The organism is Spirillospora sp. CA-108201 (assembly GCF_050936235.1).
GTDB lineage: Bacteria > Actinomycetota > Actinomycetes > Streptosporangiales > Streptosporangiaceae > Spirillospora.
The window spans coordinates 3810472-3924044 of sequence record NZ_JBNJNE010000001.1; the positions used below are offsets into that span (position 1 = coordinate 3810472).

At 73.0% G+C, this 113573-nt stretch carries 108 protein-coding genes (2 of these 108 only partly in view); 42 read left to right on the plus strand and 66 right to left on the minus strand.

The annotated features are described in order from the left end of the window. The 3 genes in view from pucL to uraD are tightly spaced (each overlapping or abutting the next) and all read right to left on the minus strand, a layout consistent with a single transcriptional unit that may run on beyond the window. Positions 1-326, minus strand: the start of a protein-coding gene (gene pucL, locus ACQEU6_RS18515; RefSeq protein ID WP_499333534.1) for a factor-independent urate hydroxylase. The gene continues 535 nt to the left of window position 1, outside the view; 326 of the gene's 861 nt are visible here — the first part of the coding sequence; its start codon is at positions 324-326; its stop codon lies beyond the left edge, outside the window. Further along, positions 326-640, minus strand: a complete 315-nt coding sequence (gene uraH, locus ACQEU6_RS18520; protein ID WP_499333535.1) for a hydroxyisourate hydrolase — start codon at positions 638-640, stop codon at positions 326-328. The genes pucL and uraH overlap by 1 nt, the downstream gene beginning before the upstream one ends. Next, positions 637-1110, minus strand: coding sequence for a 2-oxo-4-hydroxy-4-carboxy-5-ureidoimidazoline decarboxylase (uraD, locus tag ACQEU6_RS18525; protein WP_499333536.1), 474 nt, complete (start codon positions 1108-1110; stop codon positions 637-639). Before uraD ends, uraH begins: the two co-directional genes overlap by 4 nt. 94 nt (positions 1111-1204) lie before the next feature. On the opposite strand from uraD, the gene ACQEU6_RS18530 reads away from it, so the two are divergent. After that, complete coding sequence (locus ACQEU6_RS18530) at positions 1205-2647, plus strand: PucR family transcriptional regulator (RefSeq protein ID WP_499333538.1); 1443 nt, start codon at positions 1205-1207, stop codon at positions 2645-2647. Positions 2648-2661: 14 nt separating this feature from the next. Here the strand turns inward: ACQEU6_RS18530 and ACQEU6_RS18535 are convergent, their stop codons facing one another. The 7 genes from ACQEU6_RS18535 to ACQEU6_RS18565 are packed head-to-tail and all read right to left on the minus strand — an operon-like array spanning position 2662 to position 9798. Next, complete coding sequence (locus ACQEU6_RS18535; protein ID WP_499333540.1) at positions 2662-3525, minus strand: alpha/beta fold hydrolase; 864 nt, start codon at positions 3523-3525, stop codon at positions 2662-2664. Positions 3526-3563: 38 nt separating this feature from the next. Next, a complete protein-coding gene (locus ACQEU6_RS18540; RefSeq protein WP_499333542.1) occupies positions 3564-4298 on the minus strand; it encodes a Clp protease N-terminal domain-containing protein in 735 nt (244 codons plus the stop codon). 49 nt (positions 4299-4347) lie between these two features. Further along, entirely contained in the window at positions 4348-5274 is a 927-nt protein-coding gene (locus tag ACQEU6_RS18545) for an NAD-dependent epimerase/dehydratase family protein (RefSeq protein ID WP_499333543.1), read from the minus strand. Then, entirely contained in the window at positions 5271-6776 is a 1506-nt protein-coding gene (locus tag ACQEU6_RS18550) for a class I adenylate-forming enzyme family protein (protein ID WP_499333545.1), read from the minus strand. Before ACQEU6_RS18550 ends, ACQEU6_RS18545 begins: the two co-directional genes overlap by 4 nt. Next, positions 6773-7942 (minus strand): cytochrome P450, encoded by a 1170-nt coding sequence (locus tag ACQEU6_RS18555; RefSeq protein WP_499333546.1) that lies wholly within the window; start codon positions 7940-7942, stop codon positions 6773-6775. Before ACQEU6_RS18555 ends, ACQEU6_RS18550 begins: the two co-directional genes overlap by 4 nt. Before the next feature lie 36 nt (positions 7943-7978). Continuing rightward, positions 7979-8794, minus strand: a complete 816-nt coding sequence (locus tag ACQEU6_RS18560) for a glycosyltransferase family 2 protein (protein WP_499333547.1) — start codon at positions 8792-8794, stop codon at positions 7979-7981. Positions 8795-8796: 2 nt separating this feature from the next. Further along, positions 8797-9798 (minus strand): 3-oxoacyl-ACP synthase III family protein, encoded by a 1002-nt coding sequence (locus ACQEU6_RS18565; RefSeq protein ID WP_499333548.1) that lies wholly within the window; start codon positions 9796-9798, stop codon positions 8797-8799. A gap of 189 nt (positions 9799-9987) precedes the next feature. Here ACQEU6_RS18565 and ACQEU6_RS18570 point away from each other — a divergent pair, with 189 nt between their 5' ends. After that, entirely contained in the window at positions 9988-11172 is a 1185-nt protein-coding gene (locus ACQEU6_RS18570) for a cytochrome P450 (RefSeq protein WP_499333549.1), read from the plus strand. A 22-nt stretch (positions 11173-11194) separates the two neighbouring features. On the opposite strand, the gene ACQEU6_RS18575 is transcribed toward ACQEU6_RS18570, so the two are convergent. Continuing rightward, complete coding sequence (locus ACQEU6_RS18575) at positions 11195-11599, minus strand: SCO2583/SCO2584 N-terminal domain-containing protein (protein WP_499333551.1); 405 nt, start codon at positions 11597-11599, stop codon at positions 11195-11197. Positions 11600-11798: 199 nt separating this feature from the next. On the opposite strand from ACQEU6_RS18575, the gene ACQEU6_RS18580 reads away from it, so the two are divergent. The 9 genes from ACQEU6_RS18580 to ACQEU6_RS18620 all read left to right on the plus strand — a co-directional run bounded on the left by ACQEU6_RS18580 (position 11799) and on the right by ACQEU6_RS18620 (position 22814). Beyond that, positions 11799-12959 carry a steroid 3-ketoacyl-CoA thiolase gene (locus tag ACQEU6_RS18580; RefSeq protein WP_499333552.1) on the plus strand — a complete coding sequence of 387 codons (1161 nt, stop codon included), beginning with the start codon at positions 11799-11801 and terminating at the stop codon, positions 12957-12959. Between the two features lie 99 nt (positions 12960-13058). Further along, the gene (locus ACQEU6_RS18585; protein ID WP_499333554.1) at positions 13059-14048 is read left to right on the plus strand and encodes an MBL fold metallo-hydrolase; all 990 of its coding nucleotides are present in this window, start codon (positions 13059-13061) and stop codon (positions 14046-14048) included. A 73-nt stretch (positions 14049-14121) separates the two neighbouring features. Then, positions 14122-14892: a hypothetical protein gene (locus tag ACQEU6_RS18590; RefSeq protein ID WP_499333555.1), complete on the plus strand. Its 771-nt coding sequence runs from the start codon at positions 14122-14124 to the stop codon at positions 14890-14892. A gap of 630 nt (positions 14893-15522) precedes the next feature. After that, positions 15523-16767 (plus strand): hypothetical protein, encoded by a 1245-nt coding sequence (locus ACQEU6_RS18595; RefSeq protein WP_499333556.1) that lies wholly within the window; start codon positions 15523-15525, stop codon positions 16765-16767. Between the two features lie 254 nt (positions 16768-17021). Next, entirely contained in the window at positions 17022-18293 is a 1272-nt protein-coding gene (locus ACQEU6_RS18600) for a cytochrome P450 (protein WP_499333557.1), read from the plus strand. A 36-nt stretch (positions 18294-18329) separates the two neighbouring features. Further along, positions 18330-19592: a cytochrome P450 gene (locus tag ACQEU6_RS18605; protein WP_499333558.1), complete on the plus strand. Its 1263-nt coding sequence runs from the start codon at positions 18330-18332 to the stop codon at positions 19590-19592. A gap of 28 nt (positions 19593-19620) precedes the next feature. Next, the gene (locus ACQEU6_RS18610) at positions 19621-20904 is read left to right on the plus strand and encodes a glycosyltransferase family 4 protein (protein ID WP_499333559.1); all 1284 of its coding nucleotides are present in this window, start codon (positions 19621-19623) and stop codon (positions 20902-20904) included. Between the two features lie 43 nt (positions 20905-20947). Then, entirely contained in the window at positions 20948-21709 is a 762-nt protein-coding gene (locus tag ACQEU6_RS18615; RefSeq protein WP_499340249.1) for a class I SAM-dependent methyltransferase, read from the plus strand. Continuing rightward, the gene (locus ACQEU6_RS18620) at positions 21699-22814 is read left to right on the plus strand and encodes a prenyltransferase/squalene oxidase repeat-containing protein (RefSeq protein WP_499333561.1); all 1116 of its coding nucleotides are present in this window, start codon (positions 21699-21701) and stop codon (positions 22812-22814) included. The genes ACQEU6_RS18615 and ACQEU6_RS18620 overlap by 11 nt, the downstream gene beginning before the upstream one ends. Before the next feature lie 54 nt (positions 22815-22868). On the opposite strand, the gene ACQEU6_RS18625 is transcribed toward ACQEU6_RS18620, so the two are convergent. Beyond that, positions 22869-23525 (minus strand): class I SAM-dependent methyltransferase, encoded by a 657-nt coding sequence (locus ACQEU6_RS18625; RefSeq protein WP_499340251.1) that lies wholly within the window; start codon positions 23523-23525, stop codon positions 22869-22871. A 235-nt stretch (positions 23526-23760) separates the two neighbouring features. Here ACQEU6_RS18625 and ACQEU6_RS18630 point away from each other — a divergent pair, with 235 nt between their 5' ends. The 4 genes from ACQEU6_RS18630 (at position 23761) to ACQEU6_RS18645 (ending at position 27661) form a co-directional block, all read left to right on the plus strand. Then, positions 23761-23952 (plus strand): ferredoxin, encoded by a 192-nt coding sequence (locus ACQEU6_RS18630; RefSeq protein WP_499333563.1) that lies wholly within the window; start codon positions 23761-23763, stop codon positions 23950-23952. Between the two features lie 75 nt (positions 23953-24027). After that, positions 24028-25113, plus strand: a complete 1086-nt coding sequence (locus ACQEU6_RS18635) for a Zn-dependent alcohol dehydrogenase (RefSeq protein ID WP_499333565.1) — start codon at positions 24028-24030, stop codon at positions 25111-25113. A gap of 361 nt (positions 25114-25474) precedes the next feature. Further along, positions 25475-27328: a DUF8508 domain-containing protein gene (locus ACQEU6_RS18640; protein ID WP_499340253.1), complete on the plus strand. Its 1854-nt coding sequence runs from the start codon at positions 25475-25477 to the stop codon at positions 27326-27328. Positions 27329-27475: 147 nt separating this feature from the next. Then, positions 27476-27661 (plus strand): hypothetical protein, encoded by a 186-nt coding sequence (locus tag ACQEU6_RS18645; RefSeq protein WP_499333567.1) that lies wholly within the window; start codon positions 27476-27478, stop codon positions 27659-27661. Positions 27662-27922: 261 nt separating this feature from the next. Here the strand turns inward: ACQEU6_RS18645 and ACQEU6_RS18650 are convergent, their stop codons facing one another. Next, positions 27923-30391 (minus strand): hypothetical protein, encoded by a 2469-nt coding sequence (locus ACQEU6_RS18650; protein ID WP_499333568.1) that lies wholly within the window; start codon positions 30389-30391, stop codon positions 27923-27925. 113 nt (positions 30392-30504) lie between these two features. Further along, positions 30505-31068, minus strand: a complete 564-nt coding sequence (locus ACQEU6_RS18655; protein WP_499333569.1) for a DUF1707 SHOCT-like domain-containing protein — start codon at positions 31066-31068, stop codon at positions 30505-30507. Between the two features lie 202 nt (positions 31069-31270). Here ACQEU6_RS18655 and ACQEU6_RS18660 point away from each other — a divergent pair, with 202 nt between their 5' ends. The 3 genes from ACQEU6_RS18660 (at position 31271) to ACQEU6_RS18670 (ending at position 33884) form a co-directional block, all read left to right on the plus strand. After that, a complete protein-coding gene (locus ACQEU6_RS18660; RefSeq protein ID WP_499333571.1) occupies positions 31271-31855 on the plus strand; it encodes a Uma2 family endonuclease in 585 nt (194 codons plus the stop codon). 277 nt (positions 31856-32132) lie between these two features. Next, positions 32133-32825: a cupin domain-containing protein gene (locus ACQEU6_RS18665; RefSeq protein WP_499333573.1), complete on the plus strand. Its 693-nt coding sequence runs from the start codon at positions 32133-32135 to the stop codon at positions 32823-32825. A 207-nt stretch (positions 32826-33032) separates the two neighbouring features. Continuing rightward, positions 33033-33884 (plus strand): LLM class F420-dependent oxidoreductase, encoded by an 852-nt coding sequence (locus ACQEU6_RS18670; protein ID WP_499333574.1) that lies wholly within the window; start codon positions 33033-33035, stop codon positions 33882-33884. A gap of 445 nt (positions 33885-34329) precedes the next feature. Here the strand turns inward: ACQEU6_RS18670 and ACQEU6_RS18675 are convergent, their stop codons facing one another. Beyond that, entirely contained in the window at positions 34330-35328 is a 999-nt protein-coding gene (locus ACQEU6_RS18675; RefSeq protein WP_499333575.1) for a sugar phosphate isomerase/epimerase family protein, read from the minus strand. A gap of 204 nt (positions 35329-35532) precedes the next feature. Here ACQEU6_RS18675 and ACQEU6_RS18680 point away from each other — a divergent pair, with 204 nt between their 5' ends. Further along, the gene (locus ACQEU6_RS18680; protein ID WP_499333577.1) at positions 35533-36627 is read left to right on the plus strand and encodes an RNA-guided endonuclease InsQ/TnpB family protein; all 1095 of its coding nucleotides are present in this window, start codon (positions 35533-35535) and stop codon (positions 36625-36627) included. A 13-nt stretch (positions 36628-36640) separates the two neighbouring features. Here the strand turns inward: ACQEU6_RS18680 and ACQEU6_RS18685 are convergent, their stop codons facing one another. From ACQEU6_RS18685 to ACQEU6_RS18745, 13 genes are all read right to left on the minus strand, one after another. Continuing rightward, a complete protein-coding gene (locus ACQEU6_RS18685) occupies positions 36641-37783 on the minus strand; it encodes a Gfo/Idh/MocA family protein (RefSeq protein ID WP_499333578.1) in 1143 nt (380 codons plus the stop codon). A 104-nt stretch (positions 37784-37887) separates the two neighbouring features. Then, positions 37888-38952 (minus strand): ABC transporter substrate-binding protein, encoded by a 1065-nt coding sequence (locus tag ACQEU6_RS18690; protein WP_499333579.1) that lies wholly within the window; start codon positions 38950-38952, stop codon positions 37888-37890. Between the two features lie 91 nt (positions 38953-39043). After that, complete coding sequence (locus ACQEU6_RS18695; RefSeq protein ID WP_499333581.1) at positions 39044-40117, minus strand: ABC transporter permease; 1074 nt, start codon at positions 40115-40117, stop codon at positions 39044-39046. Beyond that, positions 40114-41637, minus strand: a complete 1524-nt coding sequence (locus tag ACQEU6_RS18700) for a sugar ABC transporter ATP-binding protein (protein WP_499333582.1) — start codon at positions 41635-41637, stop codon at positions 40114-40116. The genes ACQEU6_RS18695 and ACQEU6_RS18700 overlap by 4 nt, the downstream gene beginning before the upstream one ends. A gap of 28 nt (positions 41638-41665) precedes the next feature. Beyond that, positions 41666-42853: an ROK family transcriptional regulator gene (locus ACQEU6_RS18705; RefSeq protein WP_499333584.1), complete on the minus strand. Its 1188-nt coding sequence runs from the start codon at positions 42851-42853 to the stop codon at positions 41666-41668. 440 nt (positions 42854-43293) lie between these two features. After that, positions 43294-43899 (minus strand): GTP-binding protein, encoded by a 606-nt coding sequence (locus tag ACQEU6_RS18710; protein ID WP_499333585.1) that lies wholly within the window; start codon positions 43897-43899, stop codon positions 43294-43296. Beyond that, the gene (locus ACQEU6_RS18715) at positions 43880-44275 is read right to left on the minus strand and encodes a DUF742 domain-containing protein (RefSeq protein WP_499333586.1); all 396 of its coding nucleotides are present in this window, start codon (positions 44273-44275) and stop codon (positions 43880-43882) included. Before ACQEU6_RS18715 ends, ACQEU6_RS18710 begins: the two co-directional genes overlap by 20 nt. 1 nt (position 44276) lies before the next feature. After that, complete coding sequence (locus ACQEU6_RS18720) at positions 44277-44723, minus strand: roadblock/LC7 domain-containing protein (protein WP_499333587.1); 447 nt, start codon at positions 44721-44723, stop codon at positions 44277-44279. Next, positions 44720-47365, minus strand: a complete 2646-nt coding sequence (locus ACQEU6_RS18725; RefSeq protein WP_499333588.1) for a sensor histidine kinase — start codon at positions 47363-47365, stop codon at positions 44720-44722. Before ACQEU6_RS18725 ends, ACQEU6_RS18720 begins: the two co-directional genes overlap by 4 nt. Before the next feature lie 104 nt (positions 47366-47469). Then, a complete protein-coding gene (locus ACQEU6_RS18730) occupies positions 47470-48120 on the minus strand; it encodes a GTP-binding protein (protein WP_499333590.1) in 651 nt (216 codons plus the stop codon). Beyond that, positions 48101-48481, minus strand: a complete 381-nt coding sequence (locus ACQEU6_RS18735) for a DUF742 domain-containing protein (RefSeq protein ID WP_499333592.1) — start codon at positions 48479-48481, stop codon at positions 48101-48103. The genes ACQEU6_RS18730 and ACQEU6_RS18735 overlap by 20 nt, the downstream gene beginning before the upstream one ends. Before the next feature lie 3 nt (positions 48482-48484). Next, positions 48485-48940: a roadblock/LC7 domain-containing protein gene (locus ACQEU6_RS18740; RefSeq protein WP_499333593.1), complete on the minus strand. Its 456-nt coding sequence runs from the start codon at positions 48938-48940 to the stop codon at positions 48485-48487. After that, entirely contained in the window at positions 48937-51540 is a 2604-nt protein-coding gene (locus ACQEU6_RS18745) for a nitrate- and nitrite sensing domain-containing protein (RefSeq protein WP_499333594.1), read from the minus strand. Before ACQEU6_RS18745 ends, ACQEU6_RS18740 begins: the two co-directional genes overlap by 4 nt. 349 nt (positions 51541-51889) lie before the next feature. On the opposite strand from ACQEU6_RS18745, the gene ACQEU6_RS18750 reads away from it, so the two are divergent. Beyond that, the gene (locus ACQEU6_RS18750; protein WP_499333595.1) at positions 51890-52732 is read left to right on the plus strand and encodes a sirohydrochlorin chelatase; all 843 of its coding nucleotides are present in this window, start codon (positions 51890-51892) and stop codon (positions 52730-52732) included. A gap of 242 nt (positions 52733-52974) precedes the next feature. Here the strand turns inward: ACQEU6_RS18750 and ACQEU6_RS18755 are convergent, their stop codons facing one another. Both ACQEU6_RS18755 and ACQEU6_RS18760 read right to left on the minus strand, forming a co-directional pair. Further along, on the minus strand, positions 52975-53772 hold the full coding sequence (locus tag ACQEU6_RS18755) for an enoyl-CoA hydratase/isomerase family protein (protein ID WP_499333596.1): 798 nt from the start codon (positions 53770-53772) through the stop codon (positions 52975-52977). 4 nt (positions 53773-53776) lie between these two features. Then, positions 53777-54679, minus strand: coding sequence for an SDR family oxidoreductase (locus ACQEU6_RS18760; RefSeq protein ID WP_499333597.1), 903 nt, complete (start codon positions 54677-54679; stop codon positions 53777-53779). A 247-nt stretch (positions 54680-54926) separates the two neighbouring features. On the opposite strand from ACQEU6_RS18760, the gene ACQEU6_RS18765 reads away from it, so the two are divergent. Beyond that, complete coding sequence (locus ACQEU6_RS18765) at positions 54927-55997, plus strand: NAD(P)H-dependent amine dehydrogenase family protein (RefSeq protein ID WP_499333599.1); 1071 nt, start codon at positions 54927-54929, stop codon at positions 55995-55997. A 12-nt stretch (positions 55998-56009) separates the two neighbouring features. Here the strand turns inward: ACQEU6_RS18765 and ACQEU6_RS18770 are convergent, their stop codons facing one another. Continuing rightward, complete coding sequence (locus tag ACQEU6_RS18770; RefSeq protein WP_499333600.1) at positions 56010-56687, minus strand: DedA family protein; 678 nt, start codon at positions 56685-56687, stop codon at positions 56010-56012. A gap of 152 nt (positions 56688-56839) precedes the next feature. On the opposite strand from ACQEU6_RS18770, the gene ACQEU6_RS18775 reads away from it, so the two are divergent. The 6 genes from ACQEU6_RS18775 (at position 56840) to ACQEU6_RS18800 (ending at position 64582) form a co-directional block, all read left to right on the plus strand. Further along, the gene (locus tag ACQEU6_RS18775) at positions 56840-57748 is read left to right on the plus strand and encodes a glutathione S-transferase family protein (protein ID WP_499333601.1); all 909 of its coding nucleotides are present in this window, start codon (positions 56840-56842) and stop codon (positions 57746-57748) included. 60 nt (positions 57749-57808) lie between these two features. Continuing rightward, complete coding sequence (locus ACQEU6_RS18780; protein WP_499333603.1) at positions 57809-58480, plus strand: AIM24 family protein; 672 nt, start codon at positions 57809-57811, stop codon at positions 58478-58480. A gap of 493 nt (positions 58481-58973) precedes the next feature. Continuing rightward, entirely contained in the window at positions 58974-62660 is a 3687-nt protein-coding gene (locus tag ACQEU6_RS18785; protein ID WP_499333604.1) for a multifunctional oxoglutarate decarboxylase/oxoglutarate dehydrogenase thiamine pyrophosphate-binding subunit/dihydrolipoyllysine-residue succinyltransferase subunit, read from the plus strand. A 69-nt stretch (positions 62661-62729) separates the two neighbouring features. Further along, positions 62730-62906 carry a DUF6104 family protein gene (locus tag ACQEU6_RS18790; RefSeq protein ID WP_345183242.1) on the plus strand — a complete coding sequence of 59 codons (177 nt, stop codon included), beginning with the start codon at positions 62730-62732 and terminating at the stop codon, positions 62904-62906. A gap of 127 nt (positions 62907-63033) precedes the next feature. Further along, entirely contained in the window at positions 63034-63855 is an 822-nt protein-coding gene (locus ACQEU6_RS18795; protein WP_499333605.1) for a DUF4097 family beta strand repeat-containing protein, read from the plus strand. A gap of 4 nt (positions 63856-63859) precedes the next feature. Further along, the gene (locus ACQEU6_RS18800) at positions 63860-64582 is read left to right on the plus strand and encodes a PadR family transcriptional regulator (protein WP_499333606.1); all 723 of its coding nucleotides are present in this window, start codon (positions 63860-63862) and stop codon (positions 64580-64582) included. A 49-nt stretch (positions 64583-64631) separates the two neighbouring features. On the opposite strand, the gene ACQEU6_RS18805 is transcribed toward ACQEU6_RS18800, so the two are convergent. The 4 genes from ACQEU6_RS18805 to ACQEU6_RS18820 all read right to left on the minus strand — a co-directional run bounded on the left by ACQEU6_RS18805 (position 64632) and on the right by ACQEU6_RS18820 (position 68320). Continuing rightward, complete coding sequence (locus ACQEU6_RS18805) at positions 64632-65600, minus strand: zinc-binding dehydrogenase (RefSeq protein ID WP_499333607.1); 969 nt, start codon at positions 65598-65600, stop codon at positions 64632-64634. Between the two features lie 77 nt (positions 65601-65677). Next, entirely contained in the window at positions 65678-66430 is a 753-nt protein-coding gene (locus tag ACQEU6_RS18810; RefSeq protein WP_499340255.1) for an amino acid ABC transporter ATP-binding protein, read from the minus strand. Positions 66431-66492: 62 nt separating this feature from the next. Continuing rightward, the gene (locus tag ACQEU6_RS18815; RefSeq protein ID WP_499333609.1) at positions 66493-67404 is read right to left on the minus strand and encodes an amino acid ABC transporter permease; all 912 of its coding nucleotides are present in this window, start codon (positions 67402-67404) and stop codon (positions 66493-66495) included. A 4-nt stretch (positions 67405-67408) separates the two neighbouring features. After that, positions 67409-68320, minus strand: a complete 912-nt coding sequence (locus ACQEU6_RS18820; protein ID WP_499333610.1) for an ABC transporter substrate-binding protein — start codon at positions 68318-68320, stop codon at positions 67409-67411. A gap of 359 nt (positions 68321-68679) precedes the next feature. Between ACQEU6_RS18820 and ACQEU6_RS18825 the strand changes: the two genes are divergently transcribed. After that, positions 68680-69870 (plus strand): NAD(P)-dependent malic enzyme, encoded by a 1191-nt coding sequence (locus ACQEU6_RS18825; RefSeq protein ID WP_499333611.1) that lies wholly within the window; start codon positions 68680-68682, stop codon positions 69868-69870. Here ACQEU6_RS18825 and ACQEU6_RS18830 read toward each other — a convergent pair. Beyond that, positions 69774-70286 (minus strand): sensor histidine kinase, encoded by a 513-nt coding sequence (locus ACQEU6_RS18830; protein ID WP_499333613.1) that lies wholly within the window; start codon positions 70284-70286, stop codon positions 69774-69776. The two genes, ACQEU6_RS18825 and ACQEU6_RS18830, sit on opposite strands and share 97 nt — an antisense overlap. Positions 70287-70402: 116 nt before the next feature. Between ACQEU6_RS18830 and ACQEU6_RS18835 the strand changes: the two genes are divergently transcribed. Continuing rightward, a complete protein-coding gene (locus tag ACQEU6_RS18835; RefSeq protein ID WP_499333614.1) occupies positions 70403-70732 on the plus strand; it encodes a hypothetical protein in 330 nt (109 codons plus the stop codon). A gap of 397 nt (positions 70733-71129) precedes the next feature. Here ACQEU6_RS18835 and ACQEU6_RS18840 read toward each other — a convergent pair whose 3' ends face one another. Together ACQEU6_RS18840 and sodX are read right to left on the minus strand one after the other, a co-directional pair. Beyond that, a complete protein-coding gene (locus ACQEU6_RS18840; protein WP_499333615.1) occupies positions 71130-71291 on the minus strand; it encodes an ATP-binding cassette domain-containing protein in 162 nt (53 codons plus the stop codon). A 119-nt stretch (positions 71292-71410) separates the two neighbouring features. After that, entirely contained in the window at positions 71411-71803 is a 393-nt protein-coding gene (gene sodX, locus ACQEU6_RS18845; protein WP_499333616.1) for a nickel-type superoxide dismutase maturation protease, read from the minus strand. 182 nt (positions 71804-71985) lie between these two features. On the opposite strand from sodX, the gene sodN reads away from it, so the two are divergent. Further along, on the plus strand, positions 71986-72387 hold the full coding sequence (sodN, locus tag ACQEU6_RS18850; RefSeq protein ID WP_499333617.1) for a superoxide dismutase, Ni: 402 nt from the start codon (positions 71986-71988) through the stop codon (positions 72385-72387). Positions 72388-72441: 54 nt separating this feature from the next. Here sodN and ACQEU6_RS18855 read toward each other — a convergent pair whose 3' ends face one another. From ACQEU6_RS18855 to ACQEU6_RS18915, 13 genes are all read right to left on the minus strand, one after another. Next, positions 72442-72801 (minus strand): hypothetical protein, encoded by a 360-nt coding sequence (locus tag ACQEU6_RS18855; protein WP_499333618.1) that lies wholly within the window; start codon positions 72799-72801, stop codon positions 72442-72444. Positions 72802-72848: 47 nt separating this feature from the next. After that, complete coding sequence (locus ACQEU6_RS18860; RefSeq protein WP_499333619.1) at positions 72849-73319, minus strand: GNAT family N-acetyltransferase; 471 nt, start codon at positions 73317-73319, stop codon at positions 72849-72851. A 10-nt stretch (positions 73320-73329) separates the two neighbouring features. Further along, positions 73330-74565 (minus strand): enolase C-terminal domain-like protein, encoded by a 1236-nt coding sequence (locus ACQEU6_RS18865; RefSeq protein WP_499333620.1) that lies wholly within the window; start codon positions 74563-74565, stop codon positions 73330-73332. A 17-nt stretch (positions 74566-74582) separates the two neighbouring features. Beyond that, a complete protein-coding gene (locus tag ACQEU6_RS18870; RefSeq protein ID WP_499333621.1) occupies positions 74583-77669 on the minus strand; it encodes a glycoside hydrolase family 38 N-terminal domain-containing protein in 3087 nt (1028 codons plus the stop codon). Between the two features lie 30 nt (positions 77670-77699). After that, complete coding sequence (locus ACQEU6_RS18875) at positions 77700-78530, minus strand: carbohydrate ABC transporter permease (protein WP_499333622.1); 831 nt, start codon at positions 78528-78530, stop codon at positions 77700-77702. Beyond that, complete coding sequence (locus ACQEU6_RS18880; protein WP_499333624.1) at positions 78527-79498, minus strand: carbohydrate ABC transporter permease; 972 nt, start codon at positions 79496-79498, stop codon at positions 78527-78529. Before ACQEU6_RS18880 ends, ACQEU6_RS18875 begins: the two co-directional genes overlap by 4 nt. 3 nt (positions 79499-79501) lie before the next feature. Continuing rightward, complete coding sequence (locus ACQEU6_RS18885) at positions 79502-80761, minus strand: ABC transporter substrate-binding protein (RefSeq protein ID WP_499333626.1); 1260 nt, start codon at positions 80759-80761, stop codon at positions 79502-79504. A gap of 113 nt (positions 80762-80874) precedes the next feature. Further along, positions 80875-81579, minus strand: coding sequence for a FadR/GntR family transcriptional regulator (locus ACQEU6_RS18890; protein ID WP_499333628.1), 705 nt, complete (start codon positions 81577-81579; stop codon positions 80875-80877). 34 nt (positions 81580-81613) lie between these two features. Then, positions 81614-82543 carry an alpha/beta hydrolase gene (locus ACQEU6_RS18895; protein WP_499333629.1) on the minus strand — a complete coding sequence of 310 codons (930 nt, stop codon included), beginning with the start codon at positions 82541-82543 and terminating at the stop codon, positions 81614-81616. Between the two features lie 111 nt (positions 82544-82654). Further along, positions 82655-83863 (minus strand): DUF5005 domain-containing protein, encoded by a 1209-nt coding sequence (locus ACQEU6_RS18900; RefSeq protein WP_499333631.1) that lies wholly within the window; start codon positions 83861-83863, stop codon positions 82655-82657. Positions 83864-84044: 181 nt separating this feature from the next. Next, positions 84045-84845 carry an SDR family NAD(P)-dependent oxidoreductase gene (locus ACQEU6_RS18905; RefSeq protein WP_499333632.1) on the minus strand — a complete coding sequence of 267 codons (801 nt, stop codon included), beginning with the start codon at positions 84843-84845 and terminating at the stop codon, positions 84045-84047. Next, positions 84842-85882, minus strand: a complete 1041-nt coding sequence (locus tag ACQEU6_RS18910; RefSeq protein WP_499333633.1) for a DUF4432 family protein — start codon at positions 85880-85882, stop codon at positions 84842-84844. The genes ACQEU6_RS18905 and ACQEU6_RS18910 overlap by 4 nt, the downstream gene beginning before the upstream one ends. Beyond that, the gene (locus ACQEU6_RS18915; protein WP_499333634.1) at positions 85882-86637 is read right to left on the minus strand and encodes a phytanoyl-CoA dioxygenase family protein; all 756 of its coding nucleotides are present in this window, start codon (positions 86635-86637) and stop codon (positions 85882-85884) included. The genes ACQEU6_RS18910 and ACQEU6_RS18915 overlap by 1 nt, the downstream gene beginning before the upstream one ends. Positions 86638-86719: 82 nt before the next feature. Between ACQEU6_RS18915 and ACQEU6_RS18920 the strand changes: the two genes are divergently transcribed. From ACQEU6_RS18920 to ACQEU6_RS18930, 3 genes are all read left to right on the plus strand, one after another. Further along, complete coding sequence (locus tag ACQEU6_RS18920; RefSeq protein WP_499333636.1) at positions 86720-87640, plus strand: sugar kinase; 921 nt, start codon at positions 86720-86722, stop codon at positions 87638-87640. 499 nt (positions 87641-88139) lie between these two features. Continuing rightward, positions 88140-88568 (plus strand): ATP-binding protein, encoded by a 429-nt coding sequence (locus ACQEU6_RS18925; protein ID WP_345183298.1) that lies wholly within the window; start codon positions 88140-88142, stop codon positions 88566-88568. A 92-nt stretch (positions 88569-88660) separates the two neighbouring features. Then, complete coding sequence (locus tag ACQEU6_RS18930) at positions 88661-89392, plus strand: SigB/SigF/SigG family RNA polymerase sigma factor (RefSeq protein WP_307809274.1); 732 nt, start codon at positions 88661-88663, stop codon at positions 89390-89392. A 58-nt stretch (positions 89393-89450) separates the two neighbouring features. Here ACQEU6_RS18930 and ACQEU6_RS18935 read toward each other — a convergent pair whose 3' ends face one another. Then, on the minus strand, positions 89451-89963 hold the full coding sequence (locus ACQEU6_RS18935; RefSeq protein ID WP_499333637.1) for a hypothetical protein: 513 nt from the start codon (positions 89961-89963) through the stop codon (positions 89451-89453). Between the two features lie 89 nt (positions 89964-90052). On the opposite strand from ACQEU6_RS18935, the gene ACQEU6_RS18940 reads away from it, so the two are divergent. After that, complete coding sequence (locus ACQEU6_RS18940; RefSeq protein WP_499333638.1) at positions 90053-90994, plus strand: diacylglycerol/lipid kinase family protein; 942 nt, start codon at positions 90053-90055, stop codon at positions 90992-90994. A 292-nt stretch (positions 90995-91286) separates the two neighbouring features. Further along, positions 91287-91547 carry a WhiB family transcriptional regulator gene (locus tag ACQEU6_RS18945; RefSeq protein WP_499333640.1) on the plus strand — a complete coding sequence of 87 codons (261 nt, stop codon included), beginning with the start codon at positions 91287-91289 and terminating at the stop codon, positions 91545-91547. A gap of 233 nt (positions 91548-91780) precedes the next feature. Here ACQEU6_RS18945 and ACQEU6_RS18950 read toward each other — a convergent pair whose 3' ends face one another. Continuing rightward, positions 91781-93448, minus strand: coding sequence for a GAF domain-containing sensor histidine kinase (locus tag ACQEU6_RS18950; RefSeq protein WP_499333641.1), 1668 nt, complete (start codon positions 93446-93448; stop codon positions 91781-91783). 68 nt (positions 93449-93516) lie between these two features. Between ACQEU6_RS18950 and ACQEU6_RS18955 the strand changes: the two genes are divergently transcribed. Then, positions 93517-94689, plus strand: a complete 1173-nt coding sequence (locus tag ACQEU6_RS18955; protein ID WP_499333643.1) for an 8-amino-7-oxononanoate synthase — start codon at positions 93517-93519, stop codon at positions 94687-94689. Positions 94690-94725: 36 nt separating this feature from the next. Beyond that, a complete protein-coding gene (locus ACQEU6_RS18960) occupies positions 94726-95517 on the plus strand; it encodes a GntR family transcriptional regulator (RefSeq protein WP_499333645.1) in 792 nt (263 codons plus the stop codon). 18 nt (positions 95518-95535) lie between these two features. On the opposite strand, the gene bioB is transcribed toward ACQEU6_RS18960, so the two are convergent. After that, positions 95536-96531: a biotin synthase BioB gene (gene bioB / locus ACQEU6_RS18965; protein WP_499333647.1), complete on the minus strand. Its 996-nt coding sequence runs from the start codon at positions 96529-96531 to the stop codon at positions 95536-95538. Continuing rightward, positions 96528-97259 carry a dethiobiotin synthase gene (bioD, locus tag ACQEU6_RS18970; protein WP_499333648.1) on the minus strand — a complete coding sequence of 244 codons (732 nt, stop codon included), beginning with the start codon at positions 97257-97259 and terminating at the stop codon, positions 96528-96530. The genes bioB and bioD overlap by 4 nt, the downstream gene beginning before the upstream one ends. A gap of 94 nt (positions 97260-97353) precedes the next feature. Between bioD and ACQEU6_RS18975 the strand changes: the two genes are divergently transcribed. After that, positions 97354-98145: a hypothetical protein gene (locus tag ACQEU6_RS18975; RefSeq protein WP_499333650.1), complete on the plus strand. Its 792-nt coding sequence runs from the start codon at positions 97354-97356 to the stop codon at positions 98143-98145. After that, a complete protein-coding gene (locus ACQEU6_RS18980; protein WP_499333651.1) occupies positions 98142-98663 on the plus strand; it encodes a GNAT family N-acetyltransferase in 522 nt (173 codons plus the stop codon). Before ACQEU6_RS18975 ends, ACQEU6_RS18980 begins: the two co-directional genes overlap by 4 nt. Positions 98664-98667: 4 nt before the next feature. On the opposite strand, the gene bsaP is transcribed toward ACQEU6_RS18980, so the two are convergent. The 4 genes from bsaP to ACQEU6_RS19000 form a co-directional block, all read right to left on the minus strand. Further along, positions 98668-98856, minus strand: a complete 189-nt coding sequence (gene bsaP, locus ACQEU6_RS18985; RefSeq protein ID WP_499333653.1) for a biotin synthase auxiliary protein BsaP — start codon at positions 98854-98856, stop codon at positions 98668-98670. Positions 98857-98889: 33 nt separating this feature from the next. After that, positions 98890-100236: an acetyl-CoA carboxylase biotin carboxylase subunit gene (locus ACQEU6_RS18990; RefSeq protein ID WP_499333655.1), complete on the minus strand. Its 1347-nt coding sequence runs from the start codon at positions 100234-100236 to the stop codon at positions 98890-98892. A gap of 236 nt (positions 100237-100472) precedes the next feature. Then, positions 100473-102521, minus strand: a complete 2049-nt coding sequence (gene fusA, locus ACQEU6_RS18995) for an elongation factor G (protein WP_499333656.1) — start codon at positions 102519-102521, stop codon at positions 100473-100475. Positions 102522-102632: 111 nt separating this feature from the next. Further along, positions 102633-103253 carry a GntR family transcriptional regulator gene (locus ACQEU6_RS19000; protein ID WP_499333657.1) on the minus strand — a complete coding sequence of 207 codons (621 nt, stop codon included), beginning with the start codon at positions 103251-103253 and terminating at the stop codon, positions 102633-102635. A gap of 80 nt (positions 103254-103333) precedes the next feature. On the opposite strand from ACQEU6_RS19000, the gene ACQEU6_RS19005 reads away from it, so the two are divergent. Then, complete coding sequence (locus ACQEU6_RS19005) at positions 103334-104092, plus strand: DUF1932 domain-containing protein (protein ID WP_499333658.1); 759 nt, start codon at positions 103334-103336, stop codon at positions 104090-104092. Positions 104093-104267: 175 nt separating this feature from the next. Beyond that, on the plus strand, positions 104268-104963 hold the full coding sequence (locus ACQEU6_RS19010; protein WP_499333660.1) for a TetR/AcrR family transcriptional regulator: 696 nt from the start codon (positions 104268-104270) through the stop codon (positions 104961-104963). 16 nt (positions 104964-104979) lie between these two features. Here the strand turns inward: ACQEU6_RS19010 and ACQEU6_RS19015 are convergent, their stop codons facing one another. From ACQEU6_RS19015 to ACQEU6_RS19045, 7 genes are all read right to left on the minus strand, one after another. After that, positions 104980-105786 carry a VOC family protein gene (locus ACQEU6_RS19015; RefSeq protein WP_499333661.1) on the minus strand — a complete coding sequence of 269 codons (807 nt, stop codon included), beginning with the start codon at positions 105784-105786 and terminating at the stop codon, positions 104980-104982. 138 nt (positions 105787-105924) lie between these two features. Next, positions 105925-106731, minus strand: coding sequence for a VOC family protein (locus ACQEU6_RS19020; protein WP_499333662.1), 807 nt, complete (start codon positions 106729-106731; stop codon positions 105925-105927). Between the two features lie 75 nt (positions 106732-106806). Further along, positions 106807-107403 carry a hypothetical protein gene (locus tag ACQEU6_RS19025; protein WP_499333663.1) on the minus strand — a complete coding sequence of 199 codons (597 nt, stop codon included), beginning with the start codon at positions 107401-107403 and terminating at the stop codon, positions 106807-106809. A gap of 28 nt (positions 107404-107431) precedes the next feature. Then, a complete protein-coding gene (locus ACQEU6_RS19030; protein WP_499333664.1) occupies positions 107432-108685 on the minus strand; it encodes an alpha/beta hydrolase in 1254 nt (417 codons plus the stop codon). Positions 108686-108830: 145 nt separating this feature from the next. Then, on the minus strand, positions 108831-110414 hold the full coding sequence (locus ACQEU6_RS19035) for an FAD-binding oxidoreductase (RefSeq protein WP_499333665.1): 1584 nt from the start codon (positions 110412-110414) through the stop codon (positions 108831-108833). 211 nt (positions 110415-110625) lie between these two features. Continuing rightward, positions 110626-111510, minus strand: a complete 885-nt coding sequence (locus ACQEU6_RS19040) for a DMT family transporter (protein WP_499333667.1) — start codon at positions 111508-111510, stop codon at positions 110626-110628. Between the two features lie 361 nt (positions 111511-111871). Next, positions 111872-112810 (minus strand): helix-turn-helix domain-containing protein, encoded by a 939-nt coding sequence (locus ACQEU6_RS19045; RefSeq protein WP_499333668.1) that lies wholly within the window; start codon positions 112808-112810, stop codon positions 111872-111874. Between the two features lie 129 nt (positions 112811-112939). On the opposite strand from ACQEU6_RS19045, the gene ACQEU6_RS19050 reads away from it, so the two are divergent. Next, positions 112940-113573, plus strand: the 5' portion of a protein-coding gene (locus ACQEU6_RS19050) for a PA domain-containing protein (protein ID WP_499333669.1). The gene runs 1712 nt beyond the window's last position; the window shows 634 of its 2346 coding nt (coding positions 1-634); it begins with the start codon at positions 112940-112942; its stop codon lies beyond the right edge, outside the window.

Consider the following 113573-nt stretch of genomic DNA (forward strand, 5'->3'; position numbering starts at 1 on the left):
ATGCGCCGCCAGCCGTACTCGCTGATCTCCACCCGGGCATGGGTGATCGCCGGCTGGGACGCCGTGAAGTGCCGCGCGAGCAGGAGGCCGAAGTCCTCGATCGCACCGATGCCGTGCTCGCGGGCGAACGCGAACACGGTGTTCTTCTGGGTGTCGGTGGGCAGCACGGCCGCGTTGTCGCCGGTCAGGTGCACCTCGTCCATGGCGCCGGAGAGGGCGACGCTGACGTTCAGGTCCTTGATCCGGTGGGTGCCGCCGTCCCGCGTCACGCGCACGACGCGCGTCTCCGCCTTGCCGTAGCGGTTGGGCCCGAGAACGGTCGCCACTAGCTCCCCCGGTACGTCGAGTACGCGAACGGGCTGATCAGGAGCGGGACGTGGTAGTGCCGGCCCGGGTCGTCGACGGTGAACGCGACCGCGACCTCGGGGAAGAAGTCCGACAGGCCCTCGGTGGCGAACGTCAGCCGGTGCACCCCCGCGCCCGGCTCGGCGGCCCACTCCCGGACGCGGCCGTCGGCGTCGGTGCGGGCCTCGGCGAGCGTCGTCCAGCCGCCGGCCGCGTCGCGGCGCTCCAGCCGGACGGCCACGCCCGCGGCGGGCGTCCCCTTCGCCGCGTCCAGTACGTGCGTCGAAAGGCTCACGCGTCCTCCTCCACCAGCCTGGCCAGCCGCAGGTCGACGATCTCCGCCAGTTCCCGGCGGACGGCGTCGCGCTCGGCGGCGGGGTCGTTGCCGAGCCGCTCACGCAGCGCGGCGAGCATCTCCTTCCCTGAGCGCCCGGACGCGCGGATCAGGAACACGTGCCCGAAACGCTCCTCGTAGGCCCGGTTTCCCGCGATCAGGGCCTCCTGAACGTCGGCGTCCGCGGCCGCCGCCCCGGCCTGCTCCCCGCGCGACCAGCGGGCCTCCGGCGCGGCGCCGCCCACCCGCTCCCCGATGCGGGGATGCGCCGCGAGCGCCTCCTCGACGTCCGCCCACTCCAGGCCGTCCAGCGCCCGCCTCGACGCGGCGCGAAGCGCGGCGAGACCGGGGTAGGGCCGCCCGGCGACCGCGGCGATCCACCGGCGGGACGCGCAGCACGCCGCCAGTTCCTCGATGCTCGGTTCCACCACACTTGCAGTACACAAGGCCGCCCCGGGCCTGGTCGAGAGGCAGGACGTCCGAACCGGCGCGCGGTGGCGGGCGGTCTTTTGTAGCTTCCTCCACATGAAGCTGCGTTCGCTGCTCGCCATGCCCGGGCTGCGGCTGGAGGTCGTCACCGGGGAGGACGAGCTGGACCGGCCGATCCGGTGGGTCGTCACCACCGACCTGATCGACCCGGGCCGCTACCTGCGGGGCGGCGAGCTCGTGCTCACCGGCCTGGTCTGGCGGACTGCCCCGGACGACTCCGAGGCGTTCGTCGCGGCTCTCGCCGGCGCGGGCGTGTCCGGGCTGGCCGCGTGGGACCTCGCGCTCGGCGCCGTCCCGGACGACCTCGTGGAGGCCTGCCGCCGGCACCGGCTGCCGCTGTTCGAGGTCCCGGAGGACGTGGCGTTCGCGACCGTGACCGAGGAGGTCGTCCGGCACCTGTCCCGCGCCCGCGCGGCCGACCTCACCGCCCTGCTGGACCGGCACCGCCGCCTGGTCGAGGGGACGGGCCTCGGCGCCGTCCTCGACCTGGTCGGGCACTGCCACGTCCTGGCCCCGACCGGGCGCGTCGTCGCGGGGCCGCCGCCGGCCGACGCCGCCGCCCTGGCCGCCGCGTTCCTCACCGCGCCCCGGCTGCCGCACCACGTCCCGGGCCAGGACATGTCGGTGTTCGCCGTGTCCCCCGCCGACACGCCCCGGGTCGCCGACTGGTTCGTGGCGCTGGAGGGCGACTGCGCCGACTGGCCGCCCGAACGCCGCACGATGGCCGGGGAGCTCGCCGCGATCGTCGGCCTCGAACGGGCGCGGCTGCGCGCCGACGACCGCTCGTCCCAGGACGTCGTGGCCGCCGCCTTCGCCGGGGACGATCTCCCGGATCCGGAGGAGCTCGCGGCGCCGGTGGTGGCCGTCGCCGCGTCCGCGGAAGGCCCGTTGCGGCCGGGCGAGCTGCGCACCGTCCTCGCCGAGGTGGTGCCGGCGCCGCGCCCGGTGGTCGGGCTGCTGGACGGGGAGGCCGTCGCGCTCGTCCGGTCCGGCGGGCGGGACGTCGCCGCCGCCGTCCAGGACGCCCTCGGCCTCCTCGCCCCCGGCCTGGCGGGCGTCCGCGTCGCCGTCGGGGTCAGCGGCGCCGCCGTGCCCCCCGATCTGCGCGGCGCCATCGAGGAGGCCCGCCACGCCCGCCGCCTCGCCGCGACCCGCCCTTCCCCGGCGTGCGTCGTCCGGCACGAGGAGCTCGCGACCCACGTGCTGCTGCTCGCGAGCGTGCCGGACGACGTCCGCCGAATGTTCCGGGTGCGCCTCCTCGACCCGCTGTACTCCTACGACGAGCTCCACGGCGCCGGGCTCGTCCGGACGCTGGAGGCGTTCCTGCGCAACTCCGGCTCCTGGACGCGGTGCGCCGAGGAGCTCCACCTCCACGTCAACTCGGTCCGCTACCGCGTCCAGCGCATCCAGGACCTGACCGGCCGCGACCTGTCCCGGATGGAGGACCGCGTCGACTTCTTCCTCGCGCTCCTCGTCTGACCCCGCCGGCTCCCTCAGGCCGTGGTGTGCCGCAGGAGCGCGGGGAGGACCGCGTCCCAGGTCCGGCGCGGGAGCCCGCTGCCCGTGCCGGGGAGGACGAGGAGCTCGGCGGACGGGATCTCGGCGGCCAGCGCCCGGCCGTTGCCCAGCGGGAAGAAGGGGTCGTCCTCTCCGTGGACGACGAGGGTCGGGGCCGTGATCCCGGGCAGGCGCTCGCGCCAGCGGTCGCCGGAGTCCAGGGCCGCGAAGACGGTCCCCATCTGGTTCGCCCGGTGCGCCTTGCCGGGGTCGGCCCCCGTCACCGTGCGGTCCCAGATCCGCTGGACGTTCGCACGGGCCTCGGCCTCGTCGAAGGAGGGGCCCGCCAGGTGGCGGGCGTTCTCGACCTGGAAGGCGACCACCGACTCCCGGTCCGCCCAGTCGACCTTCGGCTGCCGCATGAAGCGGGCCATCAGCTCCGGGGCGTGCTCGGGCAGGTCGGCGTCGGCCGGTCCCGGGGCCGTGGGCCGGGTGGCGATGAGGGTGAGGGTGGTGACGCGGGCCGGGTGGTCCAGGGCGAGGAGCTGGGCGATCCAGCCGCCGACGCCGAACCCGGCGACGTGCGCGGACGGCAGTCCGAAGGCGTCGAGGACGCCGGCGGCGTCGGCGACGAGGTCGCGCAGCGTGTAGCGGGGGGCCTCGGGGTCGGCGGTCTCGGAACGGCCCGTGTCGCGCTGGTCGTAGCGGACGGCGAACCTGCGCGGCGCGGCGAGGCGCTCGCACAGCTCGTCCGGCCAGGTGAGCATCGTGTTGCCGATCAGCAGGATCGGCGGATCGGACGGGTCACCGAACGTCTCCGCGCACAGGTCCGCCCCGTTGGCCTTGATGAGCTTCTCCATGGAGGGGTGGACCGTGCGCGGAGCCGGAACTCATCGCCTCACGGCGTGTCGGTCTCGGCGACGACGGCCTCCAACGCCGCGGTGATGTTCGCCTCGGCCGCCGCCTTGTCGACGCCCGCGTCGGACAGGATGCCCGTGCCGTCCTCGAACTCCAGCAGGGCGAGCAGGATGTGCTCGGTGCCGACGTAGTTGTGGCCGAGGCGCAGCGCCTCGCGGAACGTCAGTTCGAGGGCCTTCTTGGCGTCCTGGCCGAAGGGGATGAGTTCGGGGACCTCCCCCGCGTCCGGGGGGAGCACGGCCGCGGCGGCCTGCCGGAGGGTGTCCAGCAGCACGTCCTGGGCGAGGATCGCCTTGGCGGCGAGCGCCTCGGGCTCGGTGAGCAGGGCCAGCACGAGGTGGGCCGGGGTGATCTCGGCGTTTCCGGCGGCCCGGGCCTCCCGCATCGAGGCCACGACGACGCTGCGGGCGCGCTCGGTGTAGCGGGAGAAGCCCTGCGAGGGGTCGAGGTCGGGGTTGTCGCCCTTGGCGACGAAGCGCTTCTGCGCGGCCTGCTTGCTGACGCCCATGCTCTTGCCGATCTCCGTCCAGGACGCGCCGGAGCGGCGGGCCTGGTCGACGAAGTGGCCGATGAGGTGGTCGGCGACCTCGCCGAGGTGCTCGGCGGCGAGGACCGCGCTGGTGAGCTGTTCGAGGGCGTCGGTGTGGACGTTCTTGATGCTGTTGATCAGGTCGTCCAGCCGGACCTGGACGGCCGGCCGCTGGGGTTCGGTCATGCGTCAACCATAGGTTGACGTTCCGAAATCGTCAACCTTGGGTTGACGATCACCAGGCGGCGGCGCCGGCGAAGGACGTCGGGGCGGGGTCGAAGCCGAGGGCCTCCCGGGCGGCGGTGGTGTCGAGGGTGCGCTCCAGGGCGAGATGGCTGATCGCGTAGCGGGTGAGGCGCGGCGGTTCGCGGCGGCGGGCCAGCAGGAACGCCCCCTCGGCGACGGCGGCGAGCGGGCGGGCGGCGCGCGCCGGGACGTACACCGGCCGCGCCCGGACGCCGCGCTCGCGCAGGATCGCGCGGAACGCGTCGTCGATCGCGACCGGCGCCGCGTCCGCGACGTTGAAGACGCCGGAGGCCGCGGGACCCGTCGCGGCCAGGACGCAGGCCTGGACGAGGTTCCCGACCGAGGTCAGGCTGACGCGCTGGCGGCCGGTCCCGACGGCGGGCAGGACCGGGCCCCGCACGGCGGAAAGGACGCGCGGCAGGAGGGTCGTGTCGCCGGGCCCGTAGACCGCGTGGGGACGAAGGATCACCGCGCCGGCGTCGGCGGCGGCGCGTTCGGCGGCGGCCTTCGACGCGCCGTAGGCGTTCATGTAGCGGCGCACCGGGGCCTCGTCCTCGCGCGCCATGACGCTCGGCGCGAACGGGTCGTACACGCTGGCGGTGCTCACGTGCACGAACCGCGCCCCCGGGAAGCTCGCCAGGGCGTTGCGGGTGCCGGTCAGGTTGGCGGCGAAGAGGGCGGCGGCGGGTCCCCAGTCGGTGACGCTGCCCGCGCAGTGGACGACCGCGTCCACGGCGGGCGCGCCGGGTATCGGCCCCCCGGTCAGATCCCAGGACCGGTAGGGCGCGCCGCCCACGTGGCCGGGAGCCGCCGCCGGGCGGCGGCCGAACGCGAGCACGCCGGTCCCCCCGGACGCGAGCGCCCGGCACACCGCGCCGCCGACGAAGCCCGAGGCTCCCGTGACCGCGATCCTCACGGCGCCACCAGCTCGCGGAGCCGGTCCCGGTCGAGCTTGCGGGTGCGCCCGGAGCGGGGCAGCTCCTCCAGGACGACGATGCGGTCGGGAAGGGCGTCGTGGTCGATGACGTCCGGGAGGGTTCGGCGGAGCCGGTCCGGCAGGTCGCCGGGGCCGACGACCGCCAGGACGACCTCCTCGTCCCCGGTCCGCGGGTCCGGCACGCCCACGATGGCGGCCTCGGCCACGCCGGGCAGCGCGGCGATCGACGGCTCGTACAGGCCGGGGTAGAGGTTGAACTTGCCGCGGATCAGCATGTCCTTCTTGCGTCCCGTCAGGACGAGGCGGCCGCCGTCCAGCCGCGCGAGGTCGCCGGTCGGCAGCTCGGCGACGGGGTCCGCGCCGAGGTACCCGCGGCAGAGGTTGGGGCCGGACAGCAGCAGCTCCCCGTCGGCGCCCAGGCGGGCGCCGACGCCGGGCAGCGGCGCGCCGAGCAGGTCGCCGGGCCCGTCGTGCGCGAGCTTCTCGCGCGCCGACGCGATCGCCACGGGCAGGATCTCCGTCATCGCGTACACCGACAGGACCTCCGCGCCGGGGGCGGCCTCGACCGCCTGCCGGAGCACGGCCGCGGGCGCGGGCGCGGCGCCGAGCAGCACGTACCGGACGGACGGCGGCAGCTCGCGGCACGCGTCCAGGATCTCGGCCAGGTGGACCGGGACGCAGAACGTGTGCGTGGCCCCCCGCTCGCGCATCAGCCGCGCGAAGTCGGCCGGGGCGCAGAACAGGGGCGGCATCGACCAGCGGGCGCCCGCGATCAGGGTCGGCAGGCCGAGCATGAGCTGGTCGGTGTGGACGACGTCCCCCGGACCGAGCGGCAGCCGGGACCGGAACAGGTCCAGCGCCGCCGCCAGCGACGCCTGCGTGTGGACGACCGCGCGCGGGTCCGCCGTCGTGCCCGATGTGAAGATCACGGCGGCGGGCGCGTCCGGATCGGCCTCGCGGTCCGGCTCGGGGGCGTCGCCCCGGGCCAGGCGCGCGAAGGACAGCGAGCTCCGGGGCACGCCCGGCAGCCGGCGGCCGACGTGGATGTGCCGCATCGGGCCCTCGCCCGGGATCTGGAGGTCGGCGAGGTTCGGCAGGAGCAGCCCGCGCCGCCGCGCGTACGCCCGGACGGGCCGGAGCCTGCTCCCCGCGTACAGCACCGACTCGGCCGCCGACCAGCGGGGACGCGCCAGCCGCAGCCGCGCGGTGAACATCTCCGGCCCGGCCCCCGGGTCGGCGAACACGACCACTCCCCCGGCCGCGACCACGCCCAGCGCGAGGACGAGCGACTCCGGCGAGGGACGCACCGAGAACAGCACGCCGTCGCCCGGGGCGAGCCCGCAGGACAGCAGCCCGTGCCGGACGGCGAGCACCCGCCGCCTCAGGTCGCCGTAGGTCAGCTCCGTCCCGTCCCCGGAGACCAGGGCGACGGCGGCGGGCCTCCGCGCCGCCTGGTCGAGCAGGCGCCGGACGAGCGTCATGCCGCCCTCCCCTTCGCGGGATCGCCGGACCGGACGGCCAGGTGGCGGTACGTCGGGATCAGCACGTTCCGGGCGGCGGCGCGGCGCGTGACCGTGAGCGGCGCGGCGGCGAGCAGCGTCCGGGCGACCAGGCGGATCTGCGCCATGGCCAGCGGGTACCCGATGCAGAAGTGCGGCCCGGCGCCGAACCACAGCCGGCGCAGCTCGGGCGGATGCGGGCGGTCCAGGTCGAACGGGCCGTGGGCGCGGCAGCAGTTGTGCGTGGCGATCAGCACCCGGTCGCCGGGACGGACCGCCGCGCCCCCGACCGCGGCCGGGCGGTGCACGCTGCGCAGCATGACCGGCGTCGGCGTCGCGACGCGCATCGCCTCCTCGACGGCCCGGTCGAGGAGCGCGGGGTCCGCCGCGACGCGGCCGAACTGCCCGTGGTCGGCGAGCAGGGCGATCAGGCGCGGCAGGAGCGTGGCGACGGTCTCGGTGCCGGTCAGGAAGAACGCGCCGGCGGCGCCGCGCGCCTCGTCCCGCGACAGGCCGAGGACCCGCATCCGCCCCATGACCGTGGACTCGTCCCCGGCCAGGTAGGACTTCGCCGCGATGTCGCCGAGCGGGTCGAGCACCGCGCGGGCGCGCCGGGCCTTCGACGGGGAGAGCCGCCGCGTGCGCAGCGACACCATCGAGACGATCTTCTCGCCCCGCTCGAACAGGTCCCGGTAGGCGGCCTCGGTGCCGCCTTCGAGCCCGATGACCTCGCCGATCACGGTCCCGGCCATGACCCGCGCCGCGTCCACGAGGTCGACGGCCGCGCCGCGCCCGAGGCGGTCCGACAGCGCGGCCAGCGGCCCGGCCAGCACGCGGGCGCACAGCGCCTCGGTGTAGGAGGGGGTGAACAGCTCGGTCAGGCGGCGGCGGAGGGCGCGGTGGGCGTCGCCCTCCATGTTGAGCAGGACGGACGGCCCGAGCACGGGCGTCCAGAGTTCGCCGGGCGAGCCGGGGCCGTCCTTGCGGAACGTCTCGCCGTCCATGAGGATCTCGCGGGCCAGGGCGGCGTCGTTCACGACCACCCCGACCCCCGGCACGCGCACGACCGGCCCGCGCCGCGCGACCCCGCGCAGGAGCGGGTAGGCGACGGGGTGCGCGGTCAGGTAGAGCCGCGTCTCCCAGTTCATCGGATGTCTCCAGCGCTCATCGGATGTCCCCAGCGCTCATCGAATGTCCACGACGGCGGGGCGGTAGCGGTGGTCGGCGTACCAGCCGAGCGTCCTGACGAGGCCGAACGCGCGGAGCCGGCGCACGGACCCGTGCACGACGACGTCCTTGCGCAACCCGTAGGCGTCGGTCACGTAGCGGACGCGGTTGACCAGCGCGCGGTCCTCGTGGACGTCCTCGATGCGGGTGCGGGGGAAGCCGCCCGCCCGCTCGTAGAGGTCGGCCGTGATCGCGAGGTTGCAGCCCGGCATCATCACGTACGGGCCGAGGTAGAGCGGGTCCTGGTTGCCGGGGCGGAACCGGCCGAACAGGGCGGCGACGTCGATGACGGCGGGCAGCAGGCGGCGCTCCCAGAACCTCAGGGGGAACTCGTCGGTGCGCGGCAGCAGCGGCCCGGACACCATCTCCAGCCCCTCGCCGAACGCCCGCCGCACCGCCGCGACCCAGCCGCGGTGGGGCAGGCAGTCGGCGTCGGTGCGGGCGACGTGCGTGGCCCCCGCGCCGATCGCGTGCCGGACGCCGGTGTCGGCGGCGGCGCCGGTCCCCTTCTCCGGCTCGTGGACGATCCGTACGTCGAACGCCGCCGTGCCCGCGGCGAACTCCTTGACGACGGCGGCGGTGGCGTCCGTGCTGCCGTTGTCGACCACGACGAGCGTGAAGCCGGTGTCGGTCTGCTCGGCGAGGCGGCGCAGCGTCGCGCCGATCGAGCGCTCCTCGTCGTAGGCGGGGACGACGATCCACAGGTTCATCGGGCTCGCCGGGTCGGTCGGGTCGGTCGGGTCGGTCGGGTCGGTCGGGTCGGTCGGGCGCATCGTCACAGCTCCGCGAACATGACGCCGAGGCTGACGCCGCCGGCGAGCCCGACCAGCGCGATCCTGTCGCCGGGCCCGCAGCGCCCGTCGGCGAGCGCGGTGGCGATCTGCAGCGGGAGGCTCGCGGACGCGACGTTGCCGTGGTCGGGCAGCGTGACGACGAGCCGGTCGGGCGGGACGCCGAGGATCGCGCGCAGCGTCTCCAGGTACGGCAGCGTGACCTGGTGGACGCCGACGACCGCGAAGTCGTCCCAGGTCAGCCCGGTCTTGGCGAGCGCGGTGGTGAAGATCTCCGGGCCGGTCGCCAGGAAGGCGTCCTTCAGCCGCCGCCCGTCCCCGCTGAAGTAGGTGAACTCGGGGTCGCGCGGGTGCATCGAGCCGCCCCCCGGAAGCGTCCCGACCCGCCAGGCATGGGAGACGGCGGCGAAGTCGCGGTAGAAGATCCCGCCGTCCGGGGCGGCCTCCACGAGCATCGCGGCCCCGCCGTCGGAGAGGGTGTAGCCGGCGAACGCGTCCACGAACTGGGCGCGGTCGCGCACCTTCCAGCGGATGGCGCGGGACGGGCTCTCGCCCGTGCAGACCAGGACGCGCTCGTGCTGCCCGGTGCGGATCAGCGCGTCGGCCATCTGGAGCCCGTTGAGGAAGCTGTTGCAGGCGTTCTTGACGTCGAAGACCGGGCAGGTCGCGCCGAGCTTGGCGGCGACGATGTGCGCGGTCGCGGGTTCCACGAGGTCCTGCGACGCCGACCCGAAGACCAGCAGGTCCAGGCCGGCCGGCTCGACCGCGCGGTCGGCGAGGACGCGGCGGGCCGCCGCGACGGCGAGGTCGGACGCCTGCTCGCCGTCGCGCATGACGTGCCGGGCGCGGATGCCGGTCATCCGCTCCACGATCGTGGGGTGCGGCCGGTACCCGGGGCTCTCGGCCGCGACGCGGGCCTCGACCTCGGCGCTGCTGACCGTCCGGTCCGGCAGGTGCGCGGCGGCGGCGGTGATGCGGGCTCTCATGGGATCGGGTCCCCCGGTTCCTCGTGCTCGATGTCCGGCCAGCCTCGCGGCCGCGGGCGCTCCCGGTCAGAGGCACCCTACGCATCCCGGGCTGGGCGTTGTACCCGGTTCGCCGTGAGTACCGCCACTTAGACCCATTTGAGGGATATCGCGTTTCCCTCCGGGTTCTCCGACCGCCAGAATCGGCGGGTGACCAGCACGAAGACCGAACGAGCCGCGCGGCACGAGGCCCGGCTGCTGTGGACGGCGAACCCCGGCCTGTTCGCCCTCCTGGAGGCGGCGCGCCACACCGGCCCCATCACCCGCGTGCCGAGGCTGGGGTGGGTGGTGACCGACCCCGTCCTCGCCCGGCAGGTCCTCAACGACCACGCCGCCTTCGGCATGAACGGGGAAGGCGGCGTCGGCCACCTCTGGACCCAGCTGTTCGGAGAGGAGATGGGGCGGTTCTTCGGCGGCGCGACGCACGCCGAGGTCCGCACCCGCGCCCGGGACCTGTTCACCGAGGACGCCGCGCGGACCCTGGTGGAGCGTTCCCAGGGCCGGACCCACGCCGCGCTCGCCGCCCGCCTCGCCGCCGGGGCGGGCGTCGACGTCGCCGACGCGGCCCGCGTCCTGGCCGGACGCATGGTCGCCGACCTGCTCGGGCTGCCCGCGGGCCGGGCCGACGCCGCGTACCGCGCGCTCTTCGCCGCCGGGGAGCGGCTCGCCGGGCTGGCGCTCGGCACGACCGCGTCCACCGGCCTCGACCCGGCGGTCGTCGCGCGGGCCCGGGCCGTCGTGGACGAGATCACCACCGGCGTCCCGCACGCCTACCGGACGGCGGGAGCCGGCACCCTCCTCGGCCGCTGCCGCGAGATGGGCCTCGGCCTGACCCTCGCCCGCGGCCTGGCGACCCTGCTGGTGATCGCCGGGACGGAGACCGGGGTGTCCGGGACCGTCCGCACCGCGGCCCTGCTGCACGACTCCGGCGGGCAGCGGGCCCTCCTGGACGACCCGTCCCTCACGGACAACGCGGTGCGCGAGGGGCTGCGCGTCGCCGCCCCGGCGCCGGTGATCGGGCGGCACGTCGCCCGGGACGCGACGGTCGGCGGGCGGCGGCTCCGCGCGGGCGACCGGGTCCTGCTGCTGACCTACCGGGCGACGGGCGGCGCCGGGCCCTTCGACGTCCGCCGCGCGTACGTGCCCGAGACCCGGCAGCTGTGGTTCGGCGGCGGGCGCCACCTGTGCCTCGGCGCCGCCGTCGCGCGCGTGCAGGTGGCCCGGATGCTGGAGACGCTGCTGTCCTCCGGCCGCCCGTACCGGGTCGTCTCCCGCCGCCCGGCCCGCCGCGTCCTCGTCCCGTCGTACGCCGAACTGCGCGTGCGGCCCGCTTAGGGGCCCGCGGCGGCCCGGGTCGCTAGACCTCGGGGATCTCGCTCGGCGGGGCGTCCTTGCGCGGCGCCTCCGTCTCCGGGGCGGTCGGGGTCGGGGCGGGCGCCGGCGAGTTCGTGATCGTCGGGCCGACCGGCCGGGACGGGCGCTCGTCGCGGGGCGCGGAGTTCCACCACCAGAGCGCGAAGGAGACGGCGAGCAGCACCAGCACGCCGCCGACCACCTGGAGCACCGCCGTCCGGTGGCTCGGCTCGCGGCCGCGGCGCCGCGCCGCGAAGCGCCGGCCCCCGTCCCGCCGCGCGGCGCGGCGCGACCGCCGCAACTCGCGCCGGGACGGGGGGCGGGCGCGCTCGCGCGCGGACGGCTCGGTGAAGACGGCGCTCCTGACGAAGTCCTCGTCGAACACGGGCTCGTCGAAATCTGCGGCCATGGGACTCTCCGGCGCGGGGGGATCGTCGTGCGCCCAGGCTAGTAGACGCCGCCGGATCGGGAAGGGCCGCGCCCCGTGCGGGCGGCCGGCCGCGCGCGGGCCCGGGCGGGGCCGGATCCCTCTCACCGGGACCGGCCTTCCCCGGCAAAGTTAGAACACGTTACATTCAAAGGCGAATCGTGTTCTAGAAGGAGACCGCATGGGTACCCCGGTGATCGTCGAGGCGGTGCGCACGCCGCTCGGCAAGCGTGGCGGCTGGCTCGCGGGCCTGAAGCCGATGGCCGTCCTCGCGCACGCCCTGAACGCCGCCGTCGAGCGCTCCGGCATCGACGCCGCCGAGGTGGAGCAGGTCTTCGCGGGCTGCGTGACGCAGGCCGGGGAGCAGGGCGGGCACGTCGGCCGCTACTCCTGGCTGTACGCGGGTCTGCCGTGGCAGGCGGGCGTCACCACCATCGACGCCCAGTGCGGCTCCTCCCAGCAGGGCGTCCACCTGGCCGCGTCCCAGATCGCCGCCGGGGTCGTGGACGTCGCGATCGGCTGCGGCGTCGAGGTCATGAGCCGCGCCCCGCTCGGCGGCAACGTCATGCCCGCCAACCCGCGGCCCGACGACTGGTCGCTCGACATGCCGAACCAGTTCGAGGCCGCCGAGCGGATCGCCGCGCGCCGCGGCATCACCCGCGCCGACCTCGACGCGTTCGGCGCCCGCTCCCAGCAGCTCGCCGCCAAGGCGTGGGCGGACGGCCGCTTCGACCGCGAGATCGCCCCGATCACGGCGCCCGTCCTGGACGCCGAGGGCGGCGTCACCGGGGAGACCCGCGAGGTCACCCGCGACCAGGGCCTGCGCGAGACGACCGCCGACAAGCTCGCCGGGCTCAGGCCGGTCCTCGGCCCCGAGGCCCTGCACACGGCGGGCACCTCGTCCCAGATCTCCGACGGCGCCGCCGCCGTCCTGCTGATGTCGGAGGAGAAGGCCCGGGACCTCGGCCTGCGCCCGCGCGCGCGCATCCGCACCCAGGCCCTCGTCGGCGGCGAGCCGTACTACCACCTGGACGGCCCCGTGCAGTCGACCGAGCGCGTCCTGCGGCGCTCAGGCATGGCCATGGGCGACATCGACATCACCGAGATCAACGAGGCGTTCGCGTCGATCGTGCTGTCCTGGGCGTCGGTCCACGAGCCGGACATGGACCGGGTCAACGTCAACGGCGGCGCCATCGCCCTCGGCCACCCCGTGGGCGCCACCGGCGCCCGGCTGATCACCACCGCGCTGCACGAGCTGGAGCGCCGCGACGCCGGGACCGCCCTGGTCACGATGTGCGCGGGCGGCGCCCTGTCCACCGCCACGATCCTCGAACGGGTCTGACCGGCGGGCATCCTGGAGTACAGGACAGCGCACGACCACGGGCCCCGGTCCCAGCGGCCGGGGCCTTCGAACCATGAACAGGCGCGAAAGGCGGTCTCGGTGCAGCCGGAACCTGAGGACCTCGGCGGCGGGCTGTGGAGCGTCCCCGTCCCCATCCCGAACAACCCCCTGTCGTACACGCTGGTGTACGCGGTGGAGAGCCCCCGGGGCCCCGTCCTGATCGACGCGGGCTGGCAGCACGAGGACGCCTGGACGGCCCTGCGCGACGGGCTCGGCACGTTCGGGATCGACGTGGCCGACGTGTACGGCGTGGTCGTCACGCACTTCCACCCCGACCACGCGGGCCTCGCCGGGCGCGTCCGCGAGACGTCCGGCGCCTGGGTCGCCATGCACCACTCCGACGCCGCGATCGTCCGGCTCTTCAACGAGGTCGGCCAGGGCGGCCGCCGCTCGTTCGAGCTGACGGCGCTGCGCCGCGCGGGCGCGGCCGAGTCGGACCTGACCGGGCCGGCCCAGCAGACCCGGGTCTCGCCGCCCGCGATCCCGGACCGCGAGCTGTCCGACGGCGACCTGGTCGACGTTCCCGGGCGCCGGCTCCAGGCCGTCTGGACCCCCGGGCACACGCCGGGCCACATCTGCCTGCACCTGGAGGACGGCGACCGCATCTTCACCGGCGACCACGTCCTGCCGCGCATCACCCCGCACATCGGCCTCTACCCCTACGACACCCCGGACGTGGACCCGCTGAGCGACTTCCTCGGCTCCCTCGACAAGGTCTCGGCCATGACCGTGGGCGAGGTCCTGCCCGCCCACCAGCACCGCTTCCGCGGCCTCGGGGACCGGGCCCGCGAGATCATCGCCCACCACGAGGAGCGGCTCGCGGAGGTGGCGGCGCTGCTGTCCCCGAGCCCCGTCACGCTGTGGGACCTCACCGCCGGCCTCACCTGGCGGCACCCGTGGGCCGAGATGGCCCAGCAGGCGCGCCGCATGGCCGCCGCCGAGGCCGCCGCGCACCTGCGCACGCTGGAGACCCGCGGCGCCGCCCGCCGCGAGGGCGACGACGACCCCCTCCGCTACGTCCTGCGCTGACGTCCCCGATCCTCCGCCGGGTGTCGTCCGGGGCCGTTAGGGTGCCCACCGATGATCTCGGAAGGGGTGGCGGATGCGGGACCGGCCGAGGCCGGAGGAAGACGGGATCGACGGCGCGACGGCACTCGCGGCGGACGATCCGGAGGGGGCGCGCGCACGGGTCCTGCGGACGGCCGGAAGGCGGCCCGCGGCCTCCCTGCCGGACTTCTTCTCGGACGCGGCGCTGGTGTTCGCCCGGGCGGAGCTGGCCGAGCAGGCCGCGTTCTACCTCGGCAAGGCCGGCGAGGCCGAGGAGGCCAACGCGCGGCTGCTCGACCTCCCGCCGGACACCGCCCGGGCGCAGCGGGTGCTGGTGGAGCTGGTCCCGCTGGGCGCGATCACCCCGTCGGCGCTGCACGGGCACCTGAAGCGGCTCGCGCGGCACGGCGACGCGGCGGCCGCCCACGCGTGGGCGCGGGAGGCGGTGTGCGCGTTCTTCGACTCGGGCGCCGTCCCCTATCCGAACGTCGTCGCGGACCTGCTTCCGGTGGCGCGGTCGGCAGGCGTGGACGAGGCGAGCGAAACGGACTTCCTCGCCGAGCGGCTGCTGCGCGGCGGGCTGCTGCCCCGGGCGCCGCTGCCGCTGTGGGCGGCCCTGGACGCGGCGCTGCGGCGGCTCGCCGGTCAGCCCGAGCTGCTGGACCTGCTGATCGAGGCGCGGCCCGACGGCGGGCTGTACGCCGATCCCGGTCCGCGCGCCGAACACCATCGCCGCTGGCTGCTGCTGCTCGGACTGGTCGGGCCGGGCGGCGGCTGCCGCGAGAGTGGTTCACCGCCGCCGGTCCGCTGCCCGCGGTCGAGCTGATGCGCCTGGCCGCCGGCGCGGGCGACCGCCTGTTCCCAGCGCCGGGCCGGTGATTCGACCCGGCCGCCGACCCGGTCGTCGGCCGCTCCGCCCCCGACCCCCTCGCCTTCACCCGGACGAAGGTCCAGGCTCCGCAGTGGACCGGCGAGAGCGACGACCTCCCCAGGTTCGTCGCGCAGTTCGACGAGGGCGCCCCGAGCGCGCGGGAGCGGCTGGACGCCTGCGTGCGCGGCGGGCGACCTGCTCGGTCTGGAGGTCGCGCTGCCCCGGCTGGCGCCGCTGGCGGAGACCGCGGCCGCGACACCGGCCGCCGAGGCCCTGGCCGGCCTGGAGATCACCGATCCGGTCGACGCGCTGTGGCGCGCGCTGCGGGCCGGGCTGCCCGAGGAGCTGCGGTTCCCGGCCGTCGAGGACTCGCCCGTCACCATCGTCCTGCACGACGACCTGCTCACGCTCGGCGTCGCGGGGAAGCGCGTCGAGGTCCACGGGCCCGCGGGGCCGGTCCACCGCGCCGACCTCCCCCACGGCACCGGCACTTACCCGTGGTACGACGGCGCCGACGACTACCTGTCGCGGCTGAACGGGACGCGCGCGGAGACCTACCGCGCGCCCGCGCCCGGCAAGCTGGAGGTGCCCGCCGACGGGCGGTGGCGATGGCCGCGCGGCCCGGCGGCGGTCGCACTGACGTTCCCGGGCGCGACCGCGCCGACGCAGGTCACGCTCGACCGGGGGCTCCCGCGCCTGGTCGACGGCGAGGGCCGGACCACCCTCCGGCTCCGGTACTCCCCGGTCCGGCGCGGCGACGACGTCATGCCGCCGCCCGGCTTCTGGCCCCACCTGCCGGCCGCGGACCCGGAGGGCTCGGCGGCGCCGCGCGGCCTCGCCCGCGACGGCGCCGCCCGCCTGGTGGACACCGCCCTCGTCCACCGGCGGGAGCTGGACGCCGAGCTCGGCCGCGTCCTCCCGGAGATCACCGACGCGCGGCTGCTGGAGGGCGTGGCGGCGCTGGTGCTCCGCGCCGCCGCGTGCCTGCTCGACGTGCTCCGCCTTCGGGACGCGCTCCGCCTGCCCCACCCGGACGGGCTGCCGGAGAGGGTTCGCGGCGACGGGCTGCGGGCCGGGCGGCTGGGCTACCGCCGGCCGGCCGTCCGGTACCTCGCCGAGGTCCTCGTGGAGGCCGCCGAGACCGGGCCCGCCTACGACGTTCCCCATCCGCTCGGCCGCATCGACCTGCCCACCGGGGCGCGGGGCGTGTACTTCGCGTTCGGGACGCTCGGCGGCGAGGCGCTGCTGGCAGCGCAGCCGTGGCGGGCCGCGTACCAGCGGGCGAAGGCCGCGGACCTGCTGGCCACGTGGGGCGGCACGCCCTGGGGCGACGGCAGCGGCCGGTGGCGGCGGCTGTGCTTCGGCGCCCAGGCCACGCAGGACCCCGAGGGGCGGCTCTGGCGGACGCCCAACGGCGCGATGGTGATCCTTTCCTGGCAGGCCCGTCCGCACAGGGAGTCCTTCGCCGTCGAGTACTCGCCGGACGGCGTCTTCCGCGACTTCACCTTCCCCGGCTGGCAGCACCGGCATCCGCCCAAGCCGCAGGGCCGGGGCGGGGCGGACCGCATCGCGAGGTACCTGCGCCTTCTGGACGAGCGCGGCCCGGCCCCCTACGACGTGGAGCCGTGCGGCGGCTCGCCGAGGGCACGGGGCCGCCGGTCTCCTCGGCAGCGTCCGCCGCCTACGGGTACCCGTTCACGGTCGGGCGCGAGAAGGAGCGGGCCCGGCTCCCCGCGGACGTCGCCGCGCTCTACAACGATCCCGAGACGGGCGAGCACGCCGGGCACACCTGGTCGTGGCAGCGCGACGAGGCGCTGCGCCAGCCCCTGATGCCCGCGGATCCGGAGGACCTGTGGGTCACGGGCCCGGACGTGGACGCGGCCGTCGCGTGGTGGGGCGCCGGGGGGCGCGAACTGGGGCTGTGACCTTCCCTCCGGGGTGCGACGCAGATCACTCTCACGGGCGGGACTCTTGATGAGACTGGAGTCTCATGTTAGAACCTGTTCTAGGTAAGTGCGTCAAGCAAGCGCTCACTGCGGCCTGTTCGCCTCGTGTGGTCTCCACCCCGGCACGAAGGATCCTCCATGGCACTCGCGACGTCCCCCCTCTCCGCCGCCCGGCCGTTCCGGGCCCCCGAGATCGACATCATCGATCCGGGCGTCTACGAGCGCGGGGGGATCCCGCACCGCCAGTTCCAGTGGCTGCGCGACAACGACCCCGTCCACTGGCACCAGGACCCGAACGACGGAGTGCCGGGGTTCTGGGCCATCACCCGCCACGAGGACGTGGTGTCGGTGTCGCGGCGCGCCGACCCGTACTCCTCGCACGAGCGGACGTCGATGTTCGAGGAGTTCTCCAGCGACGACATCGCCATGTACGGGCAGATGATGCTCTTCCAGGACCCGCCGAGCCACACCCGGCTGCGGTCCATGGTCAACAAGGGCTTCACCCCGCGGATGATCGGGCGGCTGGAGGAGCACATCCGCAAGATCTGCAACGAGCTGATCGACGAGGCCGCGCCGCTCGGCGAGTGCGACTTCGTCGAGCGGTTCGCCGCCCCGCTGCCGCTGTACACGATCTGCGAGCTGCTCGGCGCCCCGATGGAGGACCGGGAGAAGATCTTCCACTGGTCGAACAAGCTCGTCGCGTTCAACGACCCCGAGTTCATCGGGGGCCGCGAGGAGTCGACCCTGTGCGCCGCCGAGTTCGCCGAGTGGGGCGGGCGGCTCGCCGCGGCGCGGGAGTCCACGCCGCGCGACGACATCGTGACCAAGCTGCTGACGCCCGACGCCGACGGGAACAGGATCAGCCTGGAGGAGTTCCAGCTCTTCGTGATCATGCTGTCGATCGCCGGGAACGAGACCACCCGGACCGCCACCGCGGGCGGCATGATCGCGTTCTTCGAGCGGCCGGACCAGTGGGCCCGGCTGCGGGAGGACCGGAGCCTGCTGCCGACGGCGGTCGAGGAGATCGTCCGCTGGGTCAGCCCGATCAACCAGTTCCGCCGGACGGCGCTGGTCGACACCGAGATCGGCGGCAAGCAGATCAAGGCCGGCGACAAGGTCGTGATGTTCTACGGCTCCGCGAACCGCGACGAGCGCGCCTTCGACAACCCCTTCGCCTTCGACGTGGCGCGCGACCCGAACCCGCACATCGGCTTCGGCGGCGGCGGCCCGCACTACTGCCTCGGGACGCACCTCGCCCGGATGAACCTGCGGATCGTCTTCGAGACGATCCTGGAGCGCATGCCCGACATCCGGCTCGCCGGCGAGCCGCGCCGCTTGCGTTCCAACTTCGTCAACGGCTACAAGGAGATCCCGGTGAGCTTCACGCCATCGGCCCCCCTCGGAGGTTGACGGCGCCCATCACTCCGGACGAGGAGGTTCGAGGCGATGACCCCCACCCCAGACACCTCAGACACCCCCGACACCCCCGACATCGAACTGGTCGACCCGGGCGCGTACGAGCACAGCGGCGTCCCGCACGGGCAGCTGGCATGGCTGCGCGAGCACGAGCCGGTGTACCGCCACCACGGCGACCCGGAGCTCGACCACCCGCCGTTCTGGGCCGTCACCCGGCACGAGGACGTCGTGCACGTCTCGCGGCACCCGGAGGTCTTCTCGTCCTGGCAGCGGCTGGCGCTGTTCCACGAGTCGCCGGAGGACCAGATCGTCCTGCAGCGGATGATGATGCTCAACCAGGACCCGCCGGAGCACTCGCGCAAGCGGAGCATCGTCAACCGGGGCTTCACCCCGCGCGCGATCGGCGCGCTGGAGCAGCACATCCGGGACATCTGCCGGCGCCTGGTGGCCGAGACCGCCGAGCGCGGGCAGGAGGCCGACTTCGTCCGCGACCTGGCGGCGCCGCTGCCGCTGTACGTGATCTGCGAGCTGCTCGGCGCCCCGCCCGAGGACCGGGAGAAGATCTTCCACTGGTCGAACACGCTGATCGGCGGGGACGACCCGGACTTCCAGCGGACGCCGGAGGAGGGGCAGCAGGCGGCGACGGAGCTGTACGCCTACGCCAACGAGCTGGCCGCCGACCGGAGGGAGAGCCCGCGCGAGGACATCGTCACCCGGCTGCTCCAGCCGGACGCCGACGGCGAGGTGCTGACCGGGGACGAGTTCGAGCTGTTCGTGATGCTGCTGTCGGTCGCCGGGAACGAGACGACCCGCAACGCCGCGTCCGGCGGCATGCTCGCGCTGCTGGAGCACCCCGAGCAGTGGGAGCGGATGAAGGCCGACCCGTCCCTGGCCCGGACGGCGGCGGACGAGATCGTCCGCTGGGTCACCCCGGTCAACATGTTCCGGCGCACGGCCGTCCGGGACACCGAGATCGGCGGACGGGCCGTCGCCGAGGGCGACAAGGTCGTGGTGTTCTACTCCTCGGCCAACCGCGACGAGGCGGTCTTCGCCGACCCCTACCGCTTCGACGTGGGCCGGGACCCGAACCCCCACCTGGGCTTCGGCGGCGGCGGTCCGCACTTCTGCCTGGGCTCCCACCTTGCCCGGCTTGAGCTGAGTGTGCTCTTCGAGACACTCTTGGACGCCATGCCCAATATTGAACTCAACGGTAACGTTCGCAGGCTAAGGTCTAGTTTCATCAACGGTGTAAAGGAGATGCCGGTACGGGTGCGTCCGGCATCCCTCGACTGACGGGAGTGGTGCGTGGGCAGGGGATCGCGTGGGTGAGGCAGGCGAGGCCGGCGGTCCGTTGCGGGTGGCCCTGCTCTCGTACCGCAGCAAGCCGCACTGCGGCGGGCAGGGCGTCTATCTCCGGCACCTGACCCGGGAGCTGGTCGACCTCGGGCACACCGTGGAGGTCGTCTCCGGCCAGCCCTACCCGGAGCTCGACCGCGAGGAGATCACCCTCACCAAGCTGCCGAGCCTGGACCTGTACCGGGACGAGGACCCGTTCCGCACCCCGGCCCTCGGCGAGTTCCGCGACTGGCTGGACGTCCTGGAGTTCGCGCACATGAGGACCGGCGGCTTCCCCGAGCCGCTCACCTTCAGCCTGCGGGCGCTGCGGCTGCTGCGGGAGCGCCGCCGCGACTTCGACGTCGTGCACGACAACCAGGTCCTCGGCGTCGGCAACCTCGGCATCGCCCGGCTCGGGCTGCCGCTGGTGACGAGCATCCACCACCCGATCAGCGTCGACCGGCGGATCGACATCGAGGCCGCCCGCGGCCTCAAGCAGAAGCTCGGCAAGCGCCGCTGGTACGGGTTCGTCGGGATGCAGTCGCAGGTGTCGCGGCGGATCGGGCCCGTGCTGACGGTGTCGGAGTCCTCCAAGGTCGACATCGTCAAGGACTTCAAGGTCGACCCGCGCGACATCGAGATCCTGCCGCTCGGCGTCGACACCCGGATCTTCCACCCGCGCGGCGAGCGCGTCCCCGGCCGCATCGTGGCGATGGCCAGCGCGGACGCGCCGATCAAGGGCGTGGACGTGCTGCTGCGCGCGGTCGCCAAGGTCGCCACCGAGCGCGACGTCCACGTGATCGTGGTCAGCCGGCCGCAGAAGGACGGCCCGACCGAGCGGCTCGTGCGCGAGCTGGCGCTCGGCGAGCGGGTCCGGTTCGTCGGCGGCATCGGCGACGCCGAGCTCGGCGAGCTGCTGGCGTCCGCGGAGACCGCCGTCGTCCCGTCGCGCTACGAGGGGTTCTCGCTGCCGGCCGTCGAGCACATGGCGTCCGGGACGCCGCTGGTGGCGAGCCGCGCCGGCGCCCTGCCCGAGGTCGTGGGCGACGCCGGGATCCTGGTCGAGCCGGGTGACGTGGAGGAACTGGCCGCGACCCTGCACCGCCTGCACGACTCCGCCGAGGAGCGTGCGCGGGTGGGAGCCGCCGGCCTCGCGCGCGTCCAGGAGCGGTTCGCCTGGCCCACCGTGGCGCAGGCCACCGTGGAGCACTACCGGGCCGCCATCACCCAGCAGAACTACCGGCGCCTAGCCGCGCGCAAGGGCAAGTGAGGGAGCGTCCCGCGGACGCCCTCTGATCGGAAGGAGCACGACCCTGCTGACCGTGGATTTCCAGCGGTTCCGCGTCTCCCCCGGAGACCGCGTCCTCGACATGGGGTGCGGCGCCGGACGGCACGCCTTCGAGCTGTACCGACGGGGTGCGCACGTCGTGGCCTTCGACCAGGACGCCGGGGAGCTGTCCGGCGTGGACGAGATGTTCGGGGCGATGCGCCTCGAAGGCCAGGTGCCCGAGGACGCGACCGCCGAGACCGTGCAGGGCGACGCGCTGGACCTGCCGTTCCCCGACGACCACTTCGACGCGATCGTCGCGTCCGAGGTGCTGGAGCACATCCCCGACGACATGCGGGCGATGCGCGAGCTGCTGCGCGTCCTCAGGCCGGGCGGGAAGCTCGCGGTGACGGTGCCGAGCTGGCTGCCCGAGCGGGTCTGCTGGGCCCTGTCGGAGGACTACCACACCGCCCCCGGTGGGCACGTGCGGATCTACACCCGCGCGGAGCTGGAGGCCAAGCTGAAGTCGGTCGGCTTCCGGGTCGGCGGCCACCACCACGCGCACGGGCTGCACGCCCCCTACTGGTGGATCAAGTGCGCGGTGGGGGTGGACAACGACGGCAACCCGCTCGCCAAGGCCTACCACCAGATCCTCGTCTGGGACATCATGAAGCGGCCGCTCGCCACCCGGCTGGCCGAGCGCGTCATGAACCCGCTGATCGGCAAGAGCGTCGTCGTCTACTTCGCCAAGCCCGCCGCGCCGGACGCGCCGGCGGCACCGGCCAGGGAGACGGCGGATGCGGTCTGAGACCGCCCCGCCCTCGGTTCCCGGAGTCCTGACCGCCGGCGACGTCGTCGCCACGGCGCGGAGCATCGCCGCGCAGCAGGAGGACTCCGGCGCGATCCCGTGGTTCTCGCCGACGCACGGCGTTCCCGGCCACGTGGACGCCTGGAACCACGTCGAGGCCGCGATGGCCCTGTCGGTCGCCGGGCTCGGCGCCGAGGCCAGGCGGGCCTACGCGTGGCTGCGCGGCGTCCAGCGCCCGGACGGGTCGTGGCCCGCGAAGTGGGTGCTGGGCGAGGTCACCGAGCCGGGCGGGGAGTCCAACCACGCCGCCTACGTCGCGGTGGGCGTCTGGCACGAGCTGCTGACGACCGGGGACGAGGACTTCGCCCGGCAGATGTGGCCGGCGGTCCGGCGGGCGATCGACTTCACGCTCGGGCTGCAGACCCGGCGCGGCGAGATCATCTGGATCCGGCACGAGAGCGGCGGGGCGTCCGACCACGCGCTGCTGACCGGCTGCTCGTCGATCTACCAGTCGCTGCGCTGCGCGGTCGCGCTGGCCGAGCGGCTCGGCGAGCACCAGCCGGACTGGGAGCTCGCCGCCGACCAGCTCGGGCACGTGGTGGCCGCGCATCCGGAGGCGTTCGCCGACAAGAGCCGCTGGTCGATGGACTGGTACTACCCGGTGCTCGGCGGCCCCGTGCGGGGCGCGGAAGCGGCGCGCCGCTTCGACGAGGCCTGGGACACCTTCGTGGTGCCGGGCCTCGGCTGCCGCTGCGTCTCGGACCAGCCGTGGGTGACGGCGGCGGAGAGCTGCGAGCTGGTGCTGGCGCTGGACGCCGCGGGCGACCGCGACCGCGCGCTGGAGCTGTTCACCACCATCCAGCACCTCCGGCACGAGGACGGCTCGTACTGGACGGGCTGGCAGTTCGAGAACGAGCGGCACTTCCCCGGGGACCGTTCCACCTACACGGCGGCGGCGGTGGTCCTGGCGGCGGACGCGCTGGCGGGCGCCTCCCCCGGCTCCCGGCTCTTCAAGGAGATCGCGGGACGGCCGCTCGGGCCGTCCGCGGCCTCCGACCCGCTGGCGTGCGGCTGCGCGCTCGTCGCGGCCGCCAACCGCGCCTGACCGGGCTCCCCCGGTCAGGCGCGCCGGCTCGGGCCGGGCGGTCCGCGAGACCCGTCAGGCGGGCGAGAGCGGGTCGGCGTCGCCGATGCGCTCCAGGACGCGCAGGGAGCCCTCCGCCCTGCGCTCCTCGAAGGCGCCGCTCGCGAGCGCCCGCAGGTAGAGGTGGTAGGGCGGCCGCCCGCCGTCCCGGGGGTCCGGGAAGACGTCGTGGATCACCAGGGCCCCGCCGACGGCGAGGTGCGGCGTCCAGCCCTCGTAGTCGCCCTGGGCGTGCTCCTCGGCGTGGCCGCCGTCGATGAACAGCAGCGCCAGCGGCGCCCGCCAGTAGGCCGACACGGTGCGGGACTGCCCGACGACGGCGATGATCTCGTCGTCCAGCCCGGCCGCGGCGATCGTCTTGCGGAACTTGGGCAGGGTGTCCATCCGGCCGGTGCTCGGGTCGACCAGGGACGGGTCGTGGTGCTCCCAGCCCGCCTGGTTCTCCTCCGAGCCGTGGTGGTGGTCGACGGTGACCAGGATGGTCCCGGCCGCTCTGGCGGCGGCCCCCAGGTACACGGCCGACTTGCCGCAGTAGGTGCCGACCTCCAGCATGGGCCCGGTCCCGGCCAGGCGGCCGCCGTACTCCAGGCCCGTCTCGTACAGCGCGAGGCCCTCGCCGTCCGGCATGAAGCCCTTGGCGCCGCGCGCGGTGCGCAGCAGCTCGGCGGGCATCGGCGTTGCCGGCTGCGCGTCTTCGCTGGTCGTCCCCGGTCCGGTGGACGCCTTGATGTGGGTCATCGATCTCCTCCGTCCGGGCACCATATCCGACATCGGTGGGGTGAGACGCGCGTCTCACGCGGAGTCTTGCCGGACCAGACTGGAACGTGTTCTACTTTCGAGGTGAGCCACCCGTTTCCGAACGATATTCGGTAGGTTGACGGGTGAGTCCCACGAACGGAGCAGAGCGATGAGAGTACGAGTCGACCCTCTGGTGTGCGAGGCGAACGCCGTGTGCGTCGGGCTCGCCCCCGAGGTCTTCGGCCTCACCGACGACGACGAGCTGCGGATCCCGCGGCCGGACGTCCCGCCCGAGGAGCTGGACCGCGTCCGCCACGCGGTGCGGTCGTGCCCGAAGGCCGCGCTGACGCTGGAGGAGTAGCCCGGCGGCTGCCCCCGGTCCCCCGTTCACCCACCCCAGACCCCCGGCAACAGCTCAGGCACAGTGGAGGCAGCCATGGCACGCGCCGCGGTACTGCATGCGGTCGGCGACAAGGAACTCGACCTGCGCGACGACGTCTCGACGATCGATCCGGGCCCCGACCAGGTGAAGGTCAGGATCAAGGCGACCGGGGTCTGCCACTCGGACCTGTCCACCATGACCGGCGTGCTGCCGTCCGCGATGCCCACGGTCATCGGCCACGAGGGCGCCGGGGTCGTGGCCGAGGTCGGCGACCGGGTGACCGGCGTCCAGCCCGGCGACCACGTCGTCGTCAACTGGACCCCCGACTGCGGCGAGTGCGCCGAGTGCCTGCGCGGCGAGCCCTACCTGTGCATGACCTACCTCGCGCAGTCGTTCTCCGAGCCCGGCTTCACGCTCGGCGACGGCGGCCCCGCGTTCGGCATGGCGGGCACCGGCACCTGGGCCGAGGAGATCGTGCTCCCCCGGCGCGGCGTGATCAAGATCGCCGAGGACATCCCCTTCGAGTACGCGGCCCTGCTCGGCTGCGGCGTCCCCACCGGCGTCGGCGCCGTCATCAACACCGCGAAGGTCACGCCGGGATCCCGGGTCGCGGTGGTCGGCGCGGGCGGCGTCGGGCTCTCCGTCATCCAGGGCGCCAGGATCGCGGGCGCGTCGACCATCCTGGCGATCGACCCGAACGAGGCCAAGCACCCCATCGCCAAGCAGTTCGGCGCGACCCACACCGCCACGCTGGAGGACCTGGAGCAGACCAAGGGCCTCCTCACCGGCGGCGCGGGCTTCGACTACACCTTCGAGGTCGTCGGCAGGTCCGCGGCGATCACCACGGCGTGGAACGCGACCCGGCGCGGCGGCGACGTCATCGTCGTGGGCGCGGGCGCCGCCGACGACAGCTGGAGCCAGACGGCGTTCGCGCTGCTGTTCGACGGCAAGACCCTGAAGCCGTCCCTGTACGGCGGCTGCGACCTCAAGCGCGACATCCCCCTGTTCGTCGACCTGTGGCGCGCCGGAAAGCTCGACATCGACAGCCTCATCACCCGCCGGATCGGCTTCGAGGACCTGAACGACGCCGTCCGCGCCCTCGCCAACGGCGAAGTGATCCGGCAGGTTGTCTTGTTCTAATGGCTTTTTCTCCTCCTTCGGGCCTGGCGGCCCTCCATCGTCGATAAAGCGGGCGATCGCTGGCATCGCTCCGGCTCGCCTGGCGGCTCGCTGCGCGATCAGATTCTTGCTTCGCTCGAATCTGCCTTCGGACGCGATCGCGGCTCCTTAGGTCGTTGCGTGGTTGCGGTGGGGGCTGAGGTCGTTGCCTTCGGACGCGATCGTGGAACTCAGGGCGGCGCGTCCGGGGGCGGGGTCGGGGCGGAGCGGCGGCATCGCTTGTGCGTCCGGGTTGTCGCGTGGTCCCGCGGGGGCGTGTCCGACCCGCGTATCATCCTTGTCTGTTCGGGTCGGGCGGCGAGTCGGTCATGGAGCGCGATTGGTGCACGGTCTGCGGCGGCTCCCGGCCGCGGCGGCGATCACGGCGGTCGTACTGGCGTCCCTCGTCCAGGGGTCTGTCGCGCACGCTGCTCCCCGAGCCGTCCGCATTCACGACATCCAGGGCGCTGCGCACATCTCGCCGCTGAACGGGTCCGCGGTCGCACGGGTCCCGGGCGTCGTGACGGCCGTGACCTCCAACGGCTTCTGGATGCAGGACCCGCGTCCCGACAGGAACCCCGCGACGTCCGAGGGCGTCTTCGTCTTCACCCGGGACCGGCCGCGCGCGGCGGTCGGCGACGCGGTCCGGGTGGACGGCCGGGTCAGCGAGTTCCGGCCGGACGGCGGCTCCTCCGGCGGGCTGACCCGGACGGAGATCGACGCCACCGCGACCACGGTCGGCGCGCACGGGACGCCGCCGCCCCCCGTCGTGCTCGGCGCGGGCGGCCTCAGGCCGCCGAGCGTGATCGACCACGGGGTGGGGGACGTGGAGCGCGGCGGCGCGTTCGATCCCCGCCGCGACGCCCTGGACTTCTACGAGGCGCTCGAAGGCATGCGGATCGGGCTCCGCGACGCCGTCGCGGCCGGCCCGTCCCGCGACGGAGAGCTGCCGGTGCTGCCCTCCGGGGGCGCCGGCGCCGAGCCGCGGACGGCCCGCGGCGGCGTCCTGCTGCGCGACGGCGACGCCAACCCCGAGCGGGTCATCCTCGACGACGCCCTCGCCCCGCTGCCCGGCATGGACGTCGGCGACCGGCTGCCCGGCGCGAACACCGGCGTCCTCGACTACTCCTACGGCGGCTACAAGCTGCTGCTCACCGCGACGCCGCGGCGGACCCCCGGCGGGCTCGCCCGCGAGGCGACCCGGCCGCAGCGCCCCGGCGAGCTCGCCGTCGCCACCGCCGGGCTGGACGGGCTGAGCCCCGACGCCCCGGCCGCGCGGTTCGACGCCGCGGCGCGCGACATCGTGGACGGCCTGCGCTCCCCCGACCTCGTCGCGGTGAGCGGCCTCGGCGACAACAGCGGCCCGGGCGACGACGGCACCGTCGCCGACGACCAGAGCGTGGCCCAGCTGATCACGGCGATCAGCGCGGCGGGCGGCCCCGCCTACGACTGGCGGGCGATCGACCCGCGCGACAACACCGACGGCGGGCGCAAGGGCGCCAACGACCGGGTGGGATTCCTCTTCCGCACCGACCGCGGGCTCTCGTTCGTCGACCGCCCGTCGCTGGCCGACCCCGTCCCCGACGAACCGCCGGCGCGGCCCGACCCGGCCGTCACGCCGGTCAGGGCCGTCCCGCGCGGCGGCGCGGCGGGGCTCACGCTGAGCCCCGGCCGGATCGCGCCGGGCGACGCCGCGTGGTCGGGCGCCCGCAAGCCGATCGCCGGGGAGGTGACCTGGCGGGGCCGCCGCATCATCGTCGTCGCGAACCAGTGGTTCCCCCGCACCGGCGACGACCAGCCGCTCTTCGGGCGCCGCCAGCCGCCGTCCCAGCCCACCCAGTGGCGCCGGGACGCGCAGGCCCGTGTCGTCGCGGGCTTCGTGAACTCCGTCCGGAAGGTGGACGCGCGGGCCCGCGTGATCGTGGCGGGCGACCTCGGCGACGGCGGGACCTCCGTCCCGGTCCGCACCCTCGCCCAGGGCGCGGGTCTCGCCGACCTGCCGGCGGAACTGCCCGCGGGCGACCGCTACACGGCCGTCACGAGCGGCAACGCCGAGGACCTCGACCACATCCTGCTGAGCCGGTCGCTGCGCGGCGACCGGCACGAGTTCGACGTGGTGCACCGCAGGGCCGAGTTCGCCGACCGCGCGGGCGACCGCGACCCCACGGTGGTCCGCATCGCGGTGACCGGCCGGTAGCGGTCGGTGGCGGCCGATAGCGTTCCCGAGTATGGGAGATGCCGAAAGTAGCGTCACGTTAGGTCCGGAATACCTCCGGGGTTTTTCTCCTGACCGGTGGGGCAGCGTCCGTTCGGCACAACCCCCCACCGGGAGGAGACGCCTTCCATGGCGACCCGATATCGGCCGCACATCAGCCTGTTCGGCCTCATCTACCTGATCGTCGGCGTGTTCATCGCCTGGGATCGCGGCTACATCAACGAGGGCCTGGTCGAGAAGATCGTCAGCGCGCTGCTGGCGATCTTCCTCTGGATCCTCGTCCTGCTCGGCGTGGACTTCCACATCGACTTCTGAGCCCGCACCCCCGGACCGGGCACGGGTCGTCCCCCCTCCCCCGCAGAGGGACGACCCGTGTCCTCGCCGACAGGTGCCCGTCGCCACTCGGCCATAGACCGCAAGTGCCGCAAAAGTTACTTTCCGCTCATGACGAAAAAGGACTGCAGTTGCGGACATGGCGGCGGATGCTCGTGCGCGAAGGGCTGCTCCTGCGGCTGCAACGGCTGACCGAGGGGCGCCCGTGCCCACCGAGGGCGAGGGCGCACCGAGGGCGGGGGCTCACCCGAGGGCGGGGGCGCGCCAGAGGATCGCGGCGTCGCCGTCGGCGCCGGTCGCCAGGATCGTCGAGCCCATCGCCGTCAGGGCGGTGAGGCGCTGGTCGCCGGGTCCGGTGAGGCCGGGGACGGCGAGGCGCCGCCAGTTCACCCCGTCGGGTGACGTGAGCACCGCCGCGTCGTCCTTCGCCGAGGCCGCCGCGACGAACCCCCCGGGCGTCGCCGCGACGGCGGTCGCGGTCAGGCCGGGACCGAGGTCGCGCCGCGTCCACGTCGCCCCGGCGTCGGTGGACACCAGCGCGGCCGCGCCGCCGGCGATCGCGACGAGAGTGTCGCCCTTGGCCGCGAGCTGGGTGAGCGGGGCGGTGAGGCCGGGCGGAAGCTTGGCGGCGGTCCACCTGAGGCCGTCCGGTGACGTCCAGGCCGCGGGCCCCCTGCCGCGTCCGCCGACCGCCGCGTAGGCCCTGCTCGTGGCGGCCACGTCGGACGGCGCGCCGTCCAGGCCCGCGCGGGTCCAGGCGCGCAGGTCGGCCGAGCGCCAGGCCACGCCGGTCCCGACCGCGACGTAGCCGGACGCGCCGGCCGCGGCGGCCACGGGCGGCGGGCCCGCCGGGAACGCGGGCTTCTGCCAGGTGACCCCGTCCTGCGAGGTCATCGCGAGAGGGCCGGGGGCCGCGCCCGACACGCGCCCGACGGCCAGCCAGCCGCGCCCGCCGCGGACGGCGTCGGACAGCAGGCCGGCCGTGGCGGGGAACCCGGCGCGCTTCCACGCGCGGCCGTCGGGGGCCGTCCAGATCGCGGCGTTGCCGTTGGTGCTGCCCACCGCGACGGAGACGCCCGGCCCCGCGGCCAGCGACCTGACCGAGCGCTCCGGGTGGACGGCGCCCGGGACGGTGCGCAGGTCCACGCCGAACAGGTAGCCGTCGTCGCCCTGCCGTCCGGAGACGGCGACCTTCCCGCCGGCGACCGTCAGGCCGCTGCCGCGCACCGGCGCGGGGATGGTGCCGCCCGGCTGCCAGGTGCGGCCGTCCGCGCTGCGCAGGACGGTGCGCGCGCCCTTCGCGCCCTGGACGATGACCGCGAACCCCGAGGGGGTGCCGTCGAACCGCTCGATCCCGGCGCCGCCGAACCGGCCCGCGGGCCGCCACCTGGCACCGTCCGCCGAGGTGAACAGGACGCCGAAGCGCGTCGTCCTGCGGTGCTTCTTGCGTCCGGTCGTCCGCCGGCCCTCGCGGACCGTCGCGAACCCGCCGGGGCCGACCGCCAGGCCCTTCGTCGACCCGTACGAGCCCTGCGCCTGCGGGACGCCGGCGAGCGCCCACGTCCGGCCGCCGTCGGCGGACCGCCAGAGACCGTCGGTCCGCACGGTCCGCGTGACCTGCTTCTTGCCCCGCTTCTTGGTGACCCTCTGGCCGTACGTCCCGTGGGCCACGATCACGTTCCCCGTCGCCGCGACGCGGTCGAGGGAGATGATCCCCGGAATGCCGTCGACGCGCTGCCACACGCGCCCGTCGGCCGAACTCCAGGCCAGCGCCCGGCCGCCGGACGCGCCCACGGCGACGAAGCCCTGGCCGGTGCGGGTGAGGTCGTTCACCTGGTCGGACGGCGTGAAGCCCGCGGCGGGCGGGCGGCGCGTCCAGGTCGCGGCGTCCTCGCTCGTCCACGCCGTCACGCCCCCGGTGGAGGAGCGGCCGAGCGCCGCCCAGCGGCCGGCGCCGCCGTCGACGAGGCGCGGGGTGTCGCCGGGCGGGACGGCGGACCCGTCCGCCGCGCGCAGCGCCGCGAGCGACCAGGCGTCCCCCGCGTCGGCGGAGACGAGGAAGCGGGCCCGCTCCCGGCCGGGGACGCCGTCGCCCTCGGTGCCCGCCGCGACGACGGTCGCGCCCGCGGACGCGATGGCCGTGAGGTCCTGGACGAGGCCGTCGGTCGTGGCGGCCGGATCGGGGGCGAACAGGCGGTCCGCCGCGACCGGCCCGGGGACGCCCTGCTCGGCCGTTCCGTCGTCGCCGCGGGACACCGCGTAGATCACGCCGCCCGCGACCACGGCGAGTCCGGCCGCGACCGCGCCACGCGCGCGCAGCCGCCGCGTCGGCCCGGACCGCATCGCCGGCCGGGGCCGCGGCCGCGGCCTGGGCGGGCCGGCGACCAGGACGTCGAGCGGGTCGGGCTTCCCCGAGCCCGGCCGTGCTGGCTTCGGCCGTGCGGGCTTCGGCCGTGCCGGAGCCTTCGCGCGGACGGCGCCGCGGCTCGCGGGCCGCGGCGCGGCCTCGCGGGGCGGGCCGCCGTGGCCCCAGTCCAGTCCGGCGGAGCGCCACGCCTCGTAGGCGCGCTGCCAGGGCGACCGCGCGGCCGGCATGTCGGCGAGGTCGCCCGCGACGCCGAACGTGAGGCGCCGCCGCACGTGACGGGAGTCCGCCGGGCCCTCCTCGGCCGTCCGCCGGGCCTCGTGCTGCTCCGGGGTCCTCGCGGTCACACGCGCTCCTTCACGGTCCCTGTCGAGTCACCATCAAATCGCGCCACGGGGTCCCTTGTACTGACATCCACGTGAACGGCGGCCGATGGGGGCCGCGGGAGCGTTCTATCACCTCACGCCCGAGATATCCGATCTTTCGCTTCGATCGCCCCCTTGTAGGCGTAGCCCTTGACGCGCAGGACCGGCGCCCCGACCCGAGGGGCGCCGTAGACCTCGGCGGACACGCCCACGCCGTCCGCCTCCACCCGCACCCCCGGCAGGACGACGATCTGCACGGTGGACTTGTAGGCGAGCACCCACAGGGTCGTCATCTCCCCGTCGAGTTCGGCCTCGCGGAGGTCCAGCAGGCCGGTCCCCTTGTAGACGACGGTCGTGAACCGTTCGGGCAGCCGCCAGCGCCCGGCCTTCGCCACCGACCCCTTGTAGGCGACCTGGAACCGGCCCGCGGGCGCCTTCCCGGCCTCCTCCCGGGCGGCGCGCCCGGACGGCAGGTCGGCGACCAGCGCGCCCAGGTCGTCGTAGGTCCGCGCGGCCAGGGCCAGGTCGATGCGCTCGTCCAGCTCGGCCTCACTCAGCCGCCCCTCGGCGAAGGCCGTGTGGAGCCGGACGAGCATCTCGTCGCGGTCGCGGTCCGAGGCGCGCACGGCGGGCGCGGTCCGGTCTTGCTCGACGCTCATCGCATCTCTCCTTCGGGCGTTTCCGCCTCGACAGCCTGGACCCTCCGGCGACTGGAGGGTCAAGACGCGATGTATCTTAACTCGCCGCCGCTCGGCTTTCGAGACATTCGTCCGCATCCCGACGCGCGATCATGGCTGCGCTCTTTCCGGACGGCCGTCCACTAGATTCGGATCAGCCCGTTCATCGAGGTGAGGGGGATCCATGGGCGGGACGGTCGGCCGTGCGCACGGTCCGTACACGCTGTACGACCTGGACGCGCTCCCCGAGGAGGGCCGCCGCTACGAGCTCGCCGACGGCTGGCTGAACGAGCTGCCCGGCGACCTGTGGCACGACCACGCGGCCGCGCAGCTGAAGACGGTCCTGAAGGAGGCGGCCCGGCAGGCGGACGCCGACGTGCACGTCGCCGGCGCGCCGCAGGACGTCACGACCCCGGCGGGCGTCCGCAAGCCGGACGTCTTCGTCGTCGCCCGCGACGTGGCCCGCGCGGCGCTCGAACGCCAGACCCGCACCTACTACGGCCCCGACCTCATCCTGGTCGCCGAGGTCGTCACGCCGCGCACGGTCAACGAGCAGATCGACCGCGTCCGCAAGGTGGAGGAGTACGCCGCGACCGGCATCCCGCACTACTGGCTCGTCGACCTGGAGCCGCGTCCCGCCGTCACCCTGCTGGAACTCCAGGACGGCCGCTACGAGCTCACCGGCAAGGCACGCTCCGGCGAGACCGTCAGCCTGGACACCCCCTACCCGATCGCCTTCGACCCGGCACGCCTCTCCGAGATGGACTGAGGGTGTTTTCTTAGCTTTTCTCCTCCTTCGGGCCCAGAGGGCCCTCCATCGTCGGGCACCGCGGGCGATCGCTGGCATCGCTCCGACTCGCCCAAGGGCTCGCTGCGCGATCAGGTTCTCGCTCCGCTCGAACCTGCCTTCGGACGCGATCGCGACCATTGAGGTTGTCGCGTGGTTGCGGCGATGGGTTGCTGCGTCTGCGACACGCCGTTCGGATCGCCGCGCTCGCCGCGACCGGGTCGCCGGCGAGGCCGTGCCGACGGTCTAGGCTCGGAGCGTGCTGCTCCTCACGACGCTCGACGCCTGGCGCGCCCAATCCGGTCCCCGGTTCGTCCTGCGGGAGGCGGGGGCGGTGTGGGCGCCCGACAACGAGGCGGACCTGCTGACCTTCGCCGACCAGGAGTTCACCGGCGGCCAGCTCCTCGCCGTCACCCTGGACCCCGCCCCCGGCGCGGTGCCGGCGCGCGGCGCGATCGACCGCACGACCGCCTCCCGCGTCCGCTACCTGCGGCGCGCCCCCCACGGCCGGCACGTCGCGGCCCTGGACCGCCCGGTGACCGCCGAGGCCCTCGACCTGCTGCCGCACCCCGAGGGCGGCTGGTACCGCGAGACGTGGCGATCGAACGCGACGTTCACACCGGACGGCTACCCGGGAGAGCGCGCCGCGGCGACCGCCATCTACTTCCTGCTGCCGCCCGGCGAGGAGTCGATCTGGCACGCCGTCCGGTCGGCGGAACTGTGGCTGTGGCACTCCGGCGGCCCGCTGGCACTGCTCCTCGGCGGCGACGGCGACCACCCGTCGCCGACACCCGAGACCATCACCCTCGGCGCGGACGTCGCAGGCGGACAGATCCCGCAGGCCCTGGTCCCACCCGGCGCCTGGCAGGCCGCCCGCCCAGCGACCGACAAGGAAGTCCTGGTGAGCTGCGTGGTCTCCCCCGGCTTCGACTTCGAAGACTTTGTCTTCTGACAGTCCTCTCCTCCCCGGAGGGCCCTCCATCGTCGGGCACTGCGGCGATCGCTGGCATCGCTCCGACTCGCCTGGCGGCTCACTGCGCGATCAGGTTCTCGCTCCGCTCGAACCTGCCTTCGGACGCGATCGCGGCCATTGAGGTCGTCGCGTGGTTGCGGCGACGGCGGAGATGACTCGATCTTAGAAAAGTTGGATCATCTACGGATGGCACCCACCCTCGGGCTCTTCGCCGTCAACATGCATGCCTGTGCCGATCCGCAGGTCGCCGCCCGGATCGCCGCCCTGGCCGAGGAACTCGGGTACGACTCGGTCTGGGCCGGTGACCACGTCGTGCTGCCGCGCCCGCGCGTCGCGCCGTCCCCCGCCGAGCCGGACGCGCCGTTCCTGGACCCGCTGGTCGCCCTGGCCCACCTCGCCGGCCGCACCGAGCGGATCGCGCTCGGCACCGGCGTGGTCGTCCTGCCGCAGCGCAACCCGCTGGTTCTCGCCAAGCAGCTCGCGAGCCTCGACGTGCTCAGCCGCGGCAGGCTCGTCTTCGGCATGGCCGCCGGATACCTGGAACCGGAGATGCGCGCGGTCGGCGTCGCGCCAGAGGGGCGCGGGGCCCGCGCCGACGAGTACCTCGCGGCGATGCGGTCGCTCTGGTACGACGGCGAGCCCGCCTTCCACGGCCGCCACGTCGACTTCGCGGGCGTGGACGCCCACCCCCGTCCCGTGCAGCGGCCGATCCCCGTAGTGGCGGGCGGCCACAGCCCCGCGGCGCTGCGCCGGGCCGCCCGCCACGCCGACGGCTGGTACGGCTGGATGCTCGGCCGCCGCGCCGCCGCGGAGGCGATCGCCCAGCTGCGAACTCTCACCACCGAAGCGGCCCGCGCGCCCCTCCACATCTCACTCAGCCCGCCCCGCCCCCCGAACGCCGATTTCGTCCGCGAATACGGCGAACTAGGCGTGGACCGCCTCATCGTCGTCCCGCCCATGGGCGTCACGGCGTCCGAGCTAGAACGCTTCGTAACCGACCACGCCCCGCGCGTGCTGGGCGCCCACCCCGCCTCCTGAGAAGCAGTGCCCGACGCCGAAGGGCCTCCAGGGCCCGAAGGAGGAGAGCACTGCCATAAGCACAGCACCGACCTCAGCCCCCACCGCAACCACGCGACAACCTCACTGGTGCGATCGCGTCCAAAGGCAGGTTCGAGCTTGCGAGAACCTGATCGCGCAGCGAGCCGCCAGGCGAGCCGAAGCGATGCCAGCGATCGCCGCAGAGCCCGACGATGGAGGGCCTCCAGGGCCCGAAGGAGGAGAGCACTGCCATAAGCACAGCACCGACCTCAGCCCCCACCGCAACCACGCGACAACCTCACTGGTGCGATCGCGTCCGAAGGCAGGTTCGAGCTTGCGAGAACCTGATCGCGCAGCGAGCCGCCAGGCGAGCCGAAGCGATGCCAGCGATCGCCCGCTTTTATCGACGATGGAGGGCCGCCAGGCCCGAAGGAGGAGAAAAAAGCTATGAAAACGCCTCGTCGAATGCGGTTGTCGGGGGTTCCATGGTGTTGAGGGTGCGGACGAATTCCAGGGCTTCGGGGGCGCCTTGGAGGCGGTCCATTCCGGCGTCCTCCCATTCGACGGAGATCGGGCCGGTGTAGTCGATGGCGTTGAGGGCGCGGAAGACGTCCTCCCACGGGACGTCGCCGCGGCCGGTGGAGATGAAGTCCCAGCCGCGCCGCAGGTCCGCCCACGGCAGGTGGGACGAGAGGCGCCCGCGGCGGCCGTCGCCGGTGCGGACCTTGGTGTCCTTGCAGTCGACGTGGTAGATCCGGTCGCGGAAGTCGAGCAGGAAGCCGACCGGGTCGAGGTCCTGCCACACGAAGTGGGACGGGTCGAAGTTCAGTCCGAACGCGGGGCGGTGCCCGATGGCCTCCAGGGTCCGGACGGTCGTCCAGTAGTCGTAGGCGATCTCGCTCGGGTGAACCTCGTGCGCGAACCGGACGCCGACCTCGTCGAAGACGTCCAGGATGGGGTTCCAGCGTTCGGCGAAGTCGGCGTAGCCGCGCTCGACCATCGCCTCGGGGGTGGGCGGGAACATCGCGACCGTGTGCCAGATGGAGGAGCCGGTGAAGCCGACCACCGTGTCGACGCCGAGCCGGGCGGCGGCCCGCGCGGTGTCCATGATCTCGGCGGCGGCGCGGCGCCGGACGCCCTCGGGTTCGCCGTCGCCCCAGATCCGCTCGGGCAGGATCGCCCGGTGACGCTCGTCGGGGTTGTCGCAGACGGCCTGCCCGACGAGGTGGTTGGAGATCGCCCACACCTTGAGGTCGTGCTTGGCGAGGGTCTCCAGCTTGCGCGGGACGTAGCCGTCGTCGGCGAGGGCCTTGCCGACCTCGAAGTGGTCGCCCCAGCAGGCGATCTCCAGGCCCTCGTAGCCCCAGCCGGACGCCAGCCGGCAGACCTCTTCGAACGGCAGGTCGGCCCACTGGCCGGTGAACAACGTGACGGGTCGAGCCATCAGTTCTCCTTCGTGGATACCCCGGTCGTCAGACCGGGGAGGAACCGAAGCCCCTGCTGAGCAGGGCAAGGAATGGCGAGTCGTATGCAGGGCGATTCGGCGTCTGTGCTCACACCCGAGTCGACAGATTGTGGGCCATGGCGCGGCAGGTCAGGCGGGCGTTCTAGTACCGTTTCTCCCCCCAGCGATGAACAGGCGGCAGAGTTGTCGCGAACGTTCGGCTGCGTGCGGCTGGTGTACAACAAGGCGCTGGAGGAGCGCACCCTGACCTGGCGCGACGAGAAACGCCGGATCTCCTACGCGCAGTCCTCGGCCGCGTTGACGCAGTGGAAGAAGACCGAGGACCTGGCCTTCCTGTCTGAGGTGTCCTGCGTCCCGCTCCAGCAGGCGCTGCGCCATCTGCAGACGGCCTTCACCAACTTCTTTGCCAAGCGGGCCGCCTATCCGCGGTTCAAGTCGCGCAAGAGGTCCCGTGCGTCGGCCGAGTGCACCCGCAGCGCCTTCACCTGGCGCGACGGGCATCTGACGCTTGCGAAGATGGCGGCGCCGCTGGACATCCGGTGGTCGCGTCCGCTGCCCGAGGGGGCGGAGCCGTCCACGGTGACGGTGTCGCGTGATAGTGCGGGCCGCTGGTTCGTGTCCCTGCTGTGCCAGGACACCATCACCTCCCTCGTGATCCTGTCCACCGGGGAGAAGATCGCCAACCCTCGGCACGAGCGGCGTGACCGCGCCCGTCTCGCCAGGGCACAGCGAGACCTGTCCCGCAAGGCCCCCGGTTCGGCGAACCGGGACAAGGCCCGCCGCAGACTCGCCCGGGTGCACGCGCGGATCGCCGATCGGCGCCGTGACTTCCTGCACAAGCTGTCGACCCGTCTCGTCCGTGAGAACCAAACGGTCGTGATCGAGGACCTCACCGTCGCCAACCTGCTCAAGAACCACAGGCTCGCCCGCGCCATCTCCGGCGCGGCATGGCGGGAGCTGCGCCGCATGCTGGAGTACAAGTGCGCCTGGTACGGGCGCGACCTGGTAGTGGTCGACCGCTGGTTCCCCAGCTCCAAGCTTCGCGGAACCTGCCGCATGGTCCGCGAGAGGCTGCCCCTGGACGTCCGCGAATGGACATGCGAGTGCGGCGGCGTGCATGACCGCGATGTGAACGCCGCGCGCAACATCCTGGCCGCCGGGCTGGCGGTGACCACCTGTGGAGACGGTGTAAGACCTCAACGGGACTCCTCCCGAACGGGGCGGTCGTCGGTGAAGCAGGAACCCCAGCGGGCGACCGCTGGAATCACCCGCGCTTAGGCGGGAGAGGAAGTCAGGATGCGCTCCCTTCGACGTCGACCCAGCATCGGGACTGCGCGCTCGCGGCGACGGCGGCGAGGACGCGCTGCACCTGGAGGCCGTCGGCGAACGACGGGCGCGGGTCGGCGCCGTCCGCGATCGCGGTGAGCAGGTCGGCGGCCTGGTGCGTGAACGTGTGCTCGTAGCCGAGGAGGTGGCCGGGCGGCCACCACCGGTCCGCGTACGGGTGGACGGGCTCGGTGACGAGGATCTTGCGGAAGCCGGCGGTGGCGCCGTCCTCGTCGCGGTCGTGGAACCACAGCTCGTTCAGCGACTCCAGGTCGAACGCCAGGGCGCCGGAGGAGCCGCTGACCTCGATCCGCAGCGCGTTCTTGCGGCCGGTGGCGAACCGGGTGGCCTCGAACGAGGCGAGCGCGCCGCCGTCGGTGCGCCCCACGAACAGGGCCGCGTCGTCCACGGTGACCCGCGCCGTCCCGCCGCCCGGGACCGGGCGTTCCGGGACGAAGGTGTCCATCAGCGCCGACACCCCGACGAGGTTCTGCCCGGTGATGAACTGGGCGGTGTCGATGATGTGCGCGCCGATGTCGCCGAGCGCGCCCGTCCCGGCCCGGTCGCGGTCCATCCGCCAGGTGAACGGCGCCTCCGGGTCGGCCAGCCAGTCCTGGAGGTACTGGGCCCGGACGTGCCGGACGGCGCCGACGCGGCCCTCGTCCACGAGCCTGCGGGCCAGGGTGACGGCGGGGACGCGCCGGTAGTTGAACCCGACCATCGACCGGACGCCGCGGCCGCGCGCCCGCTCCGCGGCGGCGACCATCGCCTCGGCCTCCGCGACGGAGTTGGCGAGCGGCTTCTCGCACAGCACGTGCTTGCCCGCTTCGAGCGCGGCGACGGCGATCTCGGCGTGACTGTCGCCCGGCGTGCAGATGTCGACGAGCTGGACGTCGTCGCGGCGGAGCAGCTCCTTCCAGTCGGTCTCCACCGACGCCCAGCCGAGCGCGTCGGCGGCGGCGCGGGCGCGCTCGGCGGAGCGTCCCGCCAGGGCGGTCATGACGGGCGTCAGCGGCGGCCCGAAGAAGGGCCCCACGCTGCGCCACGCCTGGGAGTGGGCGCGTCCCATGAACGCGTGCCCGACCATCCCGACTCCGACGGTCGTCATTTTCAGCTCACCTCTCTGTGTCGTCTTCCGGGGGCAGGCCCCGTCCCCCGGGCCGGGCTCCCGCCCTGCCCAGGGGGCGGGCGGGAGCGCCGGCGCCCCGCCGCTCAGGACTCGAAGCCGAGCGGCATGTAGGTGTCGACGTTGTCCTTGAACACCGTCTCGGAGGCCAGCGTGATCGACTGGGGCACCTGGAGCTCGACCAGGTCGGCCATGCCCTTGCCCTGCGCGATGAGCCGGCCCAGCTTGATCGCGGACGCGGCCATCGTCGGCGGGTAGGTGACGGTGGCCTCCAGCACGCCGCCGCCGGACTTGATCTCGCGCATCGCGTTGGCCGAGCCCGCACCGCCGACCATGAAGAACTCCTTGCGGCCGGACTGCTTGATCGCGGCGAGCACGCCGACGCCCTGGTCGTCGTCGTGGTTCCACAGCGCGTCGATCTTCTTGTGCGCCTGCAGCAGGTTGGAGGCGACCTGGTTGCCGGACTCCACGGTGAACTTGGCGTCCTGCTTCGCGGTGACGGTGAAGCCGTGGGACTTCAGCGCGTCGGCGAAGCCCTTGCTGCGGTCCTGCGTCAGCGGCAGCGTCGCGATGCCCTGGATCTCCACGATCACGGGGTTGGAGACGCCCTTGTCCTTCAGCTTCTTGCCGATGTAGTGGCCGGCGGAGACGCCCATGCCGTAGTTGTCGCCGCCGACCCACGTCCGGTACGACAGCTTGTCGGGGAAGACGCGGTCGAGGTTGACGACCGGGATGCCGGCGTCCATCGCCTTGCGGGCGACCTGGTTCAGCTGCTCCCCGTCGTTGGGCAGGATGACCAGCACGTCGACCTTCGCGCGGATCAGCGTCTCGACGGCGGAGATCTGCTGGTTGATGTCGTTGGTCGGCTCGACGGGCTTGAACGTGACGTCCTTGTACTTCTTGGCCTGCCCCTCGGCGTTCTTGGCGATCGCCGCGATCCAGCCGTGGTCCGCGGCGGGCGCGGAGAACCCGATGGTGACCTGCTTGCCCGGCTTGTCGTTGTCGCCGGAGAGGGACCCGGCCTGCGCCGCCGGGCTCGGGTCGTCCTTCGCGCTGTTGCTCGTGCAGGCCGCGGCGAGGCTGCCCGCCGCGACGACGGCGCCGCCGAACAGGACGCCTCTGCGGGTGGGACGGGGGCTCTGATCACGCATGACTGCTCCTGATCAAGGGATGGGCGTCCCCCGCCGCGCGATCCCCGGGACGCGCGGCGCCGGACAAGGGGGTGGATGTCGGGCGAGGTCCTCAGGTGGGCGAGCGGAGCCCGCGGCGCTGCAGCAGCACGGCCACCACGATGATCGCGCCCTTGGCGATCAGCTGGTCGCTGGTCTGCAGGCCGTTCAGGATGAACAGGTTGGTGATGAGGGTGAACACCAGCACGCCGAGGATCGACCCGGCGACGGTGCCGCGCCCGCCGGTGAGCAGCGTCCCGCCGATGATGACGGCGGCGATCGCGTCCAGTTCGTACAGGTCGCCGTGGGTGCTGGAGCCGGTGGTGGTGCGGGCCATGATGATGAGCGCGGCGATGCCGCAGCAGAACCCGGACAGCGCGTACAGCATCAGGATGTGCCGGCGGACGTCGATGCCGGCCAGGCGCGCCGCCTCGGGGTTGCCGCCGACCGCGAACGTCCGGCGGCCGAACGTGGTGCGGTTGAGCAGCAGCCATCCGGCGGCGGCGACCGCGGCGAAGATGTACACGACGAGCGGCAACCCGAGCACCTTCGTGGTGGACAGCGCTTCGATCGCGTCGTTCTCCGGCCGGACGAGCTGCGTCCTGCGGTCCGACATCCGCTGCGCCAGCCCCCGCGCCGCGACGAGCATCGCGAGGGTGGCGATGAACGGCACGAGCCGCCCGTAGGAGATCAGCAGGCCGGTGACGACGCCCGCGCCGGTGCCGACGAGGACCGCGCACAGCGCCATCACCGCCGGGCCGTAGGACTGCGTCGCCACCGTCGTCGCCCACACCGACGCCAGCGCCATCACCGACCCGACGGACAGGTCGATCCCGCCGCCGATGATCACGAACGTCTGGCCGACGGTGATCACGCCGATGGTGGCGGCGAGCGCGAGGATGCCGACGACGTTGCCCGACGTCGCGAAGTTGCCCGGTTCGGTCACCAGGCCGACGACCGCCAGCAGCACCAGCGCGGCGACGAGCCCGAGGTGGTGGATCTCGCGGCTCCCCGCGGCGCTGCCCCGCGCGAACGGCCGCCGCGGCCCGCCGCTCCTGCCGGTCGGGCGGGCGAGCGCCCCGCCGCGCTCGCCCGCGTTCTTCTCGGTCCGGGGGGCCGACCCTCCGGAGTGAAAGGTGCCGGTCACAGGGCACTCCCCTCCATGATCATGTTGAGCACGGCGCCCTCGTCGAGGTCGCGGGCGTCGCCGGTGTGCACGACGCGCCCCTCCCGGACGACGAGGACGCGGTCGGCGAGCCCGAGCACCTCGGGAACCTCGCTGGACACCAGCAGCACCCCGATCCCGCGTTCCGCCAGCTCGCGGATCACCGCGTACAGCTCGGCGCGGGCGCCGACGTCCACGCCGCGGGTGGGCTCGTCGAGGATCAGCAGCCGCAGCCCGGCCGAGCCGAGCAGCCAGCGGGCCAGCACGACCTTCTGCTGGTTGCCGCCCGACAGCGTCACGACCGGGCGCCGCGGGTCGGGCGGCCGGATGTCGAGCGACTCGATCTGGCGCCGCACGTCGGCGAGCTCGCGGCGGCGGCTGAGCCAGCCGAACGAGGCGTAGCGCGGCAGCGACGCGACGCTGACGTTCGCGGCGACGGTCTCGTTCAGCAGCAGCGCCTGGCTCTTGCGCTCCTCCGGCGCCATGCCCATGCCGCGCCGCACCGCCGCGCCCGTGTCGCCGGGACGGACGGGGCGGCCGTCCACGAGCACCCGTCCCCGCGCCGGGCGCCGCGCGCCGTAGACGGTCTCCAGGATCTCCGAGCGCCCGGACCCGACCAGCCCCGCGAGCCCGACGATCTCGCCCGCGCGGACGGTGAGCGAGACGTCCTCGAACGCGCCGGGCAGCGTGAGGTCCTCGACCCGCAGCACCTCGGGGCGGCCGTCCCGCGGCTCGGGGCGCGGCGGGAACACGTACTCCACGTCCCGCCCGGTCATCAGCGACACGATCTCGTCGGTGGAGGTGCCCCGCGCGGGCAGCCCGCCCGCGACCGACCGGCCGTCCTTGAGGACGGTCACCCGGTCGCCGATCTCGCGGATCTCCTCCAGCCGGTGCGAGATGTAGACCACGGCGACGCCCGCGGCGGTCAGCTCCCGGATGATGCGGAACAGGTTGGCGACCTCGTCGTGGGCGAGCGCGGCGGACGGCTCGTCCATCACGATGAGGCGGGCGTCGTGCGACAGGGCGCGGGCCATGCTGACGACCTGCTTGCCCGCCGCCGGGAGCCGCCCGACCTCGCGGCGCGGCGGGATCTCCCCGTGCCCGAGGCGCCCGAGCAGCTCCCGCGCCGCCCGCTCGGCCTCGCCGCGGCGGGTGAACCCGAGCCGGGCACGTTCGTGCCCGAGGAAGATGTTCTCGGCGACCGACAGGCCGTCCACCAGGTCCAGTTCCTGGTAGATGGTGGCGATCCCGGCCCGCATGGCGGCGGTGGGCCCGGCGAGCCGCGCCGGCGCGCCGCCGAACACGATCTCACCCTGGTCGGGCTGGTGCGCGCCGGCGAGCACCTTGATGAGCGTGGACTTGCCGGCGCCGTTCTGGCCGAGCAGGCAGTGCACCTCGCCGGGGCGGACGTCGAGGTCGACGCCGTCCAGGGCGCGGACGCCGGGGAACTGCTTGACGATGCCGCGCATCCGCAGCAGCGGTTCGGGTTCGGGCGAGCCCATCGGGCCTCCTCGGGGGCCGGAGAGGGGGTCAGGAAGCGGAGAAGACGTGGTCGCTGATGAGCCGGGCGCCGCCGACCGCGCCGGCGGCGCCGGCGAGTTCGGACAGCACGATCGGGAGGTTGCCGGTCGCGAGCGGCGCGGACCGCCGGTACACGACGCTGCGGATCTCGGCGAGCAGCGCGTGGCCGAGGCCCGCGACGCCGCCCGCGATGATGACGAGGCCGGGGTTGAAGAAGCTGACGAGCCCGGCGAGGACCTGGCCGACGTGCCGGCCGCCCTCCCGGATGATCTGCACCGCGCACGGGTCGCCGGCCGCGGCGGCCTCGCCGACGTGCTCGGCCGCGAGCTCCCCGTGGGTCTCCAGCAGGGCCGCGAGCGCGGGCGAGCGGCCGGACCGCGCCGCCGCCTCCGCGTCCCGAGCGAGCGCCGCGCCGCCGAAGAACGCCTCCAGGCACCCGGCGTTGCCGCAGGCGCAGGTCGGGCCGTCGTCGTCGACCCGGATGTGGCCGATGTCCCCGGCGCTGCCGGACACGCCGCGGTAGATGGCGCCGTCCACGACGATGCCGCAGCCGATCCCGGTGCCGATCTTCACGAGCAGGAAGTCGTCCACCGACCGGGCGAGCCCGGCGTGCAGCTCGCCGAGGGCCATCAGGTTCACGTCGTTGTCGACGAGCACCGGGCAGCCGAGCTCCTGCCCGATCGCGTCCCGCACCGGGAACCGGTCCCAGCCGGGCATGATCGGCGGGACGACCGGCATGCCGTCGCGGAAGCTGACCGGCCCCGGCACCCCGATGCCCGTCCCGTGCACCTGCGGGATCAGGCCCTCGTCGCGGAGCTTGCCGAGCAGGTCCAGCGCCCGCTCCAGCACCACGGTCGCGCCCTGCCGGACGTCGCACCGCTCGCTGACGTGCCCGAGGACCTCCAGCTCGCCGTCGGTCACCGCCACGTCGATCGAGGTCGCCCCGATGTCGAAGGCGACGAACCGCAGCCGCGGCGACAGCCGGACGATCCCGGACCGCCGCCCGCCCCGCGATGCCGCCAGCCCGGCCCCCTCCACGAGGCCGAGCTCGACGAGCCGGTCCAGCTCGACGGCCAGCTTGGACCGCGACAGCCGGACGACGTCGCCCAGCTCGGCGCGCGAGCGCGGCCCCTCGTCACGCAGCAGCCGCAGCAGGCGTGCCTGGTGCACGTTCTGCGGGCGAGCCGACATGCGCATCACGCCGTCCCCTCGGGATCACGCCCGGCCCCTGTGACGCCGGTCTCATGCCCGAGACCGTAACCCCCTTTCGCCGCCCTGAGAAGACCTTTCCCCCAAAGAACTCAAACTTTCCCCACTCAGAGGACAAAGTCACGGACAAGCAACGACCCCGCCCAGTGCACCGGACACACCGAGCGGGGCCGCACCCCACACACCTACACGCCTACCTCAACCCCAGAACAAGCAAAGCGCCACCCCGCACCCACGACCGCGACAACCTCAGCCACCACAGCAACCCCGCGACAACCTGGAGGCCGCGATCGCGTCCAGAGGCAGATTCGAGCGAAGCAAGAATCTGATCGCGCAGCGAGCCGCCAGGCGAGCCGGAGCGATGCCAGCGATCGCCCGCTTTATCGACGATGGAGGGCCGCCAAGGCCCGAAGGAGAAGAAAAAGCAATTAGTACGCCATCTGCCGTCCTGTGCTCATGGTGCGCATGATGTGTTCGACGAGGCTGATGAGGACGCGCTTGGCGTCCTCGCGGTCGCGGACGTCGCAGGAGATCACGGGGATCTCCGGGGCCAGGTCGAGAGCGTCGCGGACCTGGTCGGCCGAGTGCTGCCCGGCGCCGTCGAAGCGGTTGACGCCGATGATGAACGGGACGCCGCGGCGTTCGAAGTAGTCGACCGAGGCGAAGCAGTCGGCGAGGCGGCGGGTGTCGACGAGGACGACCGCCCCGAGCGCGCCCTTGGCCAGTTCGTCCCACATGAACCAGAACCGGTCCTGGCCGGGGGTGCCGAACACGAACAGCACCAGGCCGTTGGGCAGGGTGATGCGCCCGAAGTCCATCGCCACGGTGGTGGTGGTCTTGGACGCGACGGCCGTGGTGTCGTCGACCCCGATGCTCTTCTCGGTCAGCGCCTCCTCGGTGCGCAGCGGGCGGATCTCACTGACCGCGCTGACCAGGGTCGTCTTGCCGACGCCGAAACCGCCGGCCACGAGGATCTTTACCGTCAGCGCCGAGTCGCCCTGCTGGGCGGCCGCGTCAGAGCGCACGGATTCCATCGATCACTTCCTTGAGTACGCGCTCGCTGGGGAACTGCGCCACCGGCGCGGGTCGCCGGACCTGTATCAGCGAGTGGTCGAGCAGGTCGCCGAGCAGGACACGGACGACCCCGAGGGGAAGTTCCAGATCCGACGCTATCTCGGCGACCGACAACGGGGTGCGGCAAAGCTCCAGGATCATGTCATGTTCGGGTTCCGGCGCCCACGGGGTCGCCGGAAGTGCGTGGGCGTCCTCCACGGGCTCGGGCGGGTCGGCCGCGACGATCAGCGCGACCAGGTCGAACTCGACGCCGTCGTAGTGCGTCCGGCCCCGGGTGAGCGCGTACGGGCGCACGACGGGGCCCGCCGCGTCGTCGTACCAGGCCGTGCCGCCCACCTCACACTCCGCCGGGGTCGGCCGCGGCGACGCGCGGGTTGGCCGACAGGTGCTGGCCGACCCGGGTGACCAGCATCGCCATCTCGTAGGCGATGATCCCGAGGTCGGCCTCGGCGTCGGCGAGGACGGCCAGGCAGGCGCCGCGGCCGGCGGCGGTGACGAACAGGAACGACGACTCCATCTCCACGATCGTCTGCCGGACGGGCCCGCCGCCGAACGACTCCCCGGCCCCGCGCGCGAGGCTCTGGAAGCTGGCGGCGACGGCGGACAGGTGGTCGGACTCCTCGCGGGCCAGCCCGCTGGACGAGGCCATCCGCAGCCCGTCGCTGGACAGCACGACGGCGTTCTGCACCGGGGCGACCCGCTGGACGAGGCTGTCCAGGAGCCAGTTGAGCTCACCTCCGGCTCCGCCCGGATACTCCGTGCCGGAGTGCTGGGGCTGTGTCATGGGGCGTCGTCCTCCTGGTCGCCTTCGTTGCCTGCGGCCTCCGCGTCGGCCGCGTCCTGCCTGCCACGCTGCCAACCTTGCTGCATGGCGGACAGCATCGTTCGCATCGACTCGGGCGAGCGGGCGGCGCCGCCGTCCGGGTCCTCGCCCGGGGGAACGGTCCCGTCCGCGTCGCGGCCGGGCTTGTCCGCGGGAGCGTCCATGGGGACGGGTGCGGCGAGCGGCATCCCGGCCGGCTCCGGCGCGGGGGGCGCGGCCGGTTCCGGTTCGGGCGTCGCCGGTTCCGCCGCGGGCGGCGGGGCCTGCCCCTGCGCGGCGAGGTGCGCGTCCACCCGTTCCTTGAGCTGGGGCGCCAGGTGCTGCTGCCGCCTGCGCTTGGGCAGTTCGCCCTCCCGCAGGGCCGGGACCGGCTCCGGCGGCGCCTCCGCCCGCGGGGGCGGGGGCGTCTCGGCCTGGACGGGGGCGGGAGGCGCCGGCGGCGTCGCGTCCCACACCGGCGCCGCGGGCTCCTCGGCCGGACGCGCCGGCGGCGCCGGGTACGGTTCGGCCTCGGCGACGAGCCGGACGATCCCGCCGGACTCGCCGCGCCCGGCGGCGGACGCCGGGAGCGCGGCGGCGGGGCTCGGCAGCTTCTGCATGGGCCCGGTGGCGCGGCGGACGGCGGACGGCTCCGGCTCGGCGCTCTCCACGATGAGCGAGCCCGGGATCAGCGCGATCGCCGTCGTCCCCCCATAGGGCGACGGGCGGAGGGTGACGGTGATGTCGTGCCGCTCGGCCAGCCGGGCGACGACGAACAGGCCGAGCTGGGCGCTGTCGGACGGGTCGAACTCGGGCGGGTGGGCGAGCCGCTCGTTGGCCCTGCGCAGCGCCTCCTCGGTCATCCCGAGGCCGCGGTCCTCGACCTCGATCGCGAACCCGCTGGCGACCGCCTGGCCGCTGACCCGCACCGGCGACTGCGGCGGCGAGAACGTGGTGGCGTTCTCGACCACCTCGGCGAGCAGGTGGATGACGTCGGCGACGGCGGAGCCGAGCAGCGAGACGCGCGGCAGCGGCTGCACCCGCACGCGCGGGTAGTCCTCGACCTCGGCGACGGCGCCGCGCACCACGTCCACCAGCGGGACGGGACGGCGCCAGCCGCGCCCGGCGGTCTTGCCGGCCAGGATGACCAGGCCCTCGGCGTGGCGGCGCATGCGCGTCGCGAGGTGGTCGAGCCGGAACAGGTCGGACAGCTCCGAGGGGTCCTCGGTGCGGCGCTCCATGGTGTCGAGCAGGCTGAGCTGGCGGTGCAGCAGCGCCTGGTTGCGGCGCGCGAGGTTGACGAACACCTCGCTGATGCCGCGCCGGGCGGCGACCTCGCCCTCGGCGGCGACGAGCACGGCCTCGCGGGCGCGGTCGAAGGACTCGGCGATCTGCCGGATCTCGTTGATGCGGTAGTCGAGTTCGGGTGCGGCCCCGGGCTCGACGGGGGCGCCCGAGCGGATCTGCTCGGCGAGCAGCGGCAACCGGGCGCGGGTGAAGTCCACGACGCCGGAGGCGAGCGTGCGGCACTCCTCCAGCAGCCGCCGCGACACCCGGACGGCGAGCAGCGCCGACAGCACGATCGCGAGCAGGCCGACGCCGCCGGCGAGGCCGAGGCGGGTGAAGGCGCCGATCGCGATGTGCTGCCCGTGGTCGGCGACGTCGTCGAGGACCTTGTTCTCCAGATCGAACAGCCGGCCGTTGGTGGTGTCGGAGAGGGAGCGCCAGATGGCGGGCTCGACGGCCTGCGTGTGCGGGGCGCGGGCGGCCTGCCCGGTGCGTGCGCCCGCGGCGGGGACGGCGCCCGTCTCGCGGGTCTTGCGCGGGGCGGCGCGGGGCGGTTCGGCGCCGCGGATGACCTGGTCCTCCAGCGTCCGCAGCTGGACGAACGGCGGGGACGCCGCGAGCCGCTCGTAGCGCCCGTGGTCGCCGTGCGGCAGGTTGGGCGCGTTGTCGGCGTACAGCGTCCGCTGGGCGCCGACGAGCTGCGCGAACTCGCCGCGCTCGGCGGTCGTGATGTGCCCGGCGGCGAGGGCGCCGGTCAGCAGGGCGTCCTCGCGCGACTTGAACTCGCGGGCGCGGCCGATCGAGGCGAGCGTGCGGGCGTGCGCGGTGATGGACCCGTCCCCCGCCACGGTCGCGTTGTAGACGGCGAAGCCCGCGTCGATGATGTCGCTGTACTCGCGCAGCACGCGGTCGCGGTCGGCGACCCGCTGGTCCACGCCCTGGCGGATGCCGCGCAGCGTGCCGATCCGCTCCACGAAGGCGTCGATCCGGTTGACGACCTCGGGCTGGATCGCGTCCCGCAGCCCCCCGTCGCGGGCGCCCTCGCGGACCTTCTCGCCCGCGTCGTCGGTGGCCTGCCGCTGCGTCCGCATCACGCCGGCGTCGGGGCGGGCGCCGCCGAGCTCGGCCGTCGCCAGCCGCCGCTCCTTCTGCAGCGCGTCGATGAGGTGCTGCGCGGGCAGCACGGTCTTCTCCTGGAAGTCGCGGCTCTGCAGCAGCTGGTGCGCGTCGCCGTAGGTGAAGCCCGTGAGGAACACCCAGAGCGAGGCGAGCGCCAGCAGCGGAACGAGGACCAGCAGGCTGATCCTCGCCCGGATGGACGAGAAACGGGGGCCCATCACGGCTGGCGGACCCTGCTCACGTTTGTCGCGGTCGGCATTGGGGGGCGAAACATGGGGGGAAACCTCCCGATGCGTGGAGTACGGAGGTGTGCGGGAGCCTACTACGTCGCGGGTTCCCGATGATCGGACTTCCGGCCGCCGGGTGCCTCGTCCTCCTCGTCCGGCCAGCTCAGCACGTGCTCCATCAGCGCGACGAGCACCTCCTTGGACGACTCGCGGCGGCGCGCGTCGCACAGCACCACCGGGACGCCGGGGTCCAGGTCGAGCGCGATGGCGATGTCGCTCTCCCGGTGCGTCCGCTCGCCGTCGAAGCAGTTCACGGCCACCACGAACGGGACGCCCCGGCGCTCGAAGTAGTCGATCGCCGGGAAGCTGCCGGTCAGCCGGCGCGTGTCGGCGAGCACGACGGCGCCGATCGCGCCCGCCGCCAGCTCGTCCCACATGAACCAGAAGCGCTCCTGGCCCGGCGTGCCGAACAGGTAGAGCAGCAACTGGTCCGACAGCGTGATCCTGCCGAAGTCCATGGCGACCGTCGTGGTCGCCTTGGCGGCCACGCCGGCCACGTCGTCGACCCCGTCGCCGCGGTCGCTCAGCGGCTCCTCGGTGTGCAGCGGCCGGATCTCGCTGACCGAGCCGACCATGGTGGTCTTGCCCGCGCCGAACCCGCCCGCGATGAGGATCTTGGTGGTGACGAGCGGCCGGGCCGCGAAGCCCGGCCCGGCCGGCGCCCGGTCAGAGCGCGCGGAGTCCATTGAGCACCTCCCTCAGCACCCCGGCCGGGGGCCGTCGGCCCTCGACCGGGCGCGCCTCGTCCACCACCGCGACCAGGCCCTTGTCCCGCAGGTCGCCGAGCAGCACCCGCACGACGCCGAGGGGCAGGGCGAGGTCGGCCGCGAGGTCGACCACCGTCACCGGCCGCGCGCACCCGCGCAGCACCTGCGCGTGGTCGGGGCTGTAGCGCAGCCGGTCGCCCGGCGGGACGCCGGTGGCCGCGACCACCGCGATCAACTCGAAGCCCGCGCCCTGGGGACGGGTCCGTCCCCGGGTCATCGCGTAGGGCCGCACAAGCGGTCCGGCGTCGCGGTCCAGCCAGCGCTCTCCCGGCGGGGTCATCGGTCAGAAGCCCCGCGGCGCGGACCCCCCGGCGCCTCCGAAGGCCGGGCCGCCCGCCTCCGCCCCGAACCTCGGGCTCGCCTGCAGGTGCTGCCCGACCCGCTTGACCAGCACCGCCATCTCGTAGGCGACCAGTCCGGCGTCGGCCTCCGCCTCGGCCAGCACCGCCAGGCAGGTGCCGTCGCCGGCGGCGGTCACGAACAGCAGCAGCGCGTCCATCTCGATGATGGTCTGCCGGACGTTGCCGCCCGCGAAGTGCCGTCCGGCGCCGCGCGCGAGGCTCTGCACGCCGGACGCCAGCGCCGACAGGTGCTCGGCGTCCTCGCGGGCGAGCTCGTTGGAGGCGGCCACGGCCAGCCCGTCGCGCGACAGGATCACCGCCTGCCGCACCGTCGTGACCCGCTGGGCGAAGTCGTTGAGCAGCCAGTTCAACTCACCGGACACGGTGTTGTGCATCATCGGGTCCCCTCCTCCCGGGCGTCGGACGCGCGTCCGCGCCGCCATCCCTGCTGTATCGATGCCATCAGCGAGCGTGCCTCCTCGGGCGAGCGTGCGACGGCCCCGGTCACGGTTCCGCCGGACGGCGGAGGCGCCGGGGGCCTCTTGCGCAGTTGCGGGGCCAGGTTCCTCTGCCTGACGCGGCGGGGCAACCCGGCGTGGGTTCCCGCGGGCTGCCAGTCCTCACCGGCGGCCTCGGCGGTGTCCTCGTCGGTGTCCTCGTCGGCGGCGGCGCCGGGGCCTTCGGCCGCCGGCGTGTGGGCGTCGTCCGACCAGGGGTTCGGGGTGGGACGCTGCGGCGCGGGCGCCGGCGGGTCCGGGACGCCCCATGGCTCGGCGGGCGCCGGCGCCGGGGCGGGGGCGGGCGCGGAGGGGCCGGTGAGCGCGGGCAGCACGGGCGGCGCCTCCAGGTGGCCGCCGGCGCCCTCCAGGCGCCCTGGAGCGTTCCGCTGCCACTGGTACGGGTCGTCCGCGGGCAGGGCGGAGAGCTCTCCGGGGGCGCCCGGGTCGCGGAGCGGGACGACCCCGTCGGGGACGGGCGCGGCCATGAGCGTCACCTCCGGCTCCGCCGGGCCCTCGACGGCGGGCCCGGAGAGCGCCGCGGCCTCGGCGCGCGGCCCGTCCTCCGGCGGCGGCATCCCGGCCGCCATCTCCTCGGCGCGCACCACCAGCTCGTGCGGGAACAGGACGATCGCGGTGACGCCGCCGTACGGGGACCGGTGGAGCTTCACGGTGACGTCATGGCGGGCGGCCAGCCGCGCGACGACGAACAGCCCGAGCTGGTCGGTGTCGACCAGGTCGTACTCGGGCGGCTCGGCGAGCCGCCGGTTGGCCTCGGCGAGCTGCTCCGGCCGGACGCCGAGGCCGCGGTCCTCGACCTCGACCGCGAACCCGGTGCCGACCCGCTCGGCCATCACCCGCACCTCGGTGTTGGGCGGGGAGAACGCCGCCGCGTTCTCGATCAGCTCGGCCAGCAGGTGCACGACGTCCGTGACGGCCGCGCCGACCAGGCCGTCCTCGGAGTCGGTCAGCACGGTCGCGCGGGTGTAGTCCTCGATCTCCGAGACGGCGGCGCGCAGCACGTCGGCGAAGCGCACCGGCCGCCGCCAGCCGCGCCCCGGCGTCGCGCCGGACAGGATGATCAGGCTCTCGGCGTGCCGCCGCATGCGGGTGGTGAGGTGGTCGATGCGGAACAGGTCTTCCAGGTCGTCGGCCTCGGCGCGGCTCTCCAGGCCGTCCAGCAGCGTCAGCTGGCGGTGCAGGAGCGACTGGTTGCGGCGGGCGATGTTGAGGAAGATGCGGCTGACGCCCGCGCGCAGCTCGGCCTGGCCGACGGCGGCGTCGACGGCGGTCCGCTGCACCTTGGCGAACGCCTCGGCGAGCCGGGCGACCTCGGCGGTGCGCCCGGCGTCCAGGGGCGGGGCCTCCGCGGCGACGTCCACGCTCTCGTTGCGGCCGAGCCGGGCGACGATGCCGGGCAGCCGCTGCTCGGCCAGCTCCTCGGCCGATCCGCGCAGCCCGACCAGCTCGCGGACGAACCCGCGCGCGAACCGCAGCGACAGCAGCACCGACAGCAGGATCGACAGCAGGCCGAGGCCGCCGACGGCGGCGAGCCGGAGGTAGGCCTCGCGGCCGAGCTCGTCGGCGTGCTCCCCGGCGCGCCTGGAGTTGCCGAGGACCATCCCGTTGACCGAGAGCACGAGCGGCTGCGCCGTCCGCTGCCACTCGCCGGGCTGGACGGGGATCGGCCGGCGCGGGTCGGCGTCGGCGATCCGGTCCTCGATCGCCTTGAACGTCTGGTACTCCGGCGAGGCGAAGACCTGCGCGGTGCCGGTCCGGTAGACGACCGGGTCGAGCAGGGAGCGCTGCTTCGTCCACTGCCAGCGCTGCTCGCCGACCATCTCCACGAACAGCCGGTGCTCGGCCGCCGTCATCCGGCCCTTGGTGATGAACGCGCCGGCGACCAGCGCGTTCTCGCGCTGCAGCAGTTCCATGCCGCGGCCGGCGTGCCGGGTGGACTGGGTCCAGTCATAGAGCGCGGAGTCGTCGATGGCCACAAGGCTGTCATAAAGCCGGTGCATGTTGTCGACCATCGTGCCGTACCCGTTGACCGCGGCCAAACGGTCGACGGAACGGGCGTCGACCGCGGCGCGCAGCCCGCCGAGTCCGCCGAGCGCCCGCAGGACCTCGGCGACGCGGGCCTCCATCTCGGCGCTCGTCGCGCTGCGGGCGGCGGCGGAGGTGGCCCTGCGGCGGAAGTTCTCGACGGCCGCGTCGAGGCGCGAGCGCTGCGACACCAGGGCGGCGGGGGCGCCGCCCGCGGCCTGGCGCGGGGTGCTGAGGAACACGGCCGAGGCCTGCCGCTCCTTGCCGAGCTCCACCAGGACGCCCTGGCCGCTCGGCGCGAACTCGCGGTCGAGTGTGTGGTAGCGGCGCTGGGCGAGCGCGTCGCGCCCGGTGACGATCGCGGCATATCCCCAGAGCGCGACGAGCGAGAGCAGCGGCACGAGCAGCAACGCGGTGACCTTCGAGCGGATCGACCGCCTACGGGGGGATTTCATGTGACCTCGAAGGTTCCGACACGGAGGGCCCCTGGATCATAAAGGCCGCGCGCGACGCTCCCGCAACCCCTTTGACGGCATTCGGCCGTATTGCCACTATTCCTTGCCACCTGCGGCGATGCGCGATATCAAGACGATCTTGTCGAACCCGACGCAAGAGGATAGCGACAAATCCGGACAACTTGCTTCATTTCCCCCTGTCGCTCGACGACAATGCGCCATACTCTGCTTCTTCACCACCGCTCGCGCCGCGACCGGTCCGGGAAGGAGAGCAACGATTCCTACAGGTAACGACGACGGCCGGGGCGGGAGGACGGCTCCCGGGCCGGAGGGCGTTACGATGCCCGCCGTGAGTCCCGAAAGCCAGGCATCCGAGGCATTGCCGTCGCGACGGCGCCGCACACCCCGCGGCGGCCGCCACCGAGGCGACGAGTCCTTCCTTCTGCCCCCCGGATCCCCCACGCTCATCCTCGCCGTCCCCGGACCCGCCCGGCGGGCCGGCACCGACATCGCCGTCGAGCTCGCCCGGCTCGTGGAGCTTGAGCACACCGGACAGCCGGCCCACGTCGGGCACCTGGAGGGCGACGAGGCGAACCTGCACGCCGTCCTCGCCGGCATCCGGCCGCGGGGCGACGAGCTCGCGGCCGTGGTGGTGCCGCTGTCCACCGGGCCCGACCCCGCGCTGGACGCCGCCGTGCGCGCCGCCGTGGCGGCGTCGCCCGTGCGCACCGTCGCCGCCGAGCCGCTCGGCCCGCACCCGCTCATCGCCGAGGCCCTGCACGACCGGCTCGCCGACGCGGGCCTCGCCCGCGCCGACCGGATCAGGCTGATGACGATGGTGACGGCCGCCTCCGGTGTGATCGTCGCCACGCCGGGCGACGCCGCCGCCGTCCGGCAGGCCGAGGTCACCGGCGTGCTCCTGGCCTCCCGGCTCGCGGCCCCCGTCTTCACCGCCTCGCTGAACGACGAGGCGTCGGTCAAGGCCGCCTACGAGCAGCTGCGCGCGGCCGGAGCGGCGTCCATCGCCGTCGCCCCGCACCTGATCGGACCCGAGCCGGAGGCCGCGCTGATCACCGCGGCGGCCGCCACCGTGGGCTCCGCGCACTCCGCGCCCCTCGGCGCCCACCCGGCCCTGGCCCGCCTGGCCTCCCTCCGCTACGTCGAGGCGCTCTCCACCGCGCTCGCCGACTAGGCGGTGTTTTCTCAGTCCCGGCCCACTTTGCTCGCCTGGCGGCTCGCTACGTGACCGTCCCTGGGCGAACGCGGCATCGCTTCGCGATCTGCCCGGTGTCGCTCGCCTCCGGCTTCGCGACACCGGGCAGTTCACGCGTTCGCGCGTGGCCGAGGCCACTTCGAGCCAGGCCCTGACCCAAGGGGGTCGCCTCCCTTGGGCCGACCTCGGCGTCCCATGGGAGGCGACCCTGGCAAGGGCCGCTAGCGGTTTTTGAACTCCGGACGGCGTTTCTCCATGGCCGCCGCCATTCCCTCGGCGAGGTCCTCGCTGAAGAACGCCAGGGTCTGCACGGCCGTCTCCGCCATGAGCTGCCGGCGCAGGCCGGGGACGTCCAGGGACGCGTTGAGCAGCTCCTTCGTGCGGCTCAGGCCGTAGGGAGACCTTCCGAGCAACTCGTCGGCGAGGGCCTGGGCGGCGGCCAGGTCCCCGCCCTCGGGGGCCGTCTCGGTGACGAGGCCGAGGGCGTCGGCGCGCGCCGCGTCCAGGCGCTGCGCCCGGTAGCAGATCTCCGCGGCCTTCGCCGGCCCGACCAGGCGCGGCAGCAGCCAGGACAGGCCGCAGTCGCCGGCCGACAGCCCGAGGTCGACGAACGGCACGACGAAGCGGGTCGTCGGGTCGGCGACCCGCAGGTCGCAGGCCAGCGCCCAGGACACGCCCATGCCCGCGACGGGGCCGTGCAGCGCCGCGATCACCGGCTGCGGGATCTCCCGCAGCCGCGCGGTGACCTCGCCGCCCCGCGCGATGCCCCGGTAGAGCCGCTGGACGCGGCCCTCGCCGGTCGCGCCGCCCGGGTCGCCGCCCTGCAGGTCCATGCCCGAGCAGAAGCCGCGGCCCGCGCCGGTCAGCACGACCACGCGGGTGGAGGTGTCGCGCATCAGCCCGTTGAGGACGTCCAGCATCTCCTCGGTCAGCGCGCCGTCGACCGCGTTCAGGCGCTCCGGGCGGGACAGGGTGATCGTGAGCACCCCGTCCCGCCGGTCGAGCTCGATCCCGGCCAACGGCTCAGGACGTGAGCTGCTGGATCAGCGGGCCCATCTGCTCGCCCACGTTGCCGAACACGGTCAGCGGCTCCGCCGCGCCGATGGCCGCCCAGTTGTCCCGGACGTCCTCGACCGACAGCGTCTCCTTCTGCCCGTAGCCGGGGCCCTCCGCCACGAAGATCTTCGCGATCCGGCCGCCGCCGACCGTGTAGACCTGCCCGGAGTCCTCGACGGAGTCGTGCACGAGGTAGGCGACGAGCGGCGTGACCTGGTCGACGCCGAGCTTGTCGGCGAAGTCGGCGGGCAGCAGGTCCTCGGTCATCCGGGTCCAGGCGACCGGCGCGATCGCGTTGGCCTTGATGTTGTACTTGGCGCCCTCCTGGGCGAGGGTCTTGGTGAACCCGACCAGGCCCATCTTGGCGGTGGAGTAGTTGGCCTGGCCGAAGTTGCCGAACAGGCCCGCGGGCGAGGAGGTGTTCACGATCCGCCCGTAGCCCTGCTCGCGCAGGTGCGGCCAGGCGGCGCTGGAGACGAGGAACGAGCCGCGCAGGTGGACGGCGATGACCGAGTCGAACTCCTCGACCGACATGTTCTTGAACGACTTGTCGCGCAGGATGCCCGCGTTGTTGACGACGATGTCGACCTTGCCGAACGCGTCCAGCGCGGAGGCGACGATCGCCTGCGCGCCCTCGGGGGTGGCGACGTTGTCGGGGTTCGCGACGGCCTCGCCGCCGTTCTTCCTGATCTCGTCCACGACCTCCTGGGCGGGGCCCGCGGAGGCGCCGGACCCGGACCGGTCACCGCCGAGGTCGTTGACGACGACCTTGGCGCCGCGCGCGGCGAGCTCCAGCGCGTGCTGCCGGCCGAGGCCGTGGCCAGCCCCGGTCACGACCGCCACGCGGCCGTCGTAGCGCAGTTCCGACATCTCGTGTCTCCCTCACATCGCACCGACTACGCCCCCAGGAAATCATCATGGGGTTACCCAGTGGTACCACTAAACCGAATCGCGCTCGGCCGCGGCCCCCGGGGTTCCTTCCCGGCTGGACGCCGGGACAGTCCTGCGTACGATGGGACGTGGGAGGAAGTTGCGCCAAATGCTGCAATTCCCCCCGCGCCCACCGCGTAGTCTCCTCACCCGTCGACGACACGAGGAGCAACGGAGGTCCCGTGCGATGAGCCTCGCCACCACGTCCGCGTCCGCGTCCTGCCGCCGCTACCGCGTGGTGCAGTGGGCGACGGGCGCCCTCGGACGCAGCGCGATCCGGGGCGTGCTCGAACGCGACGACATGGAGCTCGCCGGCGCGTGGGTGCACGCCCCGGCCAAGGTCGGCGCCGACGCCGGAACCCTCGCGGGACGCGACCCGGTCGGCGTCGCCGCGACCGGCGACCTCGGCGAGATCCTCGACCTGGAGGCCGACTGCGTCCTGTACGCCCCGACCCCCCGGCCCGACCGCTTCGCCGAGCTGGAGACGATCTGCGCGCTGCTGGCGTCCGGCAAGAACCTGATCTCCCTCACCGGGCTCGTCTACCCGCGGGCGCACGGCCCGCTCTTCGTGAGCGAGCTGGAGCAGGCCTGCAAGCGCGGCGGCGCGTCGGTGCACGGCAGCGGCGTCAGCCACGGCTTCATGGCCGACGTGATGCCGCTGGTGCTGTCGCGGCTGTCGCGCCGGATCACCCACGTCTACGCCCGCGAGTGCTCCGACTTCGCCCGGCACCCGTCCTGGCGGATGGTCCACGAGGTGCTCGGGTTCGGCAAGGACGAGGAGACGTACCTGCGGACGCTGCGGGCCGCCCGCGCCACGATGCGGGCGCTGTTCTCCGAGAGCCTGCACCTGATCGCCGCCGGGCTCGGCGTCGACCTCGACGAGATCGACGTGGACGCCGACCACCGGCTGGCCGGCGCCGACCTCGTGACCGCCGCCGGGCCGATCCCGCGCGGCACGGTCGCCGCGGACCGCTGGACGTTCAGCGGCATCGCCGCCGGCAGGCCCGTGATCACCGTCGAGATCGTGCACAAGGCCGACGCCGCGCGGATGCCGGACGAGTGGGGGCGGCCCGGGTACTCGCTGCGCGTGGACGGCCGGCCGCCGCTCACGCTGTCGGCCGGCGAGGAGTGGATCAGCGACGCGATCTCCGCGGCGTCCGCGCACGCGGTGAACTCCGTCCCGGCCGTGTGCCGCGCCGACCCCGGCATCCGCACCTACCTGGACCTGCCGATGGTCACGGGCCGGATGCACCTCTGAGCGCCCCGGCCGTCAGGACGGCAGCGTCGTCGCCGACTCGTCCTCGGAGGTGATCTCGGCCGCCTGGGCCTCGGCCTCCTCGCGGGCCTCGCGGCGGTGCCTGCGGACGCTCCACACCACCAGCGCGACGACGGCCGCGGCCGCCAGGCCGATCGCCAGCCCCCGGCCCGCGAGCTTGGCCGCGTGCTCGAACGCCGTGCCCGCGAAGAAGCCGCCGAGCGTGAACGTCACCACCCAGGTGACGCCGCCGATGACGTTGAAGAGCAGGAACTTCGGATACGGCAGCCGCGAACTGCCCGCGAGCGCCGGCATGAGCGCCCGCAGCAGCGCCGTGAACCGCCCGATGAACACCGCGAACGCGCCGCGGCGGCGGATCATGTCCTGCGCGGCCGCGACCTTCGCCCGGTGTCTTCGCATCATCTTGACGTCCAGCAGCCGCGGCCCGTACTTGCGGCCGATCTCGTAGCCCACCGAGTCGCCGGCCACGGCCGCGACCACCGCGATGACCAGCAGCAGCGGCAGCGACAGCACGTGCTGGCTGGCGAGGACGCCGCCGACCACGATCGCGGTCTCGCCCGGGAACACGAAGCCGACGAACAGCGCGGCCTCCGCGAACACCAGCGCCGCGATGATCAGGTAGATCATCGCCGGTGGAAGGCCGTCCACCAGGGCGTTGAACTGTTCGAGCATGGACCCCCGCCATCTCGTCGATCCGCCGGCCGGCCTCGCGGCCGTTTCACACTGGATACCGACGGTTATGGTAGCCGCGAGGTTCCCGGACCCGGATCGCCCTCAGGTGCCGACCCGGGAACCGTCCTCACCTACTTCAGAGGGAGACGGGCATGAGCGTCCAGGAGGTCGAGGGAGGCCGGTTCGTCCGGCAGGCGAACCGGTTCACCGAGCGGATCACGGCGGACGGGGCGGACGGCCTGCCCGCCGAGCCCGGCCGGTACCGGCTCTTCGTCTCCTACGCGTGCCCGTGGGCGCACCGCACCCTGATCGTGCGGCGGCTCCTCGGCCTGGAGGACGCGATCGGCGTCGGGGTCGTCGACCCCATCCGGGACGAGCGGGGCTGGCGGTTCCCCGACCGCGACCCGGTGACCGGCGCCGTCTTCCTCTCCGAGCTGTACCTGTCCACCGACCCGGCGTTCCAGGGCCGCTACACCGTGCCCTGCGTCTGGGACACCGAGACCGAGCGCCTGGTCACCAACGACTTCCCGAACATCACCACGATGTTCGAGACGGAGTTCACCGCCCACCACCGCCCCGGCGCGCCCGACCTGTACCCCGAGGCGCTGCGGCCCGAGATCGACGAGCTGAACGAGCTCGTCTACCAGACGGTCAACAACGGCGTGTACAAGGCCGGCTTCGCCACCTCGCAGGGCGCCTACGAGGAGGCCTTCGACGCCCTCTTCGACACCCTCGGCCGGCTGGAGGAGCGCCTGTCCACCCGCCGCTACCTGTTCGGCGACGAGATCACCGAGGCCGACGTCCGGCTCTACCCGACGCTCGCCCGCTTCGACGCCGTCTACCACGGCCACTTCAAGTGCAACCTGCGGCGCCTCGCCGACCACGAGAACCTCTGGGGCTACGCCCGCGACCTCTACTCGATCCCCGCGTTCGGCGGGACCACGAACTTCGACCACATCAAGCGGCACTACTACGTGACCCAGCGGAACATCAACCCGTCCGGCGTCGTCGCCAAGGGTCCGCTCGTGGACTGGACGACCCCGCACCACCGGGGACAATGACCGCGTGTCCCTCGTTATGCTGGCGCACCTCCAGTAATCCGCACGAGAGGCACGACCCCCATGCGCAGCCAGTTCTTCGGCAACCTCGAACAGGGACAGCAGCTCCCCGGCCACTTCGCCCTCCAGAACTCCAAGATGCTCCGCGTCCACCTGAACGGCGACGTCCTCGCCCGCCAGGGCTCCATGGTCGCCTTCCAGGGCCAGATGGAGTTCGACTACGAGGGTGCGGGCGGCATCGGCAAGTTCATGAAGAAGGCCCTGACGGGCGAGGGCGTCCCCCTCATGCGCGTCAAGGGCCAGGGCCTGCTGTTCGTCGCCAACGACGCCGACGACATCCACCTGTTCTACCTGGAGAACGAGGGCATGACCGTCAACGGCAAGAACATCCTCGCCTACGACTCGCACCTGCAGTCCGACATCCAGCGCGTCCAGGGCGCCGGCATCGCCGCGGGCGGCCTGTTCAACACCACCCTCCAGGGCACCGGCTGGGTGGCGCTCACCACACACGGCACCCCGGTCATGCTCGACTGCGGCCGCGCCCCCACGTTCGCCGACGGCCAGTCCGCCGTCGCGTGGAGCACGAGCCTCCAGGTCGGCGTCAACCGCACCTTCAAGGCCAGCGCCCTCATCGGCCGCGGCAGCGGCGAAGCGATGCAGCTCGCCTACCAGGGCCAGGGCTTCGTCCTGATCCAGGCGTCCGAGGGCCCGACGGTCGCTCCGCATACTCACTAGCATTTTTCTCCTCCTTCGGGCCTGGCGGCCCTCCATCGTCGAAAAACGCGGGCGATCGCTGGCATCGCTCCGGCTCGCCTGGCGGCTCGCTGCGCGATCAGATTCTTGCTTCGCTCGAATCTGCCTTCGGACGCGATCGCGACTCCTCAGGTTGTCGCGTGGTTGCGGTGAGGGCTGAGGTCGCTGGGAGTGCCTGGCATCGCTTCGGGTCGCCTGGCGGCTCGCTGCGCGATCAGGTTCTCGCTTCGCTCGAATCTGCCTTCGGACGCGGTCGCGGCCCCCGGGGTCGTCGCGTGGTTTCGGCGATGGCATCGGAGGAGGGGGGCGTTCGTGGATCTTGCCAAAGGCACGGCCCTGCCTTTGGCTGGTTCAGCCAACGGCGGGGCGGTGTGGGCGGGGTTACGACACGCTGGCGTGGTGCGGGGGCAAGTGCGAGTAGCCTTGTTGCGTCTCAGAACTTACCTGCGAGCTGCGGAAGAGGGCGATCTCCGCCGTGTCGACAGAGTCGTCGCAAACAAGTGCCGACCCGATGCTGACCGATTTCGGCGCCAACGAGTGGCTGGTCGACGAGCTGTACCAGAAGTACCTCGACGACCCGAACTCCGTTGACGAAGCCTGGTGGAACTTCTTCGCGGACTACGAGCCGGACAGCCGGCCAGCGTCCGCCACCCCCCAGGCCGACGGCGTGGCCCCGAAGGCCGCCAACGGCACGGCGGCCGCTCCGCCGACACCGAAGCCACCGGCCGCGCCGAAGGCCCCGGCCCGGGCGCCCGCCAAGGCGGACAGGCCGGCTCCCCCGCCGGTGCCGGCGGGTGCCGAGGAGGTCCGGCTGCGCGGTGTCGCCGCGCGGACGGCCACCAACATGGAGGCCAGCCTCGCCGTGCCGACGGCGACGAGCGTGCGCGCCGTCCCGGCCAAGCTGTTGATCGACAACCGCATCGTCATCAACAACCACCTCAAGCGCGGGCGCGGCGGCAAGGTCTCCTTCACGCACCTGATCGGGTACGCGATCGTCAAGGCGCTGACCGCGATGCCCGAGATGAACGCCGCGTTCACCGAGGTGGACGGCAAGCCGGTGCTGATCAGGCCGGAGCACGTCAACTTCGGGCTGGCCATCGACCTGCAGAAGGGCGACGGCTCGCGCCAGCTGGTGGTGCCGAGCATCAAGGCCGCCGAGACGCTGGACTTCCGCCAGTTCTGGGCCTCCTACGAGGAGATCGTCCGCAAGGCCCGCGGCGGCAAGCTCACCCTGGAGGACTTCCAGGGCACCACGATCAGCCTGACGAACCCGGGCACGATCGGCACCGTCCACTCGGTGCCGCGGCTGATGCCCGGCCAGGGCACGATCATCGGCGTCGGCGCCATGGAGTACCCGGCCGAGTTCGCGGGCGCCTCCAGCGACACCCTGTCGCGCATGGGGATCAGCAAGGTGATGACGCTGACCTCCACCTACGACCACCGGATCATCCAGGGCGCGCAGTCCGGCGACTTCCTGCGCCGCATCAACGAGCTGCTGCTCGGCGAGGACGGCTTCTACGACGAGATCTTCGAGGCGCTGCGCATCCCGTACGAGCCGGTGCGCTGGGTCAAGGACATCTCCGCCACCCACGAGGACGACGTCGCCAAGGTCGCCCGCGTCCACGAGCTGATCCACGCCTACCGGGTCCGCGGCCACCTGATGGCCGACACCGACCCGCTGGAGTACACGCAGCGCCGCCACCCCGACCTCGACATCCTCAAGCACGGCCTCACCCTGTGGGACCTGGAGCGCGAGTTCGCGACCGGCGGGTTCGGCGGCAAGCCGACGATGAAGCTGCGCGACATCCTCGGCGTGCTGCGGATGGCGTACTGCCGGACGGTCGGCATCGAGTACATGCACATGCAGGACCCGGAGGAGCGCGCCTGGATCCAGGAGCGCGTCGAGGTCCCGCACGACAAGCCCTCGCGCGAGGAGCAGCTGCACGTGCTGCGGCGGCTGAACAGCGCCGAGGCGTTCGAGACGTTCCTGCAGACGAAGTTCGTCGGGCAGAAGCGGTTCTCCCTCGAGGGCGGCGAGTCGGTCATCCCGCTGCTCGACTCGGTGATCTCGGCGGCGGCCAAGGCCAGCCTGGACGAGGTCGTGATCGGCATGGCCCACCGCGGCCGGCTGAACGTCCTCGCCAACATCGTCGGCAAGTCCTACGGGCAGATCTTCGGCGAGTTCGAGGGCAACCTCGACCCGCGCAGCGCGCAGGGCTCGGGCGACGTGAAGTACCACCTCGGGGCGTCCGGCGACTTCGTCGGCAGCGACGGCTCCAAGATCCACACCGAGCTGGTCGCAAACCCCTCCCACCTGGAGACGGTCGACCCGGTGCTGGAGGGCGTCGTCCGCGCCAAGCAGGACCTGCTGGACGTCGGCGAGGCGGGCTTCACCGTGCTGCCGATCCTGATCCACGGCGACGCCGCGTTCGCCGGGCAGGGCGTGGTGGCCGAGACGCTGAACCTGTCGCAGCTGCGCGGCTACCGCACCGGCGGCAGCGTGCACGTGATCATCAACAACCAGGTGGGCTTCACCACGGCGCCGGAGTACTCGCGCTCCAGCGTCTACGCCACCGACGTCGCGCGGATGATCCAGGCGCCGATCTTCCACGTGAACGGCGACGACCCCGAGGCGTGCGCCCGGGTCGCGCGGCTGGCGTTCGAGTACCGGCAGACGTTCAAGAAGGACGTCGTCATCGACATGATCTGCTACCGGCGGCGCGGCCACAACGAGGGGGAGAACCCCTCGTTCACGCAGCCGCTGATGTACGACCTGATCGATGCCAAGCGGTCGGTGCGCAAGCTCTACACCGAGGCGCTGATCGGCCGGGGCGACATCACGGTGGAGGAGGCCGAGCAGGCGCTCCGCGACTACCAGGAGCAGCTGGAGCGGGCCTTCACCGAGACCCGCGAGGCCGTGAAGAAGCCCCTCGAACCGGGCTCGGTCGTGAAGCCCGACGTCGAGGAGCGCATCCCGATCGACCACGGCCGGGCCGGCTCGGCGATCCCGCTGGAGACCGTGAAGCGGATCATCGACACCCAGGTCGGCCTGCCGGAGGGCTTCACCCCGCATCCGCGGCTCCAGCCGATCCTGCAGCGCCGCGCCCAGATGATCGAGGACGACGCGATCGACTGGGCGACCGGCGAGTTGCTGGCGATGGGCTCGCTGCTGATCGACGGCCACCCGGTGCGGCTCGTCGGGCAGGACACCCGCCGCGGCACCTTCGGCCAGCGGCACGCGGTGCTCGTCGACCGCAGGACCGGCGAGGAGTACACGCCGCTCAAGCAGTTCGGGCAGGGCGTGTCGAAGTTCTACGCCCACGACTCGCTGCTCAGCGAGTACGCGGCCATGGGCTTCGAGTACGGCTACTCGATGACCCGCCCCGACGCGCTCGTGTGCTGGGAGGCCCAGTTCGGCGACTTCGCCAACGGCGCCCAGTCGATCGTGGACGAGTACATCTCCTCCGGCGAGCAGAAGTGGGGCCAGCACTCGGGCGTCGTGCTGCTGCTGCCGCACGGCTACGAGGGCCAGGGGCCCGACCACTCGTCCGCGCGGATCGAGCGGTACCTGCAGCTGTGCGCGCAGGACAACATGACCGTCGTCTACCCGACCACGTCGGCGAACTACTTCCACCTGCTGCGCTGGCAGGTGCTGTCGAACCGCCACAAGCCGCTGGTCGTGTTCACGCCGAAGGTGCTGCTGCGGCTGAAGGCGGCCGCCTCCCCGGTCGGGGAGATCACCGGCGGCGCGTTCCAGCCGGTCATCCCGGAGAGCGACCCGGCGATCGACCCGGCGGGCGTGCGGCGGGTGCTGCTCACCACCGGCAAGATCTACTACGAGGTGGTGAAGTCCCGGCAGGCGACGGGCGCGAACGACACCGCGGTCGTGCGGGTCGAGCGGCTCTACCCGCCGCCGGTCGACGAGATCAAGGAAGAGCTGGCCAAGTACCCGGACGACGTCGAGGTCGTCTGGGTGCAGGACGAGCCCGCCAACATGGGAGCCTGGCCGTTCATGGCGCTCAAGCTGCCGCACCACATCGACGGGCTGAAGATGTCGCGGGTGTCGCGCCCGGCGTCCTCGTCCCCGGCGGTGGGGTCGAACAAGCTGCACCAGGCGGAGCAGGAGGCGCTGCTCGCGCGCCTGTTCGGCGAGCAGGAGTAGAGCGGTACCGATCGATCCGAGGGCTCCGGTGCACCGCGCCGGGGCCCTCGGCGTCCATGGGGAGAGACGATGTACTTCACCGACCGCGGCATCGAGGAGCTGGCGGACCGGCGCGGCGCGGAGGAGGTCAGCCTGGAGTGGCTGGCGGGCCGGCTGCGCGAGTTCGTCGACCTGAACCCGGAGTTCGAGACCCCCGTCGAACGCCTCGCCACGTGGCTCGCGCGCCTGGACGAGGAGGAGGACTGACCGGAGGGCGCCGGCCGGGGCTCGGGCGGGCCCCCTTCCCCGGACGAACGCGATATGTCTTGACTTCCCCGGGACGCGACATATCGTGTTAACTGACGGCAGCCGCTCGGACGAAGGGCACATCGTGATGTCGCGCTGGACGATCGACGAACCCACCACCCTCGACTTCGACGGCGTGGTCGCGCTGCGGGTCACGCTGATCGCGGGCAGCGTCTCGGTGCTCGCCTCCGACGAGCGCCCCTCCGTCATGGTCGCCGGCGTCGAGGGGCCGCCGCTGGTGGTCACGCACGAGGCGGGGATGCTGACCGTCACCCACGAGAAGCTCTGGGAGGGCATGCTCGGCTGGCTGCGCCACCAGGGGGTCCGCGCGGAGATCACCGTGACCGTCCCGCACGACTGCCCGGTCGGCCTCAACCTGGTGTCGGCGGACGCCGTGGTGACCGGCACGACGGTTCGCACGTCGATCAAGAGCGCCTCGGGCGAGGTGACGCTCGACGGGGTGGCGGGCGCGATCGACGCCAACACCGTCTCCGGCGCGGTCGAGGCGCAGGGCCTGGACGGGACGGTGTCGTTCACCTCCGTGTCCGGCGACCTGACGCTGGCCGGCGCGTCCGTCGAGCGGCTGGCGGCCCGGACGGTCAGCGGCCGCATCGCCGCCGACGTCGACCTGTCCGGGAGCGGCGGCGTCGAGGTGAACACGGTCTCGGGCGAGGTGGCGCTGCGCGTCCCGGCGTCCACCGGCGCGCGGGTGACCCTGAACTCGGCCGCGGGGCGGATCGAGACGTCCTTCCCGTTCGACCGGCACGAACGCGCCGTCTCGCGCTCGGTCAGCGGCAGGATGGGGGACGGCGCCGGGCGCGTCGCGGTCAACACGGTGTCCGGCACGATCGCCCTGCTCGGCCGCGACGACGACGCCCCGGAGATCACCACACCCCGAATGGAGAAGTGACCACGTGAGCCCCGTCTTCGGCCACGGTCGCCTGCGGCTGTACCTGCTCAAGCTGCTGGAGGAGAGCCCGCGGCACGGCTACGAGGTGATCCGGCTCCTGCAGGACCGGTTCCTCGGGGTCTACTCGCCCTCCCCCGGCACGATCTATCCGCGGCTGGCCCGGCTGGAGGCCGAGGGCCTGGTCACCCACGAGGTGATCAAGGGGAAGAAGGTGTACTCGCTGACCGACAAGGGACGCGAGGAGCTGGAGCACCGGATGGACGAGCTGGCCGACCTGGAGGAGGAGATCGCCGCCTCGGCGCAGGAGTTCGCGCGCGGTGTGCAGGAGGACGTCCGCCAGACCGTCCGGACGCTGCGCGAGGAGCTGACGCAGGCCGCCCGGACGATGCGCGACCAGGGCAAGGCGACGTCCAAGGACGCCTGGAAGGAGACCACCGAGCGCCAGAAGGACGAGTGGCGCCGGCAGAAGGAGTACTGGCGGGAGCAGAAGCAGGCGTGGAAGGAGGAGTGGCGGCAGAACTGGGACGACGCATGGAAGACGGCGACCGGGACCCGCGAGGACGTCGCCCGCCTCAAGCTGGAGCGCCTGCTGCGCCGGTTCGTCGAGGACGTCCGCAAGTCCGCGACGTCGGCCCGGCTGGACGACGACGACCTCGCCGCCGCGCAGGCGCTCCTCGACGAGACCCGCGAGCGGCTGCGGAACGAGGTCTTCCGCCGGAAGCCGTGACCGGGCGTCCCGGCCACGGCCTCCCGCACGAAGTCAGGGCGTCAGGGCGTCAGGGTGTGAAGACGATCTTGCCGAAGAGGTCGCCCTCCGCCATCGCGGCGAAGCCCTCCTCCGCCCGGTTCAGGGGCAGGACCCGGTCGATCCGCGGCCGCGCGCCGGTCTTGACCAGGAACCGCGCGAGCCGCTCCAGCTGGTCGCGGGTCCCCATCGTGGACCCGACGATCTGGAGCTGGAGGAAGAACACGCGGTTCAGCTCGGCGGGCGGCACCTGCCCGCTGGTCGCGCCGGACACCACGACGCGCCCGCCGGGGCGCAGCGACTTCAGCGAGTGCGACCAGGTCGCCTGCCCGACGGTCTCGATCACGGCGTCGACCCGCTCGGGCAGCCGCGCGCCCGTCTCGAAGGCGGCGTCCGCCCCGATCTCCTCGGCGCGCTTGCGCTTGGCCTCGCTGCGGCTGGTCGCGTAGACGCGGTAGCCGGCGGCCGCCGCCAGCGTGATCGCCGCCGTCGCGACGCCCCCGCCCGCGCCCTGCACCAGCACGGACCCGCCGGGCTGGAGCCCGGCCTTGCCGAACAGCATCCGGTACGCGGTGAGCCACGCGGTCGGCAGGCAGGCCGCCTCCTCGAACGACAGCTCGGCGGGCTTGGGGACGAGGTTGCGGCGCGGCACCGCGACCTTCTCCGCGAGCGTCCCGGGGTGGACCTCCGACAGCAGCGACCGCCTGGGGTCGAGGGTCTCGTCGCCGCCGCCCCGGTCCGGGTCGCCGATCACCGAGTGCACGATGACCTCGTTGCCGTCCTCGTCGACCCCGGCCGCGTCGCCGCCGAGGATCATGGGAAGCCGGTCGGCGGGCAGGCCGACGCCCTTCAGCGACCACAGGTCGTGGTGGTTGAGCGCGGCGGCCTTCACCGTGACGGTCGTCCAGCCGTCCGGTACCTCGGGTTCGGGCCGCTCCCCCAGCGTGAGCCCGTTCAGCGGATGGTCTGCGTCGATCTGTGTGGCCGTGACAGCGAACATGAACGCACACTAACCGCCGGCCGGCGAGCGGAACGGCCCGCCCCCGGCGTGTCGGGGACGGGCCGCGCGCCCGTGCGTCACAGCACCTTGGACAGGAAGTCCTGGGTGCGGGGGTGCGTCGGGTTGCTCAGGACGTCCCGGGGGGCGCCCTCCTCGACCACGACGCCGCCGTCCATGAAGACCAGCGCGTCGCCGACCTCGCGGGCGAAGCCCATCTCGTGGGTCACCACGACCATGGTCATGCCGTCGAGGGCGAGTTGCTTCATGACCTCCAGGACCTCGCCGACGAGCTCGGGGTCCAGCGCGGAGGTCGGCTCGTCGAACAGCATCAGCGCCGGCTCCATGGCGAGGGCCCGCGCGATCGCGACCCGCTGCTGCTGCCCGCCGGACAGCTGCGCCGGGTAGCTGCCCACCTTGTCGCCGAGGCCGACCCGGGTGAGCAGGGCGACGGCCCGCTCCCTGGCCTCCCCCTTCGGCCGGCGCTTCACCCGCACCGGCGCCTCCATGACGTTCTCCAGCGCCGTCATGTGCGGGAACAGGTTGAACCGCTGGAAGACCATGCCGATCTCGCGGCGCTGCGCGGCGACCTCCCGGTCGCGCAGCTCGTAGAGCTTGCCGCCCGACTCCCGGTAGCCGACGAGGTGGCCGTTCACCCACAGCCGCCCCGCGTTGATCTTCTCCAGGTGGTTGACGCAGCGCAGGAACGTCGACTTGCCCGATCCGGACGGGCCGACGACGCACATCACCTCGCCGGGCCTGACCTCCAGGTCGATGCCCTTCAGCACCTCCAGCCGCCCGAACGACTTGTGCACGGCCTCGGCCTTGACCATCAGCCCGCCGCTCGCGGCCGCGGGCTCCGGGATGCCGGGGGCGCCGCCCACGATGTCCTCGCTCACTGGCCGCCTCCTCCGCCGCGGAAGCGGAGCCGCTGCCTGGCCTCCGCCCCCCTGCTGGTGCCGCGGCTGTAGTGCCGCTCCAGGTAGTACTGCCCGATCATCATGACCGAGGAGATGAGCAGGTACCACAGGCAGGCCATCACCAGCATCGGAATGATCTTGTAGGTGGTGGCGTAGATGGTCTGCGCGGTGAAGGTCAGCTCCGAGTACGGGATGGCCGCGACGAGCGAGGTGTTCTTCAGCATCGAGATCGCCTCGTTGCCCGTCGGCGGGACGATGACGCGCATCGCCTGCGGGAGCACGATCCGCCGCATCGTCTGCATCCGGGACATGCCGAGCGCGCTCGCGGCCTCCTGCTGGCCCTCGTCCACCGACAGGATGCCCGCCCGGACGATCTCGGCCATGTAGGCGGCCTCGTTGAGGATCAGCCCGAGCGCCGCCGCGAGCGCGGCGTTGACCAGCTCCTGCGTCTTCCACGTGTCGAACTCGGGGCCGAAGGGGATGCCGATCCCGACCGTCGGGAACAGCGTGCCGATCGCGCCCCAGATGAGCAGCTGCGTGTAGAGCGGCGTGCCGCGGAAGAACCACAGGTACACCCAGGCCGCGCCGCTCAGCAGCGGGTTGGCCGACAGCCGCATCAGCGCGAGCACGATGCCGAGCACGACGCCGCCGACCATGGCGGCGAGGGTGAGCCAGACCGTGTTCCGGACGCCCTTGAGCACCGGATCCGAGAACAGGTACTTCCACTGCTCCGACCAGTCGAGCGCCTTGCTGGTCAGCAGGAAGTGGATGAACATGGCGACCAGCACGAGGACGACCGCCGCCCCGAGCCAGCGCCCCGGATGCCGGACGGGGACGGCCTTGATCGCCTCAGGCCGCCCCTTGCCGGCGTCGTTGTCGACCGTCATGCGATCAGCTCTGCGCCCCGTTGATCTTCGGTTCGGTGATCGCTCCGGTCTCCACGCCGGCCTCGGTGAGGATCTTCTTGTAGGTGCCGTCGGCGATCAGCGCCTTCAGCGCGCCCTGGATGGCCTCCTTGAGCTGGCCGGAGTTCTTGCCGACCGCATAGCCGTAGGGCGCGGTGTCGTAGGTCTGGCCGATGATCTCCAGCTTGCCGCTGGTCTTCTTCACCGCGTCGCCGACGATGGGCGAGTCGGCGGCCATGCCGTCGACCTTGCCCGCGACGAGGTCGTTGTTGACCTCGGTCTGCTGCTTGCGGACGACGCTCTTGATGGCCGGCTTGCCCGCGTCGGTGCACTTCTTGCTGCGCGCCGTGAGGTCGTCGACCTGCACGGTGCCCTGCTGGACGCCGATGGACTTGCCGCAGGCGTCGTCGGGGTTGACGCCCTTCGGGTTGCCCTTCAGGACGGCCCAGGACGTCCCGGCCGAGTAGTAGGTGACGAAGTCGACGGCCTGCTCGCGCTCCTTGGTGTCGGTGAAGGAGGAGACGCCGACCTCGTACTTGCCGGACTGCACGCCGGGGATGATCGTGTCGAAGCCCGCGTTGCTGTACTGGGTCTTCAGGCCGAGCTTGGCCGCGACGGCGTTGAACAGGTCGACGTCCCAGCCGACGATCTTCTGCGAGGCCGGGTCGACGGACTCGTTGGGCGGGTACGAGGCGTCCGTGCCGACCGAGATCTTTCCGTCGCTCTTGATCGCGGCCGGGACCATCGCCGCGAGCTTGCTGTCCACGCTCGTGTTCGAGGCCGCGGAGCCCGAGTCGCCAGAGTCGTTGCTGTCGCCGCATGCGGACAGCGCGAGGGCGCCCGTCAGCACGAGCGCGCTCGCCGCTACGGCGCGGCGGCGCAGAGAACCGGTGATCACTGGTCCCCCTCCTGGTGGTTTCGTCGGATCCGCGTAGATCCGATGGTCAGGTGCATAGTTTGGCCTACAACGTCCCTGATCTGGATAAAGGGTGCGAAACAATCACGCAACGAGGCGAACCCGGATCAGCCAGCGCCCCTCGGGCATGCCCTACGCACGGCGACCGACCCGCCACCCTGTGGGCACGGTCACGTGACGGTCACCACCCACCCCGGCCTCCGGGCGGCGCCGGCCCCCTGTGGCACAATCAGACAACGGGTGACCCCCGTGCGTCGCGAGACACCACCGGGTGACCGGCCACACAGACCACCACCGCGGCGGCATCTCAAGAAAGCCAACTTTCACAGACAGGGGTCGCTGTGGCTGCTGAGCCCATTCCCACCGAACCACCCTCACTGGACGACGATCCGGCCTTTCCGCTGCACCGCGGCGGCAAGCTGGAGATGCGCTCGACCATTCCCGTCCGCAACAAGGACGACCTCTCGCTGGCCTACACGCCGGGCGTCGCCCGCGTGTGCACCGCGATCGCCGACAACCCCGATCTCGCCTACGACTACACCTGGACCTCCAAGGTCGTCGCCGTCGTGACCGACGGCACCGCCGTGCTCGGGCTCGGCGACATCGGCCCGGCGGCGTCCATGCCGGTCATGGAGGGCAAGTCGCTGCTGTTCAAGGAGTTCGCGAACGTCGACTCCGTGCCGATCGCACTGAACTGCACGGGCGTCGACGAGATCGTCGACACCGTGATCCGGATGGCGCCGAGCTTCGGCGGCATCAACCTGGAGGACATCAGCGCCCCCCGCTGCTTCGAGATCGAGGACCGGCTGCGCGCCGCCCTCGACATCCCCGTCTTCCACGACGACCAGCACGGCACCGCGATCGTGGCGCTCGCCGCCCTGACCAACGCGGCGCGCTTCGTCGGCAAGCCGCTGTCGGAGCTGCGCGCGGTCGTGGCGGGCGCGGGCGCGTCCGGCATCGCGGTCTCGCAGATCCTGATCGAGGCGGGCATCGGCGACATCGCCCTGTCCGACAGCAAGGGGATCATCCACGAGGGGCGCGACGGCCTGAACCCCGTCAAGGAGCGCATCGCCGCGATCACCAACCGGTCGCACCTGAAGGGCTCCACGGAGGAGGCGCTGCGGGGCGCCGACGTGTTCATCGGCCTGTCCGGCAGCACCGTCCACGAGTCGTGCGTCGCCACGATGTCGGACAGCGCGATCGTCTTCGCCCTCTCCAACCCGACCCCCGAGGTCCACCCGGACGTCGCCCGCCGGCACGCCAAGGTCGTCGCGACCGGCCGCAGCGACTACCCGAACCAGATCAACAACGTGCTGGCGTTCCCCGGCATCTTCCGCGGCGCGCTGGACGTCCGGGCCCACACGATCACCGAGGGGATGAAGCTGGCGGCGGCGACCGCCCTCGCCGGCATCGTCGGCGACGACCTGACCGCCGACTACGTCGTCCCCGGCCCGTTCGACGACCGCGTGGCGCCCGCCGTCACGGCCGCCGTGGCCGCCAAGGCCCGCGAGGAGGGCGTCGCCCGCGTCTGACCCTGCCTGCGGCCCGTGCTCCACTCCGGAGCACGGGCCGCGTCAGGACGGTTCCCCATGGTCGTTCTCCCACGCCCAGGCGACGATTTACTCGTCCAGGTCGACCGCCTCGGCCCCGTCGGCCGCCTCCCCGACGACGCTGATTTCGGGCTGGTCCTCGGGGACCAGCCGCCGCCGGGGCGCGGCCCTGCGCGCAGCGAGCCGCCCAGCGACTCGACGCGTTCACGCATGCCGACCAGTCCGTAGCCGCCGCGATGGGAGTGCCGGGGCGGGGCCGCTGGGGCGGGGCCGGCGACCTCGACGGTGACGCCCTCCGGGCCCTGCTCGACGGTGACCGTGACGGACCGGGCGCCCGGCGCGTGCCGCAGCACGTTCGTCAGCGCCTCCCGGGCGACGCGGTACACGGTGCTGGTCACCTCCGGCAAGGTGTGGCCATCAACCCTCGGTTGCGTACAGTCTCAACTAGCCCTGGTCACCAGGGCTGCTCAGACTTTACGGAGCCCGTAACCAAATACCGAAGGTAGTGATCTTTGTGCGCAAGTTTGTGAACGCCGTGTTGATGCTCGTGTTGGCCATCTTAAGCCTTGCCAGTGTTCTTGCCCTCGGGGCCCTGCTCGGCGTCGACAACGACATGCAGTACGGCGACGATCCCGTCGGAGACGGTGCGCTGAAGGGCGCCATCGCTGCCATCGTCATTTCCGTCATCATGGTCCGGGCGTTCCTCAAGAAGGTCGCCAGGATCACCAAGCAGAACACAGACAGCGTGGCCGCGCAGAACACCAGGGACGCGGCCAGGCGCCGAGAAGAGGAGCGGCGGGAGCGCCAGTACTGGAAGCGTGTGTACTGGAACCGCACCCACTAAGCCTCAGCCAATCTGGGGCGTAGCCCCTCAACAAAGGCGGCCCGCCGGGGCCGCCTCTTCACATGAGCCACGAGAAAGCCGCCGAGCTTCTCCTTTTGCAACAGGTCCCAAACAGCCCACCCGAACCGGTCGGCAACGACAGCCGACACCCGGTCTCCGCTCAACGCCCCAGCAGGCGCGAAACCTGACGGTTCTTCGGCTCCCAACCAACCCCGACCCCCACCCCTTACACGGACCCGCCTCCGGCGTAGGGCTCTACCCAAAAGAGCGTGTGCGGCACGGTCAGCGCGCTAAGCCGCCGTCGCGCAAACGAGGCACCGTGCACACCCAGGCAGACCCACGGGGCACGGTAGGCGACGGGACGCCGGGCGCAGGCCAGCGCAACGGGGAAGAAGTGTCACATTACGGTCGCGGTCTTGCCGGCCCCGTTCGGGCCCACCAGGCCCACGACGCGACCGGCCGGCACGCGCAGATCGACGCCGCTCAGCGCCTCCCTGCGTCCATGCCTTTTCGTCAGTCCCTCGGCGTGCGGCATCGGGATCGGATCTTCAAGCGGCATGAGGAATCGTCGGCGACGGCGTCGCCCTGATGGGGCACCGGCCCAAAGCACGGTTCCTGCCGGCGGTGGTCGTACTTCCGGCCGGTTCGACGCCGGCGCCCCGCGGGGCGCGGCTCCGGTCACCGCGTCCGCCGCCGGATCAGGCGCACGCGCGGGAGCGGCCAGTAGCGGGCCACGACCCGCCCCACGACGAGGTCATCGGCGACGGGACCGAAATCCCAGCTGTCCCTGGCGCCGGCGGCGCGCTGGTTGTCGCTCTCCAGCCACCACCCTTCCTCCGACCGGTGCGAGACGCGCTTCACGACGAGCAGCCCACGGCGCTCCGGGTGGGCGGCGACGACCACGGCGCCGGGCGCGGGACGGGCGCCGTCGCGGACGACGAGCCAGTCCCCCGGCAGCAGGCCCGGGAGCATCGAGTCCCCGGCGACCTCGACGGTCCGCAGCCTCCGCGCGGCGAGCGCGATCGCCGCCACGCCCGCCAGACCGCACAGCACCGGGATCCGGATCCGCATGGTCCTCCTCGTCGGCCCGCATACTTCGGCGGGCGGCGGTCACAAACACAGCTGGAGAGGTTCCGGGCCGGACGGCCCGGGTCTTAGGCCGAATTACCGAGTGCCCTGCCCGGACGGGCCCCGGTGCACAAGGGTAATGTCGGTGACCTGAGCATGATCCGCAACGAGGGAAGGACTAGCAGGTGTTGCTCAAGCTTCTGCGCCCGAAGACCACGGTGTCTGCGCACTGCGACCTGCCGTGCGGCGTCTACGACCCGGCGCAGGCCCGGATCGAGGCCGAGTCCGTGAAGGCGATCATTGAGAAGTACGCCGCCAACGAGGACCCGGAGTTCCGCGCCCGGGCGATCCTGATCAAGGAGCAGCGCTCGCAGCTGGTCAAGGAGCACCTGTGGGTGCTGTGGACCGACTACTTCAAGCCGCCGCACTTCGAGAAGTACCCGCAGCTGCACCAGCTGTTCAACGAGGCCACCAAGCTCGCCGGGGCCTCCGGGACCAAGGGCGGCATGGACCCCAAGGCCGCCGAGGACCTGCTCGCGAAGATCGCCGAGATCGACAAGATCTTCTGGGAGACCAAGCAGGGCTGAGCGCGTCCAGCTCACCGTGAGGGCCGTCCGCTCCCGGACGGCCCTCACGGCGTGTCAGGGGGCCGTCAGCCGGGCGGCGCGGGCCGCCAGGGCGTCCAGGACCTCCGTGTGGCGGTCGTCGGTGCTGATCTCCAGTGCCAGCGCGCCGCCGGTGGCGGTGAGCGTGAAGGCGAAGAACGAGCAGCAGCCCGTCTCCCGGGCGGCGAGCTCGGCGGCCCGCGCGGCCGCCCGCGGACGCGGGCGCAGTTCCATCCGCACCCGGCCCGCCCCCGCGGGCCGCACGGCGGTCACCGCCTCGGCGAACAGCGCGTCGAACTCGGCCTCCCGCAGCGGCCGCTCGGCCGTCGGCAGCGTGCACGCCCGAGGGGCCCATCCGTCGTCGTCCGGCCCCGCCGGCTCCTGCTGGGTCTCCATGTCCCGACGGTAGGCCCGTACCCCGGTACCGGATGCAAGCCCGGACGTCAGCCGCGCGCGGCCCGGGTGAGGGCGTCGCCGGTGAGGCGGTAGACCGTCCACTCGTCCTGCGGGCGGGCGCCGAGAGCCTTGTAGAACCCGATCGCGGGCTCGTTCCAGTCCAGGACCGACCATTCGACGCGCCCGTAGCCGCGGTCGTCGGCGACGCGGGCCAGCTCGGTGAGCAGCGCCTTGCCGTACCCGTGGCCGCGGTGCTCCGGCTCGACGAACAGGTCTTCCAGGTAGATGCCGTGCGTGCCGTTCCACGTGGAGAACGTGAGGAACCACACGGCGAACCCGACGACGCGGCCGTCGTGCTCGGCGACGTGGGCGAAGACCTTGGGGGCGTCGCCGAACAACCGGTCCCGCAGCTGGTCCTCGGTCGCCTTCACCTCGTGGAGGGCGCGCTCGTACTCCGCCAGCTCGCGGACCAGCCGCAGGATCTCCGGGACGTCGCCGGCCGTCGCGTAACGAATCACACGCAGCAGGCTATTCGAGCGGCGGCAGTGCGGCGTCGGGGTCGGCCCACCGGTCGTTGGGGACGAGCGGGTACCAGCCCGGGCGGCCGGGGTCGCGGTCGTAGGGGTAGCCGCCGAGCTCCTTGTACAGCTCCGCGTACTCGGCCACCTTGTCACGGTCCAGCCGGACGCCCAGGCCGGGGCCCGACGGCACGGGGATCCTGCCTTCGGAGTACCGCATCGGCCCGCCCTCGATGACGTCGTCGGCGAGGTGGTGGTAGTGCGCGTCGGCGGCGTAGGTGAGGTTGGGCAGGACGGCGCCGAGGTGCAGCATGGTGGCGAGCTGGATGCCGAGCTCGCCGGAGGAGTGGACGGCGACGCCGATCTGGAACGTCTCGCACACCCCGGCGGCCTTCACGCACGGCCGGATGCCGCCCCAGAACGTCGTGTCGAGCAGGACGACGTCCGCGCTGCGGCGCAGCACGTTCGCGGCGAGCTGCTCGAAGTTCACGACGACGGTGTTGGTGGCGAGCGGGACGTTGACGCGCTCGCGGACGAGCCGCAGCCCCTCCAGCCCGAGGACGGGGTCCTCCAGGTAGTCGTTGGGCAGGTCCTCGATGGCCTTGCCGAACCGCAGCCCCTCCTCCAGGCTCAGCACGGAGTTCGGGTCGTAGCGGAAGCGGTCGCCGGGGAACGCCTCGGCGAGCGCCTTGTAGCACTCCAGCTCGTGGCCCGGCGGGAACACCCCGCCCTTCAGCTTGTGGACGGTGAACCCGTGCGCGTCCTTGAGCGCGCGGGCGTGCTCGACGAGCTGCTCGGGGGTGCGGACCTCCGGCGAGCCCCCGGCGCCCGGATAGCGGTAGAAGAGGTAGGACGCGAACGGGACGGACGCGCGGATGCGGCCGCCGAGCAGGTCGTGCACCGGGACGCCGAGGTGCTGGCCGACGAGGTCGAGGCAGGCGAACTCGATGGCGGCGAGCATCTGGGTGCGGTTGTTGTACAGGCTCGCCGTCGGGTTGGCGATCTTGAAGCGGAGCACCTCCAGCTCGAACGGGTCGTGGCCCTCCAGGTGCGGGGCGAGGGCCTCGAAGGCGGCCTCGGCGCTCTGCCCGCCGCCGCCCATCTCGCCGAGCCCGACCAGGCCGTTGTCCGCCTCGACCTCGACGATCGTCCGGACGAAGCGGCCCCAGTGCGCGCCGTTGCTGTGCAGCAGGGGCGCCTCCAGCGGCACGGTGACCGTGGTGGCGCGGATGCCTGTGATCTTCATGTGTCCCCGATCCGTACTCAACGCCGAACCGTGACGGTGGCGACGCCGCAGGCGGGCAGCCGCACCGTCATGGTGCCGTCCCGGACGGGCAGTTCCGCCGGGTCACGCTCCAGACCGCCGCTCAGCAGGGCGCCGGTGGCGCCCGGCACGTGCAGGCCCGTCTCCACCGGGCCCGCGGCGAGCGACTGGAGCCGGACGGCCAGCCCCTCGCCGTCGCGGGCGCGCCCCACGGAGGTGACGAGCACGTCCGGGTCGTCCACGCGCAGGAAGGTCCCCGATTCCGCGGCGGGCATGTCGCCGGTGGCGAGAGTGGCGACGAACGGGTCGGTGATCCCGGCGGCCGTGCGGGCGCCGAGCCGGCGGCCCGACCCCGCCGCGCCGGACGCGAACGCGTACCGGAAGGTGGTCTCGCCCTGCTGCTGCGACGGGAAGTTGGTGTCCCAGATGTTGTTCAGCGCCCACGAGTAGACGGTGCCGTCCTCGTTGTCGAGCGTGGGCGGGAACGGCGCGTAGGGCATGTGGATGGAGCCGAACTGCACGAGCGGCGCCTCCAGCGTCGCCCACGCGACGGTCACCTCGGGGTCCTCGAAGGCGACCCAGTGGCGGATCGGGCGCATGTGCTCCGCCGACCCCGGGACGCTCGGAACGCCGGTGCCGCCGACGCCGCCCGTCAGCTCCCAGGCGGCGGGCGGGCCGTCCACGGCGAACGGGAACGCGAAGAAGACCGCCTCCTTGGCCGCGGTGGGCTGCTTGCCGAGCTGGTAGCGGACGTCCACGCGCGGCACGCCCGCGTACAGGTCGATGGTCGTGCGCAGCCAGTCGACGCCCTTGCCGTGCAGCTCGACGACGAGCCGCTCCCCCGCGGGGGTGCGGTGGCACTCGGTGACGGTCGCGTGGGTGGCGACGGCCCGGTCGCCGAGCATCGTCTTGTCGTGCACGAGCATGTGCCCGGACATGTGGTTGAAGTGCGGCGCGGTCGCGTACCGGTCGTAGACGTACTGCCCGAACCCGGCGACGGCGTCGGGGTTCACCAGTTCGCGGCCCGCGGTCTTGTCGAAGACCGAGCCGATGTGCCCTTCCCGGAGGTCGTAGACCACCCGGTAGAACTCGTTCTCGATCGTGCCCTCGAAGCCGAGGTCGACCGGCTCCGGGGCGCCCGCCGCGGCGCGGACGACGTCCACGCGGACGTGCCCGTGGCCGGGGACGTCCGGGACGACGGCCTCCAGGTGGCGGCCGATGGGGCGGGTGGGCCACTCGTCCGGGTCGACCTCCTCCTCGCGGTGCGGGACGGGTTCGCCGGTGCGGGCGTCCACCAGGGCGATCGGGACGTCGACGGCGACGATGTCGCGGGGCAGGAACGCGCGGGCCGCGTCGGTGCGGGCGGCCGTGCCGGGGTTGACGACGAGGAACGAGGCGAGGGCGTCCGGCGCGGGCCCGAACGTCGCGCCGATCCGCCGCGCGCCCGACTGGAGCAGGTCGAGGGCGTCGTCGTGGGCCTGGTAGCCGACCTGGGACTTGCGGGTCCACTGCAGGCCGCCGGAGTCGCCGCCCTCCTCGGCGTCCTCCCAGGGGTTGGCGGCGCCCCAGGTGTGCTCGTCGAACAGCGCGGCCCGGTCGTAGGCCTCGTCGATCGCCCTGCCGGCCGAAAGGGACGCGCCGGTGCGGTCGCCGCCGCGCTCGTCGGCGAGGGCGTGCAGCGTCTCGGCGGCGCGCAGGACGTTCTGCGCCCGCCGGACGTGGCCGAGCGGCCGGGCGCCGGAGCCGAGGCCGTCGGCCCACCAGTCCGTCCAGTCGCCCTCGTGGGTCTGGAGCCGGTCGCCGTGGTGCTCCTCGACGTACTCGAAGAAGTCGGCGTTGGTCGCCATCCGCAGCCGCGGGTACGCCCAGGTCTCGTTCCAGCGGTGCGCGATGTCGGCGGGGACGATCGACGGCCCGGCGTTGTCGGCGTGCGCGCCCTGGACGCGCAGGTGGACGGCGTCCAGGAAGTCGGGGTCCTTGGCGGCGCCGACCTGGCCGGGCGCGGCGTACCAGCCGAACGTCCCGGGCCCGTAGGGGTAGGGCCGGTCGGCGAGGGATCCGAGGTAGCGGGGCAGCAGGTCCTCGGCGAGGTCGTAGCCGTCGACGAGCCCGACGGTGTTGCCCTCCATGTAGGCCATGCCGTGCGGGGTGTCGGTGAACCAGACGATCAGCTCGCCGCCGCCCGGCGACCGCCACCGGAACGGGCGGGCGAGCCGGTCGCCGCCCGTGATGTACGGGACGGAGCGCCCGGCCCAGTTGTGCGCGGCGGCGAGGTACCGGACCCCGGCCGCGTTGAGGGCGTCCACCGTCCCGACGACGGCGCCGGGGATGTCGGTGTGCATCGCCGACCGGACCTCGATGCCGTGCTCGCGGCGCAGCTGCCCGACGAAGCGGAGCTGCCGGTACAGCTCCTCGGTCGAGCACGCCTCGGTGTGCAGCTGCATCGGGAACGCGGTGACCTCGATGTCGCCCGCGCGGGCCCGCTCGGCGAACTCGGCGACCTGGTCGCCCGGGCGGGTCGCGAGCCACCGCAGCGCGGGCATGGACGACTCGACCGACCAGCGGAACCGCGCGTCGTCCGGCCGCCCGTCGGTCTCCCGCGCCAGCCGCAGCGCCGCGTCGAGGTAGTCGAGGTGGTGCCGCAGGACGGTGCCCTGCGTGTCGGTGTAGCCGATGTCGAGGTGCGAGTGGTGGACGACGAAGACGTTCCACTTGCGCTGCGGGGTGACGTCGAGCGGCGCGGCCCCGACGAGCCCGCCGGAGTCGCGCACCTCCAGGGTGAGGCGGCGTGGGGCGTCCGCCTCGGGGACGAGCAGCGTGACGGTCCCGCCGTCCGCCGCCGCGGCGGCGATCTCGGCGTCCCCGTCCTTGAGGACCGCCTCCACCGGGCCTCCGCCGGACAGCGTCAGCCGGACGGCCTGGAGGAGCGCGCCCGCCTCGTCCCGCTTGAACAGCGGCAGCACGGCGGCGCGGACCGACAGCCCGCGCACGGCGAGCACCTCGGTCGAGGTGTCCTGGCGCAGCGCGTCGCGGATCCCGTCATAGTCGGGCGAGCCGAGGCTCGCCTGCAGCAGGCGACTCGTCATCGTTATGCGTCAATCTCTCTTCGGGAGCTTCTAGAACTGGGCGAGGGTGAGGCCGCGGGTGAACAGGCGCTGGGTCGCGAGGAAGATCGCGACGGTCGGCAGCGAGACCACCAGGCCGGCGGCCAGCGCGATCGGCACCGGCGTCCCGGCGTAGACGTCGGTGGTCAGCGCCGACAGCTCGGCCCAGACGGGCCGGACGGTCGGCGACTGCGAGAGCGTCAGGCCGAACAGCAGGTCGTTCCAGACGAAGGTGAACTCCAGGATGAACACCGCGGCGAGGGCCGCGGCCGACAGCGGCAGGTAGATCCGCCAGAAGATCCGGAAGGTGGACGCGCCGTCCAGCCGGGCCGCCTCGAAGATCGACACGGCGACGTTGCCGAAGAAGTTGCGCATCACCAGCGCGGCCAGCGGCACGTTGATCGCCGAGTAGATGACGATCAGCCCGAGGTGGTCGTCGTAGAGCGTCACCTTGCTGTAGCCGACGAACAGCGGCACCAGCAGCATCTGGAACGGCACGATCGTCCCGGCGAAGATGACCACGAACCAGGCGAACCCGTGCCGCAGGCGCAGCACCACGATCGCGTACCCGGCGAGCGCGCCCATCAGGACGGCCAGCGCGGGCGACACCACGCTGTACAGCAGGGTGCTGAGCAGCGTGTCGCCGACGGCGGTGCGGTCCCATGCCTGCGCGATGTTGTCGAACAGGCCGATGGAGGACGGCGGCTTCACCGCGTCCGAGGGGTCGTAGTCGCCCGCGGGCCGCAGCGCGTTCGCGACGATCAGGTAGGTGGGGAAGAGCCACACCACGCCCAGTACCGCCAGCACGGCCCGGCGCACGTGGACCAGTCTCGCTCCGCTCATCGGGGCGACTCCTCCCTGCTCACCTGGCGGCGCAGGTACACGTACGAGGCCAGGCCCGTGACGGTGGTGAGCAGCACCGCGACCGCCGAGCCGTAGCCGTACTCGTTGGCGACGAACACGTCCCGGTACATGGTCACGGCGAGGGTCTCGGACGAGCGTCCGGGACCGCCCTGCGTCATCACCCACACGATGTCGAAGTTCTTCAGGCCGGCGACGAGCGCGAGGCCGAACACCACGGTGGTGATCGGGCGCATCAGCGGCCAGATGACGTGCCGGAACATCGCCCACCCGGACGCGCCGTCGATGCGGGCCGCCTCGATCGGCGCCTTCGGGATCGACTGGAGGCCGACGACGAACAGCAGCATGTTGACGCCGAGCTGCTGCCACGTCCACACCACGATCATGGCGACGGTGTTGCGGGGGCCGTCCTGCAGGAACGCGGTGTCGCCGCCCGGCATCCCGAACAGCGTCAGGATCTGGTTGGCCATCCCGTCCGGCTGGAGGATGAAGCCCCAGATCACGCCGAGGCCGGCGCCCGACATGGCGTACGGGAGCAGGAACGGCAGCCGGAACCACGCGCCCCGCCTGAGGTCGTAGGACAGGACGGCGACGAGCAGGCCGAGCCCCACCGGCAGGACGACGGTGCCGACGACCCACAGCAGCGTGTTGCGGATCGAGGTGACGAGCGCGTCGTCCTCAAGGAGCCGCCTGTAGTTGTCCAGGCCGGTGAACTCGGGTGAGGCGAGACCGTCGTAGCTGGTGAAGCTCAGGTACGCCGTCCACAGGAACGGCAGGTAGAGCAGGACGGCGACGAAGAGCACGGCCGGCGAGATGTAGACGTGCCGGAACCGGCCGTGCAGCGCGAAGCCCTTGCCGGAGGGGGCGGCGGACGCCTTGCGGCGCCCGCCGCCCGCGGAGGGCACCAGCGTCAGCCTGGGGCGGTCGGCGGTGGCCTTGTGCGTGCCCATCGATCAGTGCGACTTCCAGTAGTCCTCGTTGACCTTCTGGATGCTCTTGAGCACGTCCATGTAGGTCTCCGGCTTGTTGAGGAACTTGTCGAAGCCGCTGAGCGCCTCGGTGAGCACCGGCGCGGGCGCCGCCTCGAAGTAGCGCAGGACGAGGCGGTTGCCGCCCGACGCCGCCTCCTTGGTGACCTTGTCGAGCTCGGGGTCGGCGACCTTGACCTTCGGGTTGCCGGACACGTCGCCGCGCGCGTTGGCCCACTTCTCCTGCGCGGCGGGCGTGACCCACCACTTGAGGTACTTGGTGCTGGCGGCCGGGTCGGGCGCCTTGCGCAGCGAGCACAGCGGGCCGCTCTCGAACACCAGCGACCGCTTGGGCAGCGCCGGGTCCACGTTCGGGACGAAGAAGAACCCGTAGTCCTCGCCCTGCTTGAGGCCGCGCTGGGTCATGCTCGTGTTGAACCAGGTGCCGTTGATGACCATGGCCGCGTCGCCGGACTTGAAGTGGTCGGCGGGGTCGGCCTTGTCGCCGGGCTTGCTGAACCACCCGGCGTCGATCATCGACTTCCAGCGCTCCATCGCCTTCACGACGCCGGGGTCGGTGTAGGACGCCTGGCCCTTCGACAGCCGCTCGTACAGGTCGGGGTCGGTGCCGGCGAGGATCTGCTCGAACCAGGCGAAGGAGAACAGCGACGTCGGGGTGGTCTGGTTGAAGGGCACCTGGCCCTTCGACTTCAGCGTCTGCGCCGTCTTCTCCAGTTCCGCCCACGTCGTGGGCGGCTTCAGGTCGTACTTGGCGAAGACCTTCTTGTTGTAGAACATGCCCCAGTAGGCGGTGTTCAGGGGGACGCAGTACTGCTTGCCGCCGACGGTGTAGTACTTCTTCAGGTCCTCGGTGAGGTCGCCGCTGCCGATGCCGTCCTGCCAGATCTTCGAGGTCTCGGCGACCTGGTTCTGCTTGACGATCTCTTCGAGGCGCCCGCCGGTCGTCCAGGTGAACAGGTCGGGCTTGACGTTGGTGCGGAACGAGGTCTTGATGAACGCCGTGTAGGTCGGTTCGTCGGTGTAGCCGACCGGCGTCATGTCCAGGCCGGTCTGCTGCTTGCCGAGAGCTCCCATCTGCTCGAAGAAGGGCTTCCACGCGCCCTTGTCGTTGTAGAGCTTGAGCTCGGACTTGCTCCCGCCCGAGTCGCCGGACCCGCAGCCGGCGGCGAGCAGCAGCGCGCCCACGGTGAGCGCGGTCACCTGGAGTCGCTTGGACGGCACCATGGTGAGCCTCCTTCATCGGGCGGCGATGCCCGATCGGGGTGGTCGAAGGATGGAATCGGTGAAGGGTGAACCGGCCGCGCGGCGCTGGCGCCGGCGGCGAGGGGACGGCCCGCTCAGGCGAGCCGCTGCTCGATCACGTGCTTGACGTCGGCGATGTGGGACCGCATGAGGGACTCGGCGTCCCGCTCCGCGCCCGCCTCGACGGCGGCGAGGATCGCGGTGTGCTCGTCGAAGTCGCGGACGCGGTCGTCGAAGATCCGCTGTATCGCGCGCTGCTCGGAGGCGTGCACCGACAGCAGGGAGTCGATGACCTCGCAGAGCACGGAGTTGCCCGCGACGCCGGCGACCTCCCGGTGGAAGGCCATGTTCGCCTTGTGCAGGCGGGCCTCCGCCTCCGGCGCGTCCGTGCCGAGGTCCGCGCCCGCCTGGTCGAGGAGGGCCCGGAGCAGCTCGATGTCGGCGGGCCGCGCCCGCCGCGCCGCCCGTCCGGCCAGCGGCGGCTCGATGAGCAGCCGCGCGTCCAGCAGCTGGAGCAGCCGGTCGGCCTCCAGCTCCCGGACGTTGGGGTTGGGGATGACCACGCGTTCGAGGTCGGCGCCCACGTAGATGCCCGAGCCGTGCCGGAGCTGGATCGCCCCGGTCGCCTCCAGCCGGCGCAGCGCCTCCCGCAGCGTCGGCGTCGTCACCGCGAAGCGCTGGGACAGCTCCCGCGCGGACGGCAGCCGGTCGCCGGCGCGCAGGCCGTCGGACCTGATCAGGTCCAGCATGCGCTCCGTGAGGGCGTCCGCCAGGCTCGGCCGGGCCACATCCTGTGACATCGCCACCTCGTTCCCAAGAAGTAAAGTCATCTAATCACTTAGCGACTGGTGTGTCCACCCTCCCGGAGAGACATCGCCGCAGGACCGCGCGCTCCTCCTCGAACGCGAGCCGCCCCAGCCGCGACGACATGATGCCGTCGAAACCGTGGCAGGCGCCCGGCACATGGTGCAGCTCCGTGGGAACCCCGGAGACGATCAGCCGGTGCGCGTAGGCGAGCCCCTCGTCCCGCAGGGGGTCGTGCTCGGGGACGAGCACGTAGGCGCGCGGCAGGCCGCTCAGGTCCTCGGCCCGCGCGGGGGCGGCGTAGGCGGGGACGTCCGCCCGCCCGCCGAGGTAGTGGCGCCACATGTGCCGCACGTCGCCGCTGTTGAACAGTGGCGGCTCGGTGAACGTCCGCATCGAGGGCGTGGCCATCCGGTCGTCCAGGACGGGATAGAGCAGCATCTGGAACGCCAGCGGCGGCCCGCCCTCGTCGCGCGCCCGCAGCGCCGCGGCGGCGGCCAGCGCGCCGCCCGCGCTCCCGCCCCCGACCGCGATCCGCTCCGGGTCGCCGCCGAACTCCTCCGCGTGCCCGTGGGCCCAGACGGTCGCGGCGTAGCAGTCGTCGAACCCGGCCGGAAAGGGGTGCTCGGGCGCGAGCCGGTAGTCGACCGAGACGACCGCGATCCCGTCCTCCCCGGCGAACTCCAGGCACCGCTCGTGCTCGTTCTCCAGACCGCCGGTCACGAACCCGCCGCCGTGGAAGTACACGAGGACGGGCGCCGGGGTCTCGCGCGGCCGGTAGATCCGCACCGGCACGCCGCCGGGGATCGTCCGGTCCTCGACGACCGCTCTCGCGTCCCCGGCGGGCCGGGCGAGGGCGCGGACGAGGTCGTCCATGGCGGCGCGGGCCCGGACGGGGTCCGCGAGCCCGACGTAGGGCATGCCGTCGAGCGCGGCGGCGAGTTCGGCGTCAAGGGGCATGGTCGGCACCTTCGGGCGGGACGGACGGGACGCGCCCCCGGGCGGGAGGTCACCCGGGGGCGCGGGGAAGCGGTACCGCCGTGGACGGGACGACGGTGCCGCGGCTCGGGGCTAGCCGGAGACCGGCAGGTTGATGTAGCGCGCCCGGTAGATGCTGACGTCCCGGTAGTTGTCGTTGGCCGGACCGTCGGTGGTGTCCAGGCTGTTGACGTTGTAGGAGATCACCAGCGTGCCGCTGGACGAGAGCGCCGCGTGCTGGTGGGCGTTGTAGGTGAAGATGTCAGGGTCGCCGTAGGAGCCGAGGGGCCCGGTCTCGGGCGTCGTGTAGACGGTCTGCTCGCCGCTGAACGGCCCGGCGGCCGAGCACGACAGCCAGACGTCGATCTCGCCGCCGAACGCGATGTTCGCGTCCTGGTTGACCATGATGTAGTGCGACCCGCGCTTGGTGACGCTGAACTCGTTCGACACGCCGCTCATCAACCGCACCGAGTCGGTCTCCGCGGACGACCAGCCGCTCGCCGTGCGGTACTGCCAGGCGCCGCGCAGGTCCGTGCCGCCGACCCGCGCGACGCGCAGGTACTTGGTGTTCACCTGCGTCTGGGGGTCGGTGTAGTCCTCGGTGCCGTAGACGTAGGTGTAGCCGCCGTCCCGGAGCAGCGCCGACCCCCACTGCACGCCCGTCGCCGAGGGCATCGCCTGGACGGTCGGCGCGGCGAGGTTCCCACTGGAGAACCGGGCGAGGACGTTGTCCTTGAACTTCATGTCCCAGCCGGTGCCGTTGTCCGGGTCGGGGTCGTAGTACTCGCGGTAGAGCTGCTGGACCTCCGACCCGCTCTGGGTGAGGTCGCCGGCCCAGTACCAGTGGGCCGGCTGCGCGGGCGGCATGACCGCCTTCGGGGCGGCGGCCGTCCCCCCGTGCACGGTGGTGAGCCCGCCGCCCGTGCCCTGGACGACGAAGGAGTTGTTGATGAACGGCGTCGTCCCGCCCTCCTCGACGACGACCGGCCGCGACCCGTCCGCGTTGACCTTGCCGAGGAAGGTGTCGGAGTAGGCGTAGACGATGCGCCCGTCCGAGAGCTTGAGCGAGTACGTCGTGTCCGCGCCGGTCCAGTCGTCCAGCAGCGTGTTGCTGTTCCCGTAGGACGTGAACCTGCCGTTGAGGGCGGCGTTCTGCGAGGCGGTGCCGAAGGCCGGCGCGGCCTGCCCGGAACACGTGGGCCCGGCGGCGGTCGTGCGCCCGAGGGCCTTCCCGCGCCCCTTCCCGGGGCCGTGGCCGTGGGTGTCGGCGCCGGCGGGCACGGCGGGCGCGGCCACGAGCACCAGGACGGACGCGAAGACCCCGGCGCGCCGGCGCCATCCCCCGCGAAGGAAAAGGGGCCGATCGGCGGAGAGACGAGAGGGAGGGACGGACGCCTGCATGGAAACCTCCGCGAGGTCACGATCACACGATGCTCGTGCGCCCCACATTTTGAGTCATCAAATGACTTGGTGTCTAGATCTTCTAGGAGATTTCCGGAAGCGCCGCCGGATTGCGGGCCAGCAGCCCGCCGTCCACCCGGTGCTCGGCGCCGGTCACGAACGACGAGCGGGGCCCGGCGAGGAACGCCACGACCTCGGCGACCTCCGCGGCCGCCGCGACCCTTCCGAGCGGGTGCGCGCGCCCCCACTCGGCGACCTGCGCGTCCTGCCCCCGCTCCCCCCGGAACAGGTCGGCGGCCCAGCGCAGCATCGGCGTGTCGACCGACCCCGGGCACACCACGTTCGCGCGGATGCCGTCGGCCGCGTGGTCCAGCGCCACCGCGCGCGTCAGCGCGTTGATCGCGGCCTTGCTGGCGCTGTAGGCGGCGACCCGGTCCTGCGAGACGAACGCCTGCACCGACGACACCGTGACGACCGTCCCGCCGCCCCGGCGCCGGAGCTCGGGCACGGCGGCGCGGCAGGCGAGGAACACGCCCTTGACGTTGACGCCGAGCACCTCGTCCCACAGCTCCTCGGACGTCTCCTCGACCGTCCCGTACCGCTGCACGCCCGCGCACGTCACCAGCACGTCCAGGCCGCCGTACCGGGACACGGCGTCCGCGACCAGCGCGTCCATCCGCTCGGCGTCGGTCACGTCGGCGACGGCGCCGGCGACCTCCAGCCCCTCGTCCCGCAGCTCCTCCTCCGCGCGGCGGACCTCGTCCTCGCCGATGCCGCAGAACACCACGGCCGCGCCGTCGCGGGCGAGCCGCTCCACCACCGCCCGGCCGATCCCCAGCGACCCGCCGGTCACGACGGCGACCTTGCCCTCGAACTCCCTCACGTGCCCTCCTCGACGACCGCGGGGCGCAGCCACAGGCTCCGCCGCGCATGCGGTCCCAGCCTCAGGGCGGTGCCGTTCGCGACGGCGGCGGCCAGCCCGTCCGTCGGGTATCCGGCGAACGGCTCCAGGCCCATCACGTACGCGCGACCCCACCACGGATGACCGGTGGTCGCCCCGAACTCCTGCCACAGCCACAGATGCGGCAGGACGTCCACGTCCCAGCGCACCCGCATCCCGAATCCCTCCGGATCGACGACCTCGTACCGCCCCTCCTCCAGACCGGTGAGGTAGACGATCTCACTGGGCGCCCCGGCGCCGGGCACCACATCGAGATCGACGACCTCGCCGCCCTCGCCCGGCACGCGCGGCCAGGAATGCGGTCCGCCGCCCGAAACCCGGCGCCCACCGGGCCCGATCGCGGTCTCGTGCGGGACGACCAGGGCGCCTTCGGCCACCCTGATCCGGTGCCCGGGCCTCAGGAAGGGCGCGCCGAACACGATGTGATGCCCCCACATCGCGTCCAGCGCGACACCCGACTCGTTGACCAGCTCCTCCTCGAAGCGGAGCTCGGCCTCACCCGCCCTCAGCCGCAGCGTCTTGGCGACCCGGAGCGGCATCCGCCGCCCCCGGACGGTGAGCCGGACGGCGACCTCCCGGGCCTCGTCGACCACGATCTCGGAGTCCCACGGCAGCCCGGCCACCTCCCCGTGCTGCGCGAACGCCGCCCCCCGGTAGGTGCTGGGCGCGCCCCCGTTGGGCAGGACCTCCTGCCACCCGCCCTCGTAGCCGTCGAGGAACAGGGCGACATCGTCACCCGCGCCCCCCGCCACATCACGGGGATCACGCAGCCCACCGGGCGAGAGCCACACGAAGTCCATGTCACGAGGCTTGTAGCAGAACTCGGCGATATCGCCGCCCTTGCCCACCAGCACCGTGACCCGGAGCAGCTCGTTCTCCAGGACCACGGCCTCGACCCCGGCCCAGGTGATCTCGTGGACGCGGGCGCCCCAGTTGCGGGACGGCCGGTGCCGCCGCATCAGTTCCAGTTCTCCGCGCCGCCGAAGGCGAAGTGCTCCCCCGCCGCGTACCGGGGCCGCGGCTGGTACTCGTTCACGCCCGGGTCGCCGCGCAGCAGCAGCGCGGACGGGAACGGCAGCGGCTCCTGAGTGATCCGCGTCGAGGTCGGGATGTACCGGATCGTCAGCCCGCACCGCCGGTGGGGCGACTCGTTCGCGTCGCTGCCGTGCATGATGTTCGGGTGGTGGACCTCGACGTCACCGGGTTCGAGGACGAGGTCCACGGCCCGCGACTCGTCCACGCCCACGGCGCTCTCCACCCCGAAGACGGCCTCCGCGTCCTCCCGCTCCCGCACCTCGTGCAGGACCTCCTTGTGGCTTCCGGGGACGACCCGGAGGCACCCGTTCTCCGGCGTCGACCGGTCGATGGCGAGCCAGAGCGTCACCACCCGCATCGGTTCGAGCGGCCAGAACGCACCGTCCTGGTGCCACAGCACGGCCTTCCCGGTGAAGGGCGGCTTGGAGATGTAGGCGGACGCGAACAGGGCGATGTCGGGCCCGACGAACCGCTCGGCGACGTCGAGGAGCCGCTCGTCGGACACCAGCCGCACCCAGAAGGGGTCCTTGGCGACCAGCTCGGTCGAGAGCTCCTCGCCGGTCCGGTCGGGGTAGCGCTCCTCCAGCCAGCGGACATGCGCGTCCGCCTCGGCCACCAGCGCCGGATCCAGCACGTTCCGGAAGATCGCGTAACCGTCCTCGTCATAGCCGTCGTGCATGGGCGTCCCTTCTCGATGAAGCGCGACACCCCGAAGTCTTAGTCATCAGATCACTTGTTGTCTAGATGTATCGTGGCCGGCCATGCGGAACCGGATCGCCCTGATCGGCGAATGCATGATCGAACTGAGCCATCTCGCCCCCGACCGCCTGGCCGTCGGCTACGCCGGCGACGCCTTCAACGTCGCCGCCTACCTGGCCCGCACCGCCGCCCCCGGAACAGACGTCCAGTTCGTCACCCTCATCGGCGACGACCCCTACAGCACCCGGATGCGCGAGTCCTGGGCCGCCCACGGCGTGGGCTCCGACCACACCCGCACCGTCCCCGGCGGCCAGGCGGGCCTGTACCTCATCCGCACGGCCGAAGACGGCGAGCGCACCTTCCACTACTACCGATCCCAGTCGGCGGCCCGCGGCCTGTTCGGCCCCGGCCACCCCCCGGAGATCGACGACGCGGTCGCCGACCACGACCTCGTCTACGTCTCCGGCATCACCCTGTCGATCCTCGGCGCCGGCGCCCGCACAAGGCTCCTGGCCGTCCTCGACGAGACCCGCCGCCGCGGCGGCCGGGTGGCCTTCGACACCAACTACCGCCCCGCGGGCTGGCCCTCCCCCGCAGCCGCCGCCGAGGCCATGTCCACCGTCCTGACCAGGACGGACATAGCCCTCCCCACCTTCACCGACGACCAGGCCGTCTTCGGCGACCGGGCCCCGTCCGACACGATCGAACGCCTGAGACGAGCCGGAGTGACCGAGATCGCCGTCAAGCGAGGCCCCCAGGGCTGCGTCATCGCCGACCCCACGACGAACCTCTCGATCCCCGCCGTCCCCCACGTCCAAGTGATCGACACCACAGCCGCCGGCGACGCCTTCAACGGCGCCTACCTGGCCACCCGCCTAACAGGCGCCCCCCGCGAACAAGCAGCCAGAACAGCCACCGCCCTGGCCGCCGAGGTGATAACCCACAAGGGCGCCCTACTCCCCCCACACCCAGCAAGAACCTGACCCCCCGCGCACGGCACAAGCGAAGCGAGGGCCACCCGCGAAGCGAGCCGCCAGGCGAGACGCAGCGCCGCCCAACCCCCAAAGGCCCGCACCCAACAACGCACGGCACGAGCGAAGCAAGGGCCAACCGCGAAGCGAGCCGCCAGGCGAGCCGAAGCGCCAGAGCAACCCCCCCACCACCCGAGGTAGACCCCCGCATCCGAACCCCACCGAAACCCCCCCGCTCCGCACACATCACCCGCCACCACAGCACCCCGGACGAAGGTTGACCTCGCGATCGCGTCCGAAGGCAGTTTCGAGCGAAGCAAGAAACTGATCGCGCAGCGAGCCGCAAGGCGAGCCGGAGCGATGCAGCGATCGCCCGCGTTGCGTTGGGTTGGGGCGCCCCCAGGCGCCCCAACCCAACGCAACGCAAATAAACACAGCGCGCCGGAGTCTCGATGCACGGCTCGTAGGCGGTAGTTTCGAAGGCAGCGGGACCATCCTGCGAGGGAGTGACGTGACCGAGGAAACCGCTGCGATGCCGGCCAGTACGAAGTTGTCCGTCCGTGACGTGGTCACGGTGAAGCTGCCTGCCGCGAGTGCCTACCTGTCCGTGCTGCGGACCGCGACCGCGGGCCTGGCGGCCAGGTTGGACTTCACGCTGGACGAGATAGAAGACCTGCGCATCGCCGTTGACGAGGCGTGCGCGATGCTGCTCGCTCAGGCGGTGCCGGGCACCGATCTGACGTGCGAGTTCGAGCTGACCGGGGAGGCGATGCGCATCTCCGTGTCGGTCCTGACGGTGGACGGTGAGGAGCCGAGCCGCGACACGTTCGCGTGGACGGTGCTGTCGTCCCTGGCGGGCGAGGTGGACGCCAGGGCGGGCTCCGACGACCGGGTCACCGTGACGCTGCAGAAGCGGCGCGGTGCGGCGGGGGCCCCGTGACGGAGAAGACGACGACGGAGCAGACGACGGTCGGAGCGACCACCGAGCGTTCGGACAGCAGCGCCGTCCCGGACCGGGCTCGGGCGCGTGCTCTGTTCGAGCGTCTGGCCCAGCTGCCGGAGGGCGACCCGGAGCGTCAGCGCATCCGTGACCAGCTCGTGGAGCTGCATCTGCCGCTGGTGGAGTATCTCGCCCGGCGCTTCCGCAACCGCGGGGAGTGGCTGGACGACCTGATCCAGGTCGCCACGATCGGTCTGATCAAGTCGATCGACCGGTTCGATCTGGAGCGCGGCGTGGAGTTCTCCACCTATGCCACGCCGACGATCGTCGGTGAGATCAAGCGGCATTTCCGCGACAAGGGCTGGGCGGTGCGGGTGCCGCGCCGGCTGCAGGAGCTGAAGCTGTCGCTGACGAAGGCGATCAGTGATCTCGCGCAGCGGGAGGGCCGCGCCCCGACGGTGAGCGAGCTCGCGGCGCACCTGCAGATGACCGAGGAGGAGGTGCTGGAGGGGCTGGAGTCGGCGAACGCCTATTCCACGGTGTCCCTCGACGCGCCCGACTCCGGTGACGAGGACGCCCCGGCGGTGGCGGACTCGCTCGGCATGGTGGACGAGTCGCTGGAGGGCGTGGAGTACCGCGAGTCTCTCAAGCCGCTGCTGGAGAAGCTTCCGGCGCGCGAGAAGAAGATCCTTCTACTGCGCTTCTTCGGCAACATGACGCAGTCGCAGATCGCGGCGGAGCTCGGCATCTCCCAGATGCACGTGTCGCGGCTGCTGGCGCGGACGCTCGCGCAGCTCCGCGACGGCCTGACCGCCGACGAGTAGCCGTGGTCGAGCCGAAAGGGCCCCGAGGACGCGTCCTCAGGGCCCTTTCGGCGTCCGGTCAGCTCTTGCCGTCGGGCTGTTCGTTCAGGCGGTCCTTGAGGCGCCGTCCGAGGGAGCGCGGTTCGCCGGCCGGCGGGGCTCCGGCGGGTTCGGGGGCCTTCTGCGGGGCCACGTCGTCCTCCTCGTCCTCGTCGTGGTCCTCGATGAGCCAGGCGGTGCTCGGCGGGCTGAGGACGGCGATCAGGGCGAGGATCGCGACGGCGCCCAGCGGGACGGCGATCGCGGGACGGTCGCTCTGCCACAGCGACCAGGCGATCGGCAGGGAGAACAGCTGGGTCAGGACCGTGGGGGCGCGGCTCCACTGGGCGGCGCGCAGGAGGCCGCGCGCACAGCCCAGCATGCCGAGGCCGCCGGCGAGGGCGAGGACGGTGACCCCGATCGCGCTGGCCGGGTCGACTGCGGCGCCGGCGGCCGTCTCGACGCCGGTGAAGACGCCGAATCCGACGGCGGCGGCGCCCTCCGCGGCCTCAAGGGCGGCGGCGGCCTGCACGGTGAAGGGACGCTTGGTCACACCCAGAAACCCTACTCGCCCGGTGCGGCGACCCGTCCCCAGGGGAAACGGGCTGCGAACGCATCCGGAACGCTCGATACCCTGACGCCGTGCGCGCCATGCTCATCGCCAACCCCAAGGCGACCTCCACCTCCCGGCGGGCCCGCGACATCCTCGTGCGGGCCTTCACCGGCGACCTCGATCTCGTCCTCGCCGAGACGGGCCACCGCGGCCACGCGACCGAGCTGGCCCGGCAGGCCGCGGTCGAGGGCTACGACGTCGTGGTCGCCCTGGGCGGGGACGGGACGGTGAACGAGGCGGTGAACGGGCTGCTGGCGGACGGCCCGTCCCCTGATCTGCCGGCGCTGGCGGTGCTGCCGTGCGGGAGCGCGAACGTGTTCGCCCGCGCGCTCGGCCTGCCGAACGACCCGATCGGCGCGACGCGGTCGGTCCTGGAGGCGCTGCGGGCGGGCCGGCACCGGACGGTCGGGCTCGGCACGGCCTCCCATCCAGGCGCACCCGAGCGGTATTTCACGTTCTGCGCCGGAGTGGGGCTGGACGCGGAGGTCGTGCGCGAGGTGGAGCGGCGGCGCGCGGCGGGTTTCCGGGCGGATCCGTCGCTGTACGCGCGGACGGCGATACGGCATTTCTTCTCCGGCACTGATCGGCGCCGTCCGGCGCTCACTTTGGAACAGCCCGGACGCCCGCCGATTTCAGGACTGTTCCTGGCGTTCATCTCCAATACGTCTCCGTGGACTTTCATGGGCCGGCTGCCGATGAATCCGAGTCCGAAGGCGAACTTCGCGCGCGGTCTGGACGTGTTCGGGATGCGTTCTCTGGAGGTCGGCCCGACGCTGGGGGCGCTGGCCCAGATGCTGGTCCCGCGGACCTGCCCCGTCCAGGGGCGGCGCGTCCTGAACCTGCACGACGAGGCCGAGGTCACGGTGTGCGCGAAGCGTCCGGTGGCGTTCCAGCTGGACGGCGACTACCTGGGCGAGCACCGGACGGTCACGTTCCGCTCCGTGCCGAAGGCGATCCGCATCGTCATTTGAGGCGTGCGAGCGCGCCTGTGAGAGCCACGTAACACGCCCGACCGATGGGTGTGACACATGCGACACCCATACTTTGAGAATCCTTTCTCAAAGGTCTTGCGTCTGCCCGCACCCTCCTGAAACGCTCAAAGTGCGCCAGCCGACAGGGACCCCAACGTCGCCGGTCACCTGCTCGCGGCGCCGCCGAACAACAACCCCTGGACCTGGCCGCCGCCACCCCGGGCGTTCGCGACATGTGAACCCGTTCACAAAGAGTGGAGCAACTCCACCACCTGACGAAGGAGTGGACCGCATGGACTGGCGCCACCGCGCAGCCTGCCGTGACGTGGACCCCGAGCTCTTCTTCCCCATCGGCAACACCGGCCCCGCGATCCTGCAGATCGAGGAGGCCAAGCAGGTCTGCCGCCGCTGCGACGTCAGTGACGCCTGCCTGCGCTGGGCCCTGGAATCCGGCCAGGAATCCGGCGTCTGGGGCGGCATGGGCGAAGACGAACGACGCGCATTGAGGCGACGCGCTCGTGTTAATCGCACCACCCTCAGCGTCAGGCGCTAATAAGCAGCGGTCGCCAAACTGCTCTTGCGGCCTCGGGCCATTATCGCACCCGGCGGCACCGGCGCCTCAGCCGTCAGAAACCTGAAGCAACGCGATCGCGTGCGAAGCCGGTTTCGAGCGAAGCAAGAAACCGATCGCGCAGCGAGCCGCAAGGCGAGCCGGAGCGATGCCAGCGATCGCCGCAGTGCCCGACGATGGAGGGCCGCCAGGCCCGAAGGAGGAGTGCACTGCCATCAGGCACGACTTGGGCCGTGGTGGTGGTCCAAGGGGATGTCGACCACCACCTCGGTGCCTCCGTTCTTGCGGGGGCGGAAGTCCAGGTGGCCGCCCAGTTCTCCGACGATGAGGGTGCGGACGATCTGAAGGCCCAGGCTGTCGCTGCTCTCCATGTCGAAGTCGGCGGGCAGGCCGACGCCGTCGTCCGCGACGATCGTGGCGAGGCGGCGGCCGGACGGGTGGCCGGTCTCGGTGCCCGGGGCGCGGGGCTCGTTCGCGCCGGCCGCCTTCCACTCGCCCCAGAACGAGGCGCCGCCCGGCTCCGGGGAGACCTCTCCCTCCCCGTAGCGGTGCGCGACGACCTCCAGGGTCCCGAACCGGTTCGCCAGGCCGTGCTCCAGGGCGTTCTGGAGCAGTTCGGTGAGCGCCATCGCCAGCGGCGTCGCGATCTCGGCGGGCAGGACGCCGAAGCTGCCGGTCCGCTTGGGCGTGACCTTGGTCTCCGGGGTGGACACCTCCCCCGCCATCGTGATCACCCGGTCGGCGATGTCGTCGAAGTCGATCAGCTCGTCGGGGGTGTGCGACAGCGTCTCGTGCACGATCGCGATCGATCCGACGCGCCGGACGGCCTCGTCCAGCGCGGCCCGGCCCTCCGGGATCCGCAGCCGGCGCGCCTGGAGCCGCAGCAGCGCCGCGACCGTCTGCAGGTTGTTCTTCACCCGGTGGTGGATCTCCCGGATGGTGGCGTCCTTGGTCATCAGCTCCCGGTCGCGCCAGCGCAGCTCGGTCACGTCCCGGCACAGCACGATGGCGCCGATCCGCGTCCCGCCGACGACGAGCGGGATCGTGCGCAGCTGCATGATCGATCCGCGTGACTCGACCTCGACCTCGCGGGGCGCGCGGCCCGACAGCACGACGCTCAGCGCCTCCTCCATCGGCTCGCCGGTGTCGCACAGGTCCGCGGTGATCTGCCCGAGCGCCTCGCCGACCAGGTCCGTCGGGTAGCCGAGCCGCCGGTAGGCCGACTGGGCGTTGGGGCTGGCGTAGGTGACCTTTCCGGAGCGGTCCAGCCGCATCAGGCCGTCGCCGACGCGCGGCGAGCGGACCATGTTCGGCTCCTCGCCCGGCACCGGGAACCGGCCCTCGGAGATCATCGTGGCGAGGTCGCTGGCGCTCTGCAGGTAGGTCAGCTCCAGCCGGGACGGCGTCCGCGCCGAGCTGAGGTTCGTGCTGCGCTGGATCACCCCGAGGATCTTGGCGCCGCGGCGCACCGGGATGGACTCCTCGCGGACGGGGATGCCGCTGCCCCATTCCGGGTCGCCTTCGCGGACGATCCGGCGCTCCCGCCACGCGACGTCGATCAGCCCGCGCCGTCCCGTCCGGACGACCTTGCCGACGAGGTCCTCCGGGTAGGCGGTCGGCCCGGTCGTCGGCCGCATCTGCGCGATCGCGACCCAGCCGGGCACGGTCGCGCCGGTGTCGAGCACGCCCGGCCTGCTCCGGCCCGCGCGGGACGTCCCGTCGGCGGGCAGCGCGTCCGCCGACCGCAGCGGCACCCACAGCAGCAGGTCCGCGAACGACAGGTCGGCCAGCAGCTGCCAGTCCGAGACCAGCGCGTGGAGCCACTCCAGGTCGGTGTCGGTGAGGTCGGTGTGGTCGCGGACCAGATCGGTCAAGGTAGGCACGCGACCATCATCGCCGATGGTTTTCGGCGCCGGGGCAGGTGGCCCCGGCGCCGGGGCCACCTGGCAGGATGCCCGGCATGACCGCAGGACGAGACCCCCTGGCCAGGCTCCGGGACGCGGCCGGGCGGCGCGCCGCCGCCGGGCTGCGCCGGACGCTGCGCCCCCGCCCCGACGGGCTCACAGATCTGGCGTCCAACGACTACCTCGGGCTGTCCGGCGACCCGCGGCTGGTCGAGGGCGCCGTCGCCGCCGCGCGCGAATGGGGCACCGGCTCCACCGGTTCGCGCCTCGTCACCGGGACGACGGAGCTGCACGCCGAGCTGGACCGGCGGCTCGCCGCGTTCACCGGCAGCGCCGCGGGCCTGGTGTTCTCCTCCGGCTTCCTGGCCAACCTCGGCGCCGTCACCGCGCTCGCCGGGCCCGACACGCTCGTGGTGTCCGACCAGGTCAACCACGCGTCCATCGTGGACGCGTGCCGGCTGTCGCGGTCCCGCGTCGTGATCGCCCCGCACCGGGACACCGCCGCGGTGGAGCGGGCCCTCGCCGAACGCGAGGAGGACCACGCCCTCGTCGTCACCGACGCCGTGTTCTCCGTGGACGGCGACCTCGCGCCGCTGGCCGCGCTGCACGCCGCCGTCCGGGCGCACGGGGCGCTGCTGCTGGTCGACGAGGCGCACGCGCTCGGCGTCGTCGGCGACGGGGGCCGGGGCGCCGCGCACGCCGCCGGCCTCGCGGGCGAGCCCGACGTGGTCCTCACCCTCACGCTGTCGAAGTCCCTGGCGTCGCAGGGCGGGGCGGTCCTCGGCGCCCCCGAGGTGATCGACACCCTGGTCGACACGGGGCGCTCGTTCATCTTCGACACCGGCCTGAACCCGCCCGCGGCGGGCGCCGCCCTCGCCGCGCTGGACGTCCTCGGGTCCGATCCCGGGCTGCCCGGCCGGGCCAGGGAGCGGGCGGCGGCGATCTCAAACCTGGCGGCCGGTTCCGGCCTGGAAACGGCCAGGCCCGCGGCGGCGGTGGTCCCGGTGTTCCTCGGCGAACCGCAGGCCGCGGTGCGGGCCGCCGAGATCTGCGCTGAGCACGGTCTCCGCGCCGGCTGCTTCCGTCCGCCGTCGGTCCCCAAGGGCCGGGCGTGCCTGCGCCTCACCGCACGCGCCACGCTGGACGAGTCGGACCTCACACGATTGCGGGCGGCCCTGGCGGAAATCGCGTCTTCTACCGGCCGTAGTCTTCACCCATAACATCGGGGAAACCGGTGATGAACGTGAGGAGATGCCGTGACGGAGGTCAGGGGCGGGCCCCGGCACGGGGGCGGGTTCGACCGGGTCCCGCTCGGCGACCTCGGCAAACGCCACCCGAACCAGGCGCCCCGGATCCCCAAGTACTACAAGCTCAAGGAGCTGCTGGTCGAGCTGATCCAGTCGCTTCCCGCGGGCAGCCCGCTGCCGCCCGAGCGGACCCTCGCCGAGAAGTACGAGACGTCCCGCACCACCGTCCGGCAGGCCCTCGCCGAGCTGGTCGTCGAGGGGCGCCTCCAGCGCATCCAGGGCAAGGGCACCTTCGTCGCCAAGCCGAAGGTCGCCCAGGAGCTCCAGCTCGTCAGCTACACCGAGGACATGCGCCACCACGGGCTGCGCCCGGAGACCCGCATCCTGGAGGCCGGCTACGTCAGCGCCGACGAGCGCCTCGCCACCCTCCTGTGCATCCGCCCCGGCGGCCGGGTGCTGCGGATCCACCGCCTCCGGCTGGCCGACGGCGAGCCGATGTCGATCGACACCTCCCACCTCCCGGCGCGCCGCTTCCCGGGCCTGCGCCGCGAGCTGCCGCGCCACCTCTCGCTGTACGAGACGCTCGCGACCGCCTACGACGTCCACCTCACCGAGGCGGAGGAGACGATCGAGACCGTCCTCGCGACACCGCACGACGCCCAGCTGCTCGGCGTGGACGTCGGCCTGCCGATGCTGCTGCTGTCGCGCCACGCCTTCGACACGACGGGGCAGCCGGTCGAGTGGGCCCAGTCCCTGTACCGGGGCGACCGCTACAAGTTCATCACCCGGCTGAGCCGCTGACCCGCCGCGCGGCGCGGCTCACAGCGTCTTGCTGAGGGCCTTGATCGGCATCTGCAGTTCGGTGAGCAGCTCCAGGTCCTGCCGCGCGGGACGGCCGAGGGTGGTGAGGTAGTTGCCGACGATGACGGCGTTGATGCCGCCGAGCATGCCCTCGCGGGTGCCGAGGTCGCCGAGGGTGAGCTCGCGGCCCCCGGCGTAGCGCAGGATGGTGCGGGGCAGCGCGAGCCGGAACGCGGCGATCGTCTTCAGCGCCTCGGCGCCCTCGACCAGCGGGTAGCCGGCGAACGGGGTGCCGGGACGCGGCGCGAGGAAGTTCAGCGGGACCTCGTCGGGCTCCAGCTCCGCGAGCTGCCCGGCGAACTCGGCGCGCTGCCCGACGCTCTCGCCCATGCCGACGATGCCGCCGCAGCAGACCTCCATGCCGGCGTCCTTGACCATGCGGAGGGTGTCCCAGCGCTCCTCCCACGAGTGGGTGGTGACGACGTTCGGGAAGTGGGAGCGGGCCGTCTCCAGGTTGTGGTTGTAGCGGTGGACGCCCATCGCGGTCAGCTCGTCCACCTGCTCCTGGGTGAGCATGCCGAGCGAGCACGCGATGTTGATCTCGACGGCGTCGTTGATGGCCTTGACGCCGTCGCGGACCTGCGACATCAGCCGCTCGTCCGGTCCCCGCACGGCGGCGACGATGCAGAACTCGGTGGCCCCGGTGGCGGCGGTCTCCTTCGCCGCCTCGACCAGCTCGGGGATGTTCAGCCACACCGACCGGACGGGCGACGCGAACTTGCCGGACTGCGAGCAGAAGTGGCAGTCCTCCGGGCAGCCGCCGGTCTTCAGCGACACGATCCCCTCGACCTCGACCTCCGGCCCGCACCACCGCATCCGGACGTCGTGGGCGAGCGCGAGCAGGTCCTGGAGCCGGTCGTCCGGAAGGTTCAGGACCTCCAGCACCTGCCCCTGCGCCAGGCCCTCGCCCTCGTCGAGGACCTGGCGGCGCGCGATGTCGAGGATGTCCGTCACGTGTTCTCCTTGTCGGGGCCGAAGGCGGCGCGGAAGGCGGCGGCGTCGAATCCGCCGCCGAACGAGGGGGCCAGGCCGCGGTGCGCGGCCACGAGGAACTCCGCCGGGTCCAGGGCCCCGGCCCCGGCGGGCAGCGCGCCCGACAGCGGGCGGGCCGCGATGGTCTCCAGGTCGCGGATGTTGGCGCGCATGGCGAGGTCGGGGTCGTCCGGCCACGCGCCGATCACCACCCCGGCGAGCTGCACCCCGCGGTGCGCCATCGCCTCCAGGGTGAGCGCGGTGTGGTTGAGCGTGCCGAGGTCCGGGCGGGCCACCACCACGACGGCGGCGCCGAGCAGGTGCGCGAGGTCGGCGATCGTGGCGCCCTCCTCGTCGTAGCGGACGAGCAGCCCTCCCGCCCCCTCGACCAGCACCAGCCGCCGCCCGGACGCCAGGTCCCGGACGCGCGCGGCGACGTCCGGCATCCGGACGGGCGGCAGCCCCGCCCGGCGGGCCGCGGCGGCCGGGGACAGCGGGTCGGGGAACCGCGCGTACTCGTGGACGTCGCCGATCCCGGCGAGCCTGCGGACCTCGTCGAGGTCGCCCGGCTCGCCCGCGCCGGCACCGGTCTGGCCGGGTTTGACGACGGCGACCGACGCGCCGCGCGCGGCGGCGACCGCGGCCAGCGCCGCGGTGACGACGGTCTTCCCCACACCCGTGCAGGTCCCGGTCACAACGAGCACACTCACAGATCGGCACACTAGCGCGGACCCGGAACGGGCCTGTGGCCGGGTGTTCCCGGCAACGCCGGAACCGGGGCGGGCCGCCGAACGTCCAACCGTCATGGCCGGTCCGTACACACGCTCCCGCCGGGCGCCGGCACTCGCGTGCGCCGCCCTCGCCGCCTGCGCCGCGGCGGCCGCCTGCGGCGACGGCTCCGGCACCGCCGGGCCCTCCTCCGCGCCCGCCGCGACCCCGTCCGCCGCGACACCGCCCGCCGCGGGCGACGCCCCCGCGGGCGAGAGGCTCGTCCTGCGGTGGCGCAGGACCGGCGGCATCGCCGGTCTCGGCGGCCCCGGAAGCCTCCCCGACTTCTCCCTCTACTCCACGGGCCGCGCGGTGGCCTCGGTCCAGGGCGAGCCGACCGAGTACCGCCTGAAGCCCCAGGCCCTGCGGCGGCTGCTGGACGAGGCCCGCGCGGCCGGCCTCGCCCGCTCCCACGCGGTCGGGCCCGGCGGCGTCGCGGACGCGATCACCGTCGTGGTCGCCATGGACGGCGCGACGACCCGGATCGTCCAGCCCGAGGCGCAGTCGGGCCCGGAGGGACGTTTCCTCAAGCGTCTCGACCCGGCCGCCTGGCCCGCGTCCGACCTCGCCGGGAAGCCCGCGCCGTACAAGCCGGGGAGGACCGCCGTCCTCGCCGGGCCGCCCGCGGGGAGCGGCGCCGTCAGGCCGTGGCCGCTGGAGCCGCTCGGCAAGGGCGTCCAGGTGGCCGGTGCGATCTGCACGGTGGCCCCGTCCGGAAAGGTGCCCGCCGCGGACCCCGGTACCGCGTGGCGCAGCGGCGGCCAGACCTACTCCGTCCGCCTGCGCCCCCTCCTTCCCGCGGAGTCCTCCTGCCGGGACGTCAAGTGATCGTTCGGCTGGCGCGCCCGGACGAGTACGCCCTCGTCGGCGACCTGACCGTGGAGGTCTACGTTCACGGCGGCCTGATCAGCCCGGAGTCGACGTACGTGCCCAGGCTGCGCGACGCCGCCGACCGGGCCGCGAAGGCCGTCCTGCTCGTCGCGGAGGACGCCGGGCAGATCGCCGGGGCCGTCGCCTACTGCCCGCCCGGCACCCCCTACGCGGAGCTCGCCGGACCGGACGAGGCCGAGTTCCGCATGCTCGCCGTCCTGGAACGGGCCCGGGGCAAGGGCGCGGGCCGCGCCATGGTGCGCGCCTGCGTCGAGCGGGCCCGCGCGGCCGGCCTGTCCGGCCTGCGCCTGTCGACGCAGCGCAACATGGAGTCCGCGCAGCGCATGTACGAGAAGATGGGCTTCGTCCGCACCCCCGACCACGACTGGACCCCGGCCCCGGGCGTGGACCTCCTCACCTACGCCCTGTCGTTCCGTGACGCGGACGCGACTCCCGGGCGGCCTCTCGCGGATTGAGCCTCTACGGGGCTTGGTCCGTGGGGGTGAGGGGGCCGTGGTGGGAGCATTCGGCGGTCCAGGCGGTCGGGGTCACCTGGACTATCAGGCGGCGGCGGCAGTCCGGGCAGTAGCGGGGCGGTTCCATCCGGCGGGCGGTCCGGCAGGAGGTGTGGTCGCCCTCGGCGGGCTCGCCGCAGCGGTCGCAGTACACGGCGTCACTCTACGACGGGGCCGAGGACCGCGTTCAGGGGGCCTGGGGCCTGCGCATGCGCTCGACCAGCCCCGTGTCGTAGGTCCCTTCGGCGAATTCCGGTCGGTCGAGCAGTTCGCGCAGGAAGGGCAGGTTCGTCGGCGGGCCCTCGATGTGGAACGCCTCCAGGGCGGCGCGGGCGCGGGCCAGGGCGTGGGCGCGGTCGTCGCCGTGGACGCACAGCTTGGCCAGCAGCGGGTCGTAGTGGCGGGTGACGGTGGTGCCCTCGGCGTAGCCCGCGTCGATGCGGATGCCGTCGCCGACGGGCTCCTCCCACACCGTGATCTCACCCGTCCCGGGGAGGAAGCGCTGCGGGTCTTCCGCCTGGACGCGGAACTCGACGGCATGCCCGTGCGGGGAGACGCCGGTGAACGAGACCGGTTCGCCCGCGGCGATGCGGAACTGCTGCTCGACGAGGTCGATGCCGGTGACCAGCTCGGTGACCGGGTGCTCGATCTGGAGTCGGGTGTCCATCTCCAGGAACGTGAACTCCTGCGCGGCGGGGTCGACCAGGCACTCGACGGTGCCGGCGCCGCGGTAGCCGACGGCCTCGCCCGCGCGGACGGCGGCGGCCAGCATCCGCTCGCGCAGCGCCGGGGTGACGCCGGGGGACGGGGACTCCTCCACGACCTTCCGGTACCGGCGCTGGACGGAGCAGTCGCGCTCGCCCAGCGCGACCACGGTGCCGTCGGCGAGGCCGAGGATCTGGACCTCGACGTGCCGGGCGCCCTCGACGTGGCGCTCCAGCAGGATGTCGCCCCGCCCGAAGACCTGCTCGGCGGCGGCGCGGGCCTCCTCGAACGCCTTGCGCAGCGACGTCTCGTCGCACACCGCGGCCAGGCCGACGCCGCCGCCCCCGGCGGCGGGCTTCACCATGACGGGGTAGCCGATGCGCTCGGCCTCCTCGACGGCCGTCGCCGCGTCGGGCACGGGCTCCCAGACCCCCGGCGCGACGGGGACGCCCGCCTCCTTCATCAGGTTCCGGGCGTTGATCTTGTCGCCCATCCGGGCGATGGCGAGCGGCGGCGGGCCGACCCAGACCAGGCCGCGCTCGGCGACCCGGCGGGCGAACGCGGCGCTCTCGGCGAGGAACCCGTGGCCGGGGTGGACGGCCTGCGCGTTGGTCCGGTGCGCGGCCTCCAGGATCGCGGCGGCGTTGAGGTAGCTGCCGGACGGTTCGGCGGGCCCGATCAGGACGGCCTCGTCCGCCTCGGCGACGAAGGGCAGTCCCTCGTCGGCCGCGGAGTACACCGCGATCGTCTTGAGCCCCATCGCGCGGGCGGTGTGCACGATCCGCCCGGCGATCTCGCCGCGGTTGGCCACGAGCACCGACTCGAACACCTGCGGACTCCTCCTCGCGGACCGGCGGGACCCCGCGTCCCGCCCCGGCAGAGACTAGTGGGGCCGGTGGCTCCGCGACCGGCGATTCCCGGGGCCGCGCCCCGTACACCCGGTGCGGCGCACGTCTCGGCAAGGGTATCGGCGCGTTCCCGTCCGTGGCCGGGGCCACTTCGCGACAGCCCTGGGGTTCTGGGCGCGCGGAAAGGGGGCCCGGCGAGAGCCGGGCCCCCTTCACGTCAGCCCGAGACCAGGGTCCGGGCGACGGCGGCCGGGACCTCCGCGTAGGACGCGAACCGCATGGTGAACACCCCGCGGCCCGACGTCATGCCGCGCAGTTGCCCGACATAGCCGAACATCTCCGACAGCGGGACGAGGGCGTGCACGACCCGGGCGCCGGCGCGCTCGTCGGTCCCCTCGATCCGGCCGCGGCGGGCGTTGAGGTCGCCGATCACCGCGCCCAGATGCTCCTCGGGGGCGGTGACCTCGACGGTCATCACCGGTTCGAGCAGCACGGGGGACGCGCGCCGCACCGCCTCCCCGAACGCCAGCGAACCGGCGATCTTGAAGGCGAGCTCGGACGAGTCGACGGGGTGGAAGTCGCCGTCCAGCAGCGTGACCCGCACGCCCGTCAGCTCGTACCCGGCGAGGACGCCGAAGCGCATCGCCTCCTGGCAGCCCGCGTCGACCGAGGGGATGAACTCCTTCGGGATCCGCCCGCCGGTGACCCGGTTGACGAACTCGTACCCGTCCTCGACGGGCTCGACGGCGATCTGCACCTTCGCGTACTGGCCCTTGCCTCCCGTCTGCTTGCGGTGCGTGAGGTCGACCCGGTCCACGGCCGCGCGGATCGTCTCGCGGTAGGCCACGCGCGGACGGCCGACGGCCGCCTCGACGTGGAACTCCTCCCGCATGCGGTCGACGAGGATCTCCAGATGGAGCTCGCCCATGCCGCCGATGACGGTCTGCCCCTCCTCGTCGTGGACCTGGAACGACGGGTCCTCCTCCGAGAGCCGCTGGATCGCGGCGCCCAGCTTCTCCCGGTCGGCCTTGGACCGCGGCTCGATCGCGACCTCGATGACCGGCGCCGGGAAGTCCATGGACTCCAGGACCACCGGGCGCGTCTCGTCGCAGAGCGTCTCGCCGGTGGTGGTCTGCTTCAGCCCCATCACCGCGACGATGTCGCCCGCGCCCGCCGACGCGATCTCCTCGCGCGTGTCGGCGTGCATGCGGTAGATCTTGCCGATCCGCTCCTTGCGCGCCCGGACGCTGTTGAGCACGCTCGCGCCCGCCGCCAGCCGCCCGGTGTAGATCCGGACGAAGGTCAGCCGGCCCAGGTGCCGGTCACTCACGATCTTGAACGCGAGCGCGGACAGCGGGGTCCGCTCCAGGGCGTCCCCGATCTCCGGCGGCGCGACGTCGAGCGGTGACGGCAGGTACCGCACCACCGCGTCCAGCAGGGGCTCGACGCCCTTGTTGCGGAACGCGCTGCCGCACAGCACCGGGGTGGCCTCGGAGGCGACCGCGAGCCGGCGGATCGCCGCGTGCAGCTGCTCCGGCGACGGCTCCGCACCGCCCACGTACAGCTCCATGACCTCCTCGTCGCGCTCGGCCACCGCCTCAACGAGCCTGCCCCGCCACCGGCGGACGTCCTCGGCCATGCCGGAGGGGACGTCCACGACGGCGTGCCGGCCGTCCGGCCAGACGTGCGCCCGCCCGGAGACGAGGTCGACGACGCCCGCGAACCCGGCCTCGGCGCCGATCGGCAGCTGCACGACCAGCGGGACGGCGCCGAGCCGCTCGCGGATCATGTCGACGCAGCGCTCGAAGTCGGCGCCGGCGCGGTCGAGCTTGTTGACGAAGCAGATCCGCGGCACGCCGTAGCGGTCGGCCTGGCGCCACACCGTCTCCGACTGCGGCTCGACGCCCGCCACGCCGTCGAACACGGCCACGGCCCCGTCGAGGACGCGCAGGCACCGCTCGACCTCGATCGTGAAGTCGACGTGGCCCGGCGTGTCGATCAGGTTGATCGTGTGCTCGGCGCCGCCCGGGGCGTCCTCGACGGTCCAGCGGCAGGTCGTCGCCGCGGAGGTGATGGTGATGCCCCGATCGCGCTCCTGCCTGGTGTGGTCGAGCACGGTGTTGCCGTCGTGCACCTCGCCGATCCGGTGCGACACACCGGTGTAGAAGAGGATCCGCTCGGCGGTCGTCGTCTTGCCGGCGTCGATGTGCGCCATGATCCCGATGTTGCGAACCTCGGTCAGAGCAAGGGCTGTGGTTGTTGTCATCGGGAATCCTCCTGGTTCTCTCTGATGACGACCGCCGCCGGACATGATCGTGCCGCGCGCGGCAGGCCGACCGTAACGGCTGGAGGAGGACCCGCGCGAAGGGTTTTCCGGCTAGGAGGCGATCTCGCCGAGGGCCTCGATGACGCTGCGCAGGTGCGCGCGGGCCGCCCGCTCGGCGGCGTCCGGGTCGCGGGCGGCGATCGCGTCGATGATGGCGAGGTGCTGCGGGAGGGACACCTGGGGGCGGCCCGGGTGCATGGCCAGCTTGAACTGGTGCCGGACGCTCTGGGCGCGCAGGCGTTCGAGGACGCCCGAGGCGGTCCGCTGCCCGCTGATCTCGCGGACGCGGCGGTGGAGGCGCTCGTTCAGCCGGGAGTAGCCGAGCACGTCGCCGGACGCGACGGCGGCGCGCATCTCCTCGCCGACCGCCCGCAGCTCGGAGACCTCGCCGGGGGCGGCCCGCTCGGCGGCCTTCGCCGCGCACAGCCCCTCGACCGCCATCCGGACCTCGGAGATCTCGACGGCCTCCGCCAGGGAGACGGCGCGCACGCGGGCGCCCCGGTTCTGAACGCGCTCGATCAGGCCCTCGTTGGCGAGTTCGGCGAGCGCCGCGCGGACCCCGGCGCGGCTCGCCGCGAACTGCTCCGACAGGTCGGCCTCGACCAGCCGCTGGTTCGGCACGAACTCGCCGCCGAGGATCGCCTCGCGGATCGCGGCCGTCACGTCGCTCACGGAGTCTCCGGGATTGTCGCCAATTTTGGTGCGATCTAGGGTAGCGGTTCGCGGGACCGGCCCGCCGCTGAGGAGGACGCATGACGGTGATCGCCGTACTGGGGCTCGGCGAGGCGGGCGGCGCGATCGCGCGCGACCTCGTGGCGGCGGGGGCGGTGGTGCGCGGCTACGACCCGGCGGTCGCGGCGTCCGGCGGGATCGCCGCGGCGCAGGACGAGGCCGGCGCCGCCGCCGGCGCCGACCTCGTGCTGAGCGTCAACAGCGCGCACGACGCGGTCGCGGCGCTCAGGGCGGGGATGGGCGCCGCTCGGGACGCCGTGTGGGCCGACCTGAACACCGGGTCGCCCGGATTGAAGCGCGAGCTGGACGCGCTCGCGCGGCGGGGCGGCGTCCGGTTCGCCGACGTGGCGATCATGGCGCCGGTGCCGGGGCGCGGGCTGCGCACGCCCATGCTGGCCTGCGCGCGGGGCGCCGGGGACGTCGCCGCCCTCCTCGCCCCCTTCGGCGCCGGGATCGAGGTGATGGACGCGGAGGCGGGCGCGGCGGCCGGGCGCAAGCTGCTGCGCAGCGTGTTCTTCAAGGGGCTGGCCGGGTCGGTGGTCGAGGCGCTGGAGGCGGCGCGGGCGGCCGGCTGCGAGGACTGGCTGCGCGAGAACATCGTCACGGAGCTGGCGGCGGCCGGGGAGCACACCGTGGACCGGCTCGTCGCCGGGACGTACCGGCACGCGGCCCGCCGCGCCGCCGAGATGGAGGCCGCGGCGGCCATGCTGGACGAGCTGGACGTCCCGCCGGCGATGGCGGCCGCGAGCCGCGACCTGCTGAGGCGGCTGTCCACGTGACCGCGCCCACCCCCATCAACGGTCTACGGCGGCGCCCGCGCAGGTCGTCGAGCAGCCGGCGGCTCAGCCGCAGCGGCTGCGCGGGCGGTCCCGGTGAGCGAGACCACGGCGGGGTGATGTGCGACACAAGACCGGTTTGCGGGAAAATGCCGTCCGGACGGACGGAGGGAGCCACGTGACGGGCAGGCGCGCGACACCGACCGGCAGGTACGGCGGCCGGTCCGCGGCCGAGCGGAGGGCCGAGCGGCGCCGCCGGTTCCTCGACGCCGGCCTGGAGATGTTCGGCCGCGGCCCCGGCTACCGCGGCACCACGGTCGCGGCGCTCAGCGAGACCGCCGGGCTGTCCACCCGCCAGTTCTACGAGGAGTTCAGCACGCTGGAGGACCTCCTCGCCGAACTGCACCTGGAGGTCAACGACGCGGCCGAGCGGGACGTCGTGGCCGCGCTGCCGTCCGTCGCGGGCCTCGGCCTCGCCGAGCGCACCGCCCACCTGTTCCGCGCCTACGCCGCCGGCGTCACCGCCGACCGGGCCCGCATCCGGATCGCCTTCGTCGAGATCATCGGCGTCGGCCCCCGGCTGGACCGCCAGCGCCTCACCCGCCGCGCCCGCTGGGTCGAGTTCATCTGCGCCGAGGCCGCCGCCGCGGCCGAGCGCGGCGAGATCCCCGGCCGCGACTACCGGATCGCCGCGACGGCCTTCATCGGCAGCATCAACAGCCTCCTGCACGACTGGAGCGCCGGCTGGGTCGACGCCACCCTCGACGAGGTCATCGACGAGCTCGTCCTGATGCTCCTCGGCCGCCTGCACTCCAGGGACGGCCTGCCCGCGCCCGGATCCGCCTCCCTCGGCCCCGGGCCCCTCGGCCGCTGACCGGCCGGGCGGGCCGTCAGGGGCGTTCGCGCTCGGCCTGGACGTCCGTCGTCGGGGTGACCAGGCCCAGGCGGGCGCCGGCCGGGTCGGTGACGATGGAGAACCGGCAGGGCTTGATGTCGGTCGGGGGGATGCGGACGCGGGCGCCGAGGTCGGAGGCGCGGGCGGTGGAGGCGTCGCAGTCGGACACCCAGAAGAACGGCGTCCAGTGCGAGAGGTGACCGGACGGCCAGAGCTCGTCCATGGAGACCATGCCGGCCACCGCGCGGTCGCCGACCTTCCAGTGGGTGTAGACGGTGTCGTAGTAGTCGCGGTCGACGGCCCTCCAGCCGAAGACCTCCCCGTAGAAGCGGCGGGCGGCCTCGATGTCGCGGGCGGCCAGCTCCACCCAGATCATCGAGGACGGCTCGTCCACGACGCCCGCGCCCTTGAGGTTGCGGGGGTACCAGAGCGCGAAGTCGGCGCCCTCCAGGTCGGAGCACAGCGCCATCCACCCCAGATCGGCGATGTCGGTGGGCTCCACCGTCTCCATGCCCCCCGCGTCGCGCACGGCGGCGAGCGTGGCCGGGAGGTCGTCGGACCGGAAGTAGCACGTCCAGGACGCGGTCGCGGAGTCGTCGGCGAGCGCCTGCATGCCGGCGACCTCGGGCCCCTGGACGTCGCCCAGGGTGAAGATCTCGTAGTCGCCGAGGTCCCCCACGGTCAGGGTGTAGGAGTTCCAGCCGAACAGGCCGCGGTAGAACCGCTTGGACCTCTCCGGGTCCGGGCTCGCGAGCTCGGCCCACGACGGGTGGCCGGGGGCGAACGCGGTCACCTCGGGCATCGGGTCACCTCCGGCTTCCCGCGCCTCGACGGCGCGCATTCCTCCAGGCTACGGACGCCCGCGCAATTTCCGATGACGCGAATCCCAAGATCACCACAATGCTCGCGTCTCCGGCGGTGGTCAGCGGCATGGGCTCGGTCAGTGGTGCGGGCGGAAGGTGAGCCGCGAACCGGCGGCCGGGGTGAGGACGGCCAGGCGCGCCCCGCACGGATCGGTCATGACGGCGAAGCGGCCGGGCTTGATGTCGGTCGGCGGGACGTGGGTGACCGCCCCCAGCTCGGCCGCGCGCGCGGCGGCGTCGTCGCAGTCGGCGACCCAGAAGTAGGGGATCCAGTGGGGCTCGAAGTGGGCCGGCCACCACTCCCCCAGCGGGACCAGCCCCGCCACGGACCACTCGCCGACCTTCCAGTTGGTGTAGTCGGGCGCGAGGTAGGAGCGGTCGACGGCCGTCCAGCCGAAGACCTCCCCGTAGAAGCGGCGGGCGCCCTCGACGTCGTGGGCGGCGAGCTCCACCCAGCACATCGCGGACGGCTCGTCCACGACGCCCGCGCCCTCGAAGTCCTTGGGGGTCCACAGGGCGAAGTCGGCGCCCTCGGGGTCGGCGCAGTGGGCCATCTGCCCGAGGTTGGCGAGGGCGGTGGGCTCGCTCAGCTCCTGCCCGCCCATCGCGCGCACGGTGTCGAGCGTGGCCCGGATGTCGCCGGTCCGGAAGTAGCACGTCCACGTCGGCTCCATCGAGGTGTCCGCCAGCGGCTGCATGCCGGCGACCTCCGGGCCCTGGACGTCGCCCAGGGTGAAGATGGAGTAGTCGTTGAGGTCGCCGGCCAGCGTGTAGACGTACCAGCCGAAAAGAGCGCAGTAGAAACGCTGGGAGGCTTGCACGTCCGGGCTCACCAGTTCGACCCAGGTGGGAAGTCCGGGGGCGTATGCAGTTACCTCGGGCATCGCCGACCCTTCGAAGCTCGTATATCCCCAGGTTATGGACGGATGCGCAATCTCTGGGGACCTGGAACCCCAAGATCACCCCAATGGCGGCGGCCCGCCTGAGGCTGGGAGATCCCCGATGCTCTCGACGGTCTGGAGGAGCCCCCAGACGAAGTGCGCGACGAACCCGGCGCCGTCCGGGGCCGCGAGCGTCGCGTGCCAGCGGCTCGGGACCTCGCCGTCCTGGTGCGCCACCGCGCCGAAGCGCGCGTCCAGATCTCCGACGACGCAGGACCAGGGGGCCAGGTCGTCCACGGTCTCCAGCGGCGGCACGGGAACGCCGTCGGCGCGGACGAGCCACTCCTGCAGCACCGCGCCGTCCGGGCCCATCATGATCTCGAAGCGCAGGCCGGGCCACAGGGCGAACGGCGGCCACCACGCCACCTCGCAGGAGACGTCGCCGATCGGGCGCTCCTCGGCCCCGGCCGGCGGACCGAGGACGGTCTCGTGGCGGCGGCGGCCGCGCGGGAACGTCCGGGACCGCAGAATGCGCTGCCACCGGGCGTTGACCTCGCGCATCTCCGTGCGCGACGCGCCGAGCGAGCGCATCGCGTCCTCGACGAGGCCCGGCTGGTAGTCGGCCATGCGCCGCAGCAGCACGAGCTGGAACTCGCGCCGGGCGAACCCCTTCACCGCGCCGCTCCCCGGGCCGATCGGGCGGTCAGGACTTGCGGGCGCCGATGGACTTGGCGATGAGGGGCCAGCTGCGGGCCAGCTCGATGCGCCAGTACTTCCAGTTGTGCATGCCGGGCCCGTACAGGTGGGAGGTGACCGGCACGCCCGCCTTCTTCGCGGCGGCGACGAAGTTCTCGTTCATCGTGCCGGCCAGCTGCTCGCCGATGCGTCCCGCGTCGTGGGGCGGGGTGTCGGCCTTGTCGTACGGGCCGGGCTGCCCGTTGCCGGACGAGACGTAGACGCCGACGCCCTTCAGCTTGGACAGCATGACGGTCGCGTCGTGCGCCCGCCAGTTCGCCCGCGCGGTGATCGGGTCGCCCCAGATGGCGGTGCCCGCGTCGCGGTTCATGGCCGTCAGGATGACCGGCATGCCGGGCGCGGTGATGTTGAGGGCGCCGCTGTAGGAGGCGGCGTACCTGAACATGCGATGCCGCTCGGCGTAGGTGATGGCGCCCTGGCCTCCGGACGACAGGCCGATCGCGGCGCGCATCGACCCGGCGTGGAAGTTGCGCTCCATCAGCGGGATGACCTCGCCGATGTGGAACGTCTCCCACTCGGGGATGCCGCCCTTCCCGCCGTTGAACCAGTTGGTGTAGGACCCGTTCCAGCCGCCCTCGGGCATCACGACCATCGCGTCGTAGGCGCCGATGACGCCCTCGATGTCGGAGTCCTTGGTCCAGGACCGGTAGTTGTTGTTGCCGCCGTGGTAGGCGTACACGACCGGCCACGACCTGGTGGCGCCGGCCTTCCAGCCCTTGGGGACCATCACGCGGGCCTTCACCGCGGCGCCCAGCGCCGGCGAGGCGATCGTGACGTCGAAGATCCGCGAACTGATCTTCTTGACGCCCGTGATGGCGGCCCCGTCGGGGGCCTTGGCGTACTTGCCCGACCCGGCGCCGGGCGGCATCTGCGGCTTCTTGCCGCGGTTGCCGGTGTTGCCGTCGGGGTCGGTCGGGCTCGGCGACCCTCCGCCGGTGCGGAAGGGGTTGCTGTTCAGCGGGACGCTGGGCAGCTTCGCCGCGCCCGGCGTCTTCGTCGGGGAGGCGGACCCGCCGCCGGGGACCGACGGCTGCGTCGCGGGGCCGAAGGAGGGGATCGGCTTGGAGTTCCCGCTGGCCTCCGACTTGCCCTTCGGCACCCCCACGCCGGCCTGCGCGAGGCCGACCATGACGGTGGGCAGCAGCACGGCCGCCGCCGCGGTGCCCGCGATGGCGATCTTCCTGTCGGTACGCTTCTTCATGACTCCCCAGCCGCTCGGGCCATGCCCGGCCCGACGCTCCGCTCGCCGACGAAACTACTGTCCCGGCCGTCACAGCCGCAAGTATTGGCAGCGAATGCAATAAAGGCGAGATGATCCGTGACGCTGCGCCACCGGACGCTTGCCGCTACTCCGGCTCACCGGGCCGGATGGACTGGGCGTGCCGGAACACGTTTCCCGGATCCCAGCGCCGTTTGACCTCCTGGAGTTTCGCGTAAGCGTCCTTGTAGTAGAGCGTCTCCCACGTCTGGGACGACCCGTTCCAGCGCCCGTCGTTCAGATCCGCGTCGGGATAGCCGATGTAGCAGCCGTCCGTGGTCTCGCCGTCCGCCACGGGGACGCCGCCGGTCTCGGCGAACGTCGCCTTGTAGATGTCGCGGATCCACGCGATATGCGTGCCCTCATAGGCGTCATTTTGCGTCCAGTACACCTGGTACTGCAGTTTCATAATGGAATCGCGCTGCCGCGCCGCCGTCTTGCGGAGCGGCCGGTTGATGGCGCTGCCGTACGAGTCGACCTGGATGAGCGCCTGCTTGTTCACGTAATCGGTGTACTTCTCCTTGCCGAGATAGGCCCACATCGCATCGATCTGCCGACCGGTGAACGGTCTGCGCAGATAGGCGGACTTGTACTTTCCGCAGCGGTTCTCACCGCCGGCGTTCAGCGCCTGCGTGGCGGTCAGCCACGGCATCACGCGCGGGATCTCCAGGTGCACGAAGTGCTCGCCCATCATCGTGCGCATCGGCCTCGCCGGCGGGCCGATCCGCCCGTCGAGGGCGACGACGAAGTCGGTCATCGCGCGCGTCCCGTCGGGGTCGTCGACGTCCACCTGGGCCAGCAGCCCGATCTGGCCGTTGCCGACGTGGTTGAGCTTCAGCATCGCGAAGAGCTTCCCGGCCGCCGTGGAGGGATCCTGGTGGTCGCGGAAGTACTCCCCGAACGCCCCCAGCAGAGCGGCGAACTCCTGCTTGGCGAAGTCCTTCCAGTCCCACGCGAGCGCCGTCAGCAGCACCTGCTTCGGCGGCTGCGGGAGACCCCGGAACCAGAACCGGGTGACCATGCCGAAGTTCCCGCCGCCTCCCCCGGTGTGGGCCCACAGCAGGTCGCGGAGCCACCGGTCGCCGTCGTCGCGCCGGGCCACGACCAGCTCGACGTTCCGGTGCTCGTCCACCACGGCCGCCTCCACCGCGTAGAGGTAGTCGACGGTGAGGCCGTGCTGCCGCGACAGCATCCCGAACCCGCCCGCCGGGATGTGCCCGCCGAGCCCGACCGAGTAGCACGACCCACCGGGCAGCGCCTTGCCGCTCACCGGGTACAGGTGGCTGTAGACGTGCCAGTTCGTCGCCCCGGCCTCCACGCGGTACGCCTGCATCCCGGCGTCGTAGAACACCCCGCACATGGGGCTCACGTCCAGGATGACCCGCACGTCGGGGCCGCAGACGAAGTCCTCGTAGCAGTGCCCTCCGGCCTTGACCGTGATCCGCGTCCGCCGCGGGTCGGCGGGCCGCTCGCGCACCGCCTCGGCGAGCGCCTCCCGCGCCTCCCCCGGCGACCGCACCAGCCGCACGTACTCCGGCTCCCCGATCCACCGCTGGTTGAACCCGCGGCTGAGCGCCGGATACCGCCTGTCGCCGGGCCGGACGATCGTGCTCGGCAGCCCGGTGGTGCCGGACGGGGCGGTCGCGCCGGAGAGGGCCGGGATCTCGCTCATCGGGGCATCGCCTCCACGCACCTCGGATAAGGGATGCGGGGACACCTTCCCCATCATGTCACCAAGTAGTCGATCAGTAACGAACAGTTAGCATTGAGGTCGGGTCTTCGCGCCGTGGGCCCCACACGACCACACGTCGTACCCGGATGCGGCGGCGGAGGTGCAACGGCGGAAAGGGTGGTCCTCTCCGCCGTTGCGGGTCAGCGGCAGGTCAGCTGCCGCTGGGTTGCGCCCTGACGCGGACCGCGCCACCGGAAGGCTCCTTCAGCGAGGAGACTCCGATGGCCGCGCCGGCGATCAGGAGGATGGCGGTCCACCCGGGAAAGAGGGTGAGCCGCTGGTCGGAGGCGAGCCACCCCAACGCGGTGCCGACCAGCGCCACCATGGCGTGGACGGGCGTCGAGAGCGACTGCATGACTCCCACGTCGAGCTCCGAGATACGGCGGAGCGCGGCGTTGGTGAGGATGACCGGCAGCGTCAGCGTGAGCAGACCCGCCAGCCCGCCCATGGAGAACAGCTCCCAGGACACCCACGCACCGCCCCGCAGCACGAACACCGCCGCGAACAGCACCGGTGTCGCCAGCAGGTTGGCGATCGCGGCGCCCTGGTCCTCCAGTCCGCGGTGCTGCATCTTCCTCAGCACGGTGACCGTGTTCCAGACGCAGGCCGCGCTGAGCACCGCGCAGAGCAGGCCTACGGGCTCGCCCTGGAGGGGCCAGTTGAGCATGATGATCCCGCCCAGCACGAGCACGCGCCCGCACATGTGCTGGAGTCCCCATGCGGTGTGCCTCATGCGCCAGATCTGCTTGAAGCCCACCGAGAGGTAGCCGAGGACCACCATGGCGGCGACGGTGCCCAGGGTCAGGCGCTGCACAGCGTACGGGTAGACGACGGCGACGACGGCGTTCCCGCTGGCGAGGCGACCGATCAGCCACCACATGGGGCGCTGATATCGCCTGAACGGCGACCGTCCTGTAACGAGCATCAGAGCGCAGAAGGTGATGGCACCGGCGGCTTGCATCGGTGCCGACACCTCCAGCGCGGAGAAGCCGGTGGTGAAGGCGTAGCCGATGCCTGCCGAAAGCAGGCTGGCCACGATGAAGCCTCTGCCGACGAGCCGTCGGCGGAGGTCGAGTGAAAAGGACATGGTCCTGCCCCTCTAGGTTGTGAGAGGCCGAGCGCTCCGCGAGCGACGAGCCACCGGTTCCGCGAACCGGTGGCAGGCGCTTCAGAAGCGCTCGACCACCGGTTCTGCGAACCGGCAAGAGGGACCGTGCGGGATGGTGCGGATTTATCAACTACACCGGTCGATAAACTAGGAAAGCTGTAGAGCGGGCGGCGAACCCGGGCATGGCCTCACAACGGGCGACCCGCGTCACGATCCAGGATGCGGCCGCACGGCCGGAACGTCACCCGGACCACGACATGCTTCGACGCACGACCCGACCCGTGCCGCATCAACGGTCCAGGTGGCGGGTGTAGAGGGCGCCGGCCTGGAAGCGGGTGCGGGCGCCGAGGCGGTCGCAGAGGTCGCGGACGCGGCGCTGGACCGTGCGGGTGCTGATGGCGAGGCGGCGCGCGATGGCGTCGTCGGTGAGGCCGGCGGCCAGGAGGGCGAGGACGGCGTCGTCCGGGGCGTCCTCGCCGGGGAGCGGGACGGCGGAGCGCCACAGGGCCTCGAAGAGGGAGACCAGCGCGTCCAGCAGGGCGGACGGGTGGACGATCAGGGAGCTGTCGACCGAGCTGGCGTGCTGCGAGGTGAGCGGCAGCATCGCGGTCCGGCGGTCGGCGACGGCGAGCTTGATGGGGACGGCGCCGAGGCGGGCCTGCTCCCCCGACGCGACGGCGCGGCGAACGTGCTCCAGGGCGTGCGGCTCGTCGAGCGCCTCGGGGCCGTAGATGCCGCGCACCGCGATGCCCCGCCGCATGCTGCGCTCCTGCTCGTCGCTGGAGACGGCGGCGTCGGTCGCGAACGGCGGCTGGACGAGGACGAGCAGCTCCTCGCGGGCGCCGTTCAGGAGTTGCAGGTAGCGGCGGGACACGGCCGTCCGGCCGCTGACGACCTCGACGAGCTCCTCCGGGTGCGGCGCGGCCTCGGCCAGGAGCGGGCCGATGGCGGCGCGGCTGCGGGCGATCTCCTCCTGGCGGCTGGCGACGAGGGCCTCCACGGCGACGTGGGGCGGGGTGGCGAGGAGGCGGAGCGGGCGCCCCGCCAGGCGGGTCACGAGCCCGAGGTCCTCCAGGCGCGGCAGGAGGCGGCGCAGGGCCGCGACGGACGCGCCGTGGCGCGCCGCGAGGTCGGCGAGGGTGGACGGGCCCTCCCGCAGCAGGGCGCGGTACGCCGCCTCCTCGGCGGCGGTCACCCCGAGCCCCTCCAGCAGCGGCGAATCGGACACGTCCTAAATCTACGTGTCCCCGGTCCGTTTGACGGGTTCCCGCCATGGCGGAAGCCGCCAGCGGCTTCCCTGGATCGGCCGCGCCGGCCGGCCCGACAATCAAGATCCACTTCTTGGGGAGGGATGGCCATGTGGTTGAGGACCGCGGCGGCCCTGGGGCTCGGCGCGCTGGCGTTCGCGGCGCCGGCGGCGGCGGACGCCGGGCCCGCGTCCGCCTTGCGGGCGGAAGCCGGAGCCTACGACGTCACGCTGCCCACCGGCGACACGGTGCACATCGGCGACCCGGTGCACGTCGACGACAAGGTGCACACCGGCGGCGGGGCGCGGAACGGCGGTGAGGGCACCGCCGTGACGCCCGGGCCGGGGCGCTCTCCCGCGTTCTCCGTCCGGCGCAGCGGGGGCGACCTGTACGTCGTCCCGGACGACCGGCTCGCCGACGATCCGGAGCGGTACAACGTGACGGCGCTGCACGAGCGGCGGCGCCGCGCCGCGCCGGAACCGAGGCCGAAGGCGTCCGGCGAACCGGTCACCGTCCGGGTGAGGAGCATCGCGCGGGACGGGCGGCCGGGTCTCGGCACGGCCGGCTTCCTCAACGTGAAGGACGCCGCGATCGGCAACGCGCACCGCCCGCTGCCCGGCGACCCGGAGGCGCCCTGCACCGACGAGCGCTGGAGCGGCTCGAACTGCGTGCGGCTGGTGCCGGGAACGTACTCCGTCATGGGCGTCGTGAAGACGATGCCGTCGTGGGCGCCGAGCACCGGCA

Coding starts and splice junctions, on each gene's coding strand:
- ACQEU6_RS18915 (WP_499333634.1), bottom strand. CDS start 86,637: ATGCACGACGGCTATGACGAGGACGGTTACGCGATCTTCCGGAACGTG.
- ACQEU6_RS18555 (WP_499333546.1), bottom strand. CDS start 7,942: ATGAACTGGGAGACGCGGCTCTACCTGACCGCGCACCCCGTCGCCTAC.
- ACQEU6_RS18840 (WP_499333615.1), bottom strand. CDS start 71,291: ATGCCGCTTGAAGATCCGATCCCGATGCCGCACGCCGAGGGACTGACG.
- ACQEU6_RS18745 (WP_499333594.1), bottom strand. CDS start 51,540: ATGAAATCCCCCCGTAGGCGGTCGATCCGCTCGAAGGTCACCGCGTTG.
- ACQEU6_RS18690 (WP_499333579.1), bottom strand. CDS start 38,952: ATGCGTGATCAGAGCCCCCGTCCCACCCGCAGAGGCGTCCTGTTCGGC.
- ACQEU6_RS18780 (WP_499333603.1), top strand. CDS start 57,809: ATGCGCAGCCAGTTCTTCGGCAACCTCGAACAGGGACAGCAGCTCCCC.
- ACQEU6_RS18805 (WP_499333607.1), bottom strand. CDS start 65,600: ATGTTCGCTGTCACGGCCACACAGATCGACGCAGACCATCCGCTGAAC.
- ACQEU6_RS18955 (WP_499333643.1), top strand. CDS start 93,517: ATGCCCGGCATGACCGCAGGACGAGACCCCCTGGCCAGGCTCCGGGAC.
- ACQEU6_RS18855 (WP_499333618.1), bottom strand. CDS start 72,801: ATGGAGACCCAGCAGGAGCCGGCGGGGCCGGACGACGACGGATGGGCC.
- ACQEU6_RS18895 (WP_499333629.1), bottom strand. CDS start 82,543: ATGCCCCTTGACGCCGAACTCGCCGCCGCGCTCGACGGCATGCCCTAC.
- ACQEU6_RS18675 (WP_499333575.1), bottom strand. CDS start 35,328: ATGGCTCGACCCGTCACGTTGTTCACCGGCCAGTGGGCCGACCTGCCG.
- ACQEU6_RS18730 (WP_499333590.1), bottom strand. CDS start 48,120: ATGGACTCCGCGCGCTCTGACCGGGCGCCGGCCGGGCCGGGCTTCGCG.
- ACQEU6_RS18660 (WP_499333571.1), top strand. CDS start 31,271: ATGGGCGGGACGGTCGGCCGTGCGCACGGTCCGTACACGCTGTACGAC.
- ACQEU6_RS18910 (WP_499333633.1), bottom strand. CDS start 85,882: ATGCGGCGGCACCGGCCGTCCCGCAACTGGGGCGCCCGCGTCCACGAG.
- ACQEU6_RS18760 (WP_499333597.1), bottom strand. CDS start 54,679: ATGTCGGAACTGCGCTACGACGGCCGCGTGGCGGTCGTGACCGGGGCT.
- ACQEU6_RS18810 (WP_499340255.1), bottom strand. CDS start 66,430: ATGGTCAAGGCCGAGGCCGTGCACAAGTCGTTCGGGCGGCTGGAGGTG.
- fusA (WP_499333656.1), bottom strand. CDS start 102,521: ATGACAACAACCACAGCCCTTGCTCTGACCGAGGTTCGCAACATCGGG.
- ACQEU6_RS18880 (WP_499333624.1), bottom strand. CDS start 79,498: ATGGGCACGCACAAGGCCACCGCCGACCGCCCCAGGCTGACGCTGGTG.
- ACQEU6_RS18790 (WP_345183242.1), top strand. CDS start 62,730: ATGTACTTCACCGACCGCGGCATCGAGGAGCTGGCGGACCGGCGCGGC.
- ACQEU6_RS18560 (WP_499333547.1), bottom strand. CDS start 8,794: ATGCGCCCGACCGACCCGACCGACCCGACCGACCCGACCGACCCGACC.
- ACQEU6_RS18920 (WP_499333636.1), top strand. CDS start 86,720: ATGCGGAACCGGATCGCCCTGATCGGCGAATGCATGATCGAACTGAGC.
- ACQEU6_RS18625 (WP_499340251.1), bottom strand. CDS start 23,525: ATGCCCGCCGAGCTGCTGCGCACCGCGCGCGGCGCCAAGGGCTTCATG.
- ACQEU6_RS19035 (WP_499333665.1), bottom strand. CDS start 110,414: ATGAGCGAGATCCCGGCCCTCTCCGGCGCGACCGCCCCGTCCGGCACC.
- ACQEU6_RS18945 (WP_499333640.1), top strand. CDS start 91,287: ATGGACTGGCGCCACCGCGCAGCCTGCCGTGACGTGGACCCCGAGCTC.
- ACQEU6_RS18540 (WP_499333542.1), bottom strand. CDS start 4,298: ATGACCGAACCCCAGCGGCCGGCCGTCCAGGTCCGGCTGGACGACCTG.
- ACQEU6_RS18620 (WP_499333561.1), top strand. CDS start 21,699: ATGCGGTCTGAGACCGCCCCGCCCTCGGTTCCCGGAGTCCTGACCGCC.
- ACQEU6_RS18765 (WP_499333599.1), top strand. CDS start 54,927: ATGAGCCTCGCCACCACGTCCGCGTCCGCGTCCTGCCGCCGCTACCGC.
- ACQEU6_RS18700 (WP_499333582.1), bottom strand. CDS start 41,637: ATGGGCTCGCCCGAACCCGAACCGCTGCTGCGGATGCGCGGCATCGTC.
- ACQEU6_RS18530 (WP_499333538.1), top strand. CDS start 1,205: ATGAAGCTGCGTTCGCTGCTCGCCATGCCCGGGCTGCGGCTGGAGGTC.
- ACQEU6_RS18580 (WP_499333552.1), top strand. CDS start 11,799: ATGGGTACCCCGGTGATCGTCGAGGCGGTGCGCACGCCGCTCGGCAAG.
- ACQEU6_RS18670 (WP_499333574.1), top strand. CDS start 33,033: ATGGCACCCACCCTCGGGCTCTTCGCCGTCAACATGCATGCCTGTGCC.
- ACQEU6_RS18575 (WP_499333551.1), bottom strand. CDS start 11,599: ATGGCCGCAGATTTCGACGAGCCCGTGTTCGACGAGGACTTCGTCAGG.
- ACQEU6_RS18885 (WP_499333626.1), bottom strand. CDS start 80,761: ATGGTGCCGTCCAAGCGACTCCAGGTGACCGCGCTCACCGTGGGCGCG.
- ACQEU6_RS18720 (WP_499333587.1), bottom strand. CDS start 44,723: ATGACACAGCCCCAGCACTCCGGCACGGAGTATCCGGGCGGAGCCGGA.
- ACQEU6_RS18875 (WP_499333622.1), bottom strand. CDS start 78,530: ATGAGCGGAGCGAGACTGGTCCACGTGCGCCGGGCCGTGCTGGCGGTA.
- ACQEU6_RS18535 (WP_499333540.1), bottom strand. CDS start 3,525: ATGGAGAAGCTCATCAAGGCCAACGGGGCGGACCTGTGCGCGGAGACG.
- ACQEU6_RS18630 (WP_499333563.1), top strand. CDS start 23,761: ATGAGAGTACGAGTCGACCCTCTGGTGTGCGAGGCGAACGCCGTGTGC.
- ACQEU6_RS18645 (WP_499333567.1), top strand. CDS start 27,476: ATGGCGACCCGATATCGGCCGCACATCAGCCTGTTCGGCCTCATCTAC.
- ACQEU6_RS18705 (WP_499333584.1), bottom strand. CDS start 42,853: ATGCGCATGTCGGCTCGCCCGCAGAACGTGCACCAGGCACGCCTGCTG.
- ACQEU6_RS19005 (WP_499333658.1), top strand. CDS start 103,334: ATGACGGTGATCGCCGTACTGGGGCTCGGCGAGGCGGGCGGCGCGATC.
- ACQEU6_RS18565 (WP_499333548.1), bottom strand. CDS start 9,798: ATGAGAGCCCGCATCACCGCCGCCGCCGCGCACCTGCCGGACCGGACG.
- ACQEU6_RS18815 (WP_499333609.1), bottom strand. CDS start 67,404: ATGACGGTCGACAACGACGCCGGCAAGGGGCGGCCTGAGGCGATCAAG.
- ACQEU6_RS18740 (WP_499333593.1), bottom strand. CDS start 48,940: ATGATGCACAACACCGTGTCCGGTGAGTTGAACTGGCTGCTCAACGAC.
- ACQEU6_RS18710 (WP_499333585.1), bottom strand. CDS start 43,899: ATGGAATCCGTGCGCTCTGACGCGGCCGCCCAGCAGGGCGACTCGGCG.
- ACQEU6_RS18870 (WP_499333621.1), bottom strand. CDS start 77,669: ATGACGAGTCGCCTGCTGCAGGCGAGCCTCGGCTCGCCCGACTATGAC.
- ACQEU6_RS19030 (WP_499333664.1), bottom strand. CDS start 108,685: ATGAAGAAGCGTACCGACAGGAAGATCGCCATCGCGGGCACCGCGGCG.
- ACQEU6_RS18865 (WP_499333620.1), bottom strand. CDS start 74,565: ATGAAGATCACAGGCATCCGCGCCACCACGGTCACCGTGCCGCTGGAG.
- ACQEU6_RS18770 (WP_499333600.1), bottom strand. CDS start 56,687: ATGCTCGAACAGTTCAACGCCCTGGTGGACGGCCTTCCACCGGCGATG.
- ACQEU6_RS19015 (WP_499333661.1), bottom strand. CDS start 105,786: ATGCCCGAGGTGACCGCGTTCGCCCCCGGCCACCCGTCGTGGGCCGAG.
- ACQEU6_RS18655 (WP_499333569.1), bottom strand. CDS start 31,068: ATGAGCGTCGAGCAAGACCGGACCGCGCCCGCCGTGCGCGCCTCGGAC.
- ACQEU6_RS18890 (WP_499333628.1), bottom strand. CDS start 81,579: ATGTCACAGGATGTGGCCCGGCCGAGCCTGGCGGACGCCCTCACGGAG.
- ACQEU6_RS18725 (WP_499333588.1), bottom strand. CDS start 47,365: ATGGGCCCCCGTTTCTCGTCCATCCGGGCGAGGATCAGCCTGCTGGTC.
- ACQEU6_RS18685 (WP_499333578.1), bottom strand. CDS start 37,783: ATGACGACCGTCGGAGTCGGGATGGTCGGGCACGCGTTCATGGGACGC.
- ACQEU6_RS19020 (WP_499333662.1), bottom strand. CDS start 106,731: ATGCCCGAGGTAACTGCATACGCCCCCGGACTTCCCACCTGGGTCGAA.
- sodX (WP_499333616.1), bottom strand. CDS start 71,803: ATGCGGATCCGGATCCCGGTGCTGTGCGGTCTGGCGGGCGTGGCGGCG.
- ACQEU6_RS18590 (WP_499333555.1), top strand. CDS start 14,122: ATGCGGGACCGGCCGAGGCCGGAGGAAGACGGGATCGACGGCGCGACG.
- ACQEU6_RS18735 (WP_499333592.1), bottom strand. CDS start 48,481: ATGACCCCGCCGGGAGAGCGCTGGCTGGACCGCGACGCCGGACCGCTT.
- ACQEU6_RS18550 (WP_499333545.1), bottom strand. CDS start 6,776: ATGACGCTCGTCCGGCGCCTGCTCGACCAGGCGGCGCGGAGGCCCGCC.
- ACQEU6_RS18600 (WP_499333557.1), top strand. CDS start 17,022: ATGGCACTCGCGACGTCCCCCCTCTCCGCCGCCCGGCCGTTCCGGGCC.
- ACQEU6_RS18795 (WP_499333605.1), top strand. CDS start 63,034: ATGTCGCGCTGGACGATCGACGAACCCACCACCCTCGACTTCGACGGC.
- ACQEU6_RS18605 (WP_499333558.1), top strand. CDS start 18,330: ATGACCCCCACCCCAGACACCTCAGACACCCCCGACACCCCCGACATC.
- ACQEU6_RS18775 (WP_499333601.1), top strand. CDS start 56,840: ATGAGCGTCCAGGAGGTCGAGGGAGGCCGGTTCGTCCGGCAGGCGAAC.
- ACQEU6_RS18635 (WP_499333565.1), top strand. CDS start 24,028: ATGGCACGCGCCGCGGTACTGCATGCGGTCGGCGACAAGGAACTCGAC.
- ACQEU6_RS18975 (WP_499333650.1), top strand. CDS start 97,354: ATGGCCGGTCCGTACACACGCTCCCGCCGGGCGCCGGCACTCGCGTGC.